Origin of the sequence: Rhabdothermincola sediminis, from assembly GCF_014805525.1 — a bacterium.
Taxonomy (GTDB): domain Bacteria; phylum Actinomycetota; class Acidimicrobiia; order Acidimicrobiales; family Acidimicrobilacustridaceae; genus Rhabdothermincola; species Rhabdothermincola sediminis.
Map to the genome: position 1 here is coordinate 164837 of NZ_JACFSZ010000001.1, position 112896 is coordinate 277732.

The following is a 112896-nucleotide window of genomic DNA, read 5'->3' on the forward strand; positions in this document are numbered from 1 at the left end:
CCCGCCCATGGCGTAGCCAAGATCGTGGCCCGCGAGCCGAGGATGTTGGACGGCAAGAAGGTCACCTATCTCGTCCTCTCGGTCCCGGAGCGTGGTTGGGGAACCTCCGGCGACATGAAGGTCTCGGTGCCCGAGGACCGGGCCGAGGACCTCGGGGTCCGCACGGCGATCTCGGAGGAGGACGCCGCGGACGTCCTCCAGGTGCTCGCGGCCACCGATGTGCGGGTGCCCTCGAACTGGTCGCGCCGGTTCAAGAACCATCAGGAGAAACTCAAGTCCGGCGACGTCTACGAGTGCGCCGAGGTGGTGCGCAACCTGGCGCTGCGCCAGCGCAACGGCTCGCTGTCCACCGCCGAGAAGTCGATGTACGCCAAGGCCCGGCACATCCTCACCTCCGAGCTCGCCGTGTCGTGGAAGGTCGACGACGAAGAGGCTGCCCTGCGGGTCGATCGGGCCCTCGGGCTCGTCCCCGAGAGCTGACAGCCGGACCCGCTCACACCCCGAGGCGGGCCAGCGCGCGGTCCACCCGCGTCCAGCTCTCCCCGACGAACGACGCCCAGCGTGCGGGGTCGGCCGCGACCTGTTCAGCCTCTTCCCACAGCTCGTCCTCGACCGGATCGAGCACCCCACGGATGGTCGCCAGCGCCTCGTCGGACGCGTCGCGGTCCCACGGATCGATCTCCACCCGCTCGCGAAGGGCGGCGAAGCGCCGGTAGGTGGCGACCTCCCCCAGCGCCGGGGGCACGAGGGGTGCTGGTCCCTGTCCGACGAACACCGGGAGGTACACGCTGGTGCATGGGCTGCCCATCGCTACCCAGGCCCGCACCGGCGGCTCGTCGCCGTCCGCTCGCAGCTCGGCGATCATCGAGGAGGTCGTGCACTGGTAGCCGCGCACGTGCATGCACACCGTGATGCCGGTGCCATCGGCCTCGATGGCGGGATCCGGGAGGCCCCTGGTCGTCGTGGTGGGGATCGCCCGGGCTGGCTGCCCGTGATCGCGCAGCACCCGCCGGAGGTCCAGCGGTGACGGCGCGGGGCCCGCGGCGTCGACCACCGGGCAGGTGACCGCGAGCCGCACGTCGGCCAGCCCGGTCCAGGCCTGCGGGTCGCGGAAGCGGTCCCAGTCATCGCCCGGTCGCAGATCGACCGAGGCCCGGGTCCAGTCGTCCCGGATGCCGATCCGGTTGGAGATCGCGGCGCCGGATCCGGCTGGCACGGGGCGGGCCGCCCAGCTGCGGCCACTGGTCTCGAGCACCCAGCCCGATCGTGGATCCGCGATGAGGAACGACGAGAAGTACGCCTCGTCGTCGATGGCATCTGCGACCCCACCCTGGCCGTGGCGCTCCAGCAGCGCGGTCATCAGGTCGAGGGCGTCGTCCGCGGTCCCGGCCCGCTCGAGGCCGAGGCGCACGAGGTCCATGCCGATCAACGCAGGCGGCTCCCGCTCCGGATCGTCGGCGGTCCAGACCTTCTCGTTGCCGATGGCCACCCCGTGCTCGTTGACGCCGTGCTCGAAGCCCCACAGCCAGTCGGGCCGGGCGCCGATCAGGGCCGCGGCTCCCTCGTCGGCGAGGGACAGGTACTGGGTGTGCAGCTCGCCGCCGCGGTCGCGGCGGCGGTGCGCCTCGATGAGCTGCACCTCACGCACCGGTCGGTCGGAGTTCTTGGCGAACAGCGTGCGGCCGGGTTGGATGGAGCACAGCGTGTCGCACATCGAGCGGGACGCTACCCGGGGTCGCGTGGCTGTGCGGATCATCGAGCGTGGGCCGTCACCACCTGCTCGAACTGGCGGACGCCGGCTCGCACGATCTGATCGTGCGACCAGGCCAGGAGCGGCCGGGCCACTCGGGCCAGCCGGCCGATCGCGGGGTTGGTGGGGGTCAGTGCCCAGCACAGCCGGGCCCGACAGCCGCCGGGCACCTCGAGCAGCTCCAGGCGGGCCGGTCCTGTCAGGTCGCCGGCGACCGTCGTTCCGACGACGGCTCGCTCCATCACCTCCACGACCTGGACCTCGAAGCGCAGGGTGTAGGGCAGGGGGGCGCGGATCTCGAACCGGGCCCGTGCCCCTCGATACAGGCCGTCGGCGTCGAAGGCGCGCAACCAGCGCCACCACTCTGGGAAGTCCTCGGTTCGCTCGATCATCGCCCAGAACGCGCCGGCCGTGACGGGGAAGGTCCAGGTTCGGTCGAACCGGAACGGTGCGGCTGCCGCCGCTGGCGAGATCGCCACCGGTCCAGCCTCGCAGAGCGGTGCGGTCGCGTGCCGGGTCAGCCCGCCGGTCGCGCCGCGCCATGCCGAGGAGCGGCATACCTCCGGCGGAGCGGCGCTCAGGCACCGACGAGGGTGCGGATCTTCTCCGGGTTGGCCGGCCCGTCGTAGTGGAGCTGGCCGTCCTGCAGGCCGACGCAGCGGGTGGCCTTGGGGGCCAGGTCGAGCTGGTGGGTGGAGACGATGACTGCCGCGCCCTGCTCGGCCACGTCCGCGAGCACGTCCACCAGGGTCTCCTGGCCCGGGGTGTCGAGGCCGACGAAGGGCTCGTCGACCAGCAGCAGGCTGAACGGCCGGATCAGGCCGAGGATCAGCGCGGCCTTCTGGCGGAGGCCCCGGCTGAACTTCGCCGGTAGGTCGTCGGCGCGCTCGGTGAGGTTGAACATCTCGAGCAGGTCGTCGGCGTAGCTCTCCCAGTCCTGGGTGCCGTGCAGCCGGGCGATGTACTCGATGTGCTCGTTCACGCTGAGGTCGTCGTAGAGCACCGGCGCGTCGGGCAGGTAGGAGGTGGCCGCCCGGGCTTCGATGCTGCCGACGGGCTGGCCGAGCACGTAGGCGTGGCCCTCGTTCGCCTGGAGCAGCCCGGCGCACAGGCCGAGGAACGTGGACTTCCCCGCCCCGTTCGGCCCCACGAGCATCACCAGCTCGCCGGGCTGCACTACCAGGTCGACCGGGGAGAGGCCCATGCCGTCGCCGTAGTCCTTGGCGAGCCCGACGACCTCCAGCGCAGCACCCGGATGGGCCGCGGGCGGCGGGGGCGGGGCGGGCATGGCGAAAGTCATGGCAGGCTCACAGGTGCTTGGGTTTGCGGTACCGGAGCCAGAGGAACGCTCCGAGCAGCGCGAACAAGCTATAGGTCGTGGCGCTCTGGACTGCCGGCAGGTCGAGGGCATCCGCGTCGCTGCCGGCCGCGAGCAACGGCAGCAGGCCGAGCACGACCAGGGCGGGGGGTAGCACTAGCCGCCCGAGCAGGACGAACCCCATCATGTCGGGTCCCAGCCCCGCCATCTGGGCCACGTCCGGGGCGCCCTGGGAGGTGCCGACGGCCGCTCCGAGGGCCGCCGCGCCCGCGGCCGTGACCATCGTCGCGGGTGCCAGCCGCACCACCACCTCGACGGGGACCAGCACCATCGACGACACCACCCCGATGACGTACACGATCGTCATCACCACGAAGGCTGCGGGCACGTGCTGGAGCAGCACCCTCCCCGGCTCCATGGGGAAGCTCTCCCAACGGGTGGGATGGTCGACCTCCTGGGCGATCGGCTCGGCCGCGTCGTACCCTGCGACGTAGAGGGCCAGGCCGCTCGCCACGATCATGGGGGTGACGCCGCGCCAGGCCGCGCCGGCGGCCAGGCCCGCGGCCACCCCGAGCAGCGCCAGGCGCACCAGGCGCACGGCGGGGAAGCGGGCCACGCTCTGCCAGTCTCGCCGCCAGGCGGCCGGCAACCGGCCACCCCGCCGGAGGCGGATCCACGGCCTGGCTCGGGGTCGTTCCTGGGAGAGCTGCCGGCGTAGCAGGACGACGGTACGGACATCCTGCAGGGTGACGGCGAAGCGTAGCTGCGAGATCAGCCCGGCCCGCCGCATGGCCGCCTCGATCGAGAGGCCCCCGACGTTCGCCAGCCCGGCGAGAGGCACCGCGACCGCGACCGCGACGCCGACCAGCGCGCTCGGGGCGATCTCGATGGGCCAGAACGCCAACCGGGCCAGCAGGGTGAGCGGCGAGGTGGTGGTACCGGCGAGCAGGTCGAGCACCGACCATCCCACGATCGCCCCCGCGACCAGGTTGGCCGCCAGCCATCCGACCCGCCGGCCCGACAGCACCATGGCCACCCCGGCGGCGAGCACCGCGAGCAGAGCGAAGGTCACCGCGCAGGCGGTGATGGCCGCCGCCACGTTCACGGGTAGGCGCCGCGCCGCGAGCTCGCCGACGATGGCGCCGACCACGACCCCGGCGAAGGCCAGGAACCGGAGCTGTTTGAGCGCCGGGCCTCGCAGCGCCAGGTTGCGGTCGACCGGTGCGCCCAGCTCGTGCAGCACCACCGGTCCCTCCAGGACGAGGGGCCCGCCGCGCCCGCCAGATCGGGCGCCGATACCGGCGGCCACCGCGAAGATCAGCCCGAGCACGGGAACCGAGTCGTGCAGGAACGTCAACGCCTCGTCGTTCGACAGCCGATCATCGGGCAAGCGACCCGCGGCGAACAGCACGAAGATCACCGCGGCCAGGGCCGCGATGTAGACCCGGTAGAGGGCGTCGACCCAGTGGACCTCGGCGAGGCGGTTGCGGCGCCGGGTCCGCCGCAGCTCGCGCAGCGCGTCGGCGAAGGCCGGGGAGGTCACGGCTGCGAATGTACCGAGCCGGCTCGGAGGGGCCGAAGCCGGCGAGCCGCTGCAGCTCCGCGACACCGCGATCGGTAGGTTCACCCCGGTGGAGCGACGGACATCTGGCGTGACGGCGTGCACGGCGGTGGTGGTGGGCATCGGTCCGGGTGATCCCGGGATGGTGACCGTGCAGGCACTCGAGGCGCTGGCGTCGGTGGATGTCGTGGTGGGATTCGACAAGGGCGAGCGGGCCGCCGAGCTGCTGGCGTTCCGCCGGGAGGTGCTCGACCGGGCGAGTGCTGGCACGCCGCCACGGTTGGTCACGTTGGACGATCCGCAGCGAGATGTCGACGGTGCCTACGCTCACGCGGTGCGGGACTGGCACCTGGCCCGCGCCGAGGTCCTCGAGCGATTCTTGGTCGAGGAGGTCCGGCCAGGCGCTCGGGTGGGTATGCCGGTCTGGGGTGACCCAGCGCTGTACGACAGCACGCTGCGGCTGCTCGACGAGCTGAACGCTCGGGGCCGCATCCGGGTCGATGTGGAGGTGGTCCCCGGTGTCAGCAGCCTGCAGCTCCTGGCCGCTCGCCACGGCATCGTGTTGCACCGGGTGGGGGGATCACTACTCGTGACGACCGGACGCCGACTGCGGGAGGGTCTACCCCCCGGCATCGAGGACGTGGCGGTGTTCCTGGACCGCTCGTGCAGCTTCACCGAGTTGGGGGATAAGGGCTGGCACATCTTCTGGGGGGCGTACCTGGGCATGCCGGGGGAGGTGCTGGTGTCCGGACCGCTCGGGGAGGTGGCCGAGGCGATCGTGCAGCGGCGTGAGGCCCTGCGGCGCGAGCGGGGCTGGATCTTCGATCTGTACCTGCTCCGCAGGCGCTGACGAGTGGCCCCCGCACGTAGATAAATCTGGACATAATCCAGATTTAGGTCTAGTCTTGATGTTGTGGCAGTCCACGGTCCCCGAGAATCCAACTTCGAGGAGACCCTGCGTGGGCACGGCCTGAGCGTGACCGCCCAGCGTCTCGCGGTGTTGCGGGTCGTCTCGTCCCAGCCGCACGCCACGGCCGCGGAGATCGAGGCCGCGGTGCGTGCCGAACTCGGCGCCGTGTCGAAGCAGGCCGTCTACGACGCCCTCACCACCCTGTGGGAGTACGGCCTGATCCGCCGCATCCGCCCAGCAGGGTCGCCTGCCCGCTACGAGGCACGGGTGGGGGACAACCACCACCACCTGGTCTGCCGGGACTGCGGTCGAACGGTCGACGTCGACTGCGTCACCGGCGCGGTCCCCTGCCTCACCCCCTCCGACGATGCCGGCTTCGCCATCGACGAAGCCGAGGTCGTCTTCTGGGGTCGATGTCCCACGTGCGCCGCCACCGCGTCCTGACCACCGACCAACCGGCCCATCCGTCCCACCATCCCGGAGGTGCGCCATGAGTGAGCACAGCGAGAGCGAGAACCCCGTCATCCCCGCACCCAAGCCGAAGGCTCATCGGCCTCGCACGAACAAGGACTGGTGGCCCGATCAGCTCGACCTCGACCTGCTGCGAGCCCACTCGCCGGTCAGCGACCCGCGTCGGGGCTCGTTCGACTACCGGGAGGCCTTCGCCGAGCTCGACGTCGAAGCGTTGAAGGCCGATCTCATCGCTCTCATGACCGACTCGCAGGACTGGTGGCCCGCCGACTACGGCCACTACGGGCCGCTGTTCATCCGCATGAGCTGGCACGCCGCGGGCACCTACCGCATCACCGACGGTCGCGGCGGAGGCGGCACCGGCGCGCAGCGGTTCGCTCCCCTCAACAGCTGGCCCGACAACGCGAACCTCGACAAGGCCCGCCGCTTGTTGTGGCCCATCAAGCAGAAGTACGGCGACAAGATCTCCTGGGCGGACCTGATCGTCTTCGCCGGCAACGTGGCCTTGGAATCCATGGGCTTCAAGACCTTCGGGTTCGGCTTCGGTCGCGAGGACATCTGGCAACCGGACGAGGTCTTCTGGGGATCGGAGGACACCTGGCTCGGCGATGAGCGCCACAGTGCCGACGACGAGCTGGCTGAGCCGTTCGGCGCGGTGCAGATGGGGCTGATCTACGTGAATCCCGAAGGCCCGAACGGCAACCCCGATCCACTGGCTGCGGCTCGCCACATCCGGGCCACGTTCGGCCGGATGGCCATGAACGACGAGGAGACCGTGGCCCTGATCGTGGGCGGGCACACTTTCGGCAAGTGCCACGGTGCCGCCCCCGCCGAATACGTGGGACCCGAGCCCGAGGGCTGCCCGGTGGAGCACCAGGGTCTCGGTTGGAAGAACCGCTTCGGCACCGGCAAAGGCCCCGACACCATCACCAGCGGCCTCGAGGGCGCGTGGACCAACGATCCCATCCGCTGGGACAACGGCTACCTCGACAACCTGTTCAACTACGAGTGGGAGCTGACCGAGAGCCCCGCCGGGGCCAAGCAGTGGAAGCCGAAGAACCCCGAGGCGCAGGGGACCGTTCCCGACGCGCACGACCCGAACGTGCGGCACGCGCCGATGATGCTCACCACCGACCTGGCATTGAAGGTCGACCCCATCTACGCGCCGATCGCCAAGCGGTTCCACGAGCACCCCGAAGAGCTGGCCGAGGCCTTCGCCAAGGCGTGGTACAAGCTGCTCCACCGGGATATGGGCCCGGTGTCCCGCTACCTGGGGCCCTGGGTGCCCGAGCCTCAGCTGTGGCAGGACCCGGTGCCACCCGTCGACCACGAACTGGTCGGAGACGCCGAGGTCGCCCAGCTCCGTCAGCTGATCCAGGAGTCGGGGCTGAGCGTCCAGCAGCTGGTCACCACGGCGTGGAAGGCCGCGTCCAGCTTCCGGGGCACCGACAAGCGCGGCGGGGCCAACGGCGCCCGCATCCGCCTGGCACCTCAGAAGGACTGGGACGCCAACGAGCCCGCCGAGCTGGCCCGGGTGCTCGAGGTGCTGGGGGCGATCCAGCAGCGGTTCAACGAGTCCCGCACCGACGGGGTGCGGATCTCGCTGGCCGACCTGATCGTGCTGGCGGGCGGCGTCGGGGTCGAGGAGGCCGCCCGGCGGGCGGGTCTCGAGATCACGGTGCCGTTCACACCGGGGCGGACCGATGCCACCCAGGAACAGACCGACGTCGAGTCGTTCTCGGTGCTCGAGCCAGCCGCCGACGGGTTCCGCAACTACCTGCGAGCGGGCGAGAAGCGCCGCCCGGAGGAGCTCATGCTGGACCGAGCCTTCATGCTCACGCTGACCCCGCCAGAGATGACGGTGCTGATCGGCGGGATGCGGGCGATCGGTGCCACTCACGGCGCCAGCTCCCTCGGGGTGCTCACCGACCGCCCAGGAGCGCTGAGTAACGACTTCTTCGTGAACCTGCTCGACATGGGCACGGAGTGGCGGGTGTCGCCCACCGAGGAGCACGTCTACGAGGGGCGCGATCGGGCCAGCGGTGCGCTCCGCTGGACGGCCACCGCGTGCGACCTCGTCTTCGGCTCGCACTCGGAGCTGCGGGCGCTGTCGGAGTACTACGCCCAGAGCGACTCCGGCGAGCGCTTCGTGCACGACTTCGTCGCCGCTTGGCAGAAGGTGATGGAGCTCGACCGCTTCGACGTGCGCTGACCGATCGGTCGGTGCTTGTCGGGCCCCGCCCCATCCTGCCCGGTGCGCCCTCCGGCTTCCACCGGGCAGGATGGGGTGGTGAACCGCCGCCTGTTCAGCTTGGCCGAGGCCGAAGCGATGCTCGCCGAGGGGCGAGAGGCACTCGCCGAGATCGTGGTCCTGCGTCGCCAGCTGGCAGAGGCGGTCGCCGCGCTCGAGGAGCGGGGCGAGCGGGGCGCGCTCCCCGAGGCGAAGAGCCTGGAGGCTCGGATCGGTGACCAGCTCGACTGGTTCGCCAGCCGGGGGGTGCAGGTGAAGGGCTGGGCGCCGTTGCTGTTCGACTGGCCGGCGGAGGTCGGCGGCCGCCTCGTGCTGCTGTGCTGGCTCGAGAACGAGGAGCGGATCGGGTGGTACCACGAACCGAACCTCGGGTTCCCGGGCCGCCGGCCACTGGCCGACTTGATCGGCCGGGCCACCGGTGACGGGCCGGAACCCACCGAGCAGCGCTGAGGAGGCGCGGTCATCGGGCCAGGGTGCAGATTCAGCCGGTGCTACCCGGACGTCAGCTCCGGGACCGCCGGAGGCGGCTGGCCACGGTGCTCGTGACCACGGCTGCCAGCGTGGTCGCCGCGCTCGCCTGACGCCGCAGGCGCACGGCGCGCTCGACGTCGGTCGGTCCCGGTGGATCGCCGGCGCCGAGGACGCCGCGTTGCTCCACCCGGTTGCCGTAGCGGTTGGTCCCACCCAGTCTGATGCCGAGGGCGGCGGCGAACGCGGCCTCGATCACCCCGCCGTTCGGTGACGGGTGTGCCGGGGCGTCGTGGCGCACCGCGGCGAAGACGTGGGCGACACGATGGGGCCGCACCGCGCAGACAGCGGCGACCGCGGCGCGCGCCGGCAGGTAGTTCGCCACGTCGTCCGCTCGCGCCGCCGCCCAGCCGAAGTGCCGGTACCGGTCGTCGAGGTGCCCGATCATGGCGTCGGAGGTGTTGACGGCCCGGTGACCGAGCGCGCCGACGGGTCCGGCGATCGCTCCCCACCACAGCGGGGCGATGACCGCATCGACCAGGTTCTCGGCCACCGATTCGACTGCGGCGCGGCACAGCTCACCGGCGTCGAGCCGGGAGGTGTCGCGCCCGACCAACGACCGGACCCGGTCGCGAGCCAGCTCCAGCTCTCCCTTGCGGACGTGGTCGGCCACGGCGAGCGCCTCGGCGTCGAGCATGCGCCCGCTCGAGGCCACGGCCACCGCGGCGACCGTGGCTCCGGTGCGACCCAACAGGCGGCCGAGGAGCCACCCGGCGGCGGCGGCGGCACCCACACCGGCGAGGAGGTGCAGGGCACCGGCCCACCGCCGGTCGCGGTAGGTGAGCCGCTCGAGCCGGGCCATGGCCGTGCCGTACCCGGCCACCGGATGGCACCAACCCGGTGGCTCGCCGGCGAGCTCGTCGACGAGCACCCCGGCAGCCGCGCCGAGCGCGCTCATGGCCCCACGCGGCCGAAGGCTGCGAGCACCGATTCGAACTGGTTCGGGTGAGGAACCGCCACCCGAGCCAGGCCTGCGAAGCCGAACGAGGTGGCGTCACGGACCACCACCCCCTCGGGCGCGAGGGCCTCCCGAAGCCCAGCCCGCTGGACCAGCACCCAGTTGGCCTCGGTGTCGATCACCCTGAACCCCAACGCCCGGAGCTGTTCGACGAAGCTGGCCCGCACGCTGGCCACCTCGCGGGCCCATCGAGGCAGATCGGTGAGCTCCAGCAGGCGAGGCAGCGCGGCGAGTGCCAGGGCGTTCACCGACCATCGCGGCTGGGACTGCCTGAGTTGGTTCGCCTTTTCGACCGTCGGGGCGATCGCGTGGCCGATCCGCAGACCCGGGCAGGCCCACAGCTTGGTCAGTGAGCCCAGCCGCCACGAGGTCCGGTCGCCCCGGCTCCACGCGCCGGTGGCGAGCGGGTAGAAGGCCTCGTCCCACACCGCCGCTCGCTCCTCGGGATCGGCGAGGCGGCCCAGCGGGTTCGATGGGTTCGAACGCCACCGGGGCGCCCCAGGACGAACCCGACGGAGGTGGCGCTCGTACAGCGAGAACTCGGGCCGCACCACCTCGCCGTCGGGCTCCAGCGCTGCCACCAGGGCGATCGCCTCAGCACCGCCGTTGGTGAGCACGACCCGGTCGACGTCCTCGCCGATGGCTCGGGCCAGCAGGCTGGTGGCCTCCCGGTCGTCGGGATAGCGGCGGACGAGGTCCGGGCACTCGTCGAGCAGCCGGCGCAGCACCCGGGAGACCTCGGGGGCGAACGGGTTGAGACTCACCGAGAGATCGATCATCTCTGCCGGATCCCGCCCCAGCGCGCGTGCGAGGCGGACCGCGTCCCCGCCGTGGGGACCGGGAGGGGGCACGCGAGTGACCATCCGCTCAGCGCTCCCGCTCGGAGCGGTGACGGGGTGCGGGTCGGCCCTGGGCGGGCCGGGCGACCGCCGCGGTGGCGTACCGGCTTCGGCCCGCGGGCTCGAGCAGGCGCCCACCCGGCCCGGCCGCGAGCAGCGCAGCGGTCCGGGCCACCTGCGCGGGAAGACCCCGCCGACGGGACACGGGTGGACTCGCCGCGAGCAGCTCGTCGTCGTCGATGCCCACCACCGGGCAGCCGAGCGCCACGCGAGGGTCGGTGGCGAATCGTGTCCGGGTGGCGATCGCCCCCGGCGGGAACGGGAGGCCGTGGCGGGACAGCAGGTCCCGGACGAGCTGCTCCACCTCCTCCGCGCTCGCCCGGGAGGCGAGCCCGATGCCGACGATCACCTCTGGTCCATCCGCACGGCCGTCACGACGCCCGCTTCCCGGAGGCGAGCTCATCGCCGCGCCCGGCCGACGAACACCGGGTTCGTCGGTTCCAGGCGGAGACCGGCGTTCCCGATCGGTACGGCGTGGTCGACGTGCAGCTGTACCAGCTCGTCGAGCACCGAGGTCGCGGCCAGCACGTGCTCGAGCACGGTGAAGGTGGCGGTCAGCACGCCGTCTTCCTCCAGGCGGTCCCAGGCAGCTCGCAGCACCGGCGGCCCACCGCCGCCGACGAAGATCCGGTCTGGTGCGGGCAGGCCGTCGAAGGCTTCGGGCGCGCTGGCCTGGATCACCTCGACCCGCGCGGCGACTCCGTGGGCGATGGCGTTCCGCCGGATCCGTTCGGCATCAGGCTCGGCACGCTCGATGGCGTACACCATGAGCTGCGGCTGGACCGTGGCGGCTTCGATCCCCACGGAGCCGCTCCCCGCCCCCACGTCCCACAGCACCCCTGCACCGCCCAGGTCCAGCTTCGCCAGCACCACGGCCCGGACCTCCGGCTTGGTGATCATCCCGTCGCGGTGTTCGAAGGCTCCCACGTCGGCTCCCCACGAGACACGGGGCCACCCCGGTCCGCAGCGCGGAGGGTCGGCATCAGCGAGCAGCAGCACCACCGACAACGGGTCGAAGCGGCCAGCGGCGAGCCCGTCGAGGTCGGTCCGCACCACCTGCTGGTCGGGCTCACCCAACCGGCTGGCCACCACCACCCGCCGAGGTCGACAGCCGGCAGCCACCAGCGCCGCGCCCAGGCGCTCGGGGGGGTGCTCGGGTGAGGTCAACACGGCGGCCTTCGGGCTACGCACGGCGCGCTCCACCGCCGCGGCCAGCGGGCGGCCGTGGGCGGAGATGACCTCGGCGTCGTCCCAGGACTCGCCCGCGGCCGCCCAGGCGAGCGACACCGACGACGGGGCGGGATGCACCGCCACCCGGGCACCGAACCGGCGGCGGGCTAGGCGAGCGAACCCGAAGAACCCGGGATCGCCGGAGGCCAGCACGCACACCCGGCGGTTCGCCGCCAGCGCTGCGGCGATGCGGTCGAGCACGCCGTCCAGCGGGCCGGCCAGCTCGACGCGCTCGCAGGCCGCATCGGCGAGCTGCTCGGCGTGGGTGAGGTGCCGTGGTGCGCCCACGAGCAGGTCGGCCTCCCGGAGGGCCTCCCGCGCCCGGGGTCCGAACACCTCCCCCCCGATCACGCCGACCATGTCGAGGTGCCCGCCGGTCATCGTGGCCCCTCCGCGACCGGGCCGGGCGACGGCGAGCGGTGGACCGGTGCGCCCCGAGCTGCGTCGACTCGGGACGCGCTCCGCCGGAACCGGGTGCCGTAGGTGGGATCGTACACGTGGCTGCGGCGCCCACCCGCCGCCGCGAGCGCCGGGCCGACGAGGATCATGGTGGTGTCGGTGAGACCGGCCCGCGCCACGGTCGCGGCCAGCTCGCCGATCGAGGTGGTGAGCAGCTGCTCGTCGGCTCGGCTCACCCGTGACGCGACCACGACCGGGGTCGACGCCTCGTAGCCCGAACCGTCCGCCAGGAGCTCCTCCACCAACTGCTCCACGTGCCGCACCGAGAGGAACAGCGCCATGGTGGCCCCCGCGGTAGCGAAGGCGCGCACCGTCTCGCGCTCGGGCACGGAGGCGGCGGTGCCCGCGGCCAGCCGGGTCAGGACCACCGACTGCGCCACCCCCGGCAGGGTGAGCTCGCAGCCCGCGGCCGCGGCGGCGGCGGTGAACGACGAGACACCCGGGACGACCTCGAACGCTCGGTCATGGGCGACGCACCAGGCGATCTGCTCGCCGATCGCCCCGTAGAGTGTCGGGTCGCCGGAGTGCAGCCGCACGATGGCCGCGTCCGGGTGTGCGGCGAAGACCTCGCAGATCTCCTCGAGGGTCATGGACCGCGAGTCGTGGACGACCGCGTCGTCCCGGCAGTGCTCGAGCGCTTCCGGCGCGACGAGCGAGCCTGCCCACACGACCACGTCGGCGTTGCGCAGCCGGTCCACGGCCCGCACGGTGAGGAGGTCGGGCGCGCCCGGGCCGGCGCCCACGAACGAGATCATCGCCCGGTCGCAGCGCCGGCGAGGGCGGGGACGATGACGGCGCTCAGATAGGCGATCGGGCCGTCGGGAGCGCTGCGAGCCGGCACCATGCGCTCACCGGGCAGTCCGGTCAGCTCGGCGAGGAGCGCGTCGTCCCTCCCGGTCTCCTCGGCCAGGGTGCGCACCACCTCACCGGTGGTGTCGGCCTTGTGCAGGACCACGGCATCCCCGGCGCGGGCGGCGTCGGCGGCACGCCGGGGATCCGCGGTGACGACCAGACTCCCACCGCCCCCGCCGAGGGCGATCGCCGCCTCGGCCGCCGCCGCCTGGTAGGCGGTGATGCCAGGCACCGCGACGATCGGGACCGCAGGTCGGGCGGGGCGGATGCGCTGCACGAGGTCGGGGAAGACGGTCCACTGCGCCGGATCGCCGAGCACGGCCACCGCGACGAGCTCGCCGACGTCGAGCGCCGCGGACACGGCGCCGACCAGCTCGGACATCGACCGCCCCCGGGCCTGAGGGTCGAGGTCGAAGGCGACGCGCTGGATGGCTGCCAGCGGGACCGTCGAGCGGACGACGGCTTCGGCCCGGCCGATGGAGCGGGCGTCGGTGCTGACCGTGACCACCCGGTCGGCCTCGGCGAGCACGGCGACCGCCCGGCGGGTGATCAGCGACGGGTCTCCGGGGCCGACCCCCACGCCGACCAGGCCCGGGCGGGGAAGGGCGAGCGACGCTGGATCGCTGTCGGCCGGCGTGCCCGGCGCCGGCTGGTCCCGGCTCAGGAGGAGGGTGATGGCGTGGCGGATGAGGTCCGCCTCGGAGCGACCGGCGGCAGACGCCCGCTGCGAGAGCGCCTGTTTCAGATCGTCGGGGAGGTAGATCGACGACTTGTGCACGCCCGGACCGTACCGCAGGTAGGGCAGAGGTAGGGCAGGTGATGTCGCCTACCAGGCGTGGCTTTCCTGGTGTCGCCCCATCGGGCGTCGGTCGGGTGGTGAGGCGCTTTGGGGATTGCCCCGCGGGTGGGGGGTAGGTAGTGTCCCGGCCGACCATGTGCTCGGCGCGGCCCGCATGGCGGACCCCGGACGAGGGAGGCGGGCCATGACCGCACCACGAGACTACCCCCACCCCTGGCGTTCTTCTGCCACCCGTCGGGTCGTCATGGTGATCACCACCTTGCTCCTGGCTGCCCTGGCGGTACTGGTGCCTGAATCCCCAGTGCAGGGGTCGGGGTCGGCGGTGGCGTCGGTGGGCGACGTGTCGGTCGTCGAGGGTGACAGCGGCCCCCGGGTGGTGAAGGTGCCCATCACCCTCTCCGAACCCGCTCCTGGTCCGCAACATGTGGTCGCCACCGTCGCGGCGGGCACGGCCACGGTGGGCGTTGATTTCAAGAAGGCCTATTCCAAGACCGTTGCGTTCAAAGCCGGCCAGACCACCAAGAACGTGTCGGTCGGGGTGCTGCCCGACACCATCGCCGAGGGCGACGAGACCGTCACCGTCACCCTGTCGTCCCCCAGCTCGGGGCTGACCATCGGCGTCGGCACCGCCACGGTCACCATCCGCGACGACGACACCCCGCCCCCACCGCCCCCCAGCCGCACCGTGTGGGCCTGGGGCCACAACACCTACGGGCAGCTCGGTGACGGGACGGCCACGAGCCGCAACGCTCCGGTGCAGATCGGCACCGGCACCGACTGGGCGTCGGTCGCCGCCGGCGGCTACCACACGGTCGGGGTCCGCACCGACGGCACCCTGTGGGCCTGGGGCTACAACGCCGGCGGGCAGCTCGGTGACGGCACCACCACGAACCGTAACGCCCCGGTGCAGATCGGCACCGGCACCAACTGGGCCACCGTCGCCGCTGGCGGCTACCACACGGTCGCCGTCAAGACTGACGGCACGTTGTGGGCCTGGGGCTACAACGCCTACGGGCAGCTCGGTGACGGGACGACCACGAGCCGCAACGCCCCGGTGCAGATCGGCACCGGCACCGACTGGGCGTCGGTCGCCGCCGGCGGCAACCACACGGTCGCCGTCAAGACCGACGGCACGTTGTGGGCCTGGGGTTGGAACGCCGTCGGACAGCTCGGTGACGGCACCACCACGAACCGCAACGCCCCGGTGCAGATCGGCATCGCCACCAACTGGGCCACCGTCGCCGCCGGCGCGGCCCACACGGTCGGGGTCGGCACGGACGGCACCTTGTGGGCCTGGGGCTACAACGCCTACGGGCAGCTCGGTGACGGCACCACGACGGACCGCAACGCTCCGGTGCAGATCGGCACCGGCAGCGACTGGGCGTCGGTCGACGCCGGCGAGTCCCACACGGTCGCCGTCAAGACGGGCGGCACCCTGTGGGCCTGGGGCTACAACGGCTACGGGCAGCTCGGTGACGGCACCACGACGAACCGCAACGCTCCGGTGCAGATCGGCACCGGCAGCGACTGGGCGTCGGTCGCCGCCGGCGGCTACCACACGGTCGCCGTCAAGACGGGCGGCACGTTGTGGGCTTGGGGCTACAACGGCTACGGGCAGCTCGGTGACGGCACCACCATGAGTAGCAGTGCTCCGGTGCAGATCGGCACCGGCACCGACTGGGCCACCGTCACCGCCGGCGCGTACCACACGGTTGCCGTCAGGACGTGATCGTCAGCTCGATCGGCAGGCATGCATCGGGCTCCGGGAGGCTGCCGGGACCCGGGCCGACCAGTCGGCTACCCTCTCGGCGCACCGATCCGTCGTCCTCGGCCCAGCTCGTTCCGTGCCCAGCTCGTCGTCATCGTCCGCCCTCGCTCGCCCAGGTTGGTCCGACCGCCGATCACGCTGGCTCAGCGTGATCGTGGCCGGTTTGGTGGCGCTCGCGATCGCGACCGGTCCGCTGGCGCTCGCGGCTCCGGGCGACCTCGATCCAGCCTTTGGAACGGCTGGCGTGCAGCTGCTGACGGAACCGGGCTTCCGGCTCGGGGGGATGGTCCGGCAGCCGGATGGGCACCTCGTGGTCGCCGGTACCGTGTACAACAGCCCGAACGTGACTGGTGTGGTCCTGCGCTTCACGAGCGAAGGCTCGCCGGACACCACCTTCGCCAGCGGCGGCCGCTTCGAGCTGCCGGACACGATCATCGAAGCGCTGGTCGCTCGGCCCGATGGATCGTTGCTGGCGGGTGGGGTCGCCTTCGACATCGACGGTTCGATGCCGGGATTGGTGATCGGCCTCACGTCGAGCGGGGACATCGATACGTCGTTCGGGGTCGGCGGGGTGGCCCAGATCGTGAAACCCGGCTTCAGCCTGACCGTGCGGGGACTGGCATTGACCTCGGACGGGGCCATCGTCGCCACCGGCTCCAGCAACCAGGACTACGGCTCGCAAGACGATGTGCTCCTCGCCCGGTTCAGTTCCACTGGTGTGCTCGATACGTCGTTCGGAGGCGGCGACGGGCTGGTGTTCACCAACGTCGATGACACCGACATCGGCATGGCGGTGGCCATCCAGAGCGATGGCCGGATCGTGGTCGTCGGCGCCTCCGCACTGGACCTCACGAGCAACGACTGGATCGTGCTCCGCTACCTGACGGACGGGGCGATCGACAGCTCGTTCGGGACCGCCGGCGTGGTGAAGGTGAACCAGGGCGGGTGTTGCTCGGGAGACCTCGACTCCGGGGACGTCGCTACCGCCGTGGTGATCCAGCCGGACGGCGGGATCGTGGTGACGGGATTCGGTCAGCCGGTGAGGGGCTACCTGATCCGGCTTCTTCCCAGCGGCCAGTTCGACCCGACGTTCGGGGTCGGTGGACGGGTGGTCGTCGATCTCGGTGGTGGGCGGTTCGAGGACATCGCGCTCGACGGCACAGGGATCCTCGCCGCGGGGAGGGTGGTGCTGCCACCGGTGGGCCCTGGCTGTCCACGGGTGCAGTTCGTCCTCGCACGGTTCGAGGGCGATGGTGCCTTGGACCCCACCTTCGGCACCGCTGGGGTGGTGACCACCCCGGAAACGGGCTTCGGGAGCCAGGTACTCCTCGAGCCTTCGGGGCGGATCGTGGTGGGGGGTTCGGGGATCGACCCCCAGTGGTGCACGAGGTCTGATGTGGTGCTGGCGGCCTACGAAGGCGAGCAGGTCGAGCCGCCGACCACGACGACGACGACCACCTCCACGACGACGGTGGCGCCGACCACGACGACGACGACCACCTCGACCACGACGACGGTGGCGCCGACCACGACGACCACCTCGACCACCTCGACCACCTCGACCACGACGACGGTTCCGCCCACGACGACGACGTCGACGACGTCCACCACCACGACGACGGTGGCGCCGACCACGACGACCACCTCGACCACGACGACGTCGACGACGTCCACCACCACGACGACGGTGGCGCCGACCACGACGACCACCTCGACCACGACGACGGCACCGGCGACGGGCGGCATGATGACGACGATCGGCGGTGCGACGGCGACGTCAGGGTCCCCCTCGAGCCTGCCCCGCACCGGTTCAGACCCGTCGTGGGCGGTGTTGACGGCGCTGGTGGCGATCGGTGGTGGCTCGGTCCTCGTGGTGCTGGCCCGGCGTAGCCTCGGCTCCCGCGCTCGCCGCTGATGGCGGGCGACCCGGTCAGGATGGCGACTCGCCGGCGGTCGGTGTGACCAGCTTGCCGGTCCGGCAGGTCTCGACGAAGCGGGTGGCGAGATGCTCGTGACCCGCGAGGTGCAGGTGCAGGTACGACGCCAGCATCCGGGGGTTCCCGAAGCCGCCGGTGGTCACCCCCTCCCGTCCTCGCATCCGTAGCGCCTCACCGGCGGGGCGCACGGCCGAGTAATGGAACTCGTGCCCGCGCAGTTCGGTCCCCGGCGGGCCGAACGGTGTCGGCATGCAGGTCGTCGCGGTGCGGTAGCCCAGGGTGGGTCGAGGGGTCATGGTCGCTTCGGCTTCCACCACAGCGGCCATCGGGTGCCCGTCGATGGCCCGGGTGAGCCACAGCAGGCCACCGCACTCGGCCCAGACCACGAGCCCGCGGCGGGTGCCGTCTCGCAGCGCGGCGTGCAGCTCGACGTTGCCGGCGAGCTCCGCGGCGTAGATCTCGGGGAAGCCGCCGCCTGCGTACAACCCGTCGATGGACGGCGGGAGTGAACGGTCGGCGAGCGGGTCGAAGGGGAGCAGCTCGGCCCCTGCCCGCTGCAGGACCTCCAGGTTGTCGGGGTAGCAGAAGCTGAAGGCCCGCCCGGTGGCCACGGCGATGCGCACCCGGGATGGCCGACTCGGCCCAGCTGAGCGCTCCTCACCACCGGAGTCCGGCACGGGGAACCGTGAGGCATGCGCAGCCAGCTCCCGCACGCCCCCCAGGTCGACCTGCTCGGTGATGGCGGCGGCCAGCGCCTCGAGGTTGCGCACCAGCTCGTGTCGCCGCTCGATGACCGGCACCAGGCCCAGGTGCCGGTCAGGCCAGTGAAGACGGTCGTCCCGCCGGAGGGCACCGAGCACGGGCACACCGGTGGGCGCCAGCGCGTCGCGCAGCATCCGCTCGTGGCTCTCGGTGGCCACCCGGTTGAGGATCACCCCCCCGACCCGGACCCGAGGGTCGAACGTGGCGAACCCGTGGACGGTCGCGGCCACCGACCGGCCGGTCCCTGCCGCATCCACCACCAAGAGCACCGGTGCGCCGAGCAGGGCGGCCACGTCTGCCGTCGACGACGGTGTGGCGTCCGCTGCACCGTCGAAGAGTCCCATCACCCCTTCGATCACCAGCAGGCCGCAGCCGGTGGCCGCCCGGGCGGCCACTTCGAGCACCGCGTCCTCCCCGCACATCCACGGGTCGAGGTTGCGTGAGGGGCGACCGGTGGCGAGCTCGTGGTAGCCAGGGTCGATGTAGTCCGGCCCGACCTTTGCCGCTGCCGTATGCACGCCCGCCCGAGTGAATGCGGCGAGCAGGCCGGTGGCGACCGTGGTCTTGCCCGCGCCGGAGCGGGTCCCCGCGATCACCACCCTCGGGGGGAGGACGCCCAGGCGATCGGAAGTCATCGCCTCACCGTAGGTCACGTAGGGTGCCATGCCCTACATAGGTGCTAGGGTCCCGCAGCCATGCGCAGCTCCACCCCGGTCCCCCCGGCAGTGCGCGGGTGGTGTCCCTCACTGGCCGAACCCCTCGCGAGCCGAGATGGCTGGTTGGTGCGCCTTCCGGTCGGCTGCCGACCGGTGAGCTCCGACCAGTGGCGGGTGGTCGCCACCCTGGCGGAGACCCGGGGCAACGGCCTGGTGGAGATCACCCGCCGGGGGAACCTGCAGGTGCGCGGCTTGGCGGTCAGGCACCTGGACCGAACGGCAGAGCTGTTGGCCGGGGCCGGGCTGGCCAACCGGAACCCGGCCGCCGACGGGCAGCGAGCCGTGGTCTGCGATCCGCTCCTTGACATCGGCGCGTCTCCCGACCGGGCCAGTGCCCGGCGCGAGGTGGTCCGCCGGCTGGAGCAGCTCGTGGTGGATCTCGGCGACGGTCTCCCAGCCAAGTGGTGGGCGGTGGTCGACGGCGGCGGGCCGTGGCCGGTTCCCACCTCATCGGCGGATGTGGCGGTGGTCGACCATGGGTCCTCCTGGCAGGTTCGGGTGGCAGGCGCCGTCGTGGCCAGCGCCGGCGACCCACTCGCCATCCTGCATGCGGTCGCAGCGGTGATCCGTCGCTGCGCCGACGCCGGTTGCCGGGCTCGGGACCTGCCCGGCGTGGCTGACGGGTGGGGCCCCATGCGGTCCGAACCCGTCGAGCGGGAGGCCTGGTGGGGGATCCGGAAGGTGGGTGATCGCGCCGTTGCGCCGGGCGCGCCGCCGCTCGGCGTCGCCACCGCCGATGCACTCCACCTGTTGGCCCGTGTCGCCGAAGGGCCGGTCTCGGTGCGACCCGAGCCGGGTCGAGGAGTGCTGCTCGTGGCCTCCGGCGAGGAAGCCGCCGACGCCGGGGCCGCCGAGCTCGCCGGTACCCTCGAACAGCTCGCCGCGGTGGGCTGGGTGGTCTCCCCGCGCGACCCCCGACGTTGGGTGTCGGCGTGCATCGGTTCGCAGGGCTGCCCCAGCGCGCTGGTGGATACCCACGCCCTGGCGCGTGCCCGTCTGGCCGACACCCGGGGCCGGCGGCTCCACATCTCGGGCTGCCCGAAGCGCTGCGGTGCCCCGCCCGGGGTGCGTGAGCTAGTGGCCACGCCCGATGGCCTTCACGTGGAGGAGGTTGGGTGAGCACCAGGCTCGAGTACGAGCGTGATGGCGCAGCGATCACCCGAGGGTCGTTCGCGCTGATCCGAGAGGAGCTCGGTGAGCGGCTGGCGTGCTTCGGTGTGCTCGAACCCGTGGTGGTGCGCATGGTGCACGCGGCTGGGGACACCGGGATCGTGGAGCTCCTCCAAGCCAGCGATGGCTTCGTCGCCGAGGCCACGGGTGCCCTCCGGCGGGGGGCCACGGTGTGGTGCGACAGCGAGATGGTGGCCCGGGGCATCACCCGGGCCCGGCTCCCGGCCGGCGTGGACGTTCGCTGCGCGTTGGGCGACCCGGAGGTCCCGGAACTGGCCCGGCGTCTCGGCACCACCCGGGCCGCCGCGGCGGTCGAGCTCTGGCTCGACACCCTCGACGGCGGGCTCGCGGTGGTGGGCAACGCGCCGACCGCGCTGTTCCGGCTCCTCGAGCTCATGCTCGACGGCGTCGCCCGCCCAGCGGCGGTGATCGGGGTGCCGGTCGGCTTCATCGGCGCGGCGGAGTCCAAGGAGGCGCTGGCCACCCTGCCCCATGAGGTGCCGTACCTCACCCTCCACGGCCGGCGGGGAGGCAGTGCCATGGCCTGCGCGGCGGTGAACGCCCTGGCCGACGAGCGGGAGGTCGTGCCCCGATGAACGTCACCCCCGCGGGACAGGGTGGCGGCGCAGTCGGCGACCCGGGCCGCCTCTACGGCCTGGGGGTCGGCCCGGGCGATCCCGAGCTCTTGACCCTCCGGGGGTTGCGGGTGCTGCAGAGCTGTCCGGTCGTGGCGTACGTGGCAGCCCGCGGTCGGAGAGGCCACGCCCGGTGCACCGTCGAGCAGTTCCTACGCCCGGGACAGACCCTGGAGCGGCTCGAGTACCCCGTGACCGTCGAGCCCGTGGGGGTCGAGGTCTACCGCTCACTGCTGGATCGGTTCCACGACGACGCGGCCGAGCGCCTCGCCGCCCACCTCGACGCCGGTCGCGACGTGGCGGTGCTCAGCGAGGGCGACCCGCTGTTCTACGGCAGCTACATGCACCTGCACATCCGGCTCGCGGACCGCTTTCGAGCCGAGGTGATCCCTGGCATCACCTCGGTCTCCGCAGCGTGTGGGCTGGCCGGTATGCCCCTGGTGTCCGGCGACGAGCGGTTCACGGTGGTGACCGCCACCATGCTGGCCGAGGACCTCAAGCAGGCACTGGCCGGTACCGAAGCCGTGGTGATCCTCAAGATCGGTCGCCACCTCCAGCGGGTGGTCGCCGCGCTCGAAGCCACCGGGCGGATCGACGACGCGATCTACGTCGAGCGCGCCAGTCACCCAGACCAGCTCGTGATGCCCGTGCGCGAGATCGGCTCCCGCACCCCTCCGTACTTCTCACTGGTGCTCGTGCCCGGCCCTCGGCTGGCCGGGCTGGGACGGTGAGCGCCCGGCCTGGGGCCCGGCGGCCCGGCCGGGTGAGCGTCGTCGGTATCGGGCCGGGTTCGGCGGACTGGTGCACGCCGGCGGTGCGCCGTCGAGTGCTCGAGGCCACCGACATCGTCGGCTACGAGCCGTACCTCGCTTTGCTCGCCGACATGTTCGGCAGGGCACTCACCGCCCGTCGCCACGGATCCGGGAACCGGGTAGAGGTCGAGCGGGCTCGGCTCGCGCTCGACCTGGCGGCCAGGGGCGGGGACGTCGTGGTGGCGTCCTCGGGGGATCCGGGGGTGTTCGGCATGGCCGCCGCGGTGTGCGAGCAGCTCGACGCCCACCCGGACGGCTGGCCGGGGGTGGAGGTGACCATCGAACCGGGTATCAGCGCCGCCCAGGCCCTCGCCGCCCGAGTGGGGGCCCCGCTCGGTCATGATTTCGCGGTCCTGTCGCTGTCGGACGTGTTGAAGCCGTGGGCGGTGATCGAGTCCCGCCTCGAGGCCGCCGCCGCGGCAGGGTTCGTGCTGGCGCTCTACAACCCCAAGAGCCGGCACCGACCCTGGCAGTTCACCCGGGCCCTCGAGGTCCTGCGACACCACCGGCCACCAGCGACGCCGGTCGTGCTCGGCCGGCGGATCGGCCGCAGCGGGGAACAGGTCGTGGTCACGACACTGGGCGACGTCGATCCGGAGCCGGTCGACATGTCGACCGTGGTGATCGTCGGCTCCGCCACGACTCGCCGGGTCGACCGTCGGGAGCGAGCCTTCGTCTACACCTCCCGTCGGTACGAGGATCCCACCGCCGAGCCCGAACCAAGGCCTTCCCCCGCCGGCGACACGGTCGCGGGTGAGGCCGTGTCCGCTGAAGCACCGGCCGTGGCAGGACGGTGGTTGCTGACCGGGGGGGCTCGAGCAGGCAAGAGCGCGTACGCCGAGCGGCTGGCGGCGTGCAGCGAGCGGCCCATCACCGTGGTGGTGACCGCGCAGCCCATCGACGAGGAGATGGCGGCACGGATCGCCGCTCATCGAGCGGCCCGACCGGCCGGCTGGGCCACGATCGAAGAACCACTCGATCCCGCGTCGGCGATCGTGTCGGTTCCCGATGACGGTTGCGTCCTGCTCGACTGCCTGACGGTGTGGGTCGGGAACCTGTTCCACCACGGGGTGACGGAGGCGCAGCTGGAGGCGAAGGCCCGCCACCTCGCAGAGGTCTTGGCCCGGCGGAGCGGGCCGAGCATCGTGGTCACCAACGAGGTCGGCCTCGGGCTCGTTCCTGAGACCGACCTCGGTCGGCGCTACCGGGATGTCCTGGGTCGGGTCAACGCGACGCTGGCGGCCGGGGCCGATCGGGTGGTGTTGGTGTGCGCGGGCCGGGGGATCGAACTGCAGTCCCTCGATGTGATCCGTCGACTGCCGTGACCGATGCGTCGCCCCGAGCAGGAGCGTGCAGCGACCTGCGGGCCGCGATCGGGCTGCTGACTCGCCTTCCCGTCCGGTCCGGTGCCGTGGCGACCGGCGGCGTGCTGGGCTGGTTCCCACTCGTGGGTGCGCTGGTCGGTGGGGTTGGCGCCGCGGTCTGGCTCGTCGTGGGGGTGGTGGCCAGCCCAGCGGTGGCCGCAGTGGCGGCGCTGGCTGCGACGGCGCTCACGACCGGTGCTTTCCACCTCGACGGGCTCGCCGACAGCTGCGATGCCCTCATCGGCGGTCGCGACGTCGAGCAGCGCCGGACCCTGCTCGACGACCCGCGGCATGGCACTTACGGGGTGGTCGCGGTGGTGCTCCAGCTGCTCGGGCAGTGGGCGCTGCTGGCGGGCCTGGCCCCGCCGGCCGGGGCTGGCGCGCTGGTGTTGGCCCACAGCGCGGCCCGCGCCGGGCTCGTCTGGGCCACGCCGGGTGCACGGCCGCTCGACCGCGGACTGGGAGCAGCCGTACTCCGGGGCCGGCGGGGTTCCGACCTTGTCGCGGCCGCAGCGTGGGGAGTGGTGATCGCGGTAGCGCTGGCCGGCCCGGTCGGGCTGGTGGCGCTGGCTGCAGCGGTGTCAGGGGCGTTCGGCATCCTTCGTTGGGGTCAGCGCCGGCTGGGTGGGGTGAACGGTGACGTTCTCGGTGCGGCGGAGCAGGTCGGGGAGACCGCCGCCTTGCTGGCGGTGGTGGTGATGGTCAACGCCGGATGGGAGGTCCTGTGGTGGATGGCGTCCTGAGTGGTCGAGCTGGGCAGCAATGGGTCGAGGCGCTCGCCGAGCGCGTCGATGCGGTGCTCTTCGACGTGGGTGGGACGTTGGTCGAGCAGGCGCCGGCGGCGACCCCGCTGGCGGAGCTGGTCCCAGTGCTGCGGCCGGGTGTGGTCGAGGCCCTCCAGGTGCTGGATGGGTCGGTCCGGCTCGGGGTGGTCACCAACACCGCGGTGATGGACGCCGAGCAGGTCCGGGCGCACCTGCGCTCGGTAGGCATCGGGGAGCTGTTCGAGACCGTGGTGGCCACCGCGCCGCTGGGGGTGCACAAGCCGGACCCGGCACCGTTGCGAGTCGCTCTGGATCAACTCGGGGTCTCACCCGGTCGGGCGCTGTACATCGGTGACACGGTGGACGACGAGCGGGCCGCCGACGCGGCCGGCGCCACGTTCGCCTTCGTCGGAGTCGACCTGGCCTGGACCGTCGAGCGCGCCGCTCGCAGCGCACTCGCCTCGCGGGCGGGCTGGGTCGCCCCACCACTGCGAGGGCCCGATCCGGGTTGTGCTGCTGCTTGCCAGGACCGCTTCGATCGACTGGCCAAGCCCCCGGGCTCGCTCGGTGTCCTGGAGGAGACCCTCTGCCGGTCGGCGGGCCTCCTCCGCCAACCGTTGCCGCCGGTGGACCCGGCCGTGTGCGCGGTGTTCGTCGCCGATCACGGGGTGGCCGAGCCCGATGTGGTGACCCCGTGGCCCTGGACCATCAGCCGACAGGTGGCCGGGCTGCTGGCGAGTGGCCGGGGACTTGGGTCGACGCTGGCCCGATCGGCGGGCGTCTCGGTCGAGGTCATCGACGTCGGCTTGGCCACCGGGTCGACCCCACCCGGGGTGGTCGATCAGCGGGTGCGCTCGGGCACGAGAGACATCCGTTCGGGTATGACGTTGGAGCCGGAGGAGGTGGAGGCTGCCCTCACCGTGGGAATCCGGACCGCGGAACGGCTGGTGGCGGGTGGGGCCCGCACCTTGTGCGTCGGCGAGGTGGGGATCGGCAACACCACGGTTGCGGCGGCGATGTTGGCCTGGTCGAGCGGTGAGGACCCCATGGCGCTCACCGGTCGGGGGGCCGGGATCCCCGACGATGCGCTGGAGCGGAAACGCCGGGTGGTGGCCGACGCTGTGGCGGCCGTGCCGGTCGACGCCGGGCCGCTGGAGGCATTGAGCCGGCTCGGCGGTCTGGAAGTGGCGGCGATCGCCGGCTTCGTGATGGGTGCAGCGTCGATCGGGGTACCCGTGGTGCTCGACGGGGTTGTCACCGTCGCCGCTGCGGTCGTGGCCGAGCGTCTGGTGCCTGGTGTGCGCGACGCGATGGTGGCATCCCACCGCTCACCCGAACCGGCTGCTGCCGTGGGATTGGAGCTGCTGGGGTTGCGCCCCCTGTTCGAGCTAGGTGTCCGCACCGGCGAAGGTGGGGGGGCGATCTTGGCGGTACCGCTGTTGCGCGCTGCACGGGAGGCGCTGGTCGGGACTGCGACGCTGGACGAGCTGTGACCCGTGGCCTCACCCTCGGCTCAGGATGGCCTGCACCCATCGCCGGGCGGCTTCGACCGTCTGCACGTGCGGCACGGACGGCTGGGCCGGGCGCTCGATCATGATCACCGGAAGCCCGAGCTCCCGGGCCGCGTCCAGCTTCGCCCGGGTGGCGGTGCCCCCCGCGTTCTTGGCCACCAGGGCATCCACACCGTGCCGCAGAATCAGGTCCCGCTCCGCGGGCAGCTCGAAAGGCCCTCGATCGAGGATGAGGGTGGTGCGGGGCGGGAGCTGATCGGGAGGATGGATCGAGCGGACCACGAACCGGGCCCGGCGAGCACGGGTGAAGTGGTGGAGCTCCCGCCTGCCGACGGTCAGCAACACCACCCGGGCATCGAGCTCGTCGACCGTGACCGCGGCGTGCGGCAGGGTGGCGACGGTCACCCACCGGTCGCCGGGCTGCGGGGTCCACGGTGGGCGCAGGATGCGGACCAGTGGCACCCCGATCGAGCCGGCTGCGGCGGCCGCGTGGTGGGGCATGCGGGCGGCGAAGGGGTGGGTGGCGTCGATGAGCAGGTCGATGGCTTCTTCGCCGAGGTAGCGGCGGAGGCCGTCGACGCCGCCGAACCCTCCGGTTCGCACCCGGCCCGGTCGGCTGAGCGGATCGGTGGTCATGCCGGCGAAGGAGCTGATCACCTCGAGCCCGTCATCCACGAGGAGATGGGCGAGCCGGGTGGCCTCGGTGGTCCCCGCCAGCACGAGCACCCGGGTCATCGAGCTCGATCGTAGGAGACCTCGACGTGCTGGCGGTCCGTCGACGGATGGCAGTGCGCCACGCACGCGCCTAGAGTCCTCGCTGGCCGCAGGGAACACCGGTGTGAATCCGGGGCTGTCCAGCAACTGTGACCGGGGAGCGACCTCTCACCGACAGGCCACGACCGTTCGGGGTTGGAAGGCCGAGAGGGAGCGGTGATCCGGGAGCCAGGACACCTGCGTCCGTGAACCGAACGAGACGCTAGGAGACGTCACATGATCTTCGCGATGCACATCGCGGAGGGGTTCCTGCCCCCGCTGTGGGTGGCGGTCTGGACCCTCGCCGCTGCCCCGTTCGTCATCCTCGGGTTCCGATCCCTGGGGCGCGCCATCACCCGGCGACCGGATCAGAAGCTCCCGGTGGCGGCTTCCGGGGCGTTCTGTTTCGTCCTGTCGGCGATGAAGATCCCCTCGGTCACCGGGAGTTGCTCCCATCCGACGGGCGTGGGCCTGGGCACTGCGCTGGTAGGTCCCTGGCCGATGATGGCGTTGGGATCGATGGTCCTGCTGTTCCAGGCGCTCCTGCTCGCCCACGGTGGGATCACGACGCTCGGGGCGAACATCTTCTCTATGGCGGTGGTGGGTCCGCTGGTGGCGTGGTGGGTGCTCCGGGCGGGCCTCGCCACCGGCTTGCGTTGGTCGACCGCGGGCGGTGTCGCAGCCGGGGTCAGCAGCCTCACCACCTACGTCGTCACCGCGGTGCAGCTCGCGTTGGCCCACCCGGATCCTGCGTCGGGCGTGGCGGGCTCGGTCACCAAGTTCCTCGGAATCTTCGCCATCACCCAGCTCCCGTTGTCGGTGATCGAGGGATTGGTCACCTCGCTGGCGCTCGGCTGGCTCGCATCCCGGAGCACGGTCGCGCTCCCCGGGTGGGTGGGTCACCGGGAGGCTCCACGACGCTCCCTGCGAGGCTCGATCGCCGTGCTGGCTGCGGTGGTGGTGCTGTTGGTGGCACCGTTGGTGGCCCGCCGGGGGGCCGAGTGGGCGGGCGCCGACTCGCGAGCCGCCGACGAGGTGACGGCGATCGACTCCGACTACGAGCCGTGGTTCGAGAGCTGGTGGTCCCCGCCCTCCGGGGAGATCGAGGGGTTCCTGTTCGCCCTGCAGGCCGCGGTGGGGGCAGCGGTGCTGGGCTACGTCGTGGGAGCACGACACAAGCGGCTCGGAGACGGCGCCGACGAGCTGGCGCCGTCCGAGACCCCGTGAGCGCCATCTCGACCATCGACACGCTCGCCCATACCAACCGTTGGACCACTCGCCACCTCGGTGAGCGGCTGTGGTGGAGCGGTGGGCTCCTGGCGGCGGCGGTCACGCTTCCCGTGTGGCCGGCTGCACCGCTGGTGAGCGTCTCCGTGGTCGTCTCCTGTCGGCTCGCCGGACTTCCCTCGGCGGAGGTTGTCCGCATCCTGCGGGTCCCGGCGGGCTTCGTGGCCGCGGGGGCCGCGGTGGCCACGGTGTCGATCCAGCCCGGCTGGCCGCCGGTGCTCGGGGTCGCCGATCCCCGCACCGGCCTGGCGCTCGCCGGCCGGGCGATCGCCGCTGGGGCGGCCTTGGTGCTGCTGGCCTGCACGGTGTCGCTCCCTGAGCTGCTGGCGCTGGCACGGCGATGGCGGGTTCCCGCGACCGCGTGCGAGCTGGCGATGCTCATGTACCGGATGGTGGCGGTCGGCTTGGAGCGGGTGCGCTGGCAGCGGCTCGCTCAGGAGAGCCGGGGTGGCTACCTGGGGGTTCGCCGGTCCGTGCGCTCTCTCGGTGCACTGGCCGCCGCAGCGTTCGTGGGGTCGATCGGCCAGGCCGAACGGCTCTCCACCGGCTTGACCGCTCGGGTTTTCGACGGCACGGTCCACCTGATCAGCGAGCATCGCCGGCGGTCGCTCGCGTTCCTGACCGCCAGCTCGGCCGCGCTGAGCGCGATCGTGGTGGTCTCCCTCTTCGCCGGGAGCAAGTGGCGGTGAGCAGGTCGGACACCAGCCCGCTCGCGCTGGAAGCCCGGGGCCTGTGGTTCCGCTACCGCAACGCGCCATCAGACGCCCTGCGCGGCTGCGACCTGCAGGTCCCGGCCGGATGCCGGCTGGCGCTGCTCGGGGCCAACGGCTCCGGCAAGACCACCCTGCTGCTGCACCTCGACGGCATCTTGTCGCCCGCCCGTGGGACGGTCCACCTCGGTGGCGTGCCTCAGGCCTACGACCGCCGGTCGTTGCGCCGCTGGCGCCGATCCGTCGGCCTCGTGGTGCAGCATCCCGACGACATGCTCTTGGCCGGCACCGTCCTCCAGGAGGTGGCGTTCGGTCCGCTCAACCTCGGGGCCAGCGAGCGCGAGGCCCTCGTGGCGGTCGAGCGGATCCTCGAGCAGCTGTCACTCACCCATCTGCGAGACCGGCCGATCCACCTGCTGTCGAACGGGGAACGCCATCGGGTGGCCATCGCCGCGGTGGCGGTGATCGAGCCGTCGGTGCTGTTGCTCGATGAGCCGACGGCTGGCCTCGACCCCGTGGCGGTCGACGAGGTGCTCGACGTGCTCGCCCGGCTCCACGATCGGGGCACGACCATCCTGCTGTCGACCCACGACGTCGACCTCGCGCACCGCTGGGCGGACGCCGTGGCGGTGATGGTCGACGGCACGATCGGGGGCTTCGGTGGCCCGGAGCTGCTCGGCGACCCGGCGCTACTCGACGCCGCCCGTCTGCGTCCGCCAGCGGTGGTTCGGATCTGGCAGAGCCTTCCGGAGACCTTGCGACCGACCGCCTGCCCGCCCGACATCGACGCGCTGGCAGGTTTCCTGAGCCGCGCCCGGCTTCGCGATCAGCCCGTGGGAAGCGGCTGATGGCCACGAGCGCGGGGGGTCTGATGGTGTGTGGGACCAGCTCCGATGCCGGCAAGAGCACGCTGGTGGCGGGGTTGTGCCGGTGGCTCGCTCGCCGAGGCGTGACCGTCGCGCCGTTCAAGGCGCAGAACATGTCGCTCAGCTCGGCGGTGACCGTCGACGGAGGTGAGATCGGCCGGGCGCAGGCCCATCAGGCGTACGCGGCCGGTACCGATCCGGTGGTGGCGATGAACCCGGTGCTGCTCAAGCCCACCGGCGAGGCGAGCTGCCAGGTGGTGGTGATGGGTCGCCCGTGGGCGGTGCTGTCGGCTGCCGAGTACCACCGGCGCAAGCCCGAGCTGTTCGAGGTGGTTCTGGAGGCCCACCGCAGCCTGGCCGAGCGGTTCGAGGTCGTGCTGTGCGAGGGGGCGGGCAGCCCGGCGGAGATCAACCTCTTCGACCACGACATCGTGAACCTGCGGCTGGCCGACGCGGTCGGGGTGCCGGCCATCATCGTGGGTGACATCAACCCCGGTGGGGTGTTCGCGTCGCTGCTCGGCACCGTGGAGTGGCTTCCAGCACCGTGGCGGGCACTCGTGCGGGGATTCGTGATCAACAAGCTCCGGGGCGACCCCGCACTGTTGGCCGACGGGTGTGCGCAGCTCCAGGGCCGCACCGGGATCCCCACCATCGGGGTGCTGCCCTGGCTGGAGGCCGCCTGGGTCGACGGTGAGGACTCCATGGCGCTGGAGCGCCCACTCCCGGTGCCCCGCCCTGCGCTCGCCGACGAGCTCGACGTGGCCGCGGTGCGCCTGCCCCGGGTGGCGAACGCCACCGACCTGGACGCCCTGCGCCTGGAGGCCGGTGTCCGGCTGCGCTGGGTCCACGACGCAGCCGGGATGGGAGATCCGGATCTGGTGATCCTGCCCGGGTCGAAGGCCACGGTGGAGGACCTCGGCTGGCTGCACCGGCGGGGCCTCGTGGACGCGATCCGACGTGTCGACGCCACGGTGCTCGGGATCTGTGCCGGTTACCAGATGCTCGGCCACCGCATCGAGGACGCCGGCGGTGTCGAATCCCGAGCCGGCGAGGTGCAGGGTCTCGGTCTGCTGCCGGTGCAGACCCGTTTCCATCCCGACAAGGTCACCCGCAGGTGCCGGGGTCGGGTGGAGGGGTACGCCGGGGACGCGTCGCGCATCGAGGGGTACCAGATCCACCACGGCCGGGTGAGCCCCGAGGGCGGCGACCCGTTCGTGGTGCTCGACGCCGACGGCGTCGAGCACGTCGACGGTGTGCGTGTCGACGGCGTGTTCGGCACCACGGTGCACGGCCTGTTCGATGCCGACCCGTTCCGGCGGGCGTTCCTCGAGCGCACGGCTGCCCGTCGCGGGAAGCGGTGGGTGAGTGACGGGGTCGCCTTGGCGACTTCCCGCGATGCCCAGCTCGACACCCTGGTGGCCGCCCTCGAACGTCACCTCGATCTCACCGCCGTCGAACGCTTGGTCGAGCGCGGCAGCGCGATGGCTGGAGACTCGGCGCGATGAGCGAGCCGGGGGTGATCCTCTACGTGACCAACGTCGACACCGAGGTCCTCGCGTTGCGGATCGCCGTGGAGGGCCTGCCGGCGGGGTGTCCGCCGGTGCGGGCCCGCCAGACCTGGCGGTTCGACCCCGAACGCGATCTGGACGGTGCCCGTTGCGTGGTGGTGCGGCTCCTCGGCGGCCGCCGACTGTGGGAGGACGGCTTCAACACCATCGACGCCTGGTGTCGGGCCCGGGGTGTGCCGTTGCTGGCCTTCGGAGGCGAGGCAGTGCCCGACGCGCCCCTCGCCGCCCGCTCCACGGTGCCGGCCAGTGTGCACCGAGAGGGGTTCCGGTACCTCGTGCAGGGAGGTCCGGCGAACCTCGGTCGGTTCATGAGCTTCATCGCCAGCGCGGTGCTCGGTGAGGACCTGCCCGTGGAGCCCCCCGAGGACATTCCGACCTACGGCGTCTGGCGGCGCAGCGCCGGGTTCGACGACGGCCGACCTCGGGTGGGAGTGGTGTTCTACCGGGCGCACCTGGTGGCGGGGAACACCGGGTTCGTCGACGAGCTGGCGGATGCGCTCGAAGCCCGTGGGGTCGGTGTGGTCGTGGTGTGGTGCTACTCGTTGCGCGGCGAGGCGGGTGCGCCGGTGGTGGAGCTGCTGCGTGGCGAGCAGGTCGAGCTGCTGGTCACCACGGTGCTCGCCGCCGGTGGCGCCAACTCGGGGGCGGGCACGGTGGGAGCGCCGGGGGGTGCCGAGGGCGAGCCCTGGGACGTCGAGGCGATCGCCTCGCTCGACGTCCCGGTGCTCCATGCGGCCTCTGCGGGTCAGTCGTCCCAGCAGTGGGCGGTCGACCCGAACGGCCTGGGCCCCTACGACGCCGCGGCCGGCGTGGCCATCCCGGAGATGGACGGGCGGGTGATCGGACCGGTGTTCGCGTTCAACGAGGTCGTCGACGACGGCGACGACCTCGGCACCGAGGTTCGCGCCTACCGCTGCATCCCCGACCGGCTCGAGCGTCTGGCCGGGATCGCGGCCCGCCTCGTACGCCTCCGCCGCACCCCAGCCGGCCAGCGCCGGATCGCCCTGGTGCTCTCCGCCTACCCGACCCGCCACGGCCGCCTCGCCAACGCCGTCGGCCTGGACACCCCCCGTTCGGTGATGCGGATCCTCGACGCGCTCGCCACCGCCGGCTACCGGGTCGGCGAGATGCCGGAGGACGGGGATGCCCTGATGGCCGAGCTGGAGGCCGGCTTCGTCGACGACACCGGCACCGTGGGAGTGACCGACCCGGGCGGGGGGGTCGGCCGGCTCGACACGAGCGCGTACCGGTCGTGGTTCGAGACCCTCCCACCGCAGTCCCGGCGGGAGGTCGAACAACACTGGGGACCGGCGCCCGGCACCCACCGGGTGCACCAGGACGCCCTGGTCTTCAGCGGACTCGAGCTCGGCAACGTGCTCGTCGCCGTGCAACCCCCGCGCGGCTACGGCGACGACCCGGTCGCCATCTACCACGCGCCGAACCTGCCGCCGACCCACCACTACCTCGGCTTCTACCGGTGGCTGGACGCGGTGTGGGGCGCGGACGCGGTGGTGCACGTCGGCAAGCACGGCACCCTCGAGTGGCTCCCCGGCAAGGCGCTGGCCCTGAGCGCGGCGTGCTTCCCCGACATCGCCATCGGCGAGTTGCCGCTCTTCTACCCGTTCCTGGTCAACGACCCGGGTGAGGGCAGCCAGGCGAAGCGTCGGGCCCACGCAGTGATCATCGACCACCTCTCGCCCCCGCTGACCCGGGCCGAGACCTACGGCGAGCTCGCCCGCCTCGAGCAGCTGCTCGACGAACACAGCCAACTCCAGGTCCTGGACCCCTCCAAGCTGCCGGCGCTGCGGGAGCGCATCTGGGCCACGATCACCGAGGCCAGTCTCGACCGCGACCTCGGGATCGAGGAGCTGCCCGGTGCAGAGGCCTTCGACGACCTGCTCGTGGAGCTCGACGGGTACCTGTGCACGCTGAAGGACGCCCAGATCCGTGGCGGGCTGCACGTGTTCGGTGAGCCCCCGTGCGGCGACGCGCTGGTCGACATGGTGCTCGCCGCCACCCGACTCCCGCAGGGATCGGTGCCGTCCCTGCGAGCCACGGTCGCGTCGGAGCTGGGCCTGCGCGCCGATGATCCGCGCCATGCCGATGCCGTGGAGGCGGAGTGCCGCCGTCGGGTGCAAGCCGCCGCTGAACGAGGTTGGCGACCGGTCGTCGGCGACGGGCCGACCGTGCAGTGGGTGTGTGAGTGGCTGGTGCCGATGCTGCAGCGCACGGGCGACGAGCTCGCCAACCTCCTGCGGGGCCTCGACGGCCGCTTCGTTCCCGCCGGGCCGGCAGGCACCCTCAGCCGGGGCGGGGCGCACGTGCTGCCGACGGGCCGGAACTTCTACTCGCTCGACCCGCAGGCGCTCCCGACGCGTCTCGCATGGGAGACGGGCGTGCGCCTGGCCGATGCGCTGCTGGCGCGCCACCTCGGCGAGCACGGCTCCTACCCCCGCAGCGTCGGTCTGGTGGTGTGGGGGACCGCGGCGATGCGCACCCAGGGCGACGACATCGCCGAGGCGCTCGCGCTGCTCGGGGTGCGGCCGGTCTGGGACCAACAGACCCGTCGGGTGGTGGGCCTGGAGCCGATCCCGCTGGCGGAGCTGGGCCGACCTCGCATCGACGTGACGTTGCGAATCAGCGGGTTCTTCCGTGACGCCTTCCCGAACCTCGTGCGGCTCGTGGACGACGCGGCACGGCTGGTGGCGTCGCTGGAGGGCGAGCCGCCGGAGCAGAACGCGCTGCGGTTCGCACCCGGCGACCCGCGGGTGTTCGGGCCGGCACCGGGGGCCTACGGCGCCGGGATCATCGAGGCCCTGCAGTCCGGCCGGTGGGCCGACGAGGACGATCTGGCGGCGATCTACGCCGCGTGGTCGGGCTGGAGTTACGGCCGGCACGGCTATGGCGTGGCCGACGAGGCCGCGATGCGCCGACGCTTCGCCCTGATCGACGTGGCGGTGAAGAACCAGGACGACCGGGAGCACGACATCTTCGACTCGGAGGACTACCTGGCCGACCACGGGGGCATGGTGGCGCTGGTCCGTGCTCTCACGGGATGCACGCCCGCCGCGGTGGTGGGGGACTCGTCCGATCCCGCCCGGCCCGTGGTGCGCTCGCTGGCCGAGGAAGCGGCCCGGGTCTTGCGCAGCCGGGCACTCAATCCTCGCTGGATCGCAGCCATGGGCACCCACGGCTATCGAGGTGCCGCCGAGCTGGCGGCGACCGTCGACTGCCTCGTCGGCTACGACGCCACCACCGGGGTGGTCGACGACTGGATGTACGAGCGGATCACCACGGCGTACGTGTCGGACCCCGAGGTTCGGGACTTCTTCCGTCGCTCGAACCCCGCCGCGCTGTGTGAACTGGCCGAGCGGCTCCTGGACGCGGCCCGGCGAGGGATGTGGCAGGCCTCCGAGGAGGCGCTCGCCGTGCTCGCAGACGCGGTGGTGGAAGCGGAAGGCTGGGAGGAACTGCGGTGAGGGCGATGCTGCCGTTCCCCGCGGTGGTCGGCCAGGACCAGGCCAAGCTCGCGCTGGTGCTCGCCGCGGTGGAGCCGCGACTCGGTGGGGTGCTGCTGCGCGGCGACAAGGGCTCGGCGAAGACCACCCTGGCGCGGGGCCTGGCGTCCTTGCTCCCCGGCGATGCGCCATTCGTCGAGCTGCCGCTCGGGGCCGGTGAGGACCGGACGCTGGGCTCCCTCGACCTGCAGTCGCTGCTGCGGGACGGCACCCCATCGTTCCGCCCGGGTCTGCTGGCTGCGGCCGATGGCGGGGTGCTCTACGTCGACGAGATCAACCTCCTCGCCGATCACCTGGTCGACGCCCTCCTGGACGTGGCGGTCTCCGGGGTGAACCGGGTCGAGCGGGACGGTCTGTCCCACGTCCATCCCGCCCGCTTCGTGCTGGTGGCGTCCATGAACCCGGAGGAGGGGGAGCTGCGACCGCAGCTGCTCGACCGGTTCGGCCTGTCGGTGGAGGTCCGCGCACCGACCGAGATCGATCAGCGCGTGGAAGCGGTCCGCCGACAACTGGCGATCGAGCGGGGCGAGGGACCGGCGCCGGACGGCGAGGTGGAGGCGCTCCGCATCAGGGTCGATGCAGCCCGTCGGCGTGCGGTGAGCGTCGACGACGACGTGCTCTGGATGGCCAGCGCGGTGGTGCTCCAGCTCGGCGGCGAGGGTCTGCGCGGGGACCTGATGCTGGTGCGGGCGGCGAGCGCGCTGGCGGCGTGGGAGGGTCGCTCGGCGGTGACGATGGAAGATCTGCGTCGGGTGGCGCCGATGGTCCTGGCGCACCGGCGGCGACGGCGCCCGCTCGAACAGCCCGGCATCGACCAGGCGGAGCTCGATGCGGCCTTCGACCGCAGTGCGCACAACGGGAAGGACTCAGGTGCGGCCGAAGGTGCCGATGGCTCGGGCAGCGCGCAGGGCGGTGCCGATGCGAGGTCGCCGGCGCCGTCGGAGCCCGCAGGTTTCGATCACGCAGCTCCCTATGGCGCGGCGCCGGTGAGGGATCCCGAGGATCGGGAGCCGATGTGTGAGGCTTCACTGCTGCGATTGCCGATCGCAGCGGGTCACCGTGCCACTCCCACAGGCTCGGCGGCCGACGGGCGGGCGGTCATCGCTGACGGGTCCCGCGGGCGGGCTGTGCGGCGCGCCGACTTCGACGCCGAGCTGGGCGTCGACCCACTCGGGTCCGCAGTGGCGCTGGTGGCGCGTCGAGCAGCGAGCGGGTCACCGGGGGCGCCGGCCGAGCCGGGGGATCTGCGCTCGATGCTGTGGGAGCAGCTACAGGGCGCGCTGGTGGTGTTCGTGGTGGACGCTTCGGGCTCGATGGGCGCGGCAGGCCGGATCGAGTTGGCCCGGTCGGCGGTCCTCGGGTTGCTCACCGATGCGTACCGGCGTCGTTGCCGGGTTGCGCTGGTGACCTTCGGCGGGGATGGCGCGACGACGATCCTGAGGCCGACCTCGTCGGTGGAGGTTGCCCGGGCTCGGCTGGCCGAGTTGCGTCCGGGGGGCGGGTCACCGATCGCCGAGGGCTTGCGGGAGGCTTCGATGGTGATCTCCAGGGCTGCTCCGCGCGGCCCGGTGACCGTGGTGCTGGTCACCGACGGTCGGGCGACCGCAGCGGGAACCAGCCCGGCGGCCGCCTCGTCGGATGCTACGGAGGCGGCGAGGGACCTGGCCCGGGCGGGGGTGACCGTGGTGGTGGTGGACAGTGAGCGGGGTCGGACCCGCCTGGGTCGGGCCCGCGAGCTGGCCGAGCGCGCGGGGGCGGTGCTCGTGCCCTTCGAAGAACTCGAACGACTCGCTGGCGGTGACGGCAGGGGGCTCGACGCATCCGGTCGGGCTGCGGACGGTCACGGCCAGACCCGGTCCACCGGCGAACCGTTTCCCCGGCAAACAGTGAGGTGATGATGCCCGAGCGCGATCCCGACGACATCCCGACCGATGACCCGCGACCCGACGGCCTGCGTCGGGCGTCGTCGCTGGTGGTGGTCTTCACCGGTCCGGGGAAGGGGAAGACCTCCGCGGCGATGGGCACCGTGTTGCGGTCGGTGGCCCGCGACTGGCGGGTGGCGGTGGTGCAGTTCCTGAAGTCGGGGCGGTGGCGCACCGGCGAGGAGAAGGTGTGCCGCCGGCTCGGTGTGGACTGGTGGGCCCACGGGGAGGGGTTCACCTGGGAGTCCGAGGACCTCGACCTCGACCGGGCGGTGGCCGCCGCGGCGTGGGAACGGGCCCGGGAGCTCATCGTCGGGAGTGAACACCGCCTGGTGGTGCTCGACGAGGTCACCTACCCGCTGAACTGGGGCTGGATCGACGCGTCGGACGTCATCGCGACGATCCGTGACCGCCCGGGCCAGGTGAGCGTCGTGGCCACGGGGCGCAACGCCCCACCGGGGCTGGTCGAAGTGGCCGACACGGTGTCGGAGATTGCCGACGTGAAACACGCCTACCGAGCCGGTATCCGCGCCAAACGCGGGATTGACTTCTGACTCAGAAGCTGGACTCAGCATGGACACGGGATCGGCGAGGCACGAGCCACCGGTGCGATCACCCGCCCCGCTTGACAAGCCTCGAGGCGGCTCCTGACCTCGGTCCCTTACCGTCCGCCGGCGTGACCTGATGGACCGGCCGAACTGTTCATCGCTGCGCGTAACCGAGCCGCGCAGAGATGAACCGTTCGGAAAGAAGAACGGGAGGGGGGCGACGACTCGGCGGCCAGTCGGCAGCTCGAGCTCCGCTAGCGTGAGCCACTGGTGCGGGCCACCCCTGCGCCGGAGGACCACATGACCGATCTCGCCATCCGTGAGCCGTCTGCTGGGCAGCCGAGCGTCATCGCGCCGGCGAGGCCCGGTACCCGGGTGCGCTGGTGGGTTCCGGTCCTCGCGTTCGTCGCCATCGGTGCGGTGCTGTGGTGCGTGGCCGCGCTGGCGGCGACGCACCTCCCTCGTGACGCCTACTTCCCCCGACCCGAGCACGTGGCCGGTGGCAGCTGGTTCGAGGGCTGGCAGCGGTGGGACGCGTATTGGTACCGGGCCATCGTGCGCGACGGCTACGAGTACGACCCGGGCGTGCAGTCGTCCGTGGCGTTCTTCCCCGGCTATCCGATCGTGGTGTGGCTGGCCTCGGGCCTGTTCCCCAGCATCTTCGTCACCGGCACGGTGGTTACGGTGCTGAGCGGCCTAGTGGCTGCGGTCACGTTCTACCGGTGGTGCGCGCTGCGCCTGTCGCCTGCCGCGGCGGGCACGGCGCTGCTGGCGCTGCTCCTGTACCCCTACGCCTGGTACCTCTACGGGCCGATCTACGCCGACGCGCTCTGCCTCGCAGCCGCGCTGGTCGCGTTCTACGCGGTCGAGCGCGACCAGCTGTGGGTCGCGGGTCTGGCGGGCTTCGTGGCCTCTGCCTCGCGGCTGGTGGGACTAATGGTCGCGGTGGCGCTGGTCCTGCGGGTGATCGAGCGGCGCAACGCGGCGATCCACGCCCATATGCTGCCGGCGACCGATCCCGACGGCCGCTGCCGGGTCGGGTGGCGTACTGAGCTTCAGCGCCGCCTCTCACCCCGGGGGTTCACTCATCACGATGCACCGGTCCTGCTCGCGTTCGGTGGCTTCGCCAGTTGGTGCACGTACTTGTGGATCCGCTTCGGTGACCCGTTCCTGTTCTCCACCGTGCAGTCCGCGCCCGGCTGGGACCAATCGACCGGACCGGCGACGTGGGTCAAGGCCCGTCTGATCGGGGAGGTCTTCCGGGATCCGAACTGGCACACCGCCGAGAAGCTCCTGCAAGCGGCCTTCGCCATCGGGGTGCTGCTGGCGGTGCCACGGGTGGCCCGGCGGCTCGGCTGGGCGTACGCCGCGCTCGCGCTCGGGGCGGTGCTGCTGCCGCTCGTGGGCACGAAGGATTTCATGGGCACCGGCCGCTACCTGCTGGCCGCGTTCCCCGTGTTCGCGGTGGTGGGCGAGTTGCTGAGCGAGCGGCCTCGCCTGCGGCTCGGGGTCCTCACCGGCTCGGGTCTGGTGCTCGTGGTGTTCACCACGCTCTTCGCCAGGGGGTCGTACCTGTCATGACCGCCTCGTCGAGTCGGGTGGCGCTGGTGACCGGCGGCGGGCGGGGCATCGGCCGGGCGATCTCGCTGGGTCTCGCCGCGGACGGCATGGACGTGGCGGTCAACTTCCGCCGCGACCGGGAGGCTGCGGAGGCCACGGTCGAGGAGATTCGCTCGGCCGGGCACCGGGCGCAGGCCTATCAGGCCAGCGTGGATCACCTCGACGACGACCGCCGGCTGGTCGAAGCAGTCCTCGCCGACTTCGGGCGCCTCGACGTGTTGGTGTGCAACGCGGGCATCGCCAGCCGGGGCCAGAGCGTGGTCGACACCGATCCGGCCGAGCTGGAACTGGTCATGCGCACCCACGCCTTCGGCGCACACCATCTCTGCCAGCTGGCGGTGCCGGCGATGCGCGAGCAGGAACGAGGCGACGTGATCCTCGTCTCGTCGGTGGCGACGCTCACCCACGCCGCGAACGGCGGGCCCTACAACATGGCCAAGGCGGCCCTGGAAGCACTCGGCTACACCCTGGCCAAGGAAGAGCTGCGCCACGACATCCGGGTGAACATCGTCGCCCCCGGCCTGGTCGACACCACGATGGGCCAGAAGCTCATGCGGGCCGTGGCCGGGGTGGAGGACCTGCGGGCGCTCGACCCGTCGATGCCGTTCGGCCACGTCTGCACCCCCGACGACGTCGCCAACGTGGTGCGCTGGTTGGTGAGCCCGCAGAACACCTACGTGACCGGCCAGAAGATCAACGTCGACGGCCTGGCCAGCTTCCTGCGCTGAACCGGTACGATAAACCCGTCCCAGGACGTGGAAATCGATCGAAGGGCCGCCATGGCAGTCGACACCGATCTCGTGCTCACGGTCACCGAGCCAGCGTTGGAGAAGATCCTCGAGATCCGCGACGGCGAGGACGACCCCGGCTCGTTGGCGTTGCGGGTGGAGGTGGTCGGCCAGGACGGCCGGGAGTACGCCTACGACCTCGGCTTCGAGCCGCTCGACGACGCAGCACCGGGCGATCACGTCTCCGATCAGGGGGGACTGAAGGTGGTGGTACCGGCCGGCAGCATCGATCGGCTTCGCGGGGCCACGCTCGACGTGCCCCGCAACCCCGGCCAGGGCGGCCTGGTCATCCGCAACCCCAACCGCCCCAACCCCCTGCTGGGCGCCAAGCTGGAGCTCACCGGCGACCTGGCGGAGAAGGTGCAGCAGCTGCTGGCCGAGTCGATCAACCCGTCGCTGGCCATGCACGGCGGGTACGCGTCGCTGGTCGGGGTGGAGGGCACGAAGGTCTTCCTCACCATGGGCGGCGGATGCCAAGGGTGCGCGCTCAGCGCGGCGACGTTGCGGGAGGGCATCCAGGTGGCCATCCGGGAGGCCATCCCCGAGGTCACCGAGGTCATCGACGTCACCGACCACGAGTCGGGGGAGAACCCCTTCTACCGCTGAGCTCGGGGGCGGGCGCGAACCAACCTCGACCGGTCAGTGCCGCTCGGCGCTGAGTGAGCCGGCGGTGGCGAGCAGCTCCCTTGCCGACGCTGCGACCCCGGGGCCGTCGAGGCCCAGGTCAGCCAGGATGGCGTCGGGCTTGCCGTGGGGGATGTACGCGGCGGGCACGCCGAGGACCCGTACCCGTGGGGCCGGGCGACCGAGTGTGACCTGCGCGATCCGGTCCGCGATCGCGGCGCCGACCCCACCGTCTCGCAGCCCGTCCTCCACCGTGACCACGAAGGGGTGGCGGGCTGCGTCGGCGATGAGCTCGGGGTCGAGCGGGGTGACCACCCGGGCGTCCCAGACCGTGGTCGACACGCCCTCTGCCTCGAGCAGCTCGGCGGCAGCCTCGGCCGCGTCGAGCATCTTGCCCACCGCCACGATGCACAGCTCCGAACCCGATCGCAGCTTGCGGCCCCGCAGACCGTGGCCGACCTCGTCGGGGTTCGCCTGGCGGGCCATGGTCTTGGGCCAGCGGATGGCGACGGGGCCCGAGGTGATCTCCAGCGCGTCGTGGAGCATGACTTGCAGCTCCTGGTACGACGACGGGGCGAACATCGTCATGCCCGGCACCTTGGTGAGCAGCACCATGTCGAGCAGGCCATGGTGGCTGGCGCCGTCGTCTCCGGTGATGCCGGCCCGGTCGATGCAGAACACCACGGGCTGGTGGTGCAGCCCGACGTCGAGGTTGATCTGGTCGAAGGCCCGGGTGAGGAACGTCGAGTAGATCGCCACCACCGGGCGCAGCCCACCCATCGCCATCCCCGCCGCCGCGGTCACCGCGTGCTGCTCGGCGATGCCCACGTCGAAGAAGCGGTCGGGATAGCGCTCGGCGAAGGGCAGCAGGCCGGTCGAGTCGGGCATGGCGGCGGTGATGGCCACGATCTCGGGGTGCTCCTCGGCCTCCTTCAGCAGAGCCTCGGTGAACGCCGCGGTGTAGCTGCCCGGCTTGGCCCCGCCGATGTCGTGCAACCGCTTGATCGGGTCGTTCTCCGCCGGCGCGTAGCCGCGGCCTTTCTGGGTGTGCACGTGGATGACCTGCGGGCCGCCGATCTCGGCTGCGTTGCGCAGTGCCTCCTCGAGCCCGGCGATGTCGTGGCCGTCGAACGGCCCCGCGTAGCGGACACCGAGGGCCTCGAAGAACGCCGGTGGCTCCCACATCTCCCGGATCGCGGCCTTGGTGGCTTCCATGGCCCGCTCGAGCCGATCGCCGACCAGGGGCATCTCGGCGAGCAGCTTCTCGATGCGCGCCTGGCGACGCATGTAGGTGGGGTTGTTGCGGATCTTGACCAGGCTCTCGCCCAGCCGGGAGATGGTGGGGGCGTAGGAGCGGCCGTTGTCGTTCAGGATGATGATGCAGTCGCGGCCGGAGTGCCCGAGGTTGTTGAGACCCTCGAAGGCCATGCCCCCGGTCATCGACCCGTCACCGATCACCGCGATCACCCGCCGGCCCTCACCACCCTCGGACTGCTGCGCGGTGGCCAGGCCGTGGGCGTAGCTGAGGATGGTGGACGCGTGGCTGTTCTCGATCCAGTCGTGCTCGGACTCGGCCCGACTCGGGTAGCCGGACAGCCCACCCGCCTGCCGCAAGGTGGCGAACTGCGAACGCCGCCCGGTGATGATCTTGTGCACGTAGGCCTGGTGGCCGGTGTCCCAGAGGATGATGTCGCGGGGCGAGTCGAACACCCGGTGCAGCGCCAGGGTCAGCTCGACGACACCCAGGTTGGACCCGAGGTGCCCGTGGCCGACCTGGTTGACGGAGTCCACGATGAACTGGCGGATCTCGGCCGCCAGGATCTCGAGCTGGTCGCTGTCGAGCGACTTCAGGTCTGCCGGTGAGTCGATGGTCTCGAGGATCATGTCTGGCCCTGGCCTTGCATCGAGGTCACGGTACCTGCCTCCCGCGCTGTGCGGTGCGTCGGGGTCACGGAGCCGAGTGTCGCTCAGGCCATGGCGGCCTGGCTCCTCCCGCCCACCGCGAAAGCGGGGGCGCCGAGGAGGCTGACCGCCACGTTGAGCAGGTAGAGCAGCAGCCCCAGAGCCACCGCCTGCTCAGCGGGTACGCCGAGCGGCGCCAGGAAGACCACGAACGCACCCTCCCGCACCCCGAGGCCCGAGATGCCGATGGGCAGCACCTGGGCGATCAGCACCGCAGGGAAGAACGCCAGTAGCGGCGTGAACCCCAGCTCGGCCAGCCCGACGGCCGCGGCAGCCATCAGGGCGGCCAGGCACAGCACGAGCTGGTACACCAGACCGACCCCGATCACGCTCAGTGCCGCGGCGGGGTGGTGGCGCAGGCGGGACACGCCGAGGTGCACCGCCCCCACGAAGCGCAACCACCCCTGCCGGGTGCGGAAACGACCGCCGAGAGCGGGGTGGTCGGCCACCACGAGCACCGCCACCAGCGCCCCAAGGGTGCCCGCGGCGATCAGCACGGCCAGCAGGGTGGCGCGCCCCAGCTCGAGCAGGTCGGGGTTGATCGCCAGGCCGATGAAGGTGATGAGCGGGAGCACCAGCCAGCCGGTGAGCCGTTCCAGCACCACCGACGCGAACGTGTCCGGCGGGTCGCCGTTCTCGCGGGCGAGGCGGCTGACTCGTAGAACGTCCCCGCCGATGGTGGTGGGCAGCACGTTGGACACGAACTGGCCGGCGAAGTAGAGCGGCACGAGCCGGCGCAGCCGGGCCCGCAGCCCGAGGGCCCGCAGCACCTGCTGCCAGCGCAGCGCGGAGAGCACGATGCCCACCAGCGTGAGCAGGGCCGCACCGGTGAGCCAGCCCCAGGTGGCCGTGCTCCAGGTGGGCACCAGGCGGTCCCAATCGAAGTCGGGGATGCGGGTGACGAGCAGCCAGAGCATGCCGGCGCTGGCGAGGACCCGCACCGGCAGCATCCACCCCCGGTGCCTGCTCCGAGCCTGCTCGTGGCCCGTCTCGGTCTGCTCCACCAGCTCGTCGACGGTGAGGTCGGCGAGCGCCAGCAGGTCTTCGGCGGGAGCGCCTGCTGGGTCGGAGGGTCTGGCAGCCACCCGACGATTCTACGGCCGTGTGGGTGACCGACGCTCGCCCCGATGTTCTCGTCGCCCGGGGGCGAAGGTCGTGCCGGTGCTCGCTACGCTGCGCCGGTCGACCGACCACGGAGGCCGTATGACGGAACTGAGCGGTCACGGCGGCGAGCTCGCCGTGCGGGCGCTGCGACGGTTCGGGGTGCGGGAGATCTTCACCCTCTCCGGCGGGCACATCTTCCCTTTCTACGACGCGGCCCGGGCCCAGGACGTGCGGATCGTCGACGTCCGCCACGAGGCGACAGCGACCTTCGCCGCCGAAGGGATGGCGAAGCTCACCCGGCGACCGGGGGTGGCGGTTCTCACCGCGGGGCCGGGGGTCACCAACGGCGTGAGCGCCGTGACCAGCGCGTGGTTCAACGGCTCGCCGCTGGTGGTGCTCGGTGGCCGGGCGCCGCAGGGTCGCTGGGGTGCAGGCTCCCTGCAGGAGTTCGACCACGTGCCGGTGCTCGCCCCGATCACCAAGCACGCGGCGACCGTCACCGCGGTCGAGCGGATCGGCGCCGACGTGGTGGCGGCCACGGCCGCGGGGCTCACCCCGCACCGCGGGCCGGTGTTCCTCGACTTCCCGCTGGACGTGATCTTCGCCACCGGCACCGGCGACGTACCCGACCGCCCCCCGATCACCGGGCCCGAGCCGGACCCGGACGACGTGCACCGCGCCGCCGCGATGCTGGCTGCCGCCGAGCGCCCGGCGTTGATCGCCGGCACCGACCTCTACTGGGCGGGCGCCTGGGGGGCGCTGCGCGAGCTGGTCGAGACGTTCGGGGTGCCCACGTTCGTGAACGGGCTCGGCCGGGGCTGCCTGCCGGCCGATCATCACCTGGCCTTCAGCCGGACCCGCGGTCTGATCAAGACCGAGGCCGACCTGGTGGTGGTGGTGGGCACGCCGCTGGATTTCCGGCTGTCGTTCGGCCGGTTCGGCGACGCGCGGGTGGTGCACATCGTCGATCATCCCTCGCAGCGAGCCGCGCACGCGGAGGTGGCCGTGTCACCGGCGGGGGACCTCACCGCGATCCTCGAGGGCATGGCCTCGTGGGAAGGCGAGCGCCGCGATCACACCCCGTGGATAGAGCGGCTTCGTGCTGCCGAAGACGACGCGGCAGCCGCCGAGGCAGAGCTGCTGGCGGCGGCCACCACCCCCATCAAGCCCACCCGGGTGTACGGCGAGCTGCGCCGGGTGCTCGACCGCGACGCGGTGGTGATCTGCGACGGAGGCGACTTCGTGTCCTACGCCGGCCGCTACGTCGACTCCTTCGAGCCGGGCTGCTGGCTGGATCCCGGCCCGTACGGGTGCCTCGGCACCGGGCTGGGTTACGCGGCCGCCGCTCGCCTGGCGCACCCGGATCGGCAGGTGGTGCTGCTGCTCGGCGACGGCGCGGCCGGCTTCTCGCTCATGGACGTCGACACCCTCGTCCGGCACGGGCTGCCGGTGGTGATGGTCGTGGGCAACAACGGCATCTGGGGTCTCGAGAAGCACCCAATGAAACTGCTTTACGGCTACGACGTGGCCGCGGACCTGCAGCCGGGGTGCCGTTACGACGAGGTGGTGCGAGCGCTCGGCGGTGCGGGGGAGACGGTGACCGACCCGTCCGAGCTGGGTGATGCGCTGAAGCGGGCTCTCGCCGCGGACGCCCCGTACCTGGTGAACGTGATCACCGATCCGGCCGACATGTACCCCCGGTCGTCGAACCTGGCGTGAGGGTGACGCCCGTCGAGGCGGGTCGAGGTGGCCGACGCCGAGCGGAGGGCTCAGCCCCGGGCCTTCTCCAGGAACCGCTCCACGTCGACGATCACCCGCGTCACCCGCCCCACGGCGACCAGCCCCCGCTCGTCGTTGACCGACACCGTGAACACCACTCGCCGGCCGTTGACCTTCTCCACCGTGGCCTCGGCCACCACCCGGTGGCCGACCGCGGTGGGGGCCAGGTGGTCGAGCTGGACCTGCATGCCCACAGAGGTCTCCTGGGGACCGAGCGCGCCGACCAGGGCCTTGACCGCAGCCTCCTCGCAGAGCGCCACCACCCTCGGGGTGGCCAGCACGGGCACGTCGCCGGAGCGGATGGCGATGGCGGTGTCGGCGTCGGCGACCTCGAGCTCGGCTTCTGCGCACAGGCCGGGACGTACGGGCACCGGGGTACGATAAGCCCCTTCCCGCCCGGTCAGCCAACCCGCCCGGAGGCCGCCGTGATCGACGAGTCGGTGATCAGCCGTGTGCTCGGCGCGGCGCTGCGCACCGGCGGCGACTTCGCCGAGATCTTCGCCGAGGACAAGCGCTCGTCGTCCGCGCTGCTCGACGACGGCAAGGTCGAGGAGCTCACCTCCGGCCGCGACCGCGGTGCCGGCATCCGGGTGGTGGTCGGCGAGACGACCGGCTTCGCCCACACCGCCGACCTCTCCGAGGCAGGGCTCACCGCGGCGGCCGAGGCCGCCGCCGCGGCGGCTCGCAGCGGCGGCGGAGGGGTGAGGACGGTGGCCTTCGAGCGGCGGGACGTCCCGCCCGCCTACCGGGTCGAGACGTATCCCGCCGACGTACCGAAGGCTCGGAAGGTGGAGCTGCTGACCCGGGCCGACGAAGCCGCCCGGGCCGCGGGCTCGGCGGTCACCCAGGTGTCGGCCAGCTACGGCGACAGCCGGCGGCGGATCCTGGTGGCCAACAGCGACGGCCTGCTCACCGGCGACGACGTGGTCCGCACCTTGTTCACGGTCTCGGTCGTCGCCACCGGCGACACCGGGATGCAGACCGGGCGCGAGAGCGTCGGCCACACGGTGGGCTGGGAGCTGTTCGACCTCTACGACGTGGAGGAGTTGGCCCGCACCGCGGCCAGGCGGGCCCTCACCAAGCTCGACGCCAGGCCCGCTCCCAGCGGTGAGATGCCGGTCGTGATCGCCTCCGGTGGTGGGGGAGTCCTGTTCCACGAGGCGTGCGGGCACGGCCTGGAAGCCGACCTGGTGGGCAAGGGCGCGTCGGTGTTCAAGGGCCGGGTGGGGGAGCAGGTGGCGGCGAAGGGGGTGACGATCGTCGACGACGGCACCATGGCGAGGGAGTGGGGCAACTACGCCATCGACGACGAGGGTCACCCCGCGCAGCGCAACGTGCTCATCGAGGACGGGGTGCTCACCGACTACATGTGGGACCTGCTCCGGGCCCGCAAGGAGGGCCGGGCCAGCTCGGGCAACGGGCGCCGCCAGAGCTACCAGCACCTGCCGATGGTCCGTATGACCAACACGTACCTGCTGGCCGGCGACGACGATCCGGATGACATCATCGCCTCCACCGATCGGGGGGTGTACGTCAAACACCTGGGCGGCGGTCAGGTCAACACCGCCACCGGCGACTTCGTGTTTGGCATGACCGAGGCCTACCTCATCGAGAACGGCGAGATCACCGACCCCATCCGGGAGGGCAACCTGATCGGCAACGGGCCCGAGGTGCTGACCCGCATCGACGCCCTCGGCAACGACTTCGCCATGGGGCCACCCGGCACGTGCGGTAAAGACGGCCAGGGCGTGCCGGTCGGTGACGGCGTACCGACGCTGCGGGTCAGCTCCCTGACCGTCGGCGGCACCGCGGCGTGAGCGCCCAGCCCGACGGCGCCGAGCTGCTCGCCCTCGCCGAGCGCGTGGTCGCCCTGGCGGCCGGCGACGAGCAGGTCGAGGCCGTCGTCGTGCGCGACCTCGGCACCGAGATCAAGGTGTACGAGGGCGAGATCGAATCGTTGTCGTCCGCCCAGTCGCAGGGCATCGGCATCCGGGTGATCAAGGGTGGTCGCCAGGGGTTCGCCTACGCCGGCACCCTCGACGTCGACGTGGCGGCCGAGACCCTGGCCGAGGCCCGAGACAACGCCGGGTTCGGCACGGTCGACGAGTTCGCAGGCCTCGCCGAGCCTGACGGCGTCGCTCCTGCCGAGCTCCCGCTGTGGTCGGACGCGCTGGCGTCGTTCCCGGCGGCGCGCAAGGTGGCCTTGGCGCTGGAGCTGGAGCGGGCGGTGCGGGGAGCCGACCCGCGCATCTCGGGGATCGAGTCCGCGGAGTACGTCGATTCGATGAGCGAGGCGGCGATCGTCACCACCACCGGCATCCGCGCTTACAGCCGGGACACCGGCTGCTACGTGTCGACCTACGCCATGGCCGAGCAGGACGGCGAGGTGCAGACCGGGTTCGGCTTTTCGGTGGGGCGCGATCCGGCGGAGCTCGACGTGGACCGGGCTGCGACCGACGCCGCCGAGCGGGCCACCCGCATGCTGGGCGCCACCAAGCCCCGCAGTGAGCGGCTGACCGTGGTGCTCGACCCGTGGGTCACCGCGCAGTTCCTCGGCATCCTGGCCTTCACGCTCAACGGTGAGTCGGTGCTCAAGGGCCGCTCCCTGTTCGCCGATCGGCTCGGCGAGGAGGTCGCCTCGCCGCTGGTCACCCTGGTCGACGACCCCACCGACATCCGGGCGTTCACCGCCACCGAGATCGACGGTGAGGGGCTGGCCACCCGCCGCAACGTGCTCATCGACGGCGGGCGGCTGGAGCGCTTCGTGCACAACGCCTACACCGCGCGCCGGGCCGGAACGGTGTCGACGGGCTCCGCGGTGCGGGGCTTCAAGAGCACCCCGGGGGTCGGCTGCATGGCCACCTCGCTGGTACCGGGGTCGCAGGGGCAGGCGGAGCTGGTGCGGCTGGCGGGCGAGGGCGTGCTGGTGCAGGAGGTGGCCGGGTTGCACTCCGGCGTCAACCCGGTGAGCGGCGACTTCTCCACCGGGGCCGAGGGCCTCCGGATCCGTGGCGGTGAGCTCGCCGAGCCGGTTCGTGAGTTCACCATCGCGTCGACCCTGCAGAAGATGCTGCGTGACGTGGTCGCGGTCGGCGACGACCTGCAGTGGCTCCCCATGCCTGCGGCGGGGGTGAGCGTGGTCATCACCGACGTGACGGTCAGCGGCGCGTGACCGAGCTGCTCGAGCTCGCCCGGCGGGTCGCCGAGCAGGCTCGGCCGGGCGAGCAGATCGAGGCCTACGTCGCTCGGGGCACCACGACCTCGGTGAAGGCCTACGGCGGCGAGGTCGAGTCGCTCACCTCGGCGGAGTCGTTCGGGGTGGGCATCCGGGTCGTCAGCGGGAAGCGGCAGGGCTTCGCGCACTGCGGCACCTTCGACGACGCGATGGTGTTCGACACGCTGGCGGACGCCCGCGACAACGCCACCTTCGGGGAGCCGGACGAGTTCTACGGCCTCGCCGTTCCCGACGGGCTCCCCGAGCCCTCGCTCCATCTGTGGCGGGACGAGCTGGTGTCGTTCCCCACTGTGGAGAAAGTGGCGCTGGCGCTCGAGCTGGAACGGGCGACCGTCGGTCGTGATCCGCGGGTGACCGGCGTCCGCACCGCCATCTACGGCGACTCCCTGGGTGAGGTGGCGATCGCCACCAGCACCGGCATCGCGGCCCACGGGCGGGGGACGGGTTGCCACCTGTCGGTCTCTGCGCTGGCGGTGTCCGGTGGCGAGACCAAGATCGGCGGCGGGGTGAGTGTCGGGCGGGGGCCGAGCGAGCTCGACGTGGAGGAGGCCGCCACCGATGCGGTGGATCGGGCGGTGCGCCTGTTCGGGGCGGTCAAGCCGCCCTCGCAGCGGCTGGCGGTGGTGTTCGAGCCCCGGCTGGCCGCCACGCTGCTCGGGATCGCCGGCGCCACGCTCACCGGCGAGCGGGTGCTGAAGGGCCGCTCGCCGTTCGCCGATCGGCTCGGGGAACAGATCGCGTCGCCGCTGCTGACGCTGGTCGACGACCCGACCGACCCCCGCTCGTTCGGCGCCGATCCCTTCGACGGGGAGGGTCTGGCCACCCGGCGCAATGTGCTCATCCGCAGCGGGGTGCTCCAAGGTTTCCTGCACGACACGTACTCCGGGCGCCGGGCCGGGACGGGCTCGACCGCCTCGGCCGTGCGGGGCTACGCCTCGACTCCCGGGGTCGGTTGCCGGGCGCTCGCCATCGCCCCCGGGTCGGGCAGTCTCGACGAGCTCGTCGGTGGGGTCGATCGAGGTCTGCTGGTCCAGTCGCTCAGTGGGCTGCACTCGGGGGTGAACGCGGTATCGGGGGACTTCTCGGTCGGCGCGGAGGGGCTGATGATCCGGGACGGGGCTCTCGCTGAGCCGGTGCGGGAGGTCACGATCGCCTCGACACTGCAGCGCCTCCTGCTCGGCATCCGCGCCGTCGGATCGGACCTCGAATGGCGGCCGGGCGGCACCGGCGCGTGCACCCTGGTCGTCGAGGACGTGTCGCTCAGCGGGACGTGAGATCCCCGGGCACCGGCGGCGAGACGATCACGGGGATCACCGAGCCGTCCAGCACCCCGCGGGCCACCGCGGGGACCTCCTGCTCGCCGACCGCGACGACGATGGCCTGATCGCCGATGTCCACCACCACCGCCTCCCGGGCCACCCACCGCCCGAGGGCGAGCAGGTCGACCCGGTCGCCCACCCGGAGGGTGGCGAGCGGCGGGTCGACCGGTACGGCGATCGCGCGCCCCCCGGGTGGCACCAGGGCGTGCGGGCCCTGTCGGCCGTCGGGCGCGACCCGCGCCTCGACCACGGCTTCGCCGGTGAGGATCGGCTGGGTGACCGTGCGGCCCGACGGTTCGGGCACGACCCCGTTCGGGAGCGCGAGGGACGGGAGCTCACGCCACTCGAGGTCGCCGGGCTGGATCTGCTCGCCGGGCCGGAGATCGTGGCGGGCGACGGGTACCCGCTGGCGTGGGCCGTAGCGGTCGGCGGTCTGCTCGGCGTTGGAGACGGTCACGGCCGCCAGGACGGCCAGGGCGGCTGCGGCCAGCGCGGTGACCGGCCAGTGACGGCGGGCGCGAAGCCGGAGGCGGAGCCCGGAGCGGGGCCGGGGCGGGTGATGCACGGCATCCTCCTGCGGGCGCGTCGAACGACGGGAGGCGCAGGGGGAAGCGACGTGAGGCTAGGCGCTCGCGGCCGCCGGCGTCGATGCCTTCTCGGAGCTCGAGGACGAACCCGACGCCGAGGACTCCGACCCGGACGAGCTCGACTCGGACGAGCTCGACTCGGACGAGGAGGACGACGATGTGCCGTTCGAGGAGCGGCTGTCGGTCTTGTAGAAGCCGCTGCCCTTGAAGGAGATACCGACGTTGCCGAACACCTTGCGCAGCGAGCCCTCACAGGCGGGGCACTGGGTCAGGGGATCGTCGGAGAACGCCTGGACGACTTCGAGCTCGTGTCCGCAGTCCCGGCAGCGGTACTCGTAGGTCGGCATGGTCCCTCTCTCGTCGTTCGCGTTGCCCGCTCACCGCCGCCGTCCCGGCGGTTAGCACTCGACACCTGAGAGTGCCAGCATAGCCGGGCCTCCCGGCGGGAACCACCGGGCCTCGCCCGCCCTACGATGGCGGCCATGGCACCAGCGGTCACCAAGGCAGTCATCCCCGCCGCGGGCCTCGGGACCCGCTTCCTGCCAGCCACGAAGGCGCAGCCCAAGGAGATGCTGCCCGTCGTCGACAAGCCGGCGATCCAGTACGTGGTGGAGGAGGCGGTGCGGGCGGGTATCGATGACATCCTCATCATCACCGGCCGCGGCAAGCGCTCCCTGGAGGACCACTTCGACCGCAACTTCGAGCTCGAGTACTACCTGGAGCAGCGGGGCAAGATCCACGATCTGGGGGAGATCCAGGCCTTGGCGGAGATGGCCGACATCCACTACGTGCGCCAGGGCGAGCCCCTGGGTCTGGGGCACGCGGTGTCGGTGGCCCGCAAGCACGTGGGGGACAACCCCTTCGTGGTGATGCTGGGCGACGACATCATGGACCGACGTTGCACCGTGCTCGCCGACATGATCGCCACCTTCGAGGAGTACCAGCGGTCGGTCGTGGCCCTGTCGGAGTTCCCCATCGAGGAGATCTCCGCCTACGGGGTGGTGCGCCCCGAGACCGTCACCGACCACCTCGTGCGGGTGCTCGACATCGTGGAGAAGCCCCAGCCCGCGGCCGCCCCCTCCAACCTGGCGGTCATGGGCCGCTACGTGTTCACCCCGGACATCTTCCAGGCGCTCGAGCAGGTCAAGCCCGGGCACGGGGGCGAGATCCAGCTCACCGACGCCATCGCCCTGCTGCTGCGCGAGCAGGAGGTCTACGGCTACGTGTTCGGTGAGGGCCGCTACGACATCGGCAAGAAGCTCGACTACCTCCGGGCCACGGTGGAGCTGGCGATGGACCGCGAGGACCTGGGCCCGGAGTTCCGGGCCTTCCTGGCCGAGATCGTGCGCAAGCGCGGCCTGGCCTGAGCGGGCGATCGCGGTGGGGCTGCTCCCGCTCGCCGAGGCCCGCCGGCACGTGCTCGAGCGCTGCCCGCCCCTCGCGCCCGTCTCGATGCCGGTCGGCGACGCGCTCGGATGCGTCACCGCGGCGGCGGTGGTGTGCGAGGAGCAGGTTCCCCCGTTCGACAACTCGGCCATGGACGGCTTCGCGCTCCGCTCGGCCGACGTGGCGGGAGCTGGCCCGGCCAGCCCGGTCGTGCTCCGGGTCGTCGGCACCTTGCACGCCGGCGCCCCGCCCGACCTGGCGGTCGGGGAGGGCGAGGCGGTGCGCATCATGACCGGCGCCCCGTTGCCCGCCGGCGCCGATGCAGTGGTGATGGTGGAGTCCACCACCGAGCTCGACGGCGGCGCGGCGGTCGAGGTCCGCGAGGCGGTGCCCGCCGGCCGGAACGTGCGGCCCGCCGGTGACGACCTGCGCCCCGGTGAGGTGGTGATCGAGGCAGGGGTCGAGATCACCCCGGCTCGGGTCGGTGTGCTGGCCACGCTCGGCCGGGAGACCGTCGACGTGCATGCCCGGCCTCGGGTGGGGGTGCTCTCGACGGGCGACGAGCTCGTCGACGGGCCCGGCGCGCTGGGCCCCGGCCAGATCCGGGACTCGAACCGCCCGATGCTGCTGGCCCTGGTGCATGCCTCGGGCTTCGTCCCCGTCGATCTCGGGCGGGTGCCGGACGACCTGGGGGTCATCCGGGCCGTGCTCGGCTCGGCGTCGAGTGCCTGCGACGCGGTGATCACGAGCGGTGGGGTGAGCATGGGTCAGGCCGACCTGGTCAAGGTGGTGCTCGACGAGGCCGGTGAGCTGTGCTGGATGCAGATCGCGATCAAGCCCGCCAAGCCCTTCGCGTTCGGCGCCCTGGCACCGGGTGGCAGTGGCGTGCGGGTGCCCGTGTTCGGTCTCCCGGGCAACCCCGTGTCCTCGGTGGTGTCCTTCGAGCTGCTGGCCCGGCCGGCGCTGCGTCGGATGGCGGGCTTCCCCGCCGATCAGCTCGACCGGCCCCGCGTGGTGGCGGTGGCCGACGCCCCGCTGCCACGCCGACGCGACGGCAAGGTGCACTTCGTGCGGGTGGTCTGCCGCTACGGCGAGGACGGCGCGTACCACGTGCGCTCCGCGGGAGGGCAGGGCTCGCACCAGCTCGGCGCGCTCACTGGCGCGAACGCGCTGGCAGTGCTGCCGGACGGTGACGGTGCCGGCTTGGGCGACGCGGTGGAGGTCATCCTGCTCCAGCCCTGACTTCGGGCCCGCGCCAGCGGGCTTCCCGGGCGCGTAGCCTGGCAGGCGATGGGGCAGAGGCTTGTGGACTCGTTCGGCCGGATGCACCGCGACCTGCGCATCTCGGTCACCGACCGGTGCAACTTCCGCTGTACCTACTGCATGCCCGAGGAGGGCATGGCCTGGCTGCCACGCCGGGAGCTGCTCACCTACGAGGAGATCGAGCGGGTGGCCCGCCTATTCGTCGAGCGCTACGGGTTCGAGAGCATCCGCCTCACCGGTGGGGAGCCCACCGTGCGGGCCCATCTGCCGGTGCTCATCGAGAAGCTGAGCCGGCTCCCGGTCGACCTGGCGCTCACCACCAACGGCGTCTCGTTGCGCCTCCTCGCCCGCGACCTCGCCGTCGCCGGCCTCACCCGCATCAACATCTCGCTCGACTCGCTGCGGGCGGAGCGCTTCGCGGCCATGACACGCCGTGACTCGCTGGCCGAGGTGTTGGCGGGGATCGACGCCGCCCTCGATGCCGGGCTGGCGCCGGTGAAGGTCAACGTGGTGGTGATGCGCGGCGTCAACGACGACGAGCTGGTCGACTTCGCGGCGTTCGGCCGGGCTCGTGGGGTGACCGTGCGTTTCATCGAGTACATGCCGCTCGACGCCGCGGGCGCGTGGACCAACGAACAGGTGGTGGGCCGGGACGAGATCGTGGCGACCATCGGTTCGGTCTTCCCGCTGGAGGCCGTGGGTCGTCCCGATGGGGCCCCGGCCGAGCGATTCCGCTTCGCCGACGGTGGGGGCGAGATCGGGGTGATCCCGAGTGTCACCAACCCGTTCTGCGGCTCCTGCGACCGGGTGCGTCTCACTGCGGAGGGCCAGCTGCGGAACTGCCTCTTCGCCCTCACCGAGCTCGACCTGCGGTCGCTGCTGCGCCGGGGCGCGTCCGACGACGAGATCGGCGCGGCCATCCAGCAGGCGGTTGCCACCAAATCGGCCGGTCACCTCATCAACCAGCCGGTGTTCATCCGCCCGCCGCGCAGCATGAGCCAGATCGGCGGCTGACCACCTCGGTTCCGGTCGCCCTGCCGCAGGAGCCGGTCGGCCCGACCACCTAGACTCGGCGCCCATGTCCGACCGCGGCCTCACCCATCTCGATCCTCTCGGCCGGGCGCGCATGGTCGACGTGACGCCCAAGGAGGCCACCCACCGCCGCGCCATCGCCCGGGGCCGGGTGACCATGTCACCCGAGACCGCGTCGCTCGTCGCTCGCGGTGCCATCACCAAGGGCGACGTGCTGGCCGTGGCCCGGGTGGCGGGCATCCAGGCCGCCAAGCGCACGCCCGACCTGATCCCGCTGTGCCACCCCTTGCTGGTGGGGTCGGTCCTCATCAACTTCCGTATCGAGGACAGCCACATCGAGGTGGAGGCCCAGGTCGACACCGTCGACCGCACCGGCGTCGAGATGGAGGCCATGACCGCCTGCTCCGTGGCCCTGCTGACCATCTACGACATGTGCAAGTCCGTCGACCGCTCGATGGTCATCGGTGAGGTCGCCCTGTGGGAGAAGACGGGTGGGCGCTCGGGGCCGTACCGGCGGGACCCGACCGACACCCTCGACTTCTAAAGACCGGCCCCGATCTCCCACCCCGGTCGGCCTCGGGTCGGGGCATCAGGTGGCGGTTGTCGCGCGTTCGTAGTAGAAACGTAACGAAAGCGTGAGCCAGGCCCTCCCGGCAGGGCCATCCACCACTTTCCGCACCGCCGTGACTACGGTCACCCGACAGCAAAGGTAGGCAACGGAGCGTGACACTCATGGTGCTGTTCCTGCTGGCGGCCCTGTGGGCGGTGTATCTGGCCTCATGGTTCCGGGGCCGCAGCGAGCGGAGCGTCAACTCCATCTCCTCGTTCAACAAGCACCTCTCGGTCCTGGAGCGCACCTCGCCGGCCCGCCACGGGCTGCCGGCGGTGAAGACCCACACCTCGCGGGCCACCGTCACCCCGCTCTACGGCCCCGTACCGGTGGTCGGCCGCCGACCGGGCACCATGACCGTCAGCGAGGCCCGCCGCCGCCGGCGCGACGTGCTGTTCGTGCTGGGTGGGGCTGCGCTGGTCACGCTGTTGCTCGCGGTCGTGGCGGGCGGCATCTTCGTGTGGATGCAGGTGCTTGCCGACGTGCTCCTGCTCACGTACGCGGGCCTGCTCGTGCGAACGCAGCAACTCGCCGCCGATCGCCGTGCGAAGGTCCGTTACCTCGCCTCCCCGGTGGGCATGGCTGCTGAGCCCGCCTACTACCTGCCCCGGTCCGCCTCGGCGAACTGAGCGGCGGAGGCAGCGTGCCCGGCGCGGCCGGACCCGACCGTGCCGCTTTCCGCCAGCAACTCGACGCGGCGATCGAGTCCATCGACGCCCAGCTGCGGGCGGCGCACGAAGCCCGCGAGCAGGCGCTCCCGGCCTGTCGGCGCGTGATCCGGGCCGCAGGCAGCTCGATCCGCTCGGTCCACCGGCTCGAGGCCGATCGGGCCGCCGCCCTCGCCGCCGAGGCGGAAGCGGCCCTGCGGGAGGCGCAGGAGGCGCTGGCCCCGTTCCCCGAGGTGGCCTATGCCGGGTTCCTCCACGACGCCGAGAAGGAGTACGCCGAGGCTCGCTTCACCGCCGCGCTGGTGGCGGGCGGCGTACTACCTGGCCCGGCGGAGCTCGGCGTGGCCCCGGCCTCGTGGTTGCGGGGCCTGGCGGAGGCGGCCAGCGAGCTGCGCCGGCACGCGCTCGACCGTCTGCGCGACGGCGACCTGTCCGCGGCGGAGACGCTGCTCGGGGTCATGGACGACGCCTACGACTCGTTGATGGCCATCGACTACCCCGACGCCATCACCAACGGCCTGCGCCGCACCGTCGACGCCCTCCGGGCCGTGCTGGAGCGCACCCGCGGGGATGTCACCGCCACCGCGGTGCAGGCCCGCCTCCAGCGGGCACTAGAGGAGGCGCAGGGCATCTGAGACCCCCGAGGGGTTTCGGAGGGTGGAGGCGCCCCGGCTATCCTGAAGGGTCCCCTGGGGGTGTAGCTCAGCTGGCTAGAGCGCTTCGGTCGCATCGAAGAGGCCGTGGGTTCGAATCCCATCACCTCCACTGGTCGCTCGTCAGAGCCCCACGACGGTGACGTTGGGGTGGGCCGCGGCGAGTCGCTGGAGGTCATCGGAGTCGCCCGCGAGCACCATCGCGCGCCCGCGCTCGACGGCTGCGGCCACGGCGTGCGCGTCCGCCAGGAAGGACGAGTCGGCTCTGGACGCAGCCAGGACGGCACCCACCGCCCGGGCGAAACCTCGATCCTTGTCGCGGACGCTGATCCAGCTCTGGCGGCTCAGGTACCTGGTCGACGCGTTCCACCGCAGCTACCGGACCACCCCTTCGGCGAAGAGGGTGTCGATCTCGGCCGACGAGAAGCCGCGCTCACCGAGCACCTCGCGGGTGTGGGCGCCGACGGCCGGCGCCGGGTCACCGGGTCGAGGTCGCATGCCGTCGATGACCGGCGCGGGGCCGGGTTGGCGGATGCGGCCCATGACCGGATGGTCGACGACCTCGAGGATGCCGGAGGCCGCGATCTGCGGGTCGAGATGCAGCTCGTCCGACTCCCGCACCGGTGCGCACGGCACGTCTGCTCGTCGCAGCCGCTGGACCACCTCCTCGGTCGGTAGCTCGCGGATACGTTGCCGCACCGCCCGCATGATCGCCGCTCCGCCGGCCATGCGGGCGCCCGTGTCGCTCAGGTCGCCTCCGCTGTCGTCGCCCTCCTCGGTGAGGATCGCGCTCACCAGCCCGTCCCACTGCTTCGCGGTCAGGGTCACCAGCACCACGTGACCGTCGGCGGTGGGCGTGGTGCGGAAGCTGCGGCTCACTGGTGGTAGGAGCTCGACGTTCTCGAGGCAAGTGCCGTTCATCATCCCGTCCGGCCACAGGAACGCCAGAGCGACGTCGAGCATCGACACGTCGATGCGCACCCCCAGGCCGGTGGACACCCGCTGCAGCAGCGCCGCGGTGATCGCCTGGGCGAGGGTGTACGCGCTGGCCTTGTCGATCACCCCCTGCCGCACCAGGTCGGGTCCGTCGTTGCCCGCTTGGATGGCGGCGAAGCCCGACAGCGCTTGCACCACGTGGTCGTAGGCCGGCTGGGTGGCGAGGGGGCCGTGCGGACCGAAGCCGCTGATCGATCCGTAGACGAGGCGGGGGTTGGCGGCCATGAGCCGGTCGGCGTCCAGCCCCATGCGCTCGACCACCCCGGGGCGGAAGTTCTGCACGAACACGTCCGCGTCCGCCGCCAGGCGCCGCACCACCTCGACCCCCGCTCCGGTCGACAGGTCCACCGCGATCGATCGCTTGCCCCGGTTGAGGTTGGCGAAGTAGGCGCTCATGCCGCCGTTGCCGGTGCCCACGGTGCGGATGAGATCCCCCTCGGGCGGTTCGACCTTCACCACGTCCGCGCCCTGGTCGGCCAGCACCATGGTGGCCAGTGGCCCCGACATGTTGCTGGTGAGATCCACGACCCGGATGCCCTCCAGCGGGCGGAACCCTCGCTCCGTCATGGCCGGGCAACGTAGTGGGTCCTCGTGGCCTGCGAGCGGCCGAGTACTGGGACGGCGCCGCGCGCCGGCGACGTGGGCCCCGTACGCTTCGGCGGTGAGCGACGGGCAGGCCAACGGCGTCGAGCGCGGGAGTGACGGGCGGCGGCGGTGCGGGTGGTGCATCTCGGGCCCCGACTACCTCGCCTACCACGACCAGGAGTGGGGCCGTCCCGTCGTCGACGACATCCGTATCTACGAGAAGCTCTGCCTGGAAGGCTTCCAGTCGGGGCTCTCGTGGCTCACGATCCTGCGCAAGCGCGAGGGGTTCCGCCGGGCGTTCTGCGGTTTCGATCCCGAGCAGGTGGCCCGCTTCGGCGAGCAGACCGTCGAGCGGCTGCTCGCGGACGCCGCCATCATCCGCCATCGAGGCAAGATCGAAGCGGCCATCGCCAACGCTCGCGCCACACTCGAGGTGCAGGCCCGACATGGATCCCTCGGCGCGCTGGTGTGGTCGTTCGAGCCCCCGAGGCGGCGCCGGGCGCCGCAGCGCCTCGACGAGCTCGCATCGGCGACACCGGAGTCCACGGCGCTGGCCAGGGAGCTGAAGCGGTTCGGCTTCCGGTTCGTGGGCCCGACCACCGCGTACGCGGCGATGCAGTCGCTCGGACTGGTGAACGATCACCTGGCCGGCTGCCACGCCCGCCCGGCATGTGAGCGGGAGCGCCGGGCGCTGGGGGCGAGGCCGGTCTGACGCGATCGAGCCGACGCTGACGCGGACGCCGCTCAGATGGTGCCGGCCCAGATGAGCGCCGTGGCCACCGCCGCCGCCCCGAGTCGGTACCAGCCGAAGATGGCCAGGCTGTGGCGTTGCAGGTAGCCGACCATCCACCGGATGGCCACCGCGGCCGCCACGAACGCCACCACCAGGCCGACCAGCGGGTTGAACCAGCCGTAGGCGTCGAGCATGAGTGATCCGTCCTTCAGCGCCTCGTACGCGGTGGCGGCACCGAGGGTGACCAGGCCGAGCAGGAAGCTGAACTCCACCGCGGCTCCCAGGCTCAGCCCGACCGCCAGCCCGGCGAGGATCGTCACTAGGCTCCGGCTGGTGCCCGGCCACAGCGCCAGGCACTGCACCACCCCGATGACGAGCGCCTGGCGGGCGCTCAGGGTCTCGAGGGCGCGGCCTCCGGCGTGGCGCTCCCAGCGAGGGGCGACCAGCAGGATCACCAGCCCGCCCACCGCCCAGGCGATGACCACCGGCCCCGCGCCGAGCAGGTGTTCTTTGATGGGTCGCTCGAACGCCAGGGCGATCACCACCGCCGGCAGGAACGCCAGCACCAAGCCGGTGAGGATCCGGCGGCCTTCGGGGTCCCGCCCGAGGATGCCGACCACCATCGACCGCAGCCGCCGGAAGTACAGGAGCACCACGGCGAGGATGGCGCCGGCTTGGATGGCGATCGCGTAGGCATCCGCGGCCGGTTTGGTGGCGTCGGTCTCGCCGATGCCGAGCAGCCGCTGGGCCACCAGCAGGTGGCCGGTGGAGCTGATGGGCAGGAACTCGGTCACGCCCTCCACCAGCCCGAGGACCGCGGCCTTGCCCCCGGTCATCTCCGAGCCCGCCGCGGCCGGGTCCGCAGGTTCGGAGGTCGCGGGAGCGGCCATGGCCCGCACCGGCCCGAAGAGGGCCACGGCGATCACGAGTGCCGCGAGCGCGAGCAGGGAACGGTGAGGTTGTGGGCGGGTGGGGGGCACGGCAGCGGACGCTACCGCGGTGGATCCCTACGATGGCTTCATGCGCCCCACGGCTCCTGAGCTCACCCGCCCTCTCACCGACCCGCGCTTCTACGCCGGTGACCCCTTCCCCCTCTATGCCCGGCTGCGGGCCGAAGCTCCCTTCGTGTGGCACGACGAACCGGGATTTTGGGTGGCCAGCACCTACGACGACGTCATGCGCATCTCGAAGGACCCGGAGACCTTCTGCTCGGGCAAGGGGGTGCTGCTCATGGATCTCGGTCGGGAGCTGCCGGAGATCCCCGGTGCCCTGCTCTACGTCGATCCCCCCGAGCACACCCGGTACCGCCGGATCGTGCAGCCGGCCTTCGCGCCGTCGCGGGTCAAAGCACTCGAGCCCGCTATCCGGGCGCAGGCGGTGAGGCTGCTCGACGCGCTGCCCGAGGGCGAGGTCGTGGATCTGGTCCAGGCGGTGGCCGTCCCCTTCCCGCTGGTGGTGATCGCCGAGCTGCTCGGGGTACCGGCGGAGGACTGGCGCCGGTTCTACGAGTGGTCCGACCACGCGATCGCGGCTGGCACCCAGCAGACCGACGAGAACATGGCCGCGCTGGCCGAGATGGCGGAGTTCTTCCTGGGGGTCATCGCCGAGAAGCAACAGCACCCGGGTGATGACCTGGTCTCGGTGTTGGCCACAGTCGAGGTCGACGGCGAGCGGCTCAACGACGGCGAGCTGATGATGTTCTGCGGTCAGCTCCTGGTCGCCGGCAACGAGACGACCCGCAACCTGGTCTCGGGCGGGCTGGTGGCGTTGGCGGAGCATCCCGACCAGTGGTCACGCCTGCGGGCCGACCGGACGCTCGTGCCCAGCGCCATCGAGGAGCTGCTCCGCTGGACGACCCCGGTGATCAGCTTCTTCCGCACCGCGACCCGGGAGGTGACGATCCACGGCCAGCGCGTGCACGCTGGCGACCCGGTGATGCTGCTGTACGCATCGGCCAACCGGGACGAAGCGGCGTTCGGCCCGACGGCGGGCCAGCTCGACGTGGCTCGGGATCCGAACCAACAGGTGGCGTTCGGGTTCGGGCAGCACTATTGCCTGGGCGCGGCGCTCGCCCGCCTCGAGGGTCGGGTGATGCTCGAGGAGATCCTCGACCGGTTCGAGGATCTCGAGCTCGCCGGTGAGCCCGGCCGGCTCGAGTCCGCGGGCGTGGTGTCCGGCTGGACCAGCGTGCCGATGATCCTCCGGTGATCGCTGGGCGACCCACCACCACGTGGTACGTCGCCGTGCGATGAGCCGTCAGGTGAAGATGATCTGGCCCCCGGCTGCCTGTTCGTAAGACTCCCCCACGGTGATGATGTCCTGCACCTGCTCGACGAAGTCGTCGCGGTCGAGACCGAACATGTCCACGGACGCCTTGCACGCGTAGAGCCCGGCACCGGTGTCGGCGATCATCTCGACGAACTCGGGGATCGGCGGGATGTCGAGCTCGGACATCTTCTTCTCCATCATGTGGGTGGCGAGCGCCGACATGCCGGGCAGGCCGCCAATGAGAGTGGCCAGGTGCATGCCGGGATTCCCGACCGTGGCCACCTTGATGTGGTCGTGGCGCTTCTTGTGGATGGCGTCGAGCCCGAAGAAGGTGAAGAACAGGTTGGCTTCGATGCCCTCGGCCCGCGCTCCGTTGGCCAGGATCAGGCCCGGGTAGATGCCTTCGAGCGATCCCTTCGAGATGATGATCGAGACCTTCTGGATGGGTTCAGCTCCCATCGGCGTCCTCCTCGCTGGTGGCTCGTGGTGCTCAGATGCAGCCGCGGGGCTTGGGGATTCCGGCGATCTTGGCGGCCACCTTCGCGGGGCCCTTGGGGAAGAGCTGGTAGAGCTCCTTCACGGAGACTCCCGAGGTCTTGCCGAGCACGCGCACCGTGGGGCCGGTTCCCTTCTTGGCGTACTCCTTGCGCATGAACTCGATGACCTGCCAGTGCTTTGGCGTCAGCTCGGCGATGCCTTCCTGCCGGGCCAGCTCGGTCGCCATCTCGGGCGTCCACTGCTCGGGGTGCTCGAAGAACCCTTCGTCGTTCACCTCGACGGTGGTGCCGGCGATGGTCTCGGTGGGCATGGGGAGCTCCTTTCGTCGTGCGCTCGTTCGTGCTCGGTTCGTGCGGGCCCGTTCAGGGCCGGTGCTTGCCGGCCATCGACATGGCGGCGTGGATGCCCGGGATGTCCCGGCCGGGGAGCAGCACGTGCCAGTAGAACCACTGGAACATGAGCTTCCCCAGGTGGTTGAGGCGGGACTCGGCGAGCAGGGGCATCGGTCCCATCCGGCCGGGGAAGTGGCCGGGCAGGGGCTCGGTGTCGAAGTTGAAGTCGATGAGCAGCGCCTTGTCGAAGCCGGTCTCGATGAAGCAGTTGGCGTGGCCGTCGTACGACGCGGGAAGCGGCCGCCCCTCGAGGTAGGCCACCACGTCCGCCTCGAGCACTTCCCCCTGGAAATGGGTGACCGCCCCCGCGTTCGACGCCGGGACGTTCGCGGCGTCGCCGAGGGCGAACACGTTCGGCTTGACCTTCGACTGGAGGGTGTGCTCGTCGGTGGGCACGAAGTCGAGCTCGTCGCCGAGCCCGGGTGAGCGACCGACGTACGGCGCGCCCGCGTGGAGGGGGATCACCACGGCCAGATCGAAGGGCACCTCGCGCTCGTCGTAGGAGATCAGCCGGCCCCCGGCGCCGTCGACCTCGCCGGTGTTGAACTCGGTCTCAAGGTTGACGCCCTTCTCGGCGAGCAGGTCGGCGAGGGTGCTCGCCGCGACGGGCTTGGTGAAGGCCGCGTCGAGTGGGGTGACGTAGGTGAGATCGACTCGGTCCCGGATGCCTCGTTCGTGGAATTACCAGTCGGCGAGGAAGCAAAACTCCAGCGGCGCGACGGGGCACTTGATCGGCAGGTCGATGACGTTGACCACCAGCCGGCCACCGTCGAAGCCCGCCAGTGCCCGCTCGAGCGCAGTCGCGCCGGCGAGGTCGTAGAAGGTGAAGATCCGCTCCATCCATCCCGGCCCGGTCAGGCCGTCCGTCTCCTCTGGGCGCAGCACGGCACCCGTCGCCACCACCAGCACGTCGTAGGGAAGCGTGGTGCCGTCGACGAGGCGGATGCGGTCGGTGGCGAGGTCGACGGCGTCGATCTCGCACTGGATGTAGTTGATCTCCCCTCGCAGCTGCTGCCGCCGTGGCCGGACCAGGTCTTCGCGGTGGGTGAGCCCGAACGGCACGAACAGCAGCCCCGGCTGGTAGACATGCTCGCCGTCGTCGAGGTGCGGTGACGGATACGGGTTGATGTCGGGATGATGCTGCGATGACCGCGTCGCCGGAGGACATCGAACGGGCCGCCGCCGTGCTGCGCGCCGGTGGGCTGGTGGCGTTCCCGACCGAGACTGTCTACGGGCTCGGCGCCGACGCCGTGAACCCCGCCGCCGTCCGCCGGGTGTTCGAGGTGAAGGGCCGCCCCGCCACCCACCCGCTGATCGTGCACCTGGGCTCCGCCGCGGCGCTCGACCGTTGGGCGGTGGACGTGCCACCCGCCGCCCGTCTGCTGGCGGAGGCCTGCTGGCCGGGCCCGCTCACCATGCTGCTCCGGCGTTCGCCCTCGGTTCCCGACGTGGTGACCGGGGGCCGGGACACGGTCGGGTTGCGGGTGCCCGCCCATCCGCTGGCCCTGGCACTGCTGGAGCGGTTCGGCGGGGGTGTGGCCGCTCCCTCCGCGAACCGCTTCGGCCGGGTCAGCCCCACGACCGCGGCCGACGTGCAGGCCGATCTCGGCAGCGACGTCGACCTGGTGCTCGACGGTGGTCCCTGCCAGGTGGGCGTGGAGTCGACGATCGTGGACCTCACGGGTGCTGAACCGGAGGTGCTGCGCCCCGGCGGGGTGAGCTTCGAGCGGCTCGAGGAGGTGCTCGGCCGACCCGTCGGGCTGTGGCTCGGCGACCGGGACGTGGCGGCGCCGGGAACCCTGCCGGCCCACTACGCGCCTGCAGCGCGGGTGGAGGTGCTCGACGACGTCTCGGCCGTGGCGGAGCGGGCCGCGCAGCTGCTGGTGACGGGCCGGCGAGTGGCGGTGCTGGCGCCGGTGGCGCTGGCCGGGCTGCCGGACGGGGTGGTGGAGCTGGAGCCGGCGGGTGGCCCGGAGTCCTACGCCCGGGTGCTCTACGGTCGCCTCCGCCAGGCGGACCGCCTGGGGGTGGAGGTGGTGCTGGCGGTGCCACCGGAGCGGGTGGGGGTCGGTGTGGCGGTGCGCGATCGGCTGATCCGGGCGGCCGCTGCTGGCCGCGCCGCTCCCGGTCACGGATCATCAACCTAGAGAAGGGAGCCTCCCGGCGGGAACGGCACGAGTGGTGCGATGGTCACTCGCTGCGGTCCACGATGCGGGTTCCACCGCCGCCTAGCCTCACGCAGCGTGGTTCTGGGGCTGGGGACAGGCTGGCTCGGCGCGCTCGCGGTGGCACCGGTCTGCCTGGGTGTGGGTCTGGCGTGCGGATGGGCGCTGCGAGCACGCCGTGGCGCCGACCCGAGCCGGGCCCACCCCCCACCTGTCGACCGCCGATTCCACCTCCTCGCGGACGCCGCCCCACTGGCGATCTTCGAGCTCGACCCCACCGGTCGGGTCACCTACGCCAACCCCCAGTGGCAGCGGCTCGGCGGCGCCGGCGCCACCCCGGAGGCGGCGTCGGCGGACGTGTGGGCCGCGGTGCACCCCGACGACCGGGCGGCGATGGCCGGCCGGTGGGCCAAGGCCCTACGCGACGGGACGGCGTTCCGGGCCCGGTTCCGCATCCTGGACCCCGACGGGCACGTCTGCTGGGTGCTCGGGCAGACCTCGCCGGTCCGCCACCCGAGCGGCGTCGCCGTGGGCCACGTGGGGACCGTGCTCGAGGTCACCGACCTGGTGGAGGCCCGCCAGAACCTGCTGCGTTTCCACGCCATCATCGAGAGCACCACGGACTACGTGGGGGTGGTGGACGGCACGGGGCGCCTCGTCTACCTGAACCAGGCGGCCCGGGAGACCCTGGGGCTCGACGGCGACACGGACCTCGCCACCGTCGACGTGCGCGCCTTCTACACCTCGGAGTCGTGGCGGGTCGTGGAGTCCAGCGTGATGCCCGCGGTCTCGCGTGGCGAGGTGTGGCGCGGCGAGCTGGCGTTGCGCACCCCCGGGAGGCGTGATCCGGTGCCGGTCTCGAACGTGGTGCTCGCCCACCGTTCGCCGACCGGTGACGTGGAGTTCGTGGCTTCCATCGCCCGCGACACGAGCGAGCAGAAGCAGCTCGAGGCCCGGCTGCACCACCAGGCGGAGCACGACCAGCTCACCGGTCTCCCGAACCGGGCGCCGCTGCTCGACTGGCTGGGAGAGGCGCTGCAGGTGCCGGCAGGCGGTTCGGTGGCGGTGCTGTTCCTCGACATCGACCGATTCAAGGTGGTCAACGACAGCCTCGGTCACGAAGCGGGCGACCGGCTGCTGGTCTCGGTGGCCCGGCGGCTGGCCAGCGCCACCCGACCCCAGGACCGGGTGGCGCGCTTCGGCGGTGACGAGTTCGTCGTGGTGTGCGTCGGAGTGGCCGATCAGCACACCGCCCTCGAGTTGGCGAACCGGGTCCGGCGCGAGGTGGGCGGGCGGTTCGCGCTCGGCGACGACGAGGTGTTCGTCACGGTGTCGATCGGGGTGGCGCTCGGCTCGCCCGGTGCGTCGGCCGAAGAGTTGCTCCGCGATGCCGATGCCGCGATGTACGAAGCGAAGGCACTGGGGCGCGATCGGGTGCAGCTGTTCAACATCGACGTGCGCGAGCGGGTGGTGGAGCGCCTCGACGTGGAGCAGGCGCTGCGCTACGCGCTCGAGCGCGACGAGGTGTGCCTCGTCTACCAGCCGATCATCGACCTGGCCACCGATGAGGTGCGCGGCGCCGAAGCGCTCGTGCGCTGGCGGCACCCCGAGCGCGGGCTTCTCCTGCCGGCGCAGTTCCTGCGGGTGGCGGAGGAGACCGGCTACATCGTGGAGCTCGGTCGGTGGATTCTCACCACGGCCTGCCAGGTGGCGCGGGAGGTGCTGGTCGACCCGTCGACGGGTGAGCCGCTACCGCTGTTCGTCAACCTTTCACCGCGCCAACTCGCCGACGACCGGCTGGTGTCAACGGTGCGGGAGGTGGTGCGCGACACCGGCATCGAACCCGGCGTGCTGCACTTCGAGATCACCGAGAACGCGCTCATGGCCGACGCGGAGACCACCAGCTCGACCCTGCGGGCACTCCGGGAGCTCGGCGTTCGCCTGGCGCTCGACGACTTCGGCACCGGTCACTCGTCGCTCGCCTACCTGAAGACCTTCCCGGTGGAGGTGCTCAAGATCGACCAGACCTTCATCGAGGGCCTGGGTCGTGACGCGGGTGATCAGGCGATCACCGGGGCGATCGTGAACGTGGCCCGCATGCTCGGGCTGTCCACGGTGGCCGAAGGGGTGGAGACCGCCGATCAGGCTGCTGCGCTCGCGGCGCTGGGATGCGACCTCGGGCAGGGCTACCACTTCGCCCGGCCGATGGACGCCGCCGCGCTGGCCGAGCTGATCGGCCCGGCCGAGATCGACCTTACCGGCCCCTGAGACGACCGGCATCGGCGCTGGCGGCCAGCGGGCTGGTCACCAGCCTCGGAACTGCGGGTCTCGGCGCTCCACGAAGCTGGCCACCCCCTCCTGAGCGTCGTGGGTGCCCATGTTCAGCTCCTGGGCCACCGCTTCGTCGTCGAAGGCCGCCGCCCGGTCCGACTCCAGCGACCGGTTCACCAGCCACTTGGTGAGGGCGATCGAGCGGGTGGGTCCCGCCGCCAGCCGGCCGGCCCATTCGGTCGCCACTTCCTCGAGGCGGTCGTCGTCCACGACCAGGTTCACCAACCCGAGGGCCGCGGCCCGCTCGGCCGGCAACGAGTCGCCGAAGAACATCAGCTCCTTGGTCTCGTGCAGGCCGATCAGCCGGGGCAGCAGGTAGGCGCCGCCGCCGTCGGGCACCAGCCCCCGCCGCACGAACACCTCGATGAACCGGGCGCTGCGCGCGGCCAGCACCAGATCGCAGGCGAGGGCCATGTGCGCACCGATGCCCGCGGCGGTGCCGTTCACCGCCGCGATGACGGGCTTCTCGCAGTCGAGGATGGCGGCGATCAACCGCTGCGCCCCGATGCGCAGCATCCGGCTCACGTCACCGACCGCCCGCTCGGGCGCGCCTGCCGGCCGGGCGGGGGAGGCGGCCTGCCCACCGCCGCGGAGGTCGGCGCCCGTGCAGAAGCCCTTGCCCGTGGCGGTGAGCACCACGGCCCGAGTGGCCAGGTCGGCGCCGGCCTCGGCGAGGAGGTCGATCACCCGGTTGCGCTGATCGGGGGTGATGGCGTTGTGTGCCTCGGGGCGGTTCAGCGTGATCCAGGCCACGCCGTCCTGGCAGCGGAACAGCACCTGCTCATCGAGTGGTCGATCGTTGCTCATCGGTCTCCGTTCACGGCTCGGGGGGCGCGATGGCGAGCGAGTGTAGGGTTCCGGCCATGGCGTCACCCAGGTTCGACCTGCCCACGATCGAGAGCGACACTCGCCCGTTCTGGGACGCGGTGCGCGAGGGCAAGCTGCTGTTGCGGAGCTGCAACCGCTGCGGTGCGGTCCACTACTACCCCCGCCCCTTCTGCCCGTCGTGTTGGAGCGAGGACGTCACCTGGGTCGAGGCGAGTGGCCGGGGCACCGTGTACACGTACTCGACCGTCTACCGCAACGACCTGCCGCCGTTCAACGAGCAGCTCCCCTACGTCGTGGCCATCGTCGAGCTGGAGGAGGGGCCGCGCATGATGACCCGGCTGGTCGACACCGACGGCGTGGAGCTCGCGGTGGGCATGCCCGTGATCGCCGACTTCACCGCCCTCACGGACGACGTGTCGATCGTCGTGTTCCGCCCGGCTTGACGGGCTGGCCGTGCGCGCCCTGGTGACCGGCGCCACCGGGTTCCTCGGCAGTCATCTGGCGAGGGCGCTGGTGGAGCGAGGCGACGAGGTTCGGGTTCTGGTGCGCCCCTCGAGCGATCGCCGGCGGCTGGCGGGCCTCCCGGTCGAGGAAGCGATCGGCGACGTCACCGACCCCGGGCCCGTCGCCAGCGCGCTCGACGGCGTCGATGCGGTGTTCCACTGCGCGGCCTACGTGGAGCTCGGGGCGCGCGACCCCGGGCGGATGCAGCAGGTGAACGTCGAGGGCACGCGCCACGTGCTCGACGCGGCTGGCGCCTCCGGTGCGCTGGTGGTGCACGTCAGCTCGGTGGCCGCGCTGGGACCGACGGGACGCGACCCGGTCGACGAATCGTGGTGGAACCCGGAGGTACCGTCGGTGGCCTACGAGCGAACCAAGCGTGAGGCGCACCTGCTGGCCCGGGTCCGGGCCGAGCAGGGGGCACGGGTGCGCATCGGCATCCCCGGTGGCATCTACGGGGCCGACGACGACAGTGAGATGGCCAAGCTCATCCGCACCTTCGTGACCTATCCGACCCCGGTCGGCTACATGCCGGAGCTGGTGCAGTCGCTGGTGAACGTCGACGACTGTGCGGAGGGCCTGGTGCGGATCGCCGAGCGGGGCGAGGACGGCCGGGAGTACCTGCTCTGCGCGGACGCAGTCACGTTCCGGGAGTGGTTTCGGTTGATCGCGGCCGGTGCGGGTCGCCGCCCGCCGGTCGCCTACCTCCCGACCGGCCTGGTGCGCTGGTCCAGCTCGCCGGCCGCCACGCTGGCCCGCTGGCTGGGCGGGAACCCGGGCCTGGTCACCGACACCATCGCGCTGGCCACCCGCCACCAGGCGTTCTCGGGAGCGCGGGCCCGGGCCGAGCTGGGTTGGGAGCCGCGGCCGCTGGCGGTGGGCATGGCCGAGATGGCGGAGGTCCTCAAGCGGGAGCACGAGCGCGAGCGCGCGGCGCGTCGAGCGGCTCGCGAGCGGGCCCGCGCCGCGCGCCGCACACCCTGACCGCACCAGGGGAGCGGGTGGTGTCGCATCAGGCGCGGCGACCGAGAAGCGCCAGGAGCTTGGTCTGCAGGTCGGCGTCGTCGGGCACCGGCACCCGGGTCCCGAAGTAGCCGCTCGCCGCCAGGGCATCGGCCTGCGGTTCGACGTCCGCGTAGCAGGCCTCGACCAGTCTGGGGTCGATGCGGGTGTCCTGCCCGGTGGCCCTCGCCACGTCCCAACCGTGCACCACCACGTCGACCAGGCGGTGCCCGGCGAACACCGCGCCGGGAACCGGACCGTAGGAGACCGCCACCGGGCGTTCCATGGCGCCAGGCTCTCGGAACGCCGCGGCCGCTTCCGCTGCTGAGCGGTCGTAGGCCCCGAGGGGGTCGTCGCCGAGCTGGTCCCCGTCGAAGCGCGAGCCGACCTCCTCGATGGTCTGGCCGTCCACCAGGGGCCGGACCCAGAGGTTCTCGGCCACGATGTGGTTCACGAGCTGCCGCACGTCCCACTCCGTGCAGGGCGTGGGGTCGTGCCAGCGCTGATCGCCGATGCCGGCGATCAGCGCTCGGGTGTGCTCGAGGGCCTGGGTGTGCAGCTCGGGTAGGTCTTCGACCATGGCGGTCTCCTTCCGTGGTCCCGGCTCCCCCTCTGGACGCCGGGCGGCGCCAGCGCCGTCCCGAGCGTGCCACACGACACAGCAGATCGCCGCGGTCACCCGTGCCTACCTACTGGTCGGTAGGGTAAGTTCAGCCGTGCCGGGCGCGGGCCGATGGTTCGCAGGTTCGGTGGCCCCCCAGAGAAGGACCGGATGCATCCGATGGAGACCCTCCCCCCGTCCCCTGCCGTCGACGACCTAGCGACCACGACCGTCGCCCCGGCTTCGCGCCGCTTCCGCCGCACGGCCTACGAACGGCCCGCCGACGAGCGAGTGAACAAGGTCGCCTCCATCCCGTTCGCGCTGATCCACGTGCTGGCGATCGCCGGCGTCGTGGTGTTCGGGGTGACGCCGAAGGCCTTGGCGCTGTTCGTCACCTTGTACGTGGCCCGGATCTGGTTCATCACCGCGGGTTACCACCGCTACTTCTCCCACCGCAGCTTCCGCACCAACCGCGTGTTCCAGTTCGTACTGGCGTTCGGCGGGGCGTCGGCGGCGCAGAAGGGGCCGCTGTGGTGGGCGTCGCATCATCGTGAGCACCACCGCTACTCCGACAGCGAGCAGGACGTGCACTCCCCGCTGCGCGGCTTCTGGTGGAGCCACGTCGGGTGGATCCTGTGCGACAAGTACAAGGACACCAAGACCGACCGCATCCGCGACTTCGCCAAGTACCCGGAGCTGCGCTTCCTCGATCGCCACGACTGGATCCCGCCCTGGACGCTGGGCATCGCGTCGTACCTCATCGCCGGCTGGCCCGGTCTGTTCACCGGGTTCTTCCTATCGACGGTGGTGCTCTGGCACAACACGTTCATGATCAACTCGGTGGCCCACGTCTTCGGCCGCCGCCGGTACGCCACCGAGGACACCAGCCGCAACAACCTCCTGCTGGCGCTCACCACCTTCGGCGAGGGTTGGCACAACAACCACCACTACTTCCAGGCCTCGGCCCGCAACGGTTTCTTCTGGTGGGAGGTGGACATCACCTACTACGTGTTGCGGATGCTGAGTTGGGTCGGGTTGGTGCGAGACCTCAAGGTCCCGAGCGAGCACGTGCTCTACAGCAACTGGGTGAAGGACGGCTCGTTCGACATCGGCATGTTCCGCTCCAACTGGGCCAAGGCCGCCGCCGCGGTGTCGAACACCCAGGCCGCCCTCGGCACGCGGGTGCGCAAGCGCACGGCGATGGCCGGCGAGGCGCTCTCCCACGGGCGGGAGGCGGCCGCGGCGTCGGTGCAGGCGAAGAAGCAGGCGCTGGAGGACTTCGTCCACGGTTCGCTGCAATCCGCGGAGGAGCTGGCCCGCCTCACCCGGCGCAGCCAGCGCGAGCTCGGTCTCACCGAGAGCTGACCGGGATAGGGTCAGCGTGGTGAGCGAGCCACGCTGGGCTGTCTCTGAGCGAGCACGTCGGGGCTACGACCGGGCGATCGACGTGCTGGAGCGGGCGGTGCCGCTGGCTCGGGCCGCGCTCACGATCGTGCAGGCGTGCGCGGCGGTCGTGGCCCTCTCGGCGGTGGCCGTGGTCGTGGTGGTCGTGGCCCATGATCCTCCCGGCACGTGGCAGACGTGGTTGGCCACGGCGTTGCTGGTGATGGTGCTCGCCATCGCGCCGCTCGTGTTGTGGTTCTTTGCCGCCCTGTTGCGCGAGGTGCTGGCGCTCCCGGCGCAGCTGCGGGCGCTGCCCGATGTGGGCTCCCGCTACGCCCGGGAGCTGGCGATGCTGGTGAGCGAGGCCGCAGGCCCGGGTGGGAGGGTGCGGCTGCGGAGCCTTCCCGGTGACTCGGTTCGCCTGGCCCGCCTGCTACTGCGGCTGCGCGACGACCTCCCGGCTTCGGGGGCGCTGCTGGCGTTGGTGCGGGTGCCGATGCTGGTGGCGGTCGCGGCCGCGTTCGTCGTCGGCGTGCTCCAGGTGCTTCTGGCGCCGGTGATCGTGCTGTCGATCCTCGCTGCCCGCACGCTCTGACAGGCGGCTCCGCACCGGCGGTGCTCGATCGGCGCGCTCGATCGGGACTCGCCGTCGTGGCGGCGGGCGGCCGAGCGCGGGTCAGTCTCGGAGGGCGCGGAGCTTCTCGGGACGGTGGATGGCGTTGACGAGCCGCACGGTGCCCGACTTGGAGCGCATGACCAGCGACTGGGTGGTGGCTGTGCCTCTGCTGAACCGGACGCCTCGCAGCAGGTCGCCGTCGGTGATACCGGTGGCGGCGAAGAAGCAGTTGTCGCCCGCCACCAGGTCGTCGGTGTCGAGCACCGCGTCGAGGTCGTAGCCGGCGTCGATGGCGGCCTCGCGCTCCTCGTCGTTCCGGGGCCACAGCCGCCCCTGGAGCTGGCCTCCCATGCACTTGAGGGCGGCGGCGGCGATGACCCCCTCGGGGGTGCCGCCGATGCCGAAGAGGATGTCGGCGCCGGAGTCGGGCCAGGCCGTCGAGATGGCCCCGGCCACATCGCCGTCGGGGATCAGGCGGATGCGGGCCCCGGTGGCGCGGACCTCGGCGATGAGGTCGTCGTGGCGGTCACGCTCGAGGATCACCGCGGTCACCTCTCGGACCGTCACCCCCTTGGCGTCGGCCACCGCCTCGAGGTTCTCGGTAGGAGACTTGGTGATGTCGATGACGCCCTTGCATTCGGGGCCGACCGCGATCTTCTCCATGTAGACGCAGGGCCCGGGGTTGAACATCGTGTCCCGCTCGGAGAGCGCGATGACCGACAAGGCGTTGCCTCGCCCCTTCGAGGTGAGGGTGGTGCCGTCGATGGGGTCGACGGCGATGTCGCACGCCGGAGGGGTGCCGTCGCCGATGCGCTCGCCGTTGTAGAGCATGGGCGCTTCGTCCTTCTCGCCCTCGCCGATCACGACCACCCCATCCATGGGCACGGTGCCGAGTACGAGGCGCATGGCGTCGACCGCCGCGGCGTCCGCTCCTTCCTTGTCGCCCGCCCCCACCCAGCGGGCGGCGGCCAGCGCCGCGGCCTCGGTGACCCGGATCAGCTCGAGGGCGATGTTGCGATCAGGAGCGTCTGCAGTCATGGCGGGTGACCCTAGTCCGCCCACCGTCGGTGCCAGGACGCCGGGGTGACGGGTTCGCTCCCTCGCGGACACAGGTCTGGACCACCCGGCGCCAACCAGCACTCGCAGAGCGGATGGGCCACTCATCGGGGCCCGCCCAGCTCCTCATCGTCGATGCCTGCACGCTCCGAGGGGATCTCCAGTCGGGGAGGCGGTGCCTCGAGCCTGAGATACTGGTCACATGTCCCGGCAGGAGTGGCAGCAGGCCTTCGAGGCGTCGCCGATCCGTGACGCGGACTTCGAGACGCTCTCGGGCCTCCCGCTGGCCCCGGTGTACGGCCCCGCCGACGGGGAGTTCCCGGGCCAGTTCCCCTACACCCGAGGCCCCTATGCCTCGATGTACCGGTCGAAGTTGTGGACCATGCGGATGTTCGCCGGGTTCGGCACCGCCACCGACACCAATCGCCGCTTCCGTGACTTGCTGGCTGCCGGGGGCACCGGGCTGTCGACCGCCTTCGACCTGCCGACGCTCATGGGCCGGGACTCCGACGATCCCCTCTCGGAGGGGGAGGTCGGCAAGTGCGGGGTGGCGGTCGACACGTTGGCCGACATGGAAGACCTCTTCGCCGGTATCGACCTCGGCGCGGTGACCACCTCGATGACCATCAACTCCCCGGCGGCGGTGATCTTCGCCATGTACATCGCCACCGCGGAGGGCAACGGCGTTCCCCGGCGCCGTCTCGGCGGCACCCTGCAGAACGACATCTTGAAGGAGTACCAGGCGCAGAAGGAGTTCGTGTTCCCGCCCCGGCCGTCGATGCGGCTGGTGCGCGACACCGTGGCCTTCTGCGCGGCCGAGATGCCCCGCTGGCACCCCATCTCGATCTCCGGGTACCACATCCGCGAAGCGGGCTCGACCGCCGCGCAGGAGCTGGCATTCACCCTCGCCAACGGCTTCGCCTACGTGGAGCTGGCTCGGCAGGCCGGCCTCGACACCGACGCGTTCGCGCCCCGCCTCAGCTTCTTCTTCAACGCCCACATCGACTTCTTCGAGGAGATCGCCAAGTACCGCGCCGCCCGGCGTCTGTGGGCCACCTGGATGCGTGACCGCTACGGCGCGAGCGACCCCCGATCCATGATGCTGCGCTTCCACACCCAGACCGCCGGGGTGTCGCTCACCGCGCAGCAGCCCGAGCTGAACATCGCTCGTACCGCGATCGAAGCCCTCGCCGGGGTGCTGGGTGGCACCCAGAGCCTGCACACCAACTCCATGGACGAGGCGCTGGCGCTGCCCACCGACAAGGCGGCTCGCATCGCCCTGCGAACCCAGCAGGTGATCGCGCACGAGACTGGCGTGGCACACGTCGCCGACCCGCTCGGTGGCTCGTGGTTCGTCGAGGAGCTGACCGACGAGCTGCAGCGGCGAGCCGAGACGATCTTCGACCACCTGCTCGACCTCGGCGGGGGTTCGATGCTCGAGGGGGTCTACGCGGGCATCGACGAAGGCTGGTTCCAGGGCGAGATCGCCGACGCCGCGTACGAGCTCGAGAAGAAGGTGGTGGCCGGCCGGCGGGTGATCGTCGGGGTGAACGACTTCGTCGACGGCGACGAGGAGCCCCTCGAGATCCTGCGCATCACCGCCGAGCACGAAGCGGCTCAGGTGCAGCGCCTGCGGGAGGTCAAGCGCCGCCGCGACGCGCTGGCGGTGAGCGCCGCGCTCGGGCAGGTCGAGGCCGTCGCGGCCGACCCCGAAGCCAACCTCATGCCGGCGCTGATCGACGCGGTGCGGACGTACGCCACGCTGGGCGAGATCATGGACACCCTGGCGAGGGTGTTCGGCCGTCACGTGGAAACCCCCCGCCTCTGACCCGGTCCAGCCCGCGAGCGGTGGCGCTCGGTCTGATCACCTGTTCGCTCATCGCGAGAACCCCGTCGGGAGGTCGGTGGGGCGCCCAAGGTTTCGACCACCGGGTGCTCACCACGGCGATCCAAAAGAGCTCGACGCACGGTGTCGATGACGCAAACCCCACGTCGAGGAGCGTTCACCGTCGCCTCGTACGGTGCGACGACGAGCGGCTCGGGGCCGCTCGTTCGGGGAAGCGCTGACAGGGAGAGTTGAATCCCGGAAGTGGTGTAGCGGCCGTAGGTCCGCCTGACGCGACGATCACCGCGTCAGCCTTTGCAGTCGACCCGCGGTCGAACCCGGTCAAGCGCACCTCGCTCGGTCGGATCAAGCATGAGGGGGCGCTTTTCGCCGAGGTGAGGGGGCATGCGGTCATCTACAGCGGTGACGAGGAGACCGGTGAGTACTTCTACAAGTTCGTGAGCCGCCCGGGCCGTGGCGGGACATCGTGAACGTCCAGCACGACTGGTGAGTCGACGACCTTGTGGGGGGAACTCGACGCCCGGGAACCCGCGTGCGGTGTCGAACTGGCCGGACTTCAGCCCCACCGGCCGGCCCCGCTCGGCAACCGTGGTGATCCGCAAGAGCGACGGCGGGGTCATCGGCACCTGATCCGTTCTGCATCCTCCGGCGCTCCCGCTCGGGTCCCCCCGGTCGGGCTCCTCTCGGGCTGCCCCGGTCGTGTGCAAGGCTGTCCGCCGTGACCACCAAGTGGTGCCAGAACTGCGGCAGCGAGTACATCGCCTCGGTCGAGCGGTGCCCCGACTGCGATCTGCCGCTGGTGGCCAAGGATCCCGAAGCCGACGACCCCGAGGTCGCAGGCGACCGCGCCGGCCAAGTGGAGTACGAGCTGCACGAGTGGGCCGTCGAGTCGCGGGTGATGCTCGAACAGCTCCTCGAGGGCGCCGGCATCCCCCGTGCGTGGGAGGGCACCGATCTGGTCGTGCCGGCGGTGTGCGAGGCGCAGGTGGACGAGCTCATCGAGCAGGTGCAGGTCACCACCCTCCCGTCGCTCGACGCGGACGCCCCCAAGGTGGTCTACGACCTCACCGACTGGTCGGAACAAGACGTCACCCGTCTGGCCGAAGCACTCGACACGCTGGTGGTGCCCTACGAGTTCGACATCGAAGGGAACCTGGTGGTGCTGGAGGTCGACGAGCAGCGCGTGGAGGACCTGCTCGACTCCATCGAGTACCCGGACGCCCTCAAGCCGGACGTCGACGTCGACGACAGCTACGACGGCGTCGACGTGATCGAGCTGCTCGGCGATCTCTTCGTCGCCACCGACCGCCTCCAGCACCACGCCCGCGACCACGAGGGGGTGCTGGCGTTCGTGAACGCGGCACCGGCGGTGGTCGGCCTCGACGTGCCGTTCGGCTTCGCACCGGCGGCGTGGAAGGACATCACCGGGCAGGTCGAGCGCCTGCGCGACGGCCTGGAGAGCGACACGATGTCCGATGAGGAGATCGAGCAGCACGCGGCCGAGCTGCGCGGCGTGCTGCGTAACTACGTGTGACGCCTGCCGGTGGGTAGGCGGGGCTCGTGGCCGGCCGCGGGCCGTTAGCGTGGAACCGTGGGCGTGCTGGCCGAGCTGGAGCTGTTCCACTCGCGACCCATCGCGCCCACCCGACGGGTGGCGCTCGGCCACCGGAACCTGCCGGTCGAGCCACCGCCGGGCTTCGGTGGGGTGCTGCTCGGCGGCGTGGTCGCGGCCCACATCGCCCAGCTCGACCCGGACCTGCACCCGGACCTGCTGCGGCTCACCATCCAGCTCGAGGAGGGCCGCCGGATCCCCCAGCCCCGCCTGCGGTACCGCCTCCAGACCGATCGGGTGGGGTTGAGCCGCACCCGGTTCCGGCTCGTCGGCCACGGGGACGACTGGGTCTTCGACTTCGAGCAGGGCTGCACGGCCGCCCAAGCGGTGCTGGGCGCGGTCTACGCGGCCGGCGCCATCCCGCCGCCGGTGCGCCACGTGGTGATGGCCACCTTGCGGCGAGGCATGCGCTGGGCCGGCCCGCTCGGTGCGGAGCTCATCGCTCACCTCGCCGGCTACGGCGCCGCGCACCCCGTCGCCGCGTTCGGTGACCCCGTGGCCTGGGCGCTCGGGGTGCTGGGCTTCGAACCGGTCCACCGCAACGGTGAAGCCGCTGCGGCCGGGGGCCGGAACGGCGCAAGGGGGGCAGCGAGCACGAACGGCGCGAGCAGTACGAGCGCGATCGTGGTTCCGCCCCGGGTGGAGATCCAGCGCCGCTTCCGTGACCGGCTCCGGCAGGTGCACCCCGACCACGGGGGCGAGACCGCCGAGGCGGCCCGGCGCATCGCCGAGCTGGCCGAAGCCCGACGCATCCTGATCGGCCGATGAGCCCACGGCCTCGCAGCAGCGCCCCCGGGGCGCTGCTGCTCACCCCGGGAGCGGGCGCGGATCGCGACCACCACACACTCGTCGCGGTCGCCGACGCAGTCGCGCCCCTGCCGGTCGCCCGCATCGACTTCCCCTACCGCCGGGAGGGCCGGCGAGCGCCGGACCGGGCACCGAAGGCCATCGCCTGCATCCGCGAGGAAGCCGCCGCGCTGGTGAGCGAGGCCGGCATCGCACCCGACCGGCTCGTGCTGGGGGGTCGCTCGTACGGGGGTCGCATGTGCTCGCTGGCCGTGGCCGAAGGGCTCCCCGCAGCCGGTCTGGTGTTGCTCAGCTACCCGCTGCACCCGCCGGGCAAGCCCGATCAGCTCCGCACCGAGCACTTCGGGTCGCTGGAGCTGCCCTGCCTGTTCGTGAGCGGCGACCGCGACCCGTTCGGCTCGCCGGAGGAGTTCGCCGACGCCATCGCCGAGATCCCTGGCCCGGTCACCCAGGTCTGGGTCAGCGGCGGCCACGATCCCCGCAAACAGGACGAGGCCATCGCGGATGCCGTCCGCACCTGGCTGGCGTCGCTCTAGCGCGTCGACCAGGTGGTGACGCTGGTGGTGCCGCCGGTCGCCTCCAGCGCGGCCTGGTACACGGGGCTCTGGCGTATGGCTCGGGACACGACGAGCTTCACGTCCGGGTCAGTGCGCGCCGCCCTCACCAGGTCGGTGAGCGAGCCGTGCTGCCAGTCGATGGCGGCTGCGGCTTCACGGGTGATGTTGACCTGCGTGACCGGGAACGGCTCGGGATCGTCGTTGACCGAGGGCATCGGCTCCTGGCAGATGTCGTAGGACTGCAGCTCGCTCCAGCGGGCGAACACGTCCGGGGTGATCAGCGCCGCCAGGTCCCAGAACCCCTGCACGTACTGCTCGTCGGTGTACTCGCCCACCGGCTCCACGTACATGGCCAGGTGGGTGCCCGTGGGCGACGGGGTGTAGCTGCCCTTCGAGAGGTCGATGAGCTGCCCCCGGGTGAGGCGCAGCCCCATAGTGGCCAGCGCCGGGTCGTAGAGGCGGCGCAGGGCGGCCACGTCGTCGGGAGGGAGCGGTTGGCTGCCGTCGATGGGAGGTAGCAGGGCGGCGGCACCCGCGGGGATGGTCGTCGAGGCGGTGCTGGCGGAGTCGCCGTCGCCTCCGCATCCGCCGGCGAGCGCCGCGAGGCCGGCCGCGGCCGCCATGGCAATCGCCCGGAGCGGGAGGCGGGCCGTCACGCCAGGATCTCGACCCGGATGCCGTAGGGATCCTGGATCGAGGCCACCAGCTTGTCGATGTCCTCGTTGCGGAGGCGGATGCAGCCGTTGCTGACCCGCTGGCCGATCTTGTCGGGCTCGTTGGTCCCGTGGATGCCGAGCTGGCCCTGGCCGCCGTTGAAGCTGGTGAGCACCTCCGAGAAGCCCGAGAGGCCGAACGCGTAGGTGCCGTACACCCCGTTCGGGTTCGGTGGCTTGAGCAGCTCGGTCGTGTAGTAGACGCCACCGGGCGTGGGCCGGTTCTCGCGGGCCACGCCGATCTCGGTGTCGAGCAGCACCTGATCGCCCGCGTACGCCTTGAGGTTGAAGCCGTTGAGATCGACCACGATCCGGTAGTTGTTGCCCTCGAGGCGGACGTCGGAGCGCTTCACCCACCCCTTCGAGCCGTTGGGTCGGATGGGCAGCAACACCTCCATCCAGTCGCAGTTGTCGGTCGGCTCGTTCGTCACCAGGAACACCATCGGGACCTCGATGGGCGGGTCGGTGTCGGTCTTGCGGGGCACCTCGAAGGTCTGCGACGGCGTGGTCGCGCCCGGTGCGGGGTAGACGTTGATGGACCCGGTGGTGTTCGCGTAGGCGACGTGGTTCGCGTACCCGTCGAGGCGTGGATCGCAGCTGGCGCTGGTCGCCGTCGTGGTGGTGGTGGTGGTCGGCTCGGCTTCCTCGACGGTGGTGGTCGAGCCCTTGCTGCACGCGGCCAGGAGCACGACCAGTGTGAGCAGGAGCGCGCCGAACCGGGCGGGGGAGGTGCGAGCCGGTGATCGCGACGGTCGGAGGGCGGGTGGGTGCACGAGGGATGATCCTACCGGCCCGGGCCGGGCTCACCGGGTCGCGGAGGGTAGCGCTCGGCGACGCTGTCCACGTCGAGCCCCTCGAGCGCCAGCAGATCCCGAGAGAGCGGCGCATCCTCGGGGTTGAGCTCCTCGAGCTCCATCGACGCCGTCTCGGGATAGAGGAACAGCACGAGGGCGACCACCACCACGGGGGCGATCGCCAGGACCAGCATGGCGTCCGACAGCGTGCCCAGCCGGTCCGAGAGCACCCCCGCCAGGTACAGGCCCGCAGCGCTACCGATCACGGAGAACAGGTTGATGATCCCGTTCGCCCGACCGCGGGCGTTGGTCGCGAACAGCTCCGGCCCGTACACCGCCAGCGCCGGGATGGCCATGGCCCCGAGCACCGCCGCGAGCACCGACCACAGCCAGATCGTCCAGCCCCGGTCGAGGTACATGAGCACGGTGAAGCCGACCCCCGCCGCCAGCCCGAACGCCCCGATCAGCCGCCGACCGCGGGCGTCGGCCAGGCGGCCTCCGGCGACGATGCCCAACCCGCCGGGGGTGTTGGTGAGGATGTTGAACGCGATCAGCCCCACGGCGCTGAATCCCCGGTCGGTGCGCAGGTACTCGTTCTGGAACCCGGAGGCGGGGGCCACGAACACCGCGAGGAACAGGCCGGACGCGGCCAGCAGGGCCAGCCGCCCGCGCGGCAGCCGCGGGCGGCGGTCTGCCGGGAGGCGATCCGGACGCTGCTCGCGCAGGGTGAACCGGCGGGTCTCGGGGAGGTGGCGGGCAACCCAGCGCAGGGGCAGCAGCGCCGCCAGCGGCACGACGTACAGGGCGCGCCAGGCTGCCTCGCTGAGATCGGCCACCCACAGCAGCGCCACTGCGGCGCCCGCGCCTAGTGCGCCAGCCATGGTCAACACCGACACTGCGTACGCGCGGGAGCCCGCCGGGGTCTCCTCCACCGCGATGATGCTGAACACCAGGGCCATGGCGGTGGAGAAGGCCCGGGCGACGGTCTGGCTGGCGCCGAGCCAGATCAGTCCGGGGGCGAGGGCGCCGGTGGCGGTGGCGATGCAACCGGCGACCGACGCGGCCAGCAGCACCCGGCGCCGCCCCCGGCGGTCCGCGATCGCGGCCACCACCAGCGCGCCCAGCGCGCCGATCCGCACCACCGACAAAGTGGCGCCGATGGCCGCGTCGGAGGCGCCGAAGTCCTGCTTGAAGAAGGTGTTGGTCTGGCTGAGCAGCGTGCCCAGGTAGCCGGCGACGAGCGCGACGACGCTCAGCAGGCCGAGTACCCTCGCCGCCCGCCGGTCGAGGCGCTGGGGCGGCGCCCACCACGGCGCCCTCTCACCACCCGGGTCGGTGCCCCGCCGCAGATGGCGGCGCAGCAGGCCGTGGAACAGGAAGGACCACACCGGGATCGCCAGCCGGAACTCGAACCGCTCGGTGACCGTGATCGGGCTGGCCGGGGCTGCGCCCACCCCGCGCTCGATCTCCACGGTGCGGCGCCACACGCTGAAGGGCCCGTCGTCGAGCTCGAACGCCCGGTCGGCGATGCGGCGCTCCCGCACGAGGTCATCGCGGGGCTCGAGGATCTTGTGGAGTTGGCGCTCGGTGACCGCGCGCTTCGCTACGACCTGGTGCACGCCGCCGCGAGCATACTGACCACCGTGGACCGCATCGCCGTACGCCAGTCGGGCCCCTTGGAGGGCACGGTCCCCATCAGCGGCGCCAAGAACTCGGTGCTCAAGTTGATGGCCGCGACCGCGCTGGCCCCGGGCGAGTTCCTCCTCCACAACGTGCCCGACATCGCGGACGTGACGTGGATGGGGGAGCTGCTCACCACCATGGGCATGACCGTCGAGCGCCCGGCCCCCGGCGACCTGCGGATCATCCACGACGGCACCCTGGTGCCGGAGGCCCCCTACGAGCTGGTCGAGCGCATGCGGGCCTCGATCGTGGTGCTCGGGCCGCTGCTCGCTCGCTACGGGCGGGCCCGGGTGGCCCTGCCCGGTGGCGACGACTTCGGCCCCCGACCCATCGACATGCACCTGCGGGGCCTGGAGGAGCTCGGCGCCAGCTTCGAGTTCGCCCACGGCTACATCGAGGCTCGGGCCGACCAGCTCATCGGCGCGAGGGTGCTGCTCGAGTTCCCGAGCGTGGGTGCCACCGAGAACGTGCTCCTGGCCGCGGTGCTGGCGAAGGGTACGACCGTCATCGACAACGCGGCCCGCGAGCCGGAGATCGCGGACCTCGCCAGCTTCCTCAACCGCATGGGCGCCCGGGTGCTGGGTGCCGGGAGCTCGACCATCCAGGTCGACGGCGTCGAGCAGCTCGCTCCCGTGGAGCACACCGTCATCCCGGACCGGGTCGAAGCGGCGACCTTCCTGGCCGCGCTCGGCGTGGCCGGCGGGGAGCTCCTCCTGGCCGGTGCCCGGCACGACCATATGGACATGTACGTCGCCAAGCTGGGTGAGATGGGCATGCGCATCTCTCCCGATAGCGAGGGGATCTGGGCGATGTCGGCGCGCCGGCTGCGTGCCGTCGACGTCTCGACCTTGCCGTACCCGGGTCTGGCCACGGACTACAAGCCGCTGTTCGTGGCCATGCTCGCCACGGCCGACGGGGTGGGCATCGTGACCGAGAACCTGTTCGCTGGTCGGTTCCGTTACGTCGACGAGCTGGTCCGGATGGGCGCCGACATCCGCACCGAGGGCCACCACGCGGTGGTGCGGGGTCGGCCGTTGCTGTCGGGCGCTCCGGTGCGGGCCCCGGACATCCGGGCCGGCGCAGCCCTGGTGGTCGCGGCGCTCAAGGCCGAAGGGGAGACCATCGTGGGTGACGCCCATCACATCGGTCGGGGCTACGAGCGTTTCGTGGAGAAGCTCCGGGCCGTCGGCGCCGACGTCCGGGCGTGCTGATCGGGGCCGGCGGAACACACCCGGCGGTGGCGGTGTTGGCAGAGATGGTCCCCCGCGAGGCAGCCTGAAGGAGCCATGCGCGCCCAGATCGAGCAGGTCATCGAAGCCATCCGCCCGGCCATCCAGGCCGACAACGGCGACATCTTCCTGCGCGACGTCGACGAGGAGACCGGTGTGGTGTCGGTCGAGCTGGTCGGCGCCTGCGTCTCGTGCCCCGCGTCGACGGTCACGCTCAAAGCGGGCATCGAGCGCATCCTGAAGGACCGGGTTCCCGGGGTCACCGAGGTGATCGACGTGGGCCAGGCGGCCACTGAGCTCGGCGAGCGACCGGTCAGCCTCTGACCCCGGTCGCGGCGTCACTACGCTTCGCCTCCGTGCCCCGCCCACGAGTCATCGACCCGGCCGAGCTGCTGGCCCGTGCCCGGGGTGGTGATCGTTCGGCGCTCGCCCGCCTGCTGTCGATCGTGGAGGAAGGCGGGGCGAAGGCCCACGAGGTCGGCCGGCTTGCCCACCCGCTAGGTGGCTCGGCCATCACCGTCGGGATCACCGGGTCGCCCGGTGCAGGCAAATCCACGCTCACCAGCGCGCTGGTGTCCCGGATCCGGGCGGCCGGGGAGCGGGTCGCGGTGCTGGCCGTGGACCCGTCGTCACCGTTCACCGGCGGCGCGATCCTCGGAGACCGGGTGCGGATGGGTGACCATGCGCTCGACGACGGGGTGTTCATCCGTTCCATGGCCACCCGCGGTCACCTCGGTGGGTTGGCGCTCGCCACCCCCCAGGCGGTGCGGGTGCTCGACGCCACCGGCTGGCCGTGGGTGGTCATCGAGACGGTGGGGGTGGGGCAGGTCGAGGTGGAGGTGGCCAGCGAGACCGACACCACGGTGGTGGTCCTCAACCCCGGTTGGGGTGACGCGGTGCAGGCCAACAAGGCGGGCTTGATGGAGGTCGCGGACGTTTTCGTGATCAACAAGGCCGACCGCTCGGGTGTGGCCGACACCCGGCGCGACCTCCAGCAGATGCTCGAGCTCTCATCCCCAGACGGCTGGTCGCCGCCGATCATCGACACCGTCGCCATCACGGGCGAAGGGGTCGACGAGCTGTGGCGCGCGCTGGGCGAGCATCGGGACTGGCTGGCCCGCAGCGGTCGGCGGCACCGGCGCCTCACCGAGCGGGCTTCGCGCGAGCTGCACGCCGTCGTCGCCGCCCGGCTGGCCGAGCAGGCGGAGCAGCTCGGGAGCGACGCGCTGTTCGATGAGCTCGTCGGGGCGGTCGTGGCCCGGGAGCTCGACCCGTGGACCGCCGCCGATCGGCTGCTGGCGTCGGGAGCCTGAGCGTCAGCTCTCGCGGCCGACGAGCGCGTCGCGGATCTGGGTGAGGAGCTGCACCTCGGTCTCGGCCAGCTCCTGCTCCTCTTCCTCGGCCTTCGATCGCAGCTTCTGCAGCGTGCTCAGGCCCTTGACCACGAGGAACACGGCCACCGCCACGATCAGGAAGTTGATGACCGCGTTGATGAACGCCCCGTAGCCGATATCGGTGTCTCGGATCCGGATCGACAGCGCGCCGAAGTCCGGCTGGTCGACGAGCGCTGCCACCAGCTGCATCAGGATGCCCTGGGCGAACGCGTTGACCACCTGGGTGAAGGCGGCCCCGACCACCACTGCCACCGCGAGATCGACGACGTTCCCCCGGGCGATGAATTCCTTGAACTCCTTGAACACGGCCCTCTCCTCTCTCTTCCGGACGTATGAGGGTCGCCCCGCAGTCTGGCCGCCGGCGGGGCGCGGCGGGCGAGCCGGGCAAGCCGTGGGGGCGAGGGCAGTACGGTGACGGCCATGACCGACGCTGCTCTCGTCCACCTCGACAGGCGCCCCGACGGCGTGGCGGTGATCCGCCTCGACAACGGTAAGGTGAACTCGCTGTCCACCGCCCTGCTCGGGAAGCTGCGGGCGGTGATAGCCGAGCTGGAGGCGGACCTGCCGGGCGCGGTGGTGGTCACGGGCAACGATCGGATGTTCGCGGCGGGCGCCGACATCTCCGAGTTCGGCGGCCCAGAGGAGGCCCGCGCGATCGGCGCCGCGTTCCTCGACGCCCTGAACGCGCTGGCAGACCTGCCCCGGGTGACCATCGCCGCCATCGCCGGCTACGCCCTCGGCGGTGGTTGCGAGCTGGCCCTGGCCTGTGACCTGCGATTCGCGGCCGAGAGCGCCCGGTTGGGGCAACCGGAGATCCTCCTCGGCATCATCCCCGGCGGGGGAGGGACCCAACGGCTGGCCCGGCTCGTCGGCCCGTCGCGAGCCAAGGACCTCATCTTCACGGGGCGGCACGTGCCGGCGGAGGAAGCCCTCGCCATGGGCCTGGTCGATCGGGTCGTGCCCGCCGGGGAGCTGCTCGAGACCACCCTCGGGTACGCGGCCGAGCTGGCCCGGGGGCCCGTGGTGGCGCACGGCTTGGCCAAGCGGGCCATCGACCGCGGCCTCGACATCACCCTCGACGGCGGGTTGCAGCTCGAGCAACAGCTGTTCGTCGAGGTGTTCACCACCGAGGACAGCCGCATCGGGGTGGCCAGCTTCCGGGAGCACGGCCCGGGCAAGGCGACCTTCACCGGGCGCTGAGCGCGGCCGTTCATCCGGCTCCCTCGACCCCGATTCGTCGCCGGCGCCGGTAGCGTCGAGATCGTGACCACAGGGATCGTCACCTGCTACCGGCACCACTACCGGCGCGCCGGCGTGACCTGCCAGCGGTGCGCCCGGCCGATCTGCCCGAGCTGCATGGTGCCGGCCTCGGTCGGCTTCCACTGCCCCGAGTGCGCCCGGGCCGGTGCGCAGCAGGTCCACACGATGCGCAGCCTCCGCGCCCCCTCCGGCGGGCCAGTCGTCACCCAGGTGCTCATCGCCCTCAACGCCGTGGTGTTCCTCGCCGATCTCGTGGTGGGAGGCGCGGCGTCGCTGTGGGCGTCTTCCTACAGTCGCATCAGCGAGTGGGGGTTGCTGGTCGGCGCTGCACTCGGCAGCAACGGGCAGCCGATCGGGGTCGCCGACGGCCAGTCGTGGCGGATCGTCACCAGCGGCTTCCTCCACGCCGGGCTGGTCCACATCGGCATGAACATGCTCGTGCTGTGGATCCTCGGCTCCCAGTTCGAACCGGCACTGGGCAGGGCCAGGTTCCTGGCCCTGTACCTCACCAGCCTCGTCGCGGGCGCGTTCGGCGTCCTGCTGGTCTCGCCGACCTCACCCACGGTCGGCGCCTCCGGCGCCATCTTCGGCCTGCTGGGTGCGGCGTTCGCGGCGCAACGGGCACGGGGCATCGATCCGTGGCGGTCGGGCCTCGGCGGCCTGCTCATCTTGAACCTGGTGATCACCTTCGCGGTGCCCGGCATCTCGGTCGGGGGGCACGTCGGTGGCTTGGTCGGCGGGCTTCTGGCGGGGTTCGTGGTCTTCCGGCTCGACGAGCGCACGCGCTCCGCGGTCCCGGCCGTGCTCGCGTGCGCGGCGATCACCGCGGTGCTGTGGGTCGGGTGCCTGTGGGCCGCCAGCCACTGGGCCGATCCGGTGCTCGGGTTCCTGCCGTCGCGCTAGCGCTCGACGCGCTCAGCCTTCGACCAGCCGTTTCAGGTTGCGCAGGTTGCGGGCCCAGATCAGCCGCAGCACCTCACCCCCGAGCACCGCCCCGAGCGCACCCCCGAACCACCACGGGAAGCTCAGGTCCTCGCGCCAGGTGAACCGGGTCCGACCCCCGGGCAGGCTGCGCAGCGTGAACCGCCCTCGGCCGGTGACCACCCCCACGTGCGCGACGCCCATGGCCCGCCCCGGTCGCCACTCGGTCACCTCCATGCGGTCGACGAGCCGGAACGGCCCGACCCGCGTATCGCAGTCGAACGTGGTCCCGACCCCCCGCCGACGGGCCGAGGTGAACCGGATCGCCTCGGCGTCGGCCATCCACTCGACGTGCGAGCCGATGTCCTCGATCGCCCGCCACACCACCCGCCGCGGCGCATCGATGGTGACGGCGACACGGATGGCGGGCACCCGCCCATGGTAGGGAGGCCCCCGATCGAGCGTCGCCGGGCGGCGCCGGCACCCTCGCAGCCTGCTCGGTGGCTAGCATCGCCGCCGAGCACCCGCCGGCGAGCAGCGATGCTCGCCGGCGCTCTGACAGGAGGACGAGCGGTGGCGAAGTTCGATCTGGCGGAGTTGGCGGCGCCGGCACTGGCTCGTGGTGAGGAGATCCTGGCCACCGTGCGGGTCAACTGGAACGGGATGGTCCCGCCGGCCCAGGTCACCACCGGCGCCGGGCTCGCCGGCCTGGGTCAGGCCGCCGAGCCACCGAGCCCCGATCAGCTCGTGGTGTTCCCTTCGGCCAAGCAGATGGCGCTGGTGCTCACCGGTGGCCGGATCCTGGCCTGGAGCCTCGGGCTGACCGGCAAACCGAAGCAGTACCTGGGCGAGGTCCCGTTGAGCGCCATCGCCGAGGTCCAGCTGGGGCAGGTGCGCTTCGGTGGTCTGATCCGGGTGGTCATGCGCTCGACGGCCCAGGTCGACCTGGAGGTCATGCGCGGCGAGGACGGCGAGGGGTTCTTCGGCCAGCTCCACCATCTCGTCGACGGCTCGTAGGGCCGGCAGCGGGCGTGGCCCCTCCTGAACCCGGTCAGCCGGTTCGGCGGGCGGCCGCGAGCTCGGGTGCGGCCTGCTCCGGGGCCACGATGTTGATCATCACCCCCGTGCCCTCCTCGAAGCCGGCCTGGCTGGTGATGTGCGGCAGGACGTGCACGTGCCAGTGGTACAGCCCCCGATCGTGGTGCGGCGCGGTGTGGAACACGAGGTTGTAGGCCACGTCGCCCACCACCAAGTCGAGCTTGGCCAGCGCGTCCCGCAACGCCCGCCCGACCGCCACCAGGTCCGCGGGTGACGAGTGCGCCAGGTGCGGCTCGTGTCGGCGCGGCAGCACCAGCATCTCGTAGGGCACACCGCTCCAGTACGGGCAGACCACCACCAGCCGGTCGGTGGCAGCGACGATCCGGTGGTGCTCGTGTTCCTCCACGGCGATCGTCTCGCACACCAGGCAGGTGCCGTGATGCGCGGCGAAGCCGGCGAAGTGCTCCTGCTCGGCGGCGAGCTCGTCGGGCACGAAGGGGATGCCGAGGAGCTGCCCGTGGGGGTGCTCGAGCGAGGCACCCGCCTCTCGCCCGTGGTTGACGATGGTCTGCGTGTAGCGGATGTCCGAGAGGCGGGCATGGTCCTCGAGGCGGTCCCGGATCGCGGCCATGACCAGCCCGGCCTGCTTGTCGCTCAGCGCCCCCCAGCCGGCGTGATGGTCCGGCGAGAGTACGAGCACCTCGTGGATGCCCACCGCTGGTGCCTCGGTGAAGATCGGCCCCAGCTCGGTCACGGTGAACGGGCCCCGGCCGCTGAACGCCGGGTAGAGGTTGGGCACCACCCGCACCGACCACTGGCCGTCGCGACCGTAGGTCTCGAGCGCGGGCGCGGTCGCTTCCTCGTTGCCGGGGCAGAACGGGCAGGGCCGGTCGTCGGAGGCCTGGACGGGGAGCCGCCGCGGGGCGAAGCCACCCGGACGAGCTGCCCGCCCGACGGCGACGGTCACCCAGCGCCCGTTGAGTGGGTTGAGCCTGAGCTGGCTCACGGCTGGCGACGCTAGCGCGCCGGTCCGGCCCGGTAGACGACCACCTGGTGCTCGCTGCCCTCGGTGAACGGCTCCCCGGCCCACGAGGCGTTCCTGCCGGCGAGGGACCACCCGGTGTCCCGGGCCAGCTCGTCGAGCTCGTCCGGGAGCAGGTAGTGGAGGCGCCACGGCCGCAGGCGCACGCCCGCCTCGGTGATCTCGATGTGCTGCCCGATCACCGAGCGATCGGTGGGGTCGAGGCGGGACGCGGTGAGTACGACCCGCTCCTCCTCGATGAGGCGGGCATCGACGCCCTGCGCGACCTCGGTGGTCTCGGGGAACACGATCGTCTCGACCACGAGCAGGCCGCCGTCGCGGACCACCCGGCGGGCATCGGCCAGGCACCGGCGCTGGGAGCGCTCGTCGGGGAGGTTGAACAGGGTGTTGAACGCCACCAGCACCACGCCGAAGGTGCGGGCCGTGAACGGCAGTGCGGCCATGTCGGCCTCCACTGTGGCCACCCGGTCCGCTCCCGGCTTGGCCCGCAACCTGGCGAGCATGGCCGCCGACGAGTCGAGGCCGACCACCGTCACGCCCCGGGCCGCGATGGCGAGCGCCAAGCGGCCCGTTCCCGTGCCGAGCTCCAGCACCGGCCCACCAGCGGCGAGCTCCTCGATCGTGGTCGCGCAGCTCTGCGTGCCGGGCAGGTCCCGGTACCAGTCGTCGTAGACGTCCGCGAAGGCGTCGCCGTAGCTCGCCGGTCGGTAGCCCTCCATGGGGCCAGTCTGGCGCGCCAGAATGAGCGGGCCCGCACGCCCGCGACGCCGGGCGCACCCGCAGGGACCGAGGAGGACGGTGGAAGCCGACGGGAACGCGCAGCGCCCCGCATCACCGTGGGTCGCGCCCGAGGCCGGCTCGGAGCGGCCCGGTGGCGATCGCCACCGGCGGGTCGCCACCCAGCGCCACGCCCGTCCGGAGCCGACGGTCCGGTCGCCGGTGCCGCTGCGCCCGATGACCGCCTCGGACATGCTCGACGGCGCGTTCCGGGTGATCAAGCTGCGGCCGAAGCGGGTCCTGGCCGCCGCGGCGGCGGTGGTCGTGCCCCCGCAGATCGTGTTGGCGCTCGGGCAGGGAGGTCTCGACCGCAACCCTCTCGCCGGCTGGCTCGGCTGGGGGAGCCTCAGCGTGGCCGGCTCTTCGACCGTGTCGAGCTGGGGCGTGCTGGCGTTCCTCGCGGGCACCCTGCTGAGCTCGTTGAGCCTCTTCTTCCTCGGCGGGGTGGTCACCGCGTTCGTCACCAACTGGGTGATGGGTCGTGACATCACGGCCCGGGACGCGCTGGCGACGTCGTTCCGCCGGGGTGGTCCGTTCATGGGTGCGTGGGCGATCCTGCTCCTGCCGAAGTTGGTGGCGGCGGCCATGTGCTACCTGCCGCTGCTGTTCTTCGTGGCCTTGGTCGTCGTCACCGCCCCCGCGATCACCGCAGAGGGGATCGGGCCGTGGGAGGGGATCCGCCGCTCTGCGTCGCTCATGGGCCGGCGGTACTGGCCTGCGGTGCTGGTCGTGTTCCTCACCTACCTGGTCGAGACCGCGCTGCGGTACTCGGGCCTGTTGCTCGGCCTGGTCACCCAGTTGCTCCCTGCGCCCGCCGACTGGATCGGCCTCGCGCTGGTCAACTCCGCGTACGGCGTGGTGGTGCAGACCGCGGTGGTGTCGGTGAGTGTGCTGCTGTACCTCGACGCTCGCATCCGCACCGAAGGTCTCGACCTGGAGCTGCGAGCCGCCGACGTGCTACCGGCCGGGGCCTGACGTGATCGAGCAGGTCCTGCGGGCGGCGCCCGCCTCGGCGGTGCTGCGGGGCATGCCCTCACCGGGGCCCGACGCGGACGCGGCCCGCCGCCGGGCGGAGGAGATCCTCTCCCGACCCGAGTTCGAGCGGTACCACGCGCCGCCACCGGGGTTCTCGTTGCCCGACCTGAGCCGGCCGGCGTCGGTGGTGGCCTGGATCGTGGTGGCCATCGTCGTCGCGGTCGTGGTGTTGGTGGTGATCCATCTCGTGCGCTCGCTGCAGCGTGAGCCGGCCACACCGGAGCAGACCGGGGTCGAGGTCTCCCTCGAGGAGCGCCGCCTCCGGTGGCGCGACTGGATCGGCGAGGCGGAGCGGCTCGAAGCCGCGGGAGACTGGAAAGAAGGGCTGCGGGCTCGCTACCGGGCGCTGGTGGCGCTGCTGGTCGAGCAGGGTGCCGTGCGGGATCTGCCCGGTCGTACGACCGGGGAGCTCAGGGCCGAGCTGGCGGAGCGGGTGCCACCTGCGAGCCCACCGTTCTCATCCGCCTCCGAGCTGTTCGAGCAGGCCTGGTACGGAGCCGTGGCGACGGGCCCGGCGGAGAGCCAGCGGTTCCGGGCACTCGCGGGTGAGGTGTCGGAGCGGACGGACCAGGGTACGCACCGGGCGCGCCGCCGGGAGCAGGTGTGATCCCCGCGGCGAGGCTGTCGGCGCGCCCGTTGCCCACCGGCGGCTGGCGGTCGCTTGGCGTGGTGGTGCTGCTCGGTGCCCTCGCCGCGCTCGCGTCGTCGCTGACCTCCGTGCCCCGGGCCGCGGCCTACGAGCCGGACTCCACCGACCCGTCCGGCACCAAGGCGTTGGTGATGCTGCTCGAGTCCTTCGGTGCCGAGGTCGACGTCGTGGCGGGCGGTCCGCCCCCGGACGCGCAGGTCGCGCTCATGCTGTCCAACGTGATCGCCCGGGAGGACGGGCCGGCTGTGATGCGCTGGGTGGAGGGAGGCGGGCGGTTGATCGTCGCCGATCCCTACAGCACGCTCGCACCCCCGCCCGAGACCCGGTCCTCGCCCTTCGCCACGACCAGTGGCCGACTGCGCAAGGGGCGATGCGAGATCCCCGCGCTCGATCAGCTCGCCGAGCTCGACGTCGGGCCGAGCTACTCGCGCTTCGAGGTGCCGGCCACCATGCAGGGGTGCTTCGACGAGGGACGCGGGGCCTTCGTGGTCGCCGGTCCCCGAGGGGAGGGCTGGCTCGTGTTCCTCGGTGGTGCCGACCAGTTCACCAACTCCCTACTCGCCGCGGCCGACAACGCGGGGCTGGCGGTGGCGCTGCTGGCGCCGCAGGAGGGGACCCGGGTGGCGATCCTCGACCCCAGCGGCGGCGTGCCGTCGGATCGCTCGCTGTTCGATGCGCTCCCCCGAGGCTTCTGGCTGGCCGTCACCCAGCTGGCGGTGGCCTTCGGGGTCTATGGCTGGTTCCGGGGCCGCCGCCTCGGACCGGTCATCGTCGAGCCCCAGCCCGTGCAGATCGAGGGTTCGGAGCTGGTGAGCGCGGTCGGGAACCTCGCCCAGCTCTCGCGGCGACCGGACCGCACCGCGGCGGTGCTACGCCGGGCCCTGCACCGGGAACTCGCCGAACGTCTGGGGCTGGGGCGTGACGCCACCCCGGCCGTCGTGGCCGAGGTCACCGCGGCCCGCACGGGGATCGACCGGGACCGCATCGCCGCTGTGCTCGCCGGCCCGGCGGTGGCCGACGACGCGCAGCTCGTCGCGCTGGCCGGCGAGATCGATCGCATCCGCAAGGAGGTTCTGCATGGACACTGACCCGAGGGGACCGATCCTCGCGCTCCGGGAGGAGGTGGCGAAGGTGGTGGTCGGTCAGGACGGCACGCTCAGTGGCCTGGTCGCGGCCCTGCTGGTGCGGGGCCACGTGCTGCTCGAGGGCGTGCCGGGCACCGCCAAGACCCTGCTGGTCAAAGCGCTCGCCGCGGCGCTCGACCTCGACTTCAAGCGCCTCCAGTTCACCCCCGACCTCATGCCCTCCGACGTGGTCGGTCAGGTGATCTTTGACGCGCACGAGGGAACCTTCCGTTTCCGCGAGGGGCCGATCTTCACCAACCTGCTGCTCGCGGATGAGATCAACCGGACGCCACCCAAGGCGCAGTCCGCGCTCCTCGAGGCCATGGAAGAGCGCCAGGTGTCGATCGAGGGGTCGACCCGCCCGTTGCCCGAGCCGTTCATCGTGGTCGCCACCCAGAACCCGGTGGAGTACGAGGGCACCTACCCGCTGCCGGAAGCGCAGCTGGACCGGTTCCTGTTCAAGCTGGTCGTCGGCTACCCGTCGGTCGAGCAGGAGCAGCAGGTGCTGCGCCGCCACGACGAAGGCCTCGACCCGCACGACATCGCCGCCGCGGGGGTGCGCGCGGTGGCCAGCGCGGCGGACCTGGCGGCGGCTGCCGCCGCGATCCGCGACATTCGGGTCGACCCGACGGTGCAGGCCTACATGGTGTCGCTGGTGCGAGCCACCCGGGAGGTGCCGTCGCTCTCGCTCGGGGTGTCCCCGCGGGGAGCCACCGCGTTGCTGCACGCGGCCAAGGCGTGGGCCTGGCTGGCGGGGCGGCCGTTCGTCACCCCGGACGAGGTGAAGGCCGTCGCCAAGCCCACGCTGCGCCACCGCATCCTGCTCCGGCCCGAGCTGGAGCTCGAAGGCGCCACGCCCGACGGTGTGCTCGACGGCATCCTGGCTTCCGTCCCGGTGCCGCGCTGATCGTGCTGGTCCCCACCCGTCGCCTGGCTGCGCTCGCCGCGCTCGCCGCGGTGGCGGTGCTCGTCCTGGGCTCGGAGACCGGGTTCTGGCTGGTCAACGGCGCGCTGGTGGTGGTGGCGGTGATCGACGGGCTGCTCGCCTCACCACCGGCGTCGGTGCGGATCGAGCGTGACCTGCCCGAGGTGGTCACCCTCGGCTCGCGCGCCCCGCTCACCTGGACGGTGACCAACCTGGGGGCCCGCCCGGTGCGGTTGGCCTTCGCCGATCAGCTCGCACCGTCCCTGCAGGCGGGCACCCGCCGGGCCCGGCTTCGGGTCGGTCCCGACCAGACGGCGCACGTCCGCACCGAGCTGGCCCCGACCCGCCGAGGCCGCTTCGAGGTGGAAGGGATGACGCTTCGGGTCGAAGGGCCGCTGGGGTTGGCGTCGCGCCAGCGCACCCGCCCCCTACCTGCGGTGCTGCGGGTCTACCCGTCGTTCCGGTCCCGGGCGGAAGCGGAGCTGCGCATCGACAAGGCCCGCATCGTGGAGGTCGGGCTGCGCTCGGCGCGCGGTCACGGCGGTGGGACCGAGTTCGAGCAGCTGCGCGATTACACGGTCGACGACGAGTTCCGCCGCATCGACTGGGCAGCGACGGCCCGATCCGGCAAGGCGATCGTGCGCACCTACCGGGCCGAGCGGAACCAGACGGTCATCAGCCTGCTCGACAACGGCAGGGTGATGGCCGGCAGGGTCGACGGCGTCCCGAGGGTGGAGCACGCCATGGACGCGGTCATGATGCTCACCGCGGTCGCCAGCCGGCTCGGTGACCGTGCCGGGCTGGTGGCCTTCGACCGCAGCGTGCGGGCGGTCGTCCCTCCAGGGCACACCCGCGACCAGCTCACCCGCGTGACCGAGGCCATGTACGAGCTCGAGCCCCAGCTCGCCGAGAGCGATTACCGGGGCGCGTTCACACAGACCCTGGCCCGGTTTCGCCGGCGGGCGATGCTGGTGGTGTTCACCGACCTGGTCGAGCAGGCGGTTGGCGAGACGCTGCTGCCCGCGCTGGGGTTGATCGCCCGCAGCCACCTGGTGGTGGTGGCCGCGGTGCGCGACCCCGAGGTGGTGTCCTGGGCCCGCTCCTCGCCGCGCGATGCGTCGGAGGCGTACCGCAAGGGAGCGGCGATCGTGGCCCTCGAGGAACGCCAGCGCACCACGGCCCGATTGCGCGGTGCTGGCGCGACGGTCGTGGACGCACCCCCCGGGGAGCTGGCCCCGCGGTTGGCCGACGCGTACCTGAAGGTCAAGGCCACCGGCCGCCTCTGACGGGCGGCGCTCCTCTCCAGCACCGACTCGTCGCCCCTTTTCAACTTCTGAACTGTTCACCGTGGCGCGGCCACGGAGCGCGCCACGATGAACAGTTCGAACAGGTGTGGCGCTCGAGCAGGCGTGGTGCCAGGACGACGCTCACCTGCTCGAGGCCGCGACGGGCAGCGCCCCTGCCACGCCAGCGGGTCGCTCCCCGAGCGCGCCGGTGAGACCCTGGGCGACCGCCGCCCGGCCCCTCCGCCACAGGTACGTGACGAACACCGCCCAGGCGGTGAGGCCGATGCCCACCCGCACCGCCGCCGGCAGGCCGCTGCCGGTCACGAAGCCCTCGATCAGCCCCGCGGCCACGAATGTGGCCACCAGCCCCAGCACGATCGCCGCCGCCCGCCGGCCTTCCTCGGCGACCGCCTCGCTGCGGAGCCGATCACCGGGGGCGATCAGCGCCCACCCGACGGCCAGCCCGGCACCACCGGCGAGCACGATGCCCGTGAGCTCCAGGGCACCGTGAGGCAGGATCAGGCCGAAGAAGCGCAGCGTGTCGCCCTCGCTGATCATCCACGCCGCGGCCTGACCCAACGACACCCCGTTGAACGCCAGGATGGCGACACCGGGGATACAGGCGATCCCACCCAGCGCGAATGCCATGAACCCGACCCGGATGTTGTTGGTGGTCACAGCGGTGAAGAACTGCGCGCTCGGCTGCTCCGAGTAGTACTGCTCGAACCGCTGCTCCACGTAGTCGGTGCGCTCCGCCGCGCTGCCGGAGGCGTCCAGCGCGGCCCGGCTGTTGAGCAGCCAGACCGCTACCAGCACGGCCGGCCCGAAGAAGGCCACCGCGGCGACGGCCATGAAGCGCCGGTTGTGCCACACCGCGGCGGGGAAGGTGGTGGCGAAGAACCGGACCACCGCCTGGGCCGTGCGTGGCCGCTTGCCGTAGATGACCTGCGCAGCGGCCGCCACCAGCTTGGTGAGGCGGGCGGTGAGGGCCGGATCGCGGAAGTAGGTCTGCGCGTAGGACAGCTGCGCCGCGCTGCGCTGGTAGAGCGCCACCAGCTCGTCGAGCTCGCCGTCCTCCAGGGTGGCCACCCGTTGGCGGGCGCGCCGGGTCAGCTCGTCGAGGCGGGCCCAGGTGGCCTCGTTGGAGCTGATGTAGCGGTCGATGTCCACCCACCCGTTACGGTAGTGGCCGACCTGCATGACCACTGCCCAGCCCTCCGGCATCGTCACTCCCGAAGCCGTCCTCCTCGAGTTCGACACCGCGAGCGCCGGCTCGCGCACCATCGCGGAGCTCATCGACCTGCTGGTGCAGGTCGTCACCCTCGTGGGGGTGTGGACGGTGGCGGGCATCGTCGCCGCCTCCAGCCCGTTGCTCGAGACCGCCGCCACCATCGCCGCGCTGGTGCTCACCTTTTTCGTGCTGGTCGGCTACCCGGCGGGGTTCGAGACGCTCTGGCAGGGTCGCACCCTGGGCAAGGCGGCGCTCGGCTTGCGGGTGGTCACCCGGGAAGGCGGCCCCATCCGCTTCCGGCACGCCGCGATCCGGGCCATGTTCGGTCTCGTGGAGATCTACGCGTTCCTCGGCTCGATCGCCGCCCTGTCGATCATCCTGACCCGCAACGACCAACGGATCGGTGATCTGGCGGCCGGCACCTTCGTGTTGCGGGAGCGCCGCGCGGCCTCGCGAGCGGTGGCCGTGAGCTTCATGCCCCCACCCGGCTACGAGGCCTACACCGCGTCGCTCGACGTGACCGCGCTGGCCGAAGAGCAGTACGGCTTGCTCCGCTCGTTCCTGCTGCGTGCCCCGCAGCTCACCATCCCGGCCCGGTACGCGCTGTCGGTTCGTCTGGCGGAGCCGGTGACGAGGTTGCTGCAACACACGCCCCCAGCGGGTGTGGGGCCGGAGGCCTTCCTGGCGTGCGTGGCGGCCGCGTACCAGCGACGCCACGGCGGCCCGCTGCCACCCCCTCCGTGGCGCCCGCCCCCGCCCTCCCCGCCGTCCCCTCCGCTCGCGCCCCCGCCGCCTGCGCCGCCGCCTCCACCCTCGCCGCCTGCCTGGCGCCCGCCACCACCACCGGCTCCCGCACCAACGGTCCCCCCGGGCACCACCTTCGGAGGGCCCGCCTCCCGGTCCTGAGGGGTTGGCCGTAGCCTTGAAGGGTGCTCGGCTACCTCGACCACGCCGCCACCACGCCGATGCGACCCGAAGCGGTCGAGGCCATGCTGCCGTTCCTGACCGAGCAGTTCGCCAACCCCTCGGGCGCGCATCGCCCGGCGCGCGAGGCACGCCGGGCGATCGACGAGGCCCGCGACACGATGGCTGAGCTGCTGGGCTTCGAGCCCGGTGAGATCGTCTTCACCGGTGGGGGCACCGAGGCCGACAACCTGGCGGTCTTCGGTGTGCACGATCGATGGGGTGGCACCGTGGTGTGCTCGGCGATCGAGCATCACGCCGTGCTCGACGCCATCGAGGCTCGAGGTGGGCGCCTGGTACCCGTCGACCCTCGGGGGGTGATCGACCTCGACGCCTTGGCCTCGATGCTCGACGAGACCGTCACCCTGGTCTCGGTGATGGCCGTGAACAACGAGGTCGGCACCATCCAGCCCCTTGAGCAGATCGCCGCGGTGGTGCGCGAGCGTGCGCCGCGGGCGTTGCTGCACACCGATTCGGTGCAGGGCTTCTGCTGGCTCGACCTGGCTCGGGTGACGGCGCCGTTCGACCTGGTGTCTGTGAGCGCCCACAAGTTCGGCGGGCCCAAGGGCGTGGGGGTGCTGGCCATCCGCTCCGGGGTCGAGCTGGCAGCCCGCCAGGTGGGTGGAGGTCAGGAACGTGGGCGGCGCAGCGGGACCCAGAACGTGGCGGGCATCGTGGCGATGGCGGTCGCGGCGGCGCGAACCGCGGACCAGCGCGACGACGAGGTCGAGCGGGTCACCAAGCTGCGCGACCGGCTGGTCGAGGGCCTGCTGGCCACGGTGCCGGGGATCGTCGAGACCGGTGTGTCCGCCGGCGCGGCCGGGCCGGACCGTTCCCACAAGGTGCCGGGCATCTGCCACCTGTGCATCCCCGGCGTCGACAGCGAGTCGATGTTGTTCCTGCTGGAGAAGGGAGAGGTGTTCGCATCGGCCGCGTCGTCGTGCTCCAGCGGAGCGGTGGAGCCCTCACACGTGCTGGCGGCGATGGGCCTTCCCCGGTCGCTCGCGCAGGGGTCGCTGCGCCTGTCGCTGGGATGGGCCAGCACCGACGCCGACGTGGACCGCGCCCTGGCGGTCGTCCCCCCTGCCGTGGAGCGGCTGCGTCTGTTCTCGGGCGGGGACGGCACGTGAAGGTCCTGGTCGCCATGTCGGGCGGGGTGGACTCCTCCGTCGCGGCGGCGCGGCTGCACGAGCAGGGCCACGAGGTCACCGGGGTGACCATGCGGCTCTGGGGAGGCGAGAGCGACACCGGCTGCTGCTCGGTAGCCGACGTCGACGACGCGCGCCGGGTCGCCCAGCAGCTCGGCATCGATCACCTGGTCTTCAACTTCGCCGACGCCTTCGACGAGCACGTGGTGTCGCCCTACGTCGACGCGCACCGTCGCGGGCTCACGCCGAACCCCTGCATCGAGTGCAACCGCCACCTCAAGTTCGACCACCTCCTGCGCCGGGCGGTCGCCCTGGGCTTCGACGCGGTGGCCACCGGCCACCACGCCCGGGTGCACGAGCGCCCCGACGGCACCCGCCGCATCCGGCGGGGAGCGGACGCCACCAAGGACCAGAGCTACGTGCTCTACATGCTCGGCCAGCGCGAGCTGGCGCGCACGATCCTGCCCGTCGGTGCGCTCACCAAGGACGAGGTGCGGGCCGAGGCCGCCCGCCTGGGGTTGCGCACAGCGGCCAAGCCCGACAGCCAGGACGTCTGCTTCATCACCGCCACGGGAGGGCGCCAGGCGTTCCTCGGTCCGCGTATCGGGCTGCGCCCGGGACGGGTCCTGGACCGGACCGGCCGGGAAGTGGGCCAGGTCGAGCACGTCGAGCTGGTCACCGTCGGCCAGCGGAAGGGTCTGGGCGTGGCCGGGGCTGGCGGGCCGCGGTACGCGATCGCGGTGGACCTGGTCCAGGGAACGGTCACCGTCGGCTCCCGCGACGACCTGCAGGTGAGCGAGCTCGAGGTGCGCGACGTCGCCTGGAGCGACCGACCCGTGACGGGGGAGGTGCTGGTGCAGTGCTCGGCGCACGGGGTGCCTCGCCGGGCCACGATCGGGCCGATCGAGGGGCGGGCCGTCGGCCCCGGGGCCGAGGTGCGGGTGCGATGGGCCACGCCCGAACGGCGGGTGGCGCCCGGGCAGAGCGTGGTCTTCTACGACGGCGACGAGGTGGTCGGCGGCGGCATCGCCGCCTGAACCGGCAGCCGGCGCCGGCGGGCCTCCTCCAGCATCCTGCCGGGCAGCGACGGGGCCACGAGCACCGCGTCGACCTCGATGGCCGCGGGGGCCGGTCGTGATCGGGGCGATCGCCGCGGTGGCAAGGGCGTGACGGTGACGGGCTCCGCGAACCGCAGCTCGACGGCGAGCCCCAAGGCGCCCACGGTCAGGTCGTGCGCGCCGGTGCCGGCCGGTGCCGGGCCCAGCCACGCCAGTGTTGATCGCCGCACCAGGAGGGTGTCGGCGAGCGCCAGCGGGTCCACGATCACCACCCCCGCCTGGGTGAACACCAGCCAGCGACGGGCCAGCGTGTGCAGCGCCCGCACCCCGGCGACCGCGACCGCCCAGCCGATCGCCGTGAGGGCCAGGCCGCCAGGCACCATCCCCGAGGCCACGAGGAGCGGCCCGGCAGCAGCCCCAGCCACCACGGCCACCCACACGGCTTGGATCGGTCCGAGCAGCAGCACGCCCGGAGCGCGCAGCGCCATCCGGCGCTCGTGGCCGTAGGACGAGCCGTCGATGAACACGTCGCCGGTCTGCGGGGCCAGCACCACCACCGCGGCCAGGGTGGTGATGGTCAGCGCCAGCGCCTCCTGCCAGCCGGGGGCGGGGAGGGTCACCACCGCCCACCCGATCGCCAGTGGGGCTGCGGGCACCACGACTCGCAGGGCGGTCAACGTGGTCGTGCGGGGCACGAGGGTGGCCACCAGGGTGAATGCCCAGACCGTCCAGGCCGCGACCGACGTGAAGGTTCGGAACCCCGTGCTCGCCGGGTTGAGCGCGGCGGCCAGCGTGGGGCCAGCGGTGAACGGCAGGGTGGCCCACAGCACGGCGCCACCCCAGCGGGCCACCACGTCGAGGACCTTGCGCATCGTGCGAGATTTGCTCAGCCGGCCGGCCGCTCGCTATTCCGGTGCTCATCGACCTGCTGCGGGGGACACAGCGGAAGGGGTGCTCGGATGGCCGATGACCGGAGGGTCGCCCTGCCGGTGGGCATCGCGACCGGCATCGGGAGCCTTCCGCACGTCGATCCAGGCGAGGCGGTCGAGTTCGTGCTGCGGCACGCGCCGAGGCTTCCCTTCGCCCCCTCCCTGCCGGCGCGCTCCAAGCGCGAGGGCATGGTCGGCCAGGCGGCGTCCGGCATCAGCGGGATCTCCGTCGAGGCGGACGGCTCGCTCTCCATCGACCACCGCGCGATCGACCCCGACGCACCGCTCGACGAGCGATCCTTCGCCGGCGACGCGTTCGTCGGGTTCCGGGCCTTCCTCACCGCCATGGCCGAGCGCAGCGGCCCCATCAAGATCTCCCTCACCGGCCCGGTGACCCTCGGCGTCGCGCTGCACGCCGCCGGCTTGCGGGCCTCGTCGGCGTTCGCGGTGGCGGGTGAGGCGGTGAGGCAGCGAGCCCGCGCCATGTTGCGCCTGGTGGGGGAGCGAGTGCCCCAAGCCGAGGTGATCGCCTTCGTGGACGAGCCGTCACTCGCGTTGTGCACCGTGCCGGGCTTCCCCATCGGCCCGGTGGACGCGGTGGATCTGGTCTCGAGCGCGCTCGCGGTGCTGGAGGCCGGCGCCACCACCGGGCTGCACTGCTGCGGTGAGGCCGACTGGCGGTTGCTGTTGCAGTCCGGGCCTCAGATCCTCTCCGTGCCCACAGGTGCAGGCCTCGAGCGAGCTGCGGGCACGCTGGCCGATTTCCTCGAGCGCGGGGGTTGGGTGGCGTGGGGTGCGGTGCCCACCGACCGGCCGGTGGGCCAGACCGTCGAGCGCCTGTGGCGGCAGCTCTCGGTGCTGTGGTGCGACCTGGTGGCCGGGGGCTGCGACCCGGGATTGCTGCGCACCCGAGCGCTGATCACCCCGGCGTGCGGCCTGGCCCGGCACGGCATCACCCAGGCGGAGCAGGTGATGGTGCTCGCCACCCGCCTGGCGCAGCGCCTCCACGACCAGGCGATCGGCGTCCGCCTCTCCGTCGGGGCCTGACGCGACGCGTCGGCGGGCCTTGCGGGTGCCGCGGTAGGGGGCGTCCGGGTCGGACGGGGGTCGGTACGATGCCCGCCGTGACCGAGGCCGCGCGCGATCCCGCCGAGCGCGTCCAGGAGCTCCGCCGGCAGATCCGCCACCACGACCGCCTCTACTACGAGCTGGACGCGCCGGAGATCCCTGACGCGGACTACGACGCGCTGGTGCGTGAGCTGCGCGCGCTGGAGGACGAGTACCCCGACCTGCGCACCCCCGACTCGCCGACCCAACGGGTCGGTGGCGCGCCGTCACCCGCGTTCGCCCCGGTCATGCACCGAGTGCCGATGATGTCGCTCGACAACGCTTTCGACGAAGCGGAGCTGCAGGCGTGGGGGGCCCGGTTGCAGCGACGGCTGACCGAGCTCGGCGACGGTCAGCGGGTCCATTTCGTGTGCGAGCTGAAGATCGACGGCGTGGCGATCTCCCTGCGGTACGAGCACGGCGAGTTGGTGCAGGCCGCGACCCGAGGTGATGGCCGGGTCGGTGAGGATGTGACCGCCAACGCGCGGGTGGTGCGTGACATCCCCGATCGGCTCGAGGGTGCGCCGCCCGTACTCGAGGTGCGCGGCGAGATCTACATGCCCATCTCGGTGTTCGAGCGGATCAACAAGGCGCAGGTCGAGGCCGGCCAGCGCACGTATGCCAACCCCCGCAACACCGCGGCGGGCTCGCTGCGCCAGAAGGACCCATCCGTCACCGCCACCCGGGAACTGTCGTTCTGGAGCTACCAGCTCGGTGAGGTGCAGGGAGGGCCGGCGTTCGCTACACACCACGAGACCCTGGCGTGGCTGCGCGACCTCGGCTTCCCGGTGAACCCCGAGATCACCGTGCTCGATGACCTCCCAGCCGTCTACGAGTTCTGCCAACGCTGGGAGGCGAACCGGCACTCGCTGCCTTACGAGATCGACGGAGTCGTGGTGAAGGTCGACGAGCTCAACGTGCGGGACCAGCTCGGTTCCACGAGCAAGGCGCCGCGCTGGGCGATCGCCTACAAGTTCCCACCCGAGGAGCGCACCACGCTGCTCAAGGACATCATGGTGTCGATCGGTCGCACCGGCCGAGCCACGCCGTTCGCGGTGCTCGAGCCGGTCTTCGTCGGCGGGTCCACGGTGGGTCTCGCCACCCTCCACAACGAGGACCAGGTGCGGGAGAAGGACGTGCGGCCGGGTGACATCGTGATCGTGCGCAAGGCGGGTGAGGTCATCCCCGAGGTCGTGGGCCCGGTGCTCGCCGACCGGCCGAAGGGCCTGCGGCGATGGACGTTCCCGAAGCGGTGCCCGGTGTGCGGCACCGAGCTGGTCCGCTTGTATGGCGAGGCCGACCGCCGGTGCCCCAACGAGCAGTGCCCGGCCCGGGTGGCGGGAGCGATCGAGCACTTCGCGTCGCGGGGGGCGATGGACATCGAGGGCTTGGGCGAGCAACGGGTGCGCCTGTTCCAGCAGCTCGGCATGGTGCACGACGTGGCCGACGTCTACCACCTCGACTACGAGCGGCTGCGGTCCCTCGAGGGCTTCGGTGATGTGTCGGTCGCGAACCTGCGCAACGCGATCGAGGCGTCCAAGTCGCGGCCGCTCGCGAACCTGCTGGTGGGGTTGAACATCCGCCATCTCGGTCCCGCGGGCGCGGAGGCACTCGCCCGTCACTTCGGCCATCTCGACCGCCTGCTCGACGCGTCGGTGGAGGAGATCGCGTCGGTGGAAGGCATCGGGCCGGTGATCGCCGAGAGCGTGCATGAGTGGTTCACGAACCCCGCCAACCGGCGCATCGTGGAGAAGCTGCGAGCCGCGGGGGTGAACTTCGAGGGGCCTCGGGTCGAGCAGGCACCGCAGACGCTGGCCGGCATGTCGGTGGTCGTCACCGGCACCCTGGCGAACTACAGCCGGGAGCGCGCCGAGGAGGTGATCAAGGCGCACGGTGGCAAGGCGCCGGGGTCGGTGTCGACGAAGACCACCGCGCTCGTCGTGGGAGAGGGACCCGGCGCCGCGAAGCTGACCAAGGCCAGGGAGCTCGGTGTCCCGATCCTCGACGAGGCAGGCTTCGAGCATCTGCTCGCGACCGGGGAGTTGCCATGACCATCGAGGCGATCGTGTTCGACTTCGGAGGGGTGTTCACCCCGTCGCCGTTCGACGCCCTACGAGCCGTCGGCGAAGAGGTGGGTGCGACCTTCGAGGATGCGCTCGACATCGTGTTCGGCCCGTACGACCGTGACACCGACCACCCCTGGCACCGGTGCGAGCGAGGCGAGCTGGATCTCGAGACGGCGAGAGCGGAGATCCGTGCCCTGGGGTCGGCGCGAGGCCTGGAGATCGAGCTGTACGACCTGCTCAAGTACCTGGCCAGCGATGACGGGGGCGTGCGCACCGCGGTCGTGGAACGCACCCGCCGCCTGCGGGAGCAGGGCTACCTCACCGGTCTGGTGACCAACAACGTCGCCGAGTTCCGCGAGTACTGGCGGGCGATGTTGCCTGTCGACGAGCTGTTCCATGCCGTCGTCGATTCCAGTGAAGTGGGCCTGCGCAAGCCCGACCCGGCCATCTACGAGTTGGCGCTCGCGCGGCTCGGTGGTGTCGCGCCGGAGCGGGCAGTGTTCCTCGACGACTATCCGGGCAACGTGGAGGCGGCCCGCCGGGTGGGCATGCACGGCGTCGTGGTGGGCAGCGACCCCGCCGGTGCGCTGGCGGAGCTCGAATCGCTGCTCGACGCTGCTACACCACGGTGAAGCACCAGGTGCGCACGTCCACCGCGGTGGGGTTGTCGACCGGCCAGAGGTGAGCGGTCAGGCAGGTCTCCCCGGCCGGCCAACGCTCGAAGGCCCGGCCCGGCCCCGGGGTGAAGGTGACGGTGTTCAGGCCCCGCTCGACGACGACCTGATCGAGGGGGAGGGGCACCCCGTTCACCGACAGCTCCGCCTGGTAGCCGGGGGCCAGGTCGATGCCGACGGTGGCCTGCTGGACGATCTGCGAGTCGTCGCTGGGGATCAGCGCCTCCACGCCCCCACCGGCCTGGCTCGGTGATCCACCCTCGCCCACCACGACCAGCACCGCCACCGCCCCGGCGACGACCGCCGCCACGAGCGCACCCACCCCCCACAGCCAGCGCGGGTACTGGACGCGGACCGGTCGGTCGGAGCTGGCGGAGGGGTCGGGGTGATCGTTCACACCCCCATTGTGTCGGGTCGGCTCCGGGTCGAGACCGCAGCCGGCGGGTGGGGGGACCGCCGCCGCGGGTACGCGAATGTCAGGCCTGTAACCACTACGTTGGAACGGTGGCCATCTCCCGCATGGTCGACCGGGTCGGTCAGGTGCTCGGAGGGCGCTATCGGCTGGTCGCCCCCATCGGCACCGGCGCGTCCGCGTCCGTGTACCTGGCCGACGACGTGACCTTGCGCCGGCGGGTGGCGGTGAAGATCCTGCACGACGCGCTGGCCGACGATGCGGCCTTTCTCAAGCGGTTCCGGGCCGAGGCCCAGGCGGCCGCGGCCATGAACCACCCGCACGTCATGGCGGTCTTCGACTGGGGCCAGGACGACGTGCCCTACCTGGTCACCGAGTACCTCGGGGGCGGCAGCCTCCGGGGGATGCTCGACCTCGGGCGTCGACTCGACCCCGCCCAGGCGCTGCTGGTCGGCCTGGAGGCCGCCCGCGGGCTGGAGTACGCGCACCGGCGGGGCTTCGTGCACCGCGACATCAAGCCCGCCAACCTGCTCTTCGACGAGGAGGGGCGGCTGCGCATCGCGGATTTCGGCTTGGCGCGGGCGCTCGCGGAGGCGGCTTGGACCGAGCCCATGGGCGCGGTGCTGGGCACCGCCCGGTACGCCTCTCCCGAGCAGGCGCGGGGCGCCACCCTCGACGGGCGCAGCGACGTCTACTCCCTCGGTCTGGTGCTCATCGAGTCCGTCACCGGTGAGGTGCCCTTCTCGAGCGACACCACCTTGGGCACCCTCATGGCCCGGGTCGACCGACCGCTCGCGGTGCCCGAGGCCCTGGGCCCGCTGGTGCCCGCGCTCGAACGGGCCGGCGAGCCCGACCCGGCCCGCCGGGTCGACGCGGCCGGCTTCGCCGAGTTGCTGATGGCGGCCGCGTCCGAGCTCGAGCGTCCCGCGCCGCTACCGCTGGCCGGTGCGATGGCGGTGGATCTGGCCGGGGGTGACGATCGTGATCCCACCACCCAGTTCGTGGCCGAGCGCCGGGTGCTCGGCGAGCTCGAGCCCGAGATCATGACCGCGCCACCAGGCACCACCACCGACGGCATCACGATCCTGCACGAGGGCGACGGCCAGCCCGAGACCCGCCGGGTCGAGCGCTCGCCGGCCGTGTCCCCGGGCCTGGGACGGGAGCGGCGCCGTCGCTGGCCCCTGGCGCTGGCGGTGCTCCTGCTGCTCGGTGCGCTCGCCGGCGCGGCTGCCTACTGGTGGTTCGAGGTCCGCGAGGTTGCCCACGCCGTGCCGGATCTCCTAGGCACGAACGTGGCCGACCTCGAGAGCGCGACGGCCGGCACGGGCTGGGTGGTGGAGCGCACCGACACCCGCCAGGACGGCACGGTGCCAGGCCAGATCGTGGCCCAGGACCCGGCGGCGGGCACCTCGCTCGTCGAGGGTGGCGTGCTGCGGGTCACGGTGTCGCTGGGCCCCACGCTGGTGGCGGTGCCAACGAACCTGCTGGGCATGCCCCTGTCGGAGGCCGAGGCCCAGCTCACGGCCGCCGGCCTGGCGGTGGGTGAGGTGACGAAGGTACCGAGCGAGGACGTCCCGGCGGGAGTCGTGGTGGCGCTCGGTGACAACGTCCCAGTGGAGTTGCCCAAGGGTGATCGGGTGCCGCTGGTGGTGTCGGGGGGGCCCCTGCCGCGCACCGTGCCCGACGGGCTCATCGGCCAGACCGCCGACGCGGCCCAGGCCCGGCTGGAGGAGCTGCGGCTGGTGGTCAAGCGGGTGCCGCGCTCCGACGAGACCGTTCCCGCGGGCGTCGTGCTCGAGATCGACCCGGGTGCCGGCACCATGGTGGCCCGCGACTCCACGGTGACCCTGGTCGTGTCGAGCGGGCCGCCGACCATCCCGGTGCCGGACGTGCGTGGCCTCTCCGCCGTCGAGGCGGCCAAGCGGCTGGAGGGCGCCGGGCTGGTGGTGTCGTCCACCCAGGGCTCCCCGGCCAAGCCGGTCACCGGCACCAATCCGGCGGCGGGCACGCAGGTGCGCCGGGGCAGCTCCGTGGTCATCATCACGGGCTGATCACCCCCCCGCCCCGGCCTCCTCCCGAACCGTTCATCCCGGCGCGGTCGACAGCCGCGGATCCATGAACAGTCCGCTGGGAGAGGCTGGGGGCGGGTCGTGATTGACCGAGCGGTCAAGTTATGGTGGCGAGCGTGCCTCCCGACCCCTCCACGACCTCCGCGGACGAGGCCGGGCAGCTCACCGTCGAGGCGCCGGGAGCCGACGAGGTCGCGATCGTGCCGTGGCCCTTGCTGTGGCGGGACCGCTTCCGGCGGCGGGCCGAGACCAGCGATCGGTACCCGTGGATCGTGCTCATGGCGGCGCTGTTCGGATTGCTCTCGGTCGGCTTCCTCATCACCGTGCTGTCGGTCTCGATCACCCGCATCGCCGATGATCTCGACACCACCCCGGACGTCCTCACGTGGGTGATCACGGGACCGATCCTCGCTTACGCGGTGATCGGTCCCGCCGCGGGCAAGCTCGCCGACCTCTTCGGCGCCCGGCGGGTCTACCTCATCAGCATCATGGGCGTGGGCGTCTCGGCTGCGCTCACCGCGGCGGCGTGGAACGCGGGATCGCTCATCGGCTTCCGGGTGCTCGGGGCGGCTCTCGGGGCGGCGATCGGGCCGGCGTCGATCTCGATGATCAACAAGTTGTTCCCGCCGCACCGGCGGGCGCTGGCGCTGGGCTACTGGTCGCTCGTCGCCGCCGGCGGACCGATGCTCGGTGTGGTGATCGGTGGCCGGGCGGTCGAGGCGTGGGGGTGGCGACTCATCTTCGAGGCGCAGGTGCCCCTGTCCCTGCTGGCCCTGGTCGTCGGATTCCTGGTGCTGCCCGAGACCGAGCGGCGCCACGACGTCCGCTTCGACGCCGCCGGCTCCGCGGTGCTCGCCTTCGCGGTCGGAGCGCTGCTCCTCGGCTTGAACCGCGGTCCGGTGCTCGGCTGGAGCAGCCCGGTCGTGCTGGGAGCGTTCGTGGTGTCGGCACTGGCGTCGGTCGGGTTCGTGTTGGTCGAGCAGCGGGTGCGGCACCCGCTCGTGCCGTTGCGCTACTTCCGGCGAGCGAACTTCGCGTTCCCGATCGCCAACCAGTTCTTCGCCAACTTCGCGTACATGGGCGGCTTCATCATCACCCCGCTGTTCCTGCAGAGCGTGTTCGGCTACGGCGAGGCCCGCACCGGGGATCTCATGGCCCCGCGGCCGCTGGCCTTCGCGATCGCCGGTCCGGTCGCCGGCTGGGTCACGGTGCGCATCGGCGAGCGGACCAACGCCGTGATCGGTGCCTCGTTGATCACCGCCTCCATGCTCGGCTTGGCCCTCGTCGAGCCGAGCTCCTCGGACTGGCTGATCGTCGGCGCGCTCGTGCTGTCCGGGGTGGGGATGGGCACCTGTGCGCCGGCCATGGCCGCCGCGGTGGCCAACGCGGTCGACGAGGTCGATCTCGGGGTGGTGGCGGCGGCCCAGCAGATGGTCGCCCAGGTCGGGGTGGTGGCCGGTATCCAGATCCTCCAGACCGTGCAGGCGGCCCGCGAGCCGGTGGCCGGTCTGGTCGGCTCGTACCACGCGGCGTTCCTCGCCGGGGCGATCGCGGCGGGCATGGGGGTGCTGTCAGCGCTGTTCGTGCGCAGTACCCACCGGGACCGGGCGCCCGAACGCGAGCGGGGCGCCCCGGAGGGCGCCCCGCCTGCCTTCGTCGTCACCGCTCGTCGGTGACCCTGCCTCCGCGGACCTCCACGGACGATCAGCGGCTCAGGCCGTGATCTCCTTGATCTTCTCGGCGATGGCCTGCGCGTTCGGATCCGGCGCGCCCTGCTGCATCGCCATCAGCTTGGTCATGTCGCCCTGGACCTTGACCTTGCCGGCCATGAACGCCTGCATGCCCGCCTGCGGGTTCTGGTCGACGAAGATGGCCTTGGCGGTCTCCCAGTCGACGGTCACCGTCAGATCGGGGTTCTCGAGGTGACCGAGGTCCATCTTGAGCTCACCGTCGGAGGTGTCCATGTGCACATGGATCTCCTCGCCGCCGTTGAAGGGCGCGTCGGTGATGATCTGGTTCATCCGCACGACGTGTGCGGGCGGGTTCGCTGGCGCCGGCGCCTCGTCACGGATCTTCTTCGCTGCTTCGATCCACTCGGGGCTGAGGAACTCGTACTTCTCGGCCACGGACACTCCTTCTGTGACTCTCTCTGCGCTGCCCACACCGGCCACGGACCGTTGCCGGAGCTGCCGCCAGTGGCGGCGGGAGACACGGTAGCGCAGGTGCCCCGAGCTTGCTTGACCGCTCGGTCAAGATTGGATCGGGGCTCCAGTCCACCGCTGGGAACTGCCGGCGCTCGTACCCCGCCGCGGGTGAGCGTCGGTGAGGCGAGGCGTGGCTGCGTGGGAGAGCTCGGTGAGGAAGCGGTGAGCGCGGGGCGCGACCAGCGGTTGGCGACCTGCCAGCGGAACCCGAAGTGGCAGCGTCCGCCGCTGTTCATCGACATGGCGGCGTGCATCAACTGCGACACCTGCATCCGCCACTGCCCCCCACCGTTCGGCGCCATCTTCAACCACGGGATCGACGTCGTCGTCATCCCCGAGCTGTGCTCGGGCTGCAGGGAATGCGTCGACCCCTGCCCTGTCGACTGCATCCACCCCGCCCCGGACTGGTCGTCCGCACCCGATGACTGGTGGGACGAGCCGGCCCTTCGCGACCCGTACCGCTAGCCGTTCGCGGAGGCCATCCGCCGATCCTACGATGGGTCGCCTATGTCCGAGCCGATCTCGCGGGCCGACGTCGCGCACGTGGCGCGGCTGGCCCGCCTCTCGCTGACCGACGACGAGCTGGACCTGTTCACCGGGCAGCTCGCCGCGGTGCTCGACCACGCCCGGGATGTCGAAGCGCTCGACCTCGACGACGTGGAGCCCACGACTCACCCCTATCCCTTGGCCAATGTCTTCCGTGACGACGAGGTCGCACCAGGCGTCGATCGCGACGAGGTGCTCGCCCAGGCGCCGGCTGTCGAGGATGGGCGCTTCCGGGTTCCCCCCATCCTGGGAGAGGAACCGTGAGCGCGCAGGAGCTGGCCGCGGCGATCCGAGCCGGCGAGCGCTCGGCCCGAGACGTGCTCGACGAGCACCTCGCGACCATCGAGGCCCGTGAGCCGCAGATCCACGCGTTCAACCTCGTGCTGGCCGACGAAGCCCGAGCGGCGGCGGAGGCGATCGACCGGCGGGTGGCGGCGGGCGAGGACCCGGGGCCCCTGGCCGGCGTGCCGGTGGCGTTGAAGGACAACCTCTGCACCCGGGGCACGCCCACCACCTGTTCGTCGCGCATCCTCGAGGGGTGGTGCCCCCCCTACGACGCCACCGTGGTGGAGCGGCTGCGGGCCGCTGGCGCGGTCATCGTCGGCAAGACCAATCTGGACGAGTTCGCGATGGGCAGCTCGACGGAGAACTCCGCCTTCGGCCCGACCCGCAACCCCCACGACGAGACGAGAGTGCCCGGCGGCTCCAGCGGCGGCAGCGCGGCGGCGGTCGCGGCGGGCTTCGTCCCGGTCGCGCTCGGCTCCGACACCGGCGGATCGATCCGCCAGCCCGCCGCGCTGTGCGGCGTGGTGGGGGTGAAGCCCACCTACGGGCTCGTGTCGCGCTACGGCTTGGTTGCGTTCGCGTCGTCGCTGGACCAGATCGGGCCTCTGACCACCACCGTGGCCGACGCGGCGCTCGTGCTCGAGGTCATCGCCGGCCACGACCCGCGTGACAGCACCTCGATCCCCGAACCGGTCCCTGCTCTCTCCGCGGTGCTCGACCACGGGGTGGAGGGCCTGCGCATCGGTGTGGTGTCCGAGCTGCTGGGCCAAGGGGTGGCAGCGGACGTGGTGGCGCGGGTCCACGCCGCTGCCGACGCGCTGGCGCGGGCGGGCGCGACGGTCGAGCCGGTGTCGGTGCCGGCTGTCACCTACGGCCTGTCCGCGTACTACCTCATCGCGCCGGCCGAGGCGTCGAGCAACCTGGCCCGCTACGACGGAGTGCGTTACGGGCCACGGGTCGACGCGGCGACCACCGGGGAGATGATGACCGCCACCCGTACCCGGGGGTTCGGGGCCGAGGTCAAACGCCGCATCATGCTCGGCACCTACGCCCTGTCCGCCGGCTACTACGACGCCTACTACGGCAAGGCCTTGCGGGTGCGCACCCTCATCGGGCGCGACTTCGCGGCGGCCTACGAGCACCATGACCTGCTCCTCTCGCCGACCTCGCCCACTACCGCGTTCCCGCTCGGGGACAAGACCGCCGATCCGCTGTCGATGTACCTCTCCGACGTGTGCACCATCCCGAGCAACCTGGCCGGCCATCCCGCGGTTTCCGTGCCGTTCGGGACGGGAGCCGACGGGTTGCCCGTCGGGGTGCAGCTGCTGGCCCCGGCCCTGCACGAGGCGACCCTGCTCCGAGCCGCCGCCGTGCTCGAGCTGGCGAGGGAGGAGGCGTCATGACCACCATCACCAGCGCGACCACCGGGCGCGAGTGGGAGTACGTGATCGGCCTCGAGGTGCACTGCGAGCTGGCCACCGCCACCAAGCTGTTCTGCGCGTGCCCGAACGAGTTCGGCGCCGAGCCCAACACCAACGTCTGCCCGGTGTGCCTGGGGCTCCCCGGTTCCCTCCCGGTGCTCAACCGCCGAGCGGTCGAACTGGCCATGCGGCTCGGTCGAGCGCTGCACTGCACCGTGGAACCGTCGGTGTTCGCCCGGAAGAACTACTTCTATCCGGACATGCCGAAGGACTACCAGATCAGCCAGTACGACCGACCCACCAACGTCGACGGCTGGCTCGAGCTGGCCGATGGCACCCGGGTGGGCATCGAGCGGGCGCACATCGAGGAGGACACGGGCAAGAGCACCCACGTGGGCGGTGGCGGGCGCATCCACGAGGCCGGGTATTCGTTGGTGGACTACAACCGGGCCGGGGTGCCACTGGTGGAGATCGTGTCCCGCCCCGATCTGCGTTCCCCCGACCAGGCCAAGGCGTACGTGAGCGAGCTGCGCGGCGTCCTGTTGGCCACCGGGGCGAGCGACGCGAAGATGGAAGAGGGGTCGCTACGGGTCGACGCGAACGTGTCCGTGCGCCCGGTGGGCGAGACGTCGTTCGGCACCCGCTGTGAGATCAAGAACCTGAACTCGCTGCGTTCGCTGGGGCGGGCGATCGAGTACGAAGCCCGGCGCCAGATCGACCTGCTGGAGTCCGGCGAGCGGGTGGTGCAGGAGACCCGGCACTGGGACGAGGAGGGTGGGCGCACCCGTTCGGGGCGGTCCAAGGAGGAGGCCGAGGACTACCGCTACTTCCAGGAGCCGGACCTGGTACCGCTGGTCCCCGATCCGGCGTGGATCGCCGCCATCGACGAGTCGATGCCGTTGCTCCCGGCCGACCGCCGGGCCCGACTGGCCGAGGTGGTCGGCGGGCCGTCGGCGGCCGCCACGGCGATCGCGATCGCCGTCGAGCGCGGCCTCGACGGGCTGGCGCTGCAGGCCATCGCCGCCGGTGGCGACCCCGGGCGGGTGCTGACCCACGTCGAGCACGACCTGGCGGTCGACGGCGCCGAGCGGCTCGACCCGGCGTCGCTGGCCGCGCTGGTGCAGATGGAGGTCGACGGCCAGCTCACGGCCACCCAGGCCAAGCAGGTGCTCGCCGAGATGATCGAGACCGGCAGCGACCCGGGGGCGATCGCCCTCGCCCGGGGCTTCGAGGCCATGGACACCGCCGAGCTGGAGGTCGTCGTCGATGAGCTCATCGCCGCGCACCCCGGCGAGTGGGATGAATTCGTCTCGGGCGACGACAAGCGTCGGGGCAAGTTGACCGGCTTCTTCGTCGGACAGGTCATGAAGGCCACCAAGGGCAAGGCCGACGGCAAGGTGGTGACCCGGCTCCTCGAAGATCGGCGTGCAGGCAGCAACTAGGGTTTGCGCACCCCCGCCCGGGGGGCTCGACGAAGGAGAGGTCCATGCGCAAGCTGGGTGCGCTGTTGCTCGCTGGTCTGTTTCTGGCCGGTCTGGTGGGCTGCAGCAGTAAGAAGAGCGACACGACGACGGAAGCAGGAGGTCGGGAGACCGCCGGGACCTCGGCGGAGACCGAGAGCGCCGAAGGGGAGGGGGGTTCGGGTGACAGCTCCTCCGGTGACAGCTCCTCCGGTGGCAGCGCCTCGACGGACGAGCTCGACCTCAGCAACCTCGGCGGGCTCGGCAACTGCCTCGAGATCGGGGCGGCCTACGCGAGCGTCCACCTGAACGCCTTGGGCGCCGGCGACGAGCAGACCAGGGCCGAGCTGCAGAAGGCGCTCGACGACCTCGAGGGTGAGCTGCCCGACGACATCCGCGACGACCTCCAGGTGATCGCCGACGGGATCTCGAGGAGCAAGAACCTGGTTGAGGTCGGGGAGTTCTTCGACAGCGAGGAATACACGAAGGCCAACGCGAACATCGAGCGGTACATCAACGAGGAGTGCGGCACGAGCGGGTGATCTCCACGCGGCCTCGTAGCCACTCGAACCGGTCAGCCGGGGTGTCGGGACGTGCCCGTCCGGCTGGTCGGTTCGAGTGGGTGGACCGGTGACCGGTCCGGGCCGACGACCACCCACTGCTCACCGGCGAACCGCAGTCCCAGGGTGACTGCTCGCACCCCCATGAAGATGATCAGCGCGCCCCACAGCCAGCCGATCCCGCCGTCGTAGAGCAGCACGCCGATCGCCGCCGGGACGAAGGCCACGACGGCCACCACCATCGCCCAGGCCAGGTAGCCAAGGTCACCCGCGCCGATCAGGATGCCGTCCAGCGCGAACACGAACCCGTTGAGCGGCTGCATGATCGCCACGAACACCAGCAGGAACGACGTGAGGCTGATCACCAGGGCGTCGTCGGTGAAGACCTCGGGGAGCGCCCAGCGGGTGAGCAAGACCCCCGCGCCGAGCACCACGCCGACCACGATGCTCAGCTCGATCATCCGCCCTGCCGCGGCCCGGGCCACCCCTGGCTCGGCGGCGCCGAGGAACCGTCCGGTGAGCGCCTGGCCGGCGATCGCCAGCGCGTCGAGGGCCAGCGCGAGGAGGCTCCAGATCTCGAACGCGATCTGGTGGGCAGCCACCTCCGGGGACCCGATCCGGGTCGCCACGGCGGTGGCGAGGAGGAACGCCCCCCGCAGCGCGGCCGTGCGGATGAAGAGGTCGCGACCAACGGCGACCAGCCGGCGGAGGCTGTGCGGGTCGGGTCGCAGGGGCACCCTGTGACGGCGGACCGCACGCCGGACCCACAGGACGTACACCGCCGCCGAGCCCCACTGCGCGATCACGGTGGAGAGCGCCGAGGCGCCGATGGCGAAGCCGAGCCCGATGATGAGCACGAGCTCGAGGCCCAGGTTGAACGCCGCAGAGCACACGGCGACGAGTAGCGGGGTCCGGGTGTCCTGCAGGCCGCGCAGGTAGCCGGTGCCGGCGAGTACCACCAGCATGGCGGGGATGCCGATCAGGCTGATGCGCAGGTAGGTCAACGCTTCGGTGCGCACGGATCCGCTGGCGCCCACCAGGGCGACCAGCGGTCCGGCGAGCGCGTAGCCGGCAACGGCGAGGACCATCCCGACGAGCATCGCCAGCCACATGCCCTGTACGGCCTCGTGGGCGGCTCGGCGCTCGTCGCCCGCCCCGAGGAGGCGGGCCACCGAGGCAGTGGTGCCATAGGCCAGGAAGATGAACAGCGAGTAGCCGATCAGCAGGATGCTGCTGGCCACGGCCAGCCCGGCGAGGGGCTCAGTGCCCAGGTGCCCGACCACCGCCGTGTCGGCGAGGACGTAGAGAGGCTCGGCCATCAGGGCACCGAGCGCGGGGAGGGCCAACCTCAGGATCTCGGCGTCGTGCGGATCGCGCCGCAACGGATGTCTCACGGTGCGTGGAGCATGAGTCGGAGCAGGGACGGACGGGTAGGGAGGCGGGCAGGTCTCGCGGCGCGAGTGGCCGGCGGGGGAGCCTAACCTTCGGGGCATGACGAACCCCATGAAGCCCCGCTCGCACGAGGTCACCGACGGCTTCGAGCGTGCGCCCGCCAGGGCGATGCTCCGAGCGGTGGGCATGACCGACGACGACTGGGACAAGCCCCAGATCGGGGTGTGCTCGTCGTGGAACGAGGTGACCCCCTGCAACCTGCCCTTGGACCGGCTGGCGAAGCGGGCCAAGGAGGGCGTGCGGGCGGCCGGCGGGTTCCCCATCGAGTTCACCACCATCGCGGTGAGCGACGGCATCTCGATGGGTCACGAGGGGATGCGGGCGTCGCTGGTCAGCCGGGAGGTGATCGCGGACTCGGTCGAGACCATGATGCACGCCGAGCGCTTCGACGCCATGGTGACCTTCGCCGGCTGTGACAAGTCGCTGCCGGGCATGCTCATGGCCGCGGCCCGCCTCAACCTGCCATCGGTGTTCGTCTACGGCGGCTCGATCCTGCCCGGCAACTGCAACGGCCAGGTCCTCGACATCGTGTCGGTGTTCGAAGCGGTGGGGGCGCGCGCCGCCGGCGAGATCACCCAGGAGGAGCTCGACCGGATCGAGCGCAACGCGTGCCCCACCGAGGGGAGCTGCGGCGGCATGTTCACCGCCAACACCATGGCCTCGGTCGGCGAGGCGCTCGGCATGTCGCTGCCGGGCTCCGCCTCGCCCCCCGCGGTGGACCGCCGCCGCGACGACATCGCCCGGGCCAGCGGCGCGGCGGTCGTCGAGCTGCTGCGCCTCGGCATCCGGCCCCGGGACATCATGACCAAGGCCGCGTTCGAGAACGCCATCGCAGTGGTGATGGCGCTCGGCGGCTCGACCAACGCGGTGTTGCACCTGCTGGCCATCGCCAACGAAGCGAGGGTCGAGCTCGAGCTGGACGACTTCAATCGGGTCGCGGCCCGGGTCCCGCACATCGCGGACACCAAGCCCCACGGGCAGTACCACATGACCGACATCGACCGCATCGGTGGGGTGCCGGTGGTCATGCGAGAGCTGCTCGAGGCCGGTCTGCTGCACGGTGACTGCCTGACCGTGACCGGCAAGACCGTGGCCGAGAACCTCGCTGCGCTCGATCCGCCCGCTCCGGACGGTGAGGTGGTGCACCGGGTACGCGACCCCATCCACGAGGTCGGAGGCATCGCGGTGCTCACGGGCTCCCTGGCGCCGAAGGGCGCGGTGGTGAAGGTGGCCGGGTTGGACTTCGACCGCTTCGAAGGCGTGGCCCGGGTCTTCGACGGTGAGGCGGCGGCCATGGAGGCCATCCTGGCCGGGAGGATCGATCCCGGCGACGTGGTGGTCATCCGCTACGAAGGACCCAAGGGCGGGCCGGGCATGCGCGAGATGCTGGCCGTCACCGGTGCGATGAAGGGCGCAGGCCGGGGCGCCGACGCGGCG

At 72.0% G+C, this 112896-nt stretch carries 109 protein-coding genes, 1 tRNA gene, 2 pseudogenes and 1 riboswitch (2 of these 113 only partly in view); of the genes and pseudogenes, 73 read left to right on the forward strand and 39 right to left on the reverse strand.

What is annotated here, in order from left to right; translation table 11 throughout:
- Positions 1-480, forward strand: partial view of a CarD family transcriptional regulator gene (locus HZF19_RS00905; RefSeq protein WP_208026840.1) — the 3' portion only. It extends 33 nt beyond the left edge of the window; only the last 480 of its 513 coding nucleotides appear in the window; the start codon falls outside the window, past its left edge; its stop codon occupies positions 478-480.
- A gap of 13 nt (positions 481-493) precedes the next feature.
- Here HZF19_RS00905 and HZF19_RS00910 read toward each other — a convergent pair whose 3' ends face one another.
- The 4 genes from HZF19_RS00910 to HZF19_RS00925 form a co-directional block, all read right to left on the reverse strand.
- On the reverse strand, positions 494-1714 hold the full coding sequence (locus tag HZF19_RS00910) for a C69 family dipeptidase (protein WP_208026841.1): 1221 nt from the start codon (positions 1712-1714) through the stop codon (positions 494-496).
- A 38-nt stretch (positions 1715-1752) separates the two neighbouring features.
- Positions 1753-2229 carry an SRPBCC family protein gene (locus HZF19_RS00915; protein ID WP_208026842.1) on the reverse strand — a complete coding sequence of 159 codons (477 nt, stop codon included), beginning with the start codon at positions 2227-2229 and terminating at the stop codon, positions 1753-1755.
- Positions 2230-2327: 98 nt separating this feature from the next.
- Positions 2328-3038, reverse strand: a complete 711-nt coding sequence (locus HZF19_RS00920; protein ID WP_208026843.1) for an ABC transporter ATP-binding protein — start codon at positions 3036-3038, stop codon at positions 2328-2330.
- A gap of 19 nt (positions 3039-3057) precedes the next feature.
- Positions 3058-4611 carry a hypothetical protein gene (locus HZF19_RS00925; protein WP_208026844.1) on the reverse strand — a complete coding sequence of 518 codons (1554 nt, stop codon included), beginning with the start codon at positions 4609-4611 and terminating at the stop codon, positions 3058-3060.
- Between the two features lie 88 nt (positions 4612-4699).
- Between HZF19_RS00925 and cobF the strand changes: the two genes are divergently transcribed.
- The 4 genes from cobF to HZF19_RS00945 all read left to right on the forward strand — a co-directional run bounded on the left by cobF (position 4700) and on the right by HZF19_RS00945 (position 8711).
- A complete protein-coding gene (gene cobF / locus HZF19_RS00930; protein ID WP_208026845.1) occupies positions 4700-5479 on the forward strand; it encodes a precorrin-6A synthase (deacetylating) in 780 nt (259 codons plus the stop codon).
- 63 nt (positions 5480-5542) lie between these two features.
- Positions 5543-5983: a Fur family transcriptional regulator gene (locus HZF19_RS00935; protein ID WP_208026846.1), complete on the forward strand. Its 441-nt coding sequence runs from the start codon at positions 5543-5545 to the stop codon at positions 5981-5983.
- Entirely contained in the window at positions 5907-8222 is a 2316-nt protein-coding gene (katG, locus tag HZF19_RS00940) for a catalase/peroxidase HPI (protein WP_372443422.1), read from the forward strand. The genes HZF19_RS00935 and katG overlap by 77 nt, the downstream gene beginning before the upstream one ends.
- A 78-nt stretch (positions 8223-8300) precedes the next feature.
- Positions 8301-8711: a DUF2203 domain-containing protein gene (locus HZF19_RS00945; RefSeq protein WP_208026848.1), complete on the forward strand. Its 411-nt coding sequence runs from the start codon at positions 8301-8303 to the stop codon at positions 8709-8711.
- 52 nt (positions 8712-8763) lie between these two features.
- Here HZF19_RS00945 and cbiB read toward each other — a convergent pair whose 3' ends face one another.
- The 6 genes from cbiB to HZF19_RS00975 form a co-directional block, all read right to left on the reverse strand.
- Positions 8764-9687 (reverse strand): adenosylcobinamide-phosphate synthase CbiB, encoded by a 924-nt coding sequence (cbiB, locus tag HZF19_RS00950; RefSeq protein WP_208026849.1) that lies wholly within the window; start codon positions 9685-9687, stop codon positions 8764-8766.
- On the reverse strand, positions 9684-10526 hold the full coding sequence (locus tag HZF19_RS00955; RefSeq protein WP_208026850.1) for an aminotransferase class I/II-fold pyridoxal phosphate-dependent enzyme: 843 nt from the start codon (positions 10524-10526) through the stop codon (positions 9684-9686). Before HZF19_RS00955 ends, cbiB begins: the two co-directional genes overlap by 4 nt.
- Before the next feature lie 88 nt (positions 10527-10614).
- Positions 10615-10995: a cobalamin biosynthesis protein gene (locus tag HZF19_RS00960; RefSeq protein ID WP_208026851.1), complete on the reverse strand. Its 381-nt coding sequence runs from the start codon at positions 10993-10995 to the stop codon at positions 10615-10617.
- Between the two features lie 50 nt (positions 10996-11045).
- The gene (gene cbiE / locus HZF19_RS00965) at positions 11046-12257 is read right to left on the reverse strand and encodes a precorrin-6y C5,15-methyltransferase (decarboxylating) subunit CbiE (protein ID WP_208026852.1); all 1212 of its coding nucleotides are present in this window, start codon (positions 12255-12257) and stop codon (positions 11046-11048) included.
- The gene (gene cobM, locus HZF19_RS00970) at positions 12254-13090 is read right to left on the reverse strand and encodes a precorrin-4 C(11)-methyltransferase (RefSeq protein WP_208026853.1); all 837 of its coding nucleotides are present in this window, start codon (positions 13088-13090) and stop codon (positions 12254-12256) included. Before cobM ends, cbiE begins: the two co-directional genes overlap by 4 nt.
- A complete protein-coding gene (locus tag HZF19_RS00975) occupies positions 13087-13965 on the reverse strand; it encodes an SAM-dependent methyltransferase (RefSeq protein WP_208026970.1) in 879 nt (292 codons plus the stop codon). The genes cobM and HZF19_RS00975 overlap by 4 nt, the downstream gene beginning before the upstream one ends.
- 205 nt (positions 13966-14170) lie before the next feature.
- Between HZF19_RS00975 and HZF19_RS00980 the strand changes: the two genes are divergently transcribed.
- A complete protein-coding gene (locus HZF19_RS00980) occupies positions 14171-15715 on the forward strand; it encodes an RCC1 domain-containing protein (RefSeq protein WP_208026854.1) in 1545 nt (514 codons plus the stop codon).
- Between the two features lie 187 nt (positions 15716-15902).
- A complete protein-coding gene (locus tag HZF19_RS00985) occupies positions 15903-17669 on the forward strand; it encodes an NHL repeat-containing protein (protein ID WP_208026855.1) in 1767 nt (588 codons plus the stop codon).
- Positions 17670-17684: 15 nt separating this feature from the next.
- Here HZF19_RS00985 and HZF19_RS00990 read toward each other — a convergent pair whose 3' ends face one another.
- A complete protein-coding gene (locus HZF19_RS00990; RefSeq protein ID WP_208026856.1) occupies positions 17685-19088 on the reverse strand; it encodes a cobyrinic acid a,c-diamide synthase CobB in 1404 nt (467 codons plus the stop codon).
- 60 nt (positions 19089-19148) lie between these two features.
- On the opposite strand from HZF19_RS00990, the gene HZF19_RS00995 reads away from it, so the two are divergent.
- The 6 genes and pseudogenes from HZF19_RS00995 (at position 19149) to HZF19_RS01020 (ending at position 25407) form a co-directional block, all read left to right on the forward strand.
- The gene (locus tag HZF19_RS00995; RefSeq protein ID WP_235979058.1) at positions 19149-20288 is read left to right on the forward strand and encodes a ferredoxin-like domain-containing protein; all 1140 of its coding nucleotides are present in this window, start codon (positions 19149-19151) and stop codon (positions 20286-20288) included.
- The gene (locus tag HZF19_RS01000; protein ID WP_208026858.1) at positions 20285-20935 is read left to right on the forward strand and encodes a precorrin-8X methylmutase; all 651 of its coding nucleotides are present in this window, start codon (positions 20285-20287) and stop codon (positions 20933-20935) included. The genes HZF19_RS00995 and HZF19_RS01000 overlap by 4 nt, the downstream gene beginning before the upstream one ends.
- A pseudogene (locus HZF19_RS17340) lies at positions 20932-22481 on the forward strand (precorrin-2 C(20)-methyltransferase); the annotation flags it as partial. The gene HZF19_RS01000 and the pseudogene HZF19_RS17340, both read left to right, overlap by 4 nt.
- 87 nt (positions 22482-22568) lie before the next feature.
- Positions 22569-23111 carry a bifunctional adenosylcobinamide kinase/adenosylcobinamide-phosphate guanylyltransferase gene (gene cobU, locus HZF19_RS17345; RefSeq protein ID WP_372443424.1) on the forward strand — a complete coding sequence of 181 codons (543 nt, stop codon included), beginning with the start codon at positions 22569-22571 and terminating at the stop codon, positions 23109-23111.
- The gene (gene cobS / locus HZF19_RS01015) at positions 23108-23893 is read left to right on the forward strand and encodes an adenosylcobinamide-GDP ribazoletransferase (RefSeq protein ID WP_208026861.1); all 786 of its coding nucleotides are present in this window, start codon (positions 23108-23110) and stop codon (positions 23891-23893) included. The genes cobU and cobS overlap by 4 nt, the downstream gene beginning before the upstream one ends.
- On the forward strand, positions 23878-25407 hold the full coding sequence (locus tag HZF19_RS01020) for a nicotinate-nucleotide--dimethylbenzimidazole phosphoribosyltransferase (RefSeq protein WP_208026862.1): 1530 nt from the start codon (positions 23878-23880) through the stop codon (positions 25405-25407). The genes cobS and HZF19_RS01020 overlap by 16 nt, the downstream gene beginning before the upstream one ends.
- A gap of 9 nt (positions 25408-25416) precedes the next feature.
- Here HZF19_RS01020 and HZF19_RS01025 read toward each other — a convergent pair whose 3' ends face one another.
- Entirely contained in the window at positions 25417-26160 is a 744-nt protein-coding gene (locus tag HZF19_RS01025; RefSeq protein ID WP_208026863.1) for a cobalt-precorrin-6A reductase, read from the reverse strand.
- A 47-nt stretch (positions 26161-26207) separates the two neighbouring features.
- Positions 26208-26398, forward strand: a riboswitch (cobalamin riboswitch).
- A 17-nt stretch (positions 26399-26415) separates the two neighbouring features.
- On the opposite strand from HZF19_RS01025, the gene HZF19_RS01030 reads away from it, so the two are divergent.
- The 10 genes from HZF19_RS01030 (at position 26416) to HZF19_RS01075 (ending at position 39611) form a co-directional block, all read left to right on the forward strand.
- Entirely contained in the window at positions 26416-27405 is a 990-nt protein-coding gene (locus HZF19_RS01030; protein ID WP_208026864.1) for an energy-coupling factor ABC transporter permease, read from the forward strand.
- Positions 27402-28154, forward strand: a complete 753-nt coding sequence (locus tag HZF19_RS01035; RefSeq protein WP_208026865.1) for a CbiQ family ECF transporter T component — start codon at positions 27402-27404, stop codon at positions 28152-28154. Before HZF19_RS01030 ends, HZF19_RS01035 begins: the two co-directional genes overlap by 4 nt.
- Positions 28151-29023 (forward strand): energy-coupling factor ABC transporter ATP-binding protein, encoded by an 873-nt coding sequence (locus HZF19_RS01040; protein WP_208026866.1) that lies wholly within the window; start codon positions 28151-28153, stop codon positions 29021-29023. The genes HZF19_RS01035 and HZF19_RS01040 overlap by 4 nt, the downstream gene beginning before the upstream one ends.
- Entirely contained in the window at positions 29023-30546 is a 1524-nt protein-coding gene (locus HZF19_RS01045; protein ID WP_208026867.1) for a cobyric acid synthase, read from the forward strand. The genes HZF19_RS01040 and HZF19_RS01045 overlap by 1 nt, the downstream gene beginning before the upstream one ends.
- Positions 30543-34088: a cobaltochelatase subunit CobN gene (locus HZF19_RS01050; RefSeq protein ID WP_208026868.1), complete on the forward strand. Its 3546-nt coding sequence runs from the start codon at positions 30543-30545 to the stop codon at positions 34086-34088. The genes HZF19_RS01045 and HZF19_RS01050 overlap by 4 nt, the downstream gene beginning before the upstream one ends.
- A 5-nt stretch (positions 34089-34093) precedes the next feature.
- Positions 34094-36022, forward strand: a complete 1929-nt coding sequence (locus tag HZF19_RS01055; RefSeq protein ID WP_208026869.1) for a VWA domain-containing protein — start codon at positions 34094-34096, stop codon at positions 36020-36022.
- Positions 36022-36603: a cob(I)yrinic acid a,c-diamide adenosyltransferase gene (gene cobO / locus HZF19_RS01060; protein WP_235979060.1), complete on the forward strand. Its 582-nt coding sequence runs from the start codon at positions 36022-36024 to the stop codon at positions 36601-36603. The genes HZF19_RS01055 and cobO overlap by 1 nt, the downstream gene beginning before the upstream one ends.
- A 264-nt stretch (positions 36604-36867) precedes the next feature.
- On the forward strand, positions 36868-38178 hold the full coding sequence (locus tag HZF19_RS01065) for a putative hexosyltransferase (RefSeq protein ID WP_208026870.1): 1311 nt from the start codon (positions 36868-36870) through the stop codon (positions 38176-38178).
- The gene (locus tag HZF19_RS01070; protein ID WP_208026871.1) at positions 38175-38945 is read left to right on the forward strand and encodes an SDR family NAD(P)-dependent oxidoreductase; all 771 of its coding nucleotides are present in this window, start codon (positions 38175-38177) and stop codon (positions 38943-38945) included. Before HZF19_RS01065 ends, HZF19_RS01070 begins: the two co-directional genes overlap by 4 nt.
- 51 nt (positions 38946-38996) lie before the next feature.
- Positions 38997-39611, forward strand: a complete 615-nt coding sequence (locus HZF19_RS01075; protein WP_208026872.1) for a NifU family protein — start codon at positions 38997-38999, stop codon at positions 39609-39611.
- Positions 39612-39644: 33 nt separating this feature from the next.
- Here the strand turns inward: HZF19_RS01075 and dxs are convergent, their stop codons facing one another.
- Together dxs and HZF19_RS01085 are read right to left on the reverse strand one after the other, a co-directional pair.
- Positions 39645-41513, reverse strand: coding sequence for a 1-deoxy-D-xylulose-5-phosphate synthase (dxs, locus tag HZF19_RS01080; protein WP_208026873.1), 1869 nt, complete (start codon positions 41511-41513; stop codon positions 39645-39647).
- A gap of 83 nt (positions 41514-41596) precedes the next feature.
- Entirely contained in the window at positions 41597-42676 is a 1080-nt protein-coding gene (locus HZF19_RS01085; protein WP_208026874.1) for a lysylphosphatidylglycerol synthase transmembrane domain-containing protein, read from the reverse strand.
- 118 nt (positions 42677-42794) lie between these two features.
- Here HZF19_RS01085 and HZF19_RS01090 point away from each other — a divergent pair, with 118 nt between their 5' ends.
- Entirely contained in the window at positions 42795-44414 is a 1620-nt protein-coding gene (locus HZF19_RS01090) for an acetolactate synthase (RefSeq protein ID WP_208026875.1), read from the forward strand.
- A 50-nt stretch (positions 44415-44464) separates the two neighbouring features.
- On the opposite strand, the gene HZF19_RS01095 is transcribed toward HZF19_RS01090, so the two are convergent.
- Positions 44465-44845 (reverse strand): thioesterase family protein, encoded by a 381-nt coding sequence (locus HZF19_RS01095; RefSeq protein ID WP_208026876.1) that lies wholly within the window; start codon positions 44843-44845, stop codon positions 44465-44467.
- A 54-nt stretch (positions 44846-44899) separates the two neighbouring features.
- Between HZF19_RS01095 and HZF19_RS01100 the strand changes: the two genes are divergently transcribed.
- From HZF19_RS01100 to HZF19_RS01110, 3 genes are read left to right on the forward strand one after another with little or no spacing between them, the layout of a single operon-like run.
- Positions 44900-46291: a TldD/PmbA family protein gene (locus HZF19_RS01100; protein ID WP_208026877.1), complete on the forward strand. Its 1392-nt coding sequence runs from the start codon at positions 44900-44902 to the stop codon at positions 46289-46291.
- A complete protein-coding gene (locus tag HZF19_RS01105) occupies positions 46288-47646 on the forward strand; it encodes a TldD/PmbA family protein (RefSeq protein ID WP_208026878.1) in 1359 nt (452 codons plus the stop codon). The genes HZF19_RS01100 and HZF19_RS01105 overlap by 4 nt, the downstream gene beginning before the upstream one ends.
- A complete protein-coding gene (locus HZF19_RS01110) occupies positions 47643-48983 on the forward strand; it encodes a TldD/PmbA family protein (protein WP_208026879.1) in 1341 nt (446 codons plus the stop codon). Before HZF19_RS01105 ends, HZF19_RS01110 begins: the two co-directional genes overlap by 4 nt.
- On the opposite strand, the gene HZF19_RS01115 is transcribed toward HZF19_RS01110, so the two are convergent.
- Both HZF19_RS01115 and HZF19_RS01120 read right to left on the reverse strand, forming a co-directional pair.
- Complete coding sequence (locus HZF19_RS01115; protein WP_208026880.1) at positions 48970-49593, reverse strand: SAF domain-containing protein; 624 nt, start codon at positions 49591-49593, stop codon at positions 48970-48972. The genes HZF19_RS01110 and HZF19_RS01115 overlap by 14 nt on opposite strands.
- Before the next feature lie 57 nt (positions 49594-49650).
- Positions 49651-49962, reverse strand: coding sequence for an FmdB family zinc ribbon protein (locus tag HZF19_RS01120; RefSeq protein ID WP_208026881.1), 312 nt, complete (start codon positions 49960-49962; stop codon positions 49651-49653).
- A 135-nt stretch (positions 49963-50097) separates the two neighbouring features.
- On the opposite strand from HZF19_RS01120, the gene galU reads away from it, so the two are divergent.
- From galU to HZF19_RS01155, 7 genes are all read left to right on the forward strand, one after another.
- A complete protein-coding gene (gene galU / locus HZF19_RS01125) occupies positions 50098-50982 on the forward strand; it encodes a UTP--glucose-1-phosphate uridylyltransferase GalU (protein ID WP_235979061.1) in 885 nt (294 codons plus the stop codon).
- Positions 50983-50995: 13 nt separating this feature from the next.
- Positions 50996-52243, forward strand: a complete 1248-nt coding sequence (locus HZF19_RS01130) for a molybdopterin molybdotransferase MoeA (RefSeq protein ID WP_208026883.1) — start codon at positions 50996-50998, stop codon at positions 52241-52243.
- Positions 52244-52291: 48 nt separating this feature from the next.
- Complete coding sequence (moaA, locus tag HZF19_RS01135; RefSeq protein ID WP_208026884.1) at positions 52292-53278, forward strand: GTP 3',8-cyclase MoaA; 987 nt, start codon at positions 52292-52294, stop codon at positions 53276-53278.
- 64 nt (positions 53279-53342) lie between these two features.
- Positions 53343-53840, forward strand: coding sequence for a cyclic pyranopterin monophosphate synthase MoaC (moaC, locus tag HZF19_RS01140; RefSeq protein WP_208026885.1), 498 nt, complete (start codon positions 53343-53345; stop codon positions 53838-53840).
- Between the two features lie 179 nt (positions 53841-54019).
- Positions 54020-54535, forward strand: a complete 516-nt coding sequence (locus HZF19_RS01145; protein ID WP_208026886.1) for a hypothetical protein — start codon at positions 54020-54022, stop codon at positions 54533-54535.
- Positions 54536-54549: 14 nt separating this feature from the next.
- Positions 54550-55209: a translin family protein gene (locus tag HZF19_RS01150; protein ID WP_208026887.1), complete on the forward strand. Its 660-nt coding sequence runs from the start codon at positions 54550-54552 to the stop codon at positions 55207-55209.
- Between the two features lie 56 nt (positions 55210-55265).
- Positions 55266-55339: transfer RNA gene (locus HZF19_RS01155), tRNA-Ala, on the forward strand.
- An 11-nt stretch (positions 55340-55350) separates the two neighbouring features.
- Here HZF19_RS01155 and HZF19_RS01160 read toward each other — a convergent pair.
- A complete protein-coding gene (locus HZF19_RS01160; RefSeq protein WP_208026888.1) occupies positions 55351-55518 on the reverse strand; it encodes a hypothetical protein in 168 nt (55 codons plus the stop codon).
- Between the two features lie 84 nt (positions 55519-55602).
- Positions 55603-56790, reverse strand: a complete 1188-nt coding sequence (locus tag HZF19_RS01165; RefSeq protein ID WP_208026889.1) for a CaiB/BaiF CoA transferase family protein — start codon at positions 56788-56790, stop codon at positions 55603-55605.
- 94 nt (positions 56791-56884) lie between these two features.
- Here HZF19_RS01165 and HZF19_RS01170 point away from each other — a divergent pair, with 94 nt between their 5' ends.
- On the forward strand, positions 56885-57520 hold the full coding sequence (locus tag HZF19_RS01170) for a DNA-3-methyladenine glycosylase I (protein WP_307781106.1): 636 nt from the start codon (positions 56885-56887) through the stop codon (positions 57518-57520).
- Between the two features lie 32 nt (positions 57521-57552).
- Here the strand turns inward: HZF19_RS01170 and HZF19_RS01175 are convergent, their stop codons facing one another.
- Complete coding sequence (locus tag HZF19_RS01175; protein ID WP_307781107.1) at positions 57553-58521, reverse strand: undecaprenyl-diphosphate phosphatase; 969 nt, start codon at positions 58519-58521, stop codon at positions 57553-57555.
- Positions 58522-58561: 40 nt separating this feature from the next.
- Between HZF19_RS01175 and HZF19_RS01180 the strand changes: the two genes are divergently transcribed.
- Positions 58562-59749: a cytochrome P450 gene (locus tag HZF19_RS01180; protein WP_208026891.1), complete on the forward strand. Its 1188-nt coding sequence runs from the start codon at positions 58562-58564 to the stop codon at positions 59747-59749.
- A 48-nt stretch (positions 59750-59797) separates the two neighbouring features.
- Here the strand turns inward: HZF19_RS01180 and HZF19_RS01185 are convergent, their stop codons facing one another.
- The 4 genes from HZF19_RS01185 to HZF19_RS01200 form a co-directional block, all read right to left on the reverse strand.
- Positions 59798-60268, reverse strand: a complete 471-nt coding sequence (locus HZF19_RS01185; RefSeq protein ID WP_208026892.1) for a DsrE/DsrF/DrsH-like family protein — start codon at positions 60266-60268, stop codon at positions 59798-59800.
- A gap of 31 nt (positions 60269-60299) precedes the next feature.
- Positions 60300-60617, reverse strand: a complete 318-nt coding sequence (locus tag HZF19_RS01190) for a TusE/DsrC/DsvC family sulfur relay protein (protein ID WP_208026893.1) — start codon at positions 60615-60617, stop codon at positions 60300-60302.
- 52 nt (positions 60618-60669) lie between these two features.
- Positions 60670-61185, reverse strand: coding sequence for an NAD(P)/FAD-dependent oxidoreductase (locus HZF19_RS01195; protein ID WP_208026894.1), 516 nt, complete (start codon positions 61183-61185; stop codon positions 60670-60672).
- A gap of 195 nt (positions 61186-61380) precedes the next feature.
- A complete protein-coding gene (locus HZF19_RS01200) occupies positions 61381-61761 on the reverse strand; it encodes an NAD(P)/FAD-dependent oxidoreductase (protein WP_208026895.1) in 381 nt (126 codons plus the stop codon).
- Positions 61762-61844: 83 nt separating this feature from the next.
- On the opposite strand from HZF19_RS01200, the gene HZF19_RS01205 reads away from it, so the two are divergent.
- Both HZF19_RS01205 and HZF19_RS01210 read left to right on the forward strand, forming a co-directional pair.
- On the forward strand, positions 61845-62846 hold the full coding sequence (locus HZF19_RS01205) for an L-threonylcarbamoyladenylate synthase (RefSeq protein ID WP_208026896.1): 1002 nt from the start codon (positions 61845-61847) through the stop codon (positions 62844-62846).
- A gap of 96 nt (positions 62847-62942) precedes the next feature.
- A complete protein-coding gene (locus HZF19_RS01210; RefSeq protein WP_208026897.1) occupies positions 62943-65132 on the forward strand; it encodes a putative bifunctional diguanylate cyclase/phosphodiesterase in 2190 nt (729 codons plus the stop codon).
- 36 nt (positions 65133-65168) lie between these two features.
- On the opposite strand, the gene HZF19_RS01215 is transcribed toward HZF19_RS01210, so the two are convergent.
- Positions 65169-66002, reverse strand: coding sequence for an enoyl-CoA hydratase/isomerase family protein (locus tag HZF19_RS01215; protein WP_208026898.1), 834 nt, complete (start codon positions 66000-66002; stop codon positions 65169-65171).
- Positions 66003-66058: 56 nt separating this feature from the next.
- Here HZF19_RS01215 and HZF19_RS01220 point away from each other — a divergent pair, with 56 nt between their 5' ends.
- Both HZF19_RS01220 and HZF19_RS01225 read left to right on the forward strand, forming a co-directional pair.
- The gene (locus tag HZF19_RS01220; RefSeq protein ID WP_208026899.1) at positions 66059-66466 is read left to right on the forward strand and encodes a Zn-ribbon domain-containing OB-fold protein; all 408 of its coding nucleotides are present in this window, start codon (positions 66059-66061) and stop codon (positions 66464-66466) included.
- Positions 66467-66476: 10 nt separating this feature from the next.
- Positions 66477-67508: an NAD-dependent epimerase/dehydratase family protein gene (locus HZF19_RS01225; RefSeq protein WP_208026900.1), complete on the forward strand. Its 1032-nt coding sequence runs from the start codon at positions 66477-66479 to the stop codon at positions 67506-67508.
- 28 nt (positions 67509-67536) lie between these two features.
- On the opposite strand, the gene HZF19_RS01230 is transcribed toward HZF19_RS01225, so the two are convergent.
- A complete protein-coding gene (locus tag HZF19_RS01230) occupies positions 67537-68106 on the reverse strand; it encodes a TIGR03086 family metal-binding protein (protein WP_208026901.1) in 570 nt (189 codons plus the stop codon).
- A 201-nt stretch (positions 68107-68307) separates the two neighbouring features.
- On the opposite strand from HZF19_RS01230, the gene HZF19_RS01235 reads away from it, so the two are divergent.
- Both HZF19_RS01235 and HZF19_RS01240 read left to right on the forward strand, forming a co-directional pair.
- Positions 68308-69492 carry an acyl-CoA desaturase gene (locus tag HZF19_RS01235; protein WP_208026902.1) on the forward strand — a complete coding sequence of 395 codons (1185 nt, stop codon included), beginning with the start codon at positions 68308-68310 and terminating at the stop codon, positions 69490-69492.
- Positions 69493-69511: 19 nt separating this feature from the next.
- Entirely contained in the window at positions 69512-70105 is a 594-nt protein-coding gene (locus HZF19_RS01240) for a hypothetical protein (RefSeq protein ID WP_208026903.1), read from the forward strand.
- A gap of 81 nt (positions 70106-70186) precedes the next feature.
- Here the strand turns inward: HZF19_RS01240 and glpX are convergent, their stop codons facing one another.
- Positions 70187-71164: a class II fructose-bisphosphatase gene (glpX, locus tag HZF19_RS01245; protein ID WP_208026904.1), complete on the reverse strand. Its 978-nt coding sequence runs from the start codon at positions 71162-71164 to the stop codon at positions 70187-70189.
- A gap of 220 nt (positions 71165-71384) precedes the next feature.
- Here glpX and HZF19_RS01250 point away from each other — a divergent pair, with 220 nt between their 5' ends.
- The 6 genes and pseudogenes from HZF19_RS01250 (at position 71385) to HZF19_RS01270 (ending at position 75983) form a co-directional block, all read left to right on the forward strand.
- Positions 71385-73010 carry an acyl-CoA mutase large subunit family protein gene (locus HZF19_RS01250; protein ID WP_208026905.1) on the forward strand — a complete coding sequence of 542 codons (1626 nt, stop codon included), beginning with the start codon at positions 71385-71387 and terminating at the stop codon, positions 73008-73010.
- A gap of 248 nt (positions 73011-73258) precedes the next feature.
- The gene (locus HZF19_RS01255; RefSeq protein WP_208026906.1) at positions 73259-73498 is read left to right on the forward strand and encodes an alkaline phosphatase PhoX; all 240 of its coding nucleotides are present in this window, start codon (positions 73259-73261) and stop codon (positions 73496-73498) included.
- A 49-nt stretch (positions 73499-73547) separates the two neighbouring features.
- Positions 73548-73658: pseudogene (locus tag HZF19_RS17350) on the forward strand (alkaline phosphatase PhoX); the annotation flags it as partial.
- An 88-nt stretch (positions 73659-73746) separates the two neighbouring features.
- The gene (locus HZF19_RS01260; RefSeq protein WP_208026907.1) at positions 73747-74562 is read left to right on the forward strand and encodes a hypothetical protein; all 816 of its coding nucleotides are present in this window, start codon (positions 73747-73749) and stop codon (positions 74560-74562) included.
- A gap of 57 nt (positions 74563-74619) precedes the next feature.
- Positions 74620-75408 (forward strand): J domain-containing protein, encoded by a 789-nt coding sequence (locus tag HZF19_RS01265; protein WP_208026908.1) that lies wholly within the window; start codon positions 74620-74622, stop codon positions 75406-75408.
- Positions 75405-75983, forward strand: a complete 579-nt coding sequence (locus HZF19_RS01270; protein WP_208026909.1) for an alpha/beta hydrolase family protein — start codon at positions 75405-75407, stop codon at positions 75981-75983. The genes HZF19_RS01265 and HZF19_RS01270 overlap by 4 nt, the downstream gene beginning before the upstream one ends.
- Here the strand turns inward: HZF19_RS01270 and HZF19_RS01275 are convergent.
- The 3 genes from HZF19_RS01275 to HZF19_RS01285 are packed head-to-tail and all read right to left on the reverse strand — an operon-like array spanning position 75980 to position 79130.
- Positions 75980-76660: a hypothetical protein gene (locus HZF19_RS01275; RefSeq protein WP_208026910.1), complete on the reverse strand. Its 681-nt coding sequence runs from the start codon at positions 76658-76660 to the stop codon at positions 75980-75982. The genes HZF19_RS01270 and HZF19_RS01275 overlap by 4 nt on opposite strands.
- Entirely contained in the window at positions 76657-77490 is an 834-nt protein-coding gene (locus HZF19_RS17030; protein WP_208026911.1) for a L,D-transpeptidase, read from the reverse strand. Before HZF19_RS17030 ends, HZF19_RS01275 begins: the two co-directional genes overlap by 4 nt.
- A gap of 11 nt (positions 77491-77501) precedes the next feature.
- A complete protein-coding gene (locus HZF19_RS01285) occupies positions 77502-79130 on the reverse strand; it encodes an MFS transporter (RefSeq protein ID WP_307781108.1) in 1629 nt (542 codons plus the stop codon).
- A gap of 24 nt (positions 79131-79154) precedes the next feature.
- On the opposite strand from HZF19_RS01285, the gene murA reads away from it, so the two are divergent.
- The 3 genes from murA to meaB all read left to right on the forward strand — a co-directional run bounded on the left by murA (position 79155) and on the right by meaB (position 81736).
- Positions 79155-80405, forward strand: coding sequence for a UDP-N-acetylglucosamine 1-carboxyvinyltransferase (murA, locus tag HZF19_RS01290; protein ID WP_307781110.1), 1251 nt, complete (start codon positions 79155-79157; stop codon positions 80403-80405).
- Positions 80406-80480: 75 nt separating this feature from the next.
- Positions 80481-80747 (forward strand): NifU family protein, encoded by a 267-nt coding sequence (locus HZF19_RS01295; protein WP_208026914.1) that lies wholly within the window; start codon positions 80481-80483, stop codon positions 80745-80747.
- Between the two features lie 32 nt (positions 80748-80779).
- Positions 80780-81736, forward strand: a complete 957-nt coding sequence (gene meaB, locus HZF19_RS01300; RefSeq protein ID WP_208026915.1) for a methylmalonyl Co-A mutase-associated GTPase MeaB — start codon at positions 80780-80782, stop codon at positions 81734-81736.
- 3 nt (positions 81737-81739) lie between these two features.
- Here the strand turns inward: meaB and mscL are convergent, their stop codons facing one another.
- Entirely contained in the window at positions 81740-82123 is a 384-nt protein-coding gene (gene mscL / locus HZF19_RS01305; RefSeq protein ID WP_208026916.1) for a large conductance mechanosensitive channel protein MscL, read from the reverse strand.
- Positions 82124-82237: 114 nt separating this feature from the next.
- Here mscL and HZF19_RS01310 point away from each other — a divergent pair, with 114 nt between their 5' ends.
- Together HZF19_RS01310 and HZF19_RS01315 are read left to right on the forward strand one after the other, a co-directional pair.
- Positions 82238-83017 (forward strand): enoyl-CoA hydratase/isomerase family protein, encoded by a 780-nt coding sequence (locus HZF19_RS01310; RefSeq protein WP_208026917.1) that lies wholly within the window; start codon positions 82238-82240, stop codon positions 83015-83017.
- Between the two features lie 63 nt (positions 83018-83080).
- Positions 83081-83980, forward strand: a complete 900-nt coding sequence (locus HZF19_RS01315; protein ID WP_208026918.1) for a rhomboid family intramembrane serine protease — start codon at positions 83081-83083, stop codon at positions 83978-83980.
- Between the two features lie 12 nt (positions 83981-83992).
- Here the strand turns inward: HZF19_RS01315 and HZF19_RS01320 are convergent, their stop codons facing one another.
- Positions 83993-84430, reverse strand: a complete 438-nt coding sequence (locus HZF19_RS01320) for an SRPBCC family protein (protein WP_208026919.1) — start codon at positions 84428-84430, stop codon at positions 83993-83995.
- A gap of 141 nt (positions 84431-84571) precedes the next feature.
- Here HZF19_RS01320 and HZF19_RS01325 point away from each other — a divergent pair, with 141 nt between their 5' ends.
- Complete coding sequence (locus HZF19_RS01325) at positions 84572-85015, forward strand: hypothetical protein (RefSeq protein ID WP_208026920.1); 444 nt, start codon at positions 84572-84574, stop codon at positions 85013-85015.
- A gap of 34 nt (positions 85016-85049) precedes the next feature.
- On the opposite strand, the gene galT is transcribed toward HZF19_RS01325, so the two are convergent.
- Both galT and HZF19_RS01335 read right to left on the reverse strand, forming a co-directional pair.
- Positions 85050-86042 carry a galactose-1-phosphate uridylyltransferase gene (gene galT, locus HZF19_RS01330; RefSeq protein WP_208026921.1) on the reverse strand — a complete coding sequence of 331 codons (993 nt, stop codon included), beginning with the start codon at positions 86040-86042 and terminating at the stop codon, positions 85050-85052.
- An 11-nt stretch (positions 86043-86053) separates the two neighbouring features.
- The gene (locus HZF19_RS01335; RefSeq protein WP_208026922.1) at positions 86054-86797 is read right to left on the reverse strand and encodes a class I SAM-dependent methyltransferase; all 744 of its coding nucleotides are present in this window, start codon (positions 86795-86797) and stop codon (positions 86054-86056) included.
- A 79-nt stretch (positions 86798-86876) separates the two neighbouring features.
- Here HZF19_RS01335 and HZF19_RS01340 point away from each other — a divergent pair, with 79 nt between their 5' ends.
- The 5 genes from HZF19_RS01340 to HZF19_RS01360 are packed head-to-tail and all read left to right on the forward strand — an operon-like array spanning position 86877 to position 91874.
- Positions 86877-87830 carry a hypothetical protein gene (locus tag HZF19_RS01340; RefSeq protein ID WP_208026923.1) on the forward strand — a complete coding sequence of 318 codons (954 nt, stop codon included), beginning with the start codon at positions 86877-86879 and terminating at the stop codon, positions 87828-87830.
- A gap of 1 nt (position 87831) precedes the next feature.
- A complete protein-coding gene (locus HZF19_RS01345) occupies positions 87832-88497 on the forward strand; it encodes a DUF4129 domain-containing protein (protein WP_208026924.1) in 666 nt (221 codons plus the stop codon).
- Positions 88494-89627 (forward strand): DUF4350 domain-containing protein, encoded by a 1134-nt coding sequence (locus HZF19_RS01350; protein WP_208026925.1) that lies wholly within the window; start codon positions 88494-88496, stop codon positions 89625-89627. The genes HZF19_RS01345 and HZF19_RS01350 overlap by 4 nt, the downstream gene beginning before the upstream one ends.
- Positions 89617-90570: an AAA family ATPase gene (locus HZF19_RS01355; RefSeq protein WP_208026926.1), complete on the forward strand. Its 954-nt coding sequence runs from the start codon at positions 89617-89619 to the stop codon at positions 90568-90570. Before HZF19_RS01350 ends, HZF19_RS01355 begins: the two co-directional genes overlap by 11 nt.
- A 2-nt stretch (positions 90571-90572) precedes the next feature.
- Positions 90573-91874 (forward strand): DUF58 domain-containing protein, encoded by a 1302-nt coding sequence (locus HZF19_RS01360; RefSeq protein ID WP_208026927.1) that lies wholly within the window; start codon positions 90573-90575, stop codon positions 91872-91874.
- Positions 91875-92015: 141 nt separating this feature from the next.
- Here HZF19_RS01360 and HZF19_RS01365 read toward each other — a convergent pair whose 3' ends face one another.
- Positions 92016-93044: a stage II sporulation protein M gene (locus tag HZF19_RS01365; RefSeq protein WP_208026928.1), complete on the reverse strand. Its 1029-nt coding sequence runs from the start codon at positions 93042-93044 to the stop codon at positions 92016-92018.
- Positions 93045-93072: 28 nt separating this feature from the next.
- Between HZF19_RS01365 and HZF19_RS01370 the strand changes: the two genes are divergently transcribed.
- The 3 genes from HZF19_RS01370 to mnmA are packed head-to-tail and all read left to right on the forward strand — an operon-like array spanning position 93073 to position 96253.
- Positions 93073-94011 carry an RDD family protein gene (locus HZF19_RS01370; protein WP_208026929.1) on the forward strand — a complete coding sequence of 313 codons (939 nt, stop codon included), beginning with the start codon at positions 93073-93075 and terminating at the stop codon, positions 94009-94011.
- A 23-nt stretch (positions 94012-94034) separates the two neighbouring features.
- Entirely contained in the window at positions 94035-95198 is a 1164-nt protein-coding gene (locus HZF19_RS01375; RefSeq protein ID WP_307781111.1) for a cysteine desulfurase family protein, read from the forward strand.
- Positions 95195-96253, forward strand: a complete 1059-nt coding sequence (mnmA, locus tag HZF19_RS01380) for a tRNA 2-thiouridine(34) synthase MnmA (RefSeq protein ID WP_208026930.1) — start codon at positions 95195-95197, stop codon at positions 96251-96253. The genes HZF19_RS01375 and mnmA overlap by 4 nt, the downstream gene beginning before the upstream one ends.
- Here mnmA and HZF19_RS01385 read toward each other — a convergent pair.
- The gene (locus HZF19_RS01385; protein WP_208026931.1) at positions 96211-97146 is read right to left on the reverse strand and encodes a hypothetical protein; all 936 of its coding nucleotides are present in this window, start codon (positions 97144-97146) and stop codon (positions 96211-96213) included. The genes mnmA and HZF19_RS01385 overlap by 43 nt on opposite strands.
- Before the next feature lie 87 nt (positions 97147-97233).
- Between HZF19_RS01385 and HZF19_RS01390 the strand changes: the two genes are divergently transcribed.
- The 3 genes from HZF19_RS01390 (at position 97234) to HZF19_RS01400 (ending at position 101008) form a co-directional block, all read left to right on the forward strand.
- Positions 97234-98250, forward strand: coding sequence for a uroporphyrinogen decarboxylase/cobalamine-independent methonine synthase family protein (locus HZF19_RS01390; protein WP_208026932.1), 1017 nt, complete (start codon positions 97234-97236; stop codon positions 98248-98250).
- 68 nt (positions 98251-98318) lie between these two features.
- Complete coding sequence (ligA, locus tag HZF19_RS01395) at positions 98319-100361, forward strand: NAD-dependent DNA ligase LigA (protein ID WP_208026933.1); 2043 nt, start codon at positions 98319-98321, stop codon at positions 100359-100361.
- The gene (locus HZF19_RS01400; protein WP_208026934.1) at positions 100358-101008 is read left to right on the forward strand and encodes an HAD family hydrolase; all 651 of its coding nucleotides are present in this window, start codon (positions 100358-100360) and stop codon (positions 101006-101008) included. Before ligA ends, HZF19_RS01400 begins: the two co-directional genes overlap by 4 nt.
- Here HZF19_RS01400 and HZF19_RS01405 read toward each other — a convergent pair.
- Complete coding sequence (locus tag HZF19_RS01405) at positions 100995-101447, reverse strand: hypothetical protein (RefSeq protein ID WP_208026935.1); 453 nt, start codon at positions 101445-101447, stop codon at positions 100995-100997. The genes HZF19_RS01400 and HZF19_RS01405 overlap by 14 nt on opposite strands.
- Before the next feature lie 107 nt (positions 101448-101554).
- Between HZF19_RS01405 and HZF19_RS01410 the strand changes: the two genes are divergently transcribed.
- Together HZF19_RS01410 and HZF19_RS01415 are read left to right on the forward strand one after the other, a co-directional pair.
- Complete coding sequence (locus tag HZF19_RS01410) at positions 101555-103513, forward strand: Stk1 family PASTA domain-containing Ser/Thr kinase (protein ID WP_208026936.1); 1959 nt, start codon at positions 101555-101557, stop codon at positions 103511-103513.
- Between the two features lie 134 nt (positions 103514-103647).
- On the forward strand, positions 103648-105207 hold the full coding sequence (locus HZF19_RS01415) for an MFS transporter (protein WP_208026937.1): 1560 nt from the start codon (positions 103648-103650) through the stop codon (positions 105205-105207).
- 36 nt (positions 105208-105243) lie between these two features.
- On the opposite strand, the gene HZF19_RS16165 is transcribed toward HZF19_RS01415, so the two are convergent.
- Positions 105244-105657: an SCP2 sterol-binding domain-containing protein gene (locus tag HZF19_RS16165; RefSeq protein ID WP_208026938.1), complete on the reverse strand. Its 414-nt coding sequence runs from the start codon at positions 105655-105657 to the stop codon at positions 105244-105246.
- A 186-nt stretch (positions 105658-105843) separates the two neighbouring features.
- On the opposite strand from HZF19_RS16165, the gene HZF19_RS01425 reads away from it, so the two are divergent.
- Genes HZF19_RS01425 through HZF19_RS01445 form a run of 5 tightly spaced genes read left to right on the forward strand, consistent with a single transcriptional unit; the run spans position 105844 to position 109989 of the window.
- A complete protein-coding gene (locus tag HZF19_RS01425; protein ID WP_307781113.1) occupies positions 105844-106200 on the forward strand; it encodes a 4Fe-4S dicluster-binding protein in 357 nt (118 codons plus the stop codon).
- A 42-nt stretch (positions 106201-106242) separates the two neighbouring features.
- The gene (gene gatC / locus HZF19_RS01430) at positions 106243-106545 is read left to right on the forward strand and encodes an Asp-tRNA(Asn)/Glu-tRNA(Gln) amidotransferase subunit GatC (protein ID WP_208026939.1); all 303 of its coding nucleotides are present in this window, start codon (positions 106243-106245) and stop codon (positions 106543-106545) included.
- Complete coding sequence (gene gatA / locus HZF19_RS01435) at positions 106542-107969, forward strand: Asp-tRNA(Asn)/Glu-tRNA(Gln) amidotransferase subunit GatA (RefSeq protein WP_208026940.1); 1428 nt, start codon at positions 106542-106544, stop codon at positions 107967-107969. The genes gatC and gatA overlap by 4 nt, the downstream gene beginning before the upstream one ends.
- A complete protein-coding gene (gatB, locus tag HZF19_RS01440) occupies positions 107966-109429 on the forward strand; it encodes an Asp-tRNA(Asn)/Glu-tRNA(Gln) amidotransferase subunit GatB (RefSeq protein WP_208026941.1) in 1464 nt (487 codons plus the stop codon). Before gatA ends, gatB begins: the two co-directional genes overlap by 4 nt.
- Before the next feature lie 44 nt (positions 109430-109473).
- The gene (locus HZF19_RS01445; RefSeq protein WP_208026942.1) at positions 109474-109989 is read left to right on the forward strand and encodes a hypothetical protein; all 516 of its coding nucleotides are present in this window, start codon (positions 109474-109476) and stop codon (positions 109987-109989) included.
- A 32-nt stretch (positions 109990-110021) separates the two neighbouring features.
- On the opposite strand, the gene HZF19_RS01450 is transcribed toward HZF19_RS01445, so the two are convergent.
- Complete coding sequence (locus HZF19_RS01450; protein ID WP_208026943.1) at positions 110022-111401, reverse strand: MATE family efflux transporter; 1380 nt, start codon at positions 111399-111401, stop codon at positions 110022-110024.
- A gap of 97 nt (positions 111402-111498) precedes the next feature.
- Between HZF19_RS01450 and ilvD the strand changes: the two genes are divergently transcribed.
- A protein-coding gene (gene ilvD, locus HZF19_RS01455) for a dihydroxy-acid dehydratase (protein ID WP_208026944.1) crosses the window boundary here: on the forward strand, positions 111499-112896 show its 5' portion. The gene runs 282 nt beyond the window's last position; only the first 1398 of its 1680 coding nucleotides appear in the window; it begins with the start codon at positions 111499-111501; its stop codon lies beyond the right edge, outside the window.

Coding starts and splice junctions, on each gene's coding strand:
- HZF19_RS01250 (WP_208026905.1), top strand. CDS start 71,385: ATGTCCCGGCAGGAGTGGCAGCAGGCCTTCGAGGCGTCGCCGATCCGT.
- HZF19_RS01025 (WP_208026863.1), bottom strand. CDS start 26,160: ATGACCCGGGTGCTCGTGCTGGCGGGGACCACCGAGGCCACCCGGCTC.
- HZF19_RS01335 (WP_208026922.1), bottom strand. CDS start 86,797: ATGGAGGGCTACCGACCGGCGAGCTACGGCGACGCCTTCGCGGACGTC.
- HZF19_RS01055 (WP_208026869.1), top strand. CDS start 34,094: ATGCTGCCGTTCCCCGCGGTGGTCGGCCAGGACCAGGCCAAGCTCGCG.
- cbiE (WP_208026852.1), bottom strand. CDS start 12,257: ATGACCGGCGGGCACCTCGACATGGTCGGCGTGATCGGGGGGGAGGTG.
- HZF19_RS01180 (WP_208026891.1), top strand. CDS start 58,562: ATGCGCCCCACGGCTCCTGAGCTCACCCGCCCTCTCACCGACCCGCGC.
- ligA (WP_208026933.1), top strand. CDS start 98,319: ATGCCCGCCGTGACCGAGGCCGCGCGCGATCCCGCCGAGCGCGTCCAG.
- HZF19_RS01220 (WP_208026899.1), top strand. CDS start 66,059: ATGGCGTCACCCAGGTTCGACCTGCCCACGATCGAGAGCGACACTCGC.
- HZF19_RS01030 (WP_208026864.1), top strand. CDS start 26,416: ATGATCTTCGCGATGCACATCGCGGAGGGGTTCCTGCCCCCGCTGTGG.
- HZF19_RS01090 (WP_208026875.1), top strand. CDS start 42,795: ATGACGGAACTGAGCGGTCACGGCGGCGAGCTCGCCGTGCGGGCGCTG.
- galU (WP_235979061.1), top strand. CDS start 50,098: ATGGCACCAGCGGTCACCAAGGCAGTCATCCCCGCCGCGGGCCTCGGG.
- HZF19_RS01190 (WP_208026893.1), bottom strand. CDS start 60,617: ATGCCCACCGAGACCATCGCCGGCACCACCGTCGAGGTGAACGACGAA.
- cobO (WP_235979060.1), top strand. CDS start 36,022: ATGATGCCCGAGCGCGATCCCGACGACATCCCGACCGATGACCCGCGA.
- HZF19_RS01215 (WP_208026898.1), bottom strand. CDS start 66,002: ATGAGCAACGATCGACCACTCGATGAGCAGGTGCTGTTCCGCTGCCAG.
- cbiB (WP_208026849.1), bottom strand. CDS start 9,687: ATGAGCGCGCTCGGCGCGGCTGCCGGGGTGCTCGTCGACGAGCTCGCC.
- HZF19_RS01165 (WP_208026889.1), bottom strand. CDS start 56,790: ATGACGGAGCGAGGGTTCCGCCCGCTGGAGGGCATCCGGGTCGTGGAT.
- HZF19_RS00910 (WP_208026841.1), bottom strand. CDS start 1,714: ATGTGCGACACGCTGTGCTCCATCCAACCCGGCCGCACGCTGTTCGCC.
- HZF19_RS01205 (WP_208026896.1), top strand. CDS start 61,845: ATGACCGCGTCGCCGGAGGACATCGAACGGGCCGCCGCCGTGCTGCGC.
- HZF19_RS01270 (WP_208026909.1), top strand. CDS start 75,405: ATGAGCCCACGGCCTCGCAGCAGCGCCCCCGGGGCGCTGCTGCTCACC.
- HZF19_RS01120 (WP_208026881.1), bottom strand. CDS start 49,962: ATGCCGACCTACGAGTACCGCTGCCGGGACTGCGGACACGAGCTCGAA.
- HZF19_RS01390 (WP_208026932.1), top strand. CDS start 97,234: ATGGCCGATGACCGGAGGGTCGCCCTGCCGGTGGGCATCGCGACCGGC.
- gatC (WP_208026939.1), top strand. CDS start 106,243: ATGTCCGAGCCGATCTCGCGGGCCGACGTCGCGCACGTGGCGCGGCTG.
- HZF19_RS01445 (WP_208026942.1), top strand. CDS start 109,474: ATGCGCAAGCTGGGTGCGCTGTTGCTCGCTGGTCTGTTTCTGGCCGGT.
- HZF19_RS01045 (WP_208026867.1), top strand. CDS start 29,023: ATGGCCACGAGCGCGGGGGGTCTGATGGTGTGTGGGACCAGCTCCGAT.
- glpX (WP_208026904.1), bottom strand. CDS start 71,164: ATGACTGCAGACGCTCCTGATCGCAACATCGCCCTCGAGCTGATCCGG.
- HZF19_RS01370 (WP_208026929.1), top strand. CDS start 93,073: ATGACCACTGCCCAGCCCTCCGGCATCGTCACTCCCGAAGCCGTCCTC.
- katG (WP_372443422.1), top strand. CDS start 5,907: ATGCCGGCTTCGCCATCGACGAAGCCGAGGTCGTCTTCTGGGGTCGAT.
- HZF19_RS00955 (WP_208026850.1), bottom strand. CDS start 10,526: ATGATCGATCTCTCGGTGAGTCTCAACCCGTTCGCCCCCGAGGTCTCC.
- HZF19_RS00990 (WP_208026856.1), bottom strand. CDS start 19,088: ATGACTTCCGATCGCCTGGGCGTCCTCCCCCCGAGGGTGGTGATCGCG.
- HZF19_RS00995 (WP_235979058.1), top strand. CDS start 19,149: ATGCGCAGCTCCACCCCGGTCCCCCCGGCAGTGCGCGGGTGGTGTCCC.
- HZF19_RS00980 (WP_208026854.1), top strand. CDS start 14,171: ATGACCGCACCACGAGACTACCCCCACCCCTGGCGTTCTTCTGCCACC.
- cobM (WP_208026853.1), bottom strand. CDS start 13,090: ATGATCTCGTTCGTGGGCGCCGGCCCGGGCGCGCCCGACCTCCTCACC.
- moaA (WP_208026884.1), top strand. CDS start 52,292: ATGGGGCAGAGGCTTGTGGACTCGTTCGGCCGGATGCACCGCGACCTG.
- HZF19_RS01070 (WP_208026871.1), top strand. CDS start 38,175: ATGACCGCCTCGTCGAGTCGGGTGGCGCTGGTGACCGGCGGCGGGCGG.
- HZF19_RS01185 (WP_208026892.1), bottom strand. CDS start 60,268: ATGGGAGCTGAACCCATCCAGAAGGTCTCGATCATCATCTCGAAGGGA.
- gatB (WP_208026941.1), top strand. CDS start 107,966: ATGACCACCATCACCAGCGCGACCACCGGGCGCGAGTGGGAGTACGTG.
- HZF19_RS01230 (WP_208026901.1), bottom strand. CDS start 68,106: ATGGTCGAAGACCTACCCGAGCTGCACACCCAGGCCCTCGAGCACACC.
- HZF19_RS01235 (WP_208026902.1), top strand. CDS start 68,308: ATGGAGACCCTCCCCCCGTCCCCTGCCGTCGACGACCTAGCGACCACG.
- HZF19_RS01355 (WP_208026926.1), top strand. CDS start 89,617: ATGGACACTGACCCGAGGGGACCGATCCTCGCGCTCCGGGAGGAGGTG.
- HZF19_RS01295 (WP_208026914.1), top strand. CDS start 80,481: ATGCGCGCCCAGATCGAGCAGGTCATCGAAGCCATCCGCCCGGCCATC.
- HZF19_RS01050 (WP_208026868.1), top strand. CDS start 30,543: ATGAGCGAGCCGGGGGTGATCCTCTACGTGACCAACGTCGACACCGAG.
- dxs (WP_208026873.1), bottom strand. CDS start 41,513: ATGATCCTCGAGACCATCGACTCACCGGCAGACCTGAAGTCGCTCGAC.
- HZF19_RS00920 (WP_208026843.1), bottom strand. CDS start 3,038: ATGCCCGCCCCGCCCCCGCCGCCCGCGGCCCATCCGGGTGCTGCGCTG.
- HZF19_RS01075 (WP_208026872.1), top strand. CDS start 38,997: ATGGCAGTCGACACCGATCTCGTGCTCACGGTCACCGAGCCAGCGTTG.
- moaC (WP_208026885.1), top strand. CDS start 53,343: ATGTCCGACCGCGGCCTCACCCATCTCGATCCTCTCGGCCGGGCGCGC.
- HZF19_RS01400 (WP_208026934.1), top strand. CDS start 100,358: ATGACCATCGAGGCGATCGTGTTCGACTTCGGAGGGGTGTTCACCCCG.
- HZF19_RS01385 (WP_208026931.1), bottom strand. CDS start 97,146: ATGCGCAAGGTCCTCGACGTGGTGGCCCGCTGGGGTGGCGCCGTGCTG.
- HZF19_RS01310 (WP_208026917.1), top strand. CDS start 82,238: ATGACCGACGCTGCTCTCGTCCACCTCGACAGGCGCCCCGACGGCGTG.